We start from the raw sequence: 91,907 nt of genomic DNA, 5'->3' as shown, positions 1-91,907 counted from the left end.
AAATCTAGTGAAGCTACATCCCGCTAAAACAAGCCAGAATCAGAAATTCAATAGGGCTTGTTGGAGTGATGATTTCAGGGAAGAGATTATTTTTGGCGCTGGTCAAAAAGTGTAATCAGCCCCTGGACTGCCATCGGTTCCGGTTCCCGATAACACAACACCAATTGCAAAATCATTTTTATGCTCGGCAATCGACTCAAATAACATATCAACAGATGGGCGAGGTGTATGCCTCACATCGGGATAACTTAATAACTTAATTCGGTCGTTTGCAGTGATTTCAATGTTTGAATTAGGTGGGCAAATGTACACTTTATTGGGTTCTATTTGTGCATTATCGATTGCCGTTACCACTGAAATCGTCGATTCTTTTTCGAGCAGCTCTGTCATCATACTCTTATAAGAGGGAGACAAATGTTGCGCTACAACCAAGGCCATTCCACTATCGGTTGGCATATTTGACAGTAACGATTGAAGCGCTTCAAGACCACCGGCACTGGCGCCAACACCAACAACAATTAATTTTGGTGGTTGATTATTGGTGCTTGTTTTCAAATCCGGCTTTTGCTCTTCTGACATTCTTGAACTCCGTTTATAATGCCGTGCATTTTTGTTATATATGACATTTTTTTAGTATAATACAACGAAATAAAATCGATGTAACATGAAAAGAATGTTTATTTTTTGTTAATCGAATCTAATGGCTTAAGCATGTCAATGACTCGCCTTAATTCGTTGTTAACCTGATGAATACTAGCATCGCTATTTTGCTGAAATTGCTCAATAGCGTTCATTAAATCGATAGCACCTATGTTTGCAGCGGCACTGTTAAGTTTATGAAAAAACCGATGCAGTTCAACTTGTGACAACCCTTGATAGCCTGCTAAGTCGAGTGAAGAAACATAAGGCTCGTATACTCGAATAAATGCACTTAACACGCGTAAGTACGCTGCATCTCCCACCCATTCATACACACCGCCACTCAGGTCAAATGACGGATGTTGTGCAAGTTGTGCGATTGAATTGACAAGGTGTTGATTATCACTTGCTAGTGCGGTTTGCTGATGATGTATTGATGAAGCGTCTTGTTGCGGTACCCAAAACGAGATAATAGTGTCGATAAGCAGATTACTTTCTACCGGTTTTTGTAAAAACGCGTTAAACAACGCCGTTTTATCAGATGAGAGATCATTAAGCTCTGTATCGCCCGTTAAGGCAATAATGGGTAACACGTCCAATGAACTGAATTGTCTAATTTGTTGGGTTGCAGAAATGCCATCAAGTATAGGCATTTGAATGTCCATTAAGACAATGTCATAGTGTTTGTGTTTAATTTGCGAAAGTGCTTTTTCACCGTCATCAACGCAATCTATACTGAGCCCAACGTTTTGTAATACCGCTTTAATAACAAATTGCTGAGTTAAACTATCATCTGCTAGTAAAATCGAAGGGACACCATAACGAGCGATGACCTGACTTAACTCTATTTCAATTCGATTTTGCTCAGACATTATGTATCAAGCTATCGGTAAAAAAGCTCATTGTGTCACTTCCATTGTTTTCTTATTATGCTTTATCTTTAGTCATACTATATGATTATAGTCGTTAACATAAGTATCCATTAGATAAATATAAAGTCATCATACCCCCTGTGTCAGGATATATTTAACTTAAAAATTCACATTAAAGGGCAAAAAGTCCCTTTCATTCGCGAATCTTATTAAATATGTTTTTCAAAGAAAGCTAATGTTCTTTTCCACGCAAGCTCAGCATTCGCTTCATCAAAGCGTGCTGTTGAGTCATTATGAAAACCATGATTGGCTTTGTCATACATGTGCATGGTGTAACGCACTTTAGCCGCCATTAAGTCTTGCTCGTATTCTGCCCAGCTTGCATTAACGCGTTCATCAAGTTCGGCTAACTGAATCAATAACGGTGCTTTGATATTGGCTCTTAATGCTTTATCTGCAGGTGTTCCGTAAAACGGCACACCTGCTTGAAATAAATCAGGTTTAGCTGCAGCAAGATAATTTACGATATAGCCGCCAAAACAAAAACCAACTGCGCCTAATTTGCCATTACTGCGGGGATTGGCCTTTAAAAACTCAGCTGCAGCAACAAAATCTTGCTCAATTTTAGTTCTGTCGAGTGTACTTTGCATTTGACGACCTTCATCGTCATTACCTGGATAGCCCCCTAATGGAAACAATGCATCAGGTGCCAACGCGATATACCCCGCTTTTGCTAATCGCCTGGCGACGTCTTCAATGTAGGGGTTTAACCCACGGTTTTCATGCACAACCAATACTACAGGTAAACGCCCTTCTTTATCGTTATCAACATTCATCGGTTCAACCAGGTAACCTCGGCCCTTACCGTGACCTGACGGTGAGTCAAAATTGACATATGTGGCCTTGATATCAGCATCATTAAACGACACTTGTTCAGCGAGGGCATAATTTGGCAATAAAGCTGAGGTTAATACACTCATTGAATACCCTAGTGCCACTAACGAACCAAGCTTTGCGATAAACGTACGTCGATCCATACCGCCATGCGCATAAGAGTCATACCAATCAAACGCTTCTTGCGGAATTGTGTTTAATTTATCTTCTTGCATAAGTTCCCTCTACTTTAGTTATGGTAAGTGGCACATAGTAAGTAAAACAATAACGTAAGTGTGATACGAAGATAAGTTAATTTACGTTCAACACTTATACCATTGCGCATTAATAAGTGACCACTCAGAATGCGTCCAGCGGTTTTTGATTAAGGCGTGCTAACGCGCAATGCTATTAAAACGATGAAGAGTTTGCGATGTTGGCCGCAGCAGAGTCAGACTTATCAATAGCCAATTAAATTTATGCCATAAAAAAAGCCCTGATCATTCAGGGCTCTTTATATCAAGGAAATTACTTACCCCAAGGGTTACTGGGATCAGACGATACAGCTCGGCTTGGTTTAGATGAACTATCGCCATCGCGACGATATGAATTCGATGATTGACCTGCGCCAGCGCGGTTATCATAACCAGAATTCTTACGATTACCTTGCGGCCTACCCGATCCTCTTGGACCAGAAGCATTGCGGTTAGCGTCAAAGTTTTCTGCCGCTTGAGCGTGCATTCTCGCGATAGACTCAAAGGTCAATTCCATTGGCTTACGCGGCATAATGCCTGGTGCAAATCCTCGTTCACGCGGTTTAAGGTCAAACTGTGCACCCACGGCTTTAGGCATACGCTTATAACGGTACAGGTAAAAGTGCTCTACTTTCTCGCGTGCCCATTCCGTTTTTTTCAGAAACTTAAGGCAACCTTCAATCGATGGATTAAGGTTGAAGCATTCGAGTTTCAATGCGGCATATAAAATTTTCCAATCATAACATTCAACCAGCTCTGTGATTAACGTTTCAAGCTTAAGTCCATGTAATGGATTGTTTTGTTGCTCTTCTACCATGGTATTTCCGATGTTGTCTTTGCTGCCAACGTGGCATCTTTGCATATAGTATCAATAAAGCAGCTAATACTGCGACTAAATCTGATGAACTGAGTTCTTTTATAAAATGGCTCACGCTTCAAAAGCCAATATCAACATACTATCTCAGCGGCTGTTTATCAGTTTCAATAAAGCGTATGCCAACTTCATGAGCACTTAATGGTCGATAGAAAAAGTAACCTTGAGCAATATCGCAACCATGCTCGAGCAAATAATCGACTTGCTCTTGCAGCTCAACGCCTTCAGCGGTCACAATTTTACCTAATGAATGTGCCATACTAATCACCGCTTTTACCACAGCTTGATCTTCAGCAGAATCCATTAGGTTGCGGATAAAAGATTGATCGATTTTTAACGTTGTTGCCGGCAAAGACTTAAGGTACGCCAAAGACGAGTACCCGGTACCAAAATCATCAATTGCTACATGTACATCTGCCGAGCGTAATTGCTGTAAAATATCAATTGATTGCTCCGGTATTGCCATTAAGGCTGTTTCAGTAATTTCAAATTTAAACCAACTCGGCTGTGCACCACACTCGTCAATAATCGCCAGCAGTTCCTCAGCTAACAAGATATTCATTAAATCTAACGCCGATAAATTTACCGACACACGTTTAAAATCAAATCCCTTATTATTCCATATCACTAACTGCTCACACACAGTGCTTAACACCCAACGGCTGAGCTCGAAAATTAATCCTGTGTCTTCGGCAACGGGAATAAATTCAGCAGGTGAAATTACCCCTAAATCAGGATGTTCCCAGCGAATTAATGCTTCAAAACCCGATAAACGATATCCAGTTAATTCCATTAACGGCTGGTACACCATAAACAATTGCGAATGTTGTAGCGTCGAAACCTGTAATGCTTGTCGTAAACTTTGTTCTAATAAAAGCCGTTTTTTGTTATAAATGGCCTGCTCTCTATTACAAAATGCGACACAAAATGGCGTTTTTTTAGCCTCATATAATGCAGAGTCTGCCTGACTCAAGATGGCTTCAGCGTCGCGGCCATCTTCAGGGAAGGTACTGATCCCTACTCGGCAACCTAAAATAATGGTTTGCTCTAAAAATTCAAAATGATGTTTAAAGGTATCGATTAATTCAAGGGCAATGATATTTGCCGATGCTGCAGAAGTATTAGGCAAAGAAATACAAAATTTATCACCACCGAAACGCGATACCACATAGTGACCTTTTAAGCCTTTAATGATCCTTTCTGCAGCCTGTTGTAGGATGAAATCACCCGCGCTATGCCCAAAATTATCGTTAATCACTTTAAAGCGCGTTAAATCTAAAAATAGTAACGCCAAAGGTTGGCTACTTTTTTGGCATTGTTCAATTTCATCTTCTAATAACAATTTAAAATAATAACGATTAACTAAGCCCGTTAGCTCATCAAAGTGCGACAGTTGATAGAGTTCATCTTGTTGTTTTTTGCGAGCAGTAATATCGTGAGCAATGCCTTCACAGCCAATGCACTGCCCTGAGGCGTCGTACATAGGACGCTCTAATACTTCAAAACTATGCGGGTTACCGTCTACGTCAAAAACCTCCATATCAAATGGCGGTAAATGCTCTCCGGCTAAAATACGTTTTATATAGCCCGAAATGGCTTTGTTTTTGGGATTATCGGTTAAAAATTTATCATAATAATCACCAAAACCGCTGATCGTATGACCTAATATGTGGGTGACCGACGGGCTAACATAATAAATATAGCCCTCGCGATCATGTTGATAGAATATATATTCATCTTCTAAAGACTCAACCAAACCACGGTAGCGATTCTCGCTGTTAGTCAATTGAAATGTGCGATCTAAAACCAGTTGTTGTAAGTTGTCTTTTAGCCGATTTAATTCGGTATTGGCCTGTTCCGTCTCACGATTAGCTAATAAAAGTGCACGATTATTCAGCTTTGATTGTAGAACTAAAATACTCAGCAATAAAATCAGTATTCCGGCAACCACAGCCAATTCAAACAGCCCTTGGTAATCCTTAGGCAAACTAATATTGGCCCCCCATTGCTCATTAATGGCTTTTATCTCAGTTGCCGTTAACGAGTCGATACCTTTTTGCATAATGCTGGTTAACAATGGATAGTCATTTCTGACAGCAATCGATTCATTGGCATTATTTTTTTCGTAAAATGTTGCCACTTTTAAATCAGCAAACGAATATTTTAGTTGAAAATAATTTGCCGCAGCTAAAAAGCTTATGGCTGCATCTGCATGGCCTGCTTGCACCGCCTCTAATGCTTCACGCATAGTATCGACATAATACGGTGTCACTGAAGGAAACTCTGTCCCTACTTTGTCAGAATATTGATAACCTTTGACCAGTGCGACGGTTTTCCCGGCAATATCACCGCGGTTATTGATTGAGAATTTACTTTTCTTGGTAATGATGACTAATGATTTAAAAACGATTGGAGTGGTAAAAGCAAATTGATCCTCTCGACTTGGTGTTTTAACCATAGTTAACACCATATCAATATTGTGTTTGTGAAAATTAGTCACAATATTTGGCCAACGATATTCATCGTCGATGACGAATGTGATGCCGAGTTTTTTACCGATTAACGTTAATGTATCCACAGCCATACCAACTGGTTGGCCGTGTTCATCAAGAAAACTATAAGGCGGGAAGTAACCATCAACGCCGACGGTAATAGGCTTATGTTCAGCTATCCACTGCAATTCTTGCGCAGTTAACAGATCAATAGCACTGTTTTCGGGCTCATGGATGGTAGGAGCATTAGTATCAGCAGAAACAAGACGAAAAATACATAACAGACATAACAGTACAAGGACAACAGTAATAAAAATATTTCGGGTTTTGTTTAACATTCAACCATTCCAGAGCGGTAAGAGCACGTACTGTCACTTTTTATTAATGTAAGTTTGACACTGGACGTCCAGGAATCAAGTTTAAATTCAATCATATGAGGATAAATCACGATTGATAATCACTCGATATACTCATCCAGTGAAAAAATAAATCAACGATAATAGTAGCTTAAATAGCCAAGCGAAAAAGGCATTACATTTATTATGGTCAATTATTTTATGTTTACTATAAAATTTAATGAAAAAATGCCTCTTAATTAAGCTGTTACTTATTTAAATGTTTGTATTGTGACCAACCACACACAAAAGCCTTCTTAAGAGGATAAAAAAGAGTACTGTCACACGCTATAACGCAACCCAAACAACCTGTACGTTCACCCCGCTGCGCATAATAATTCACCAAAACAACATAGTTACCTGCTGTTATACCTCGCGCGTTAAAATAAGTCATGTCTCAGGACAAGTTAAAAAGAGTTAAACAAGGCGAATAACTGAATAAATACAGTCTTATTTCGACGTCATACAACGCAGTGTATACCCAAACAACCTGAAGATGCTCGATTTCAGCAAGAATTTACACGCGTTTAGGCAAGGCATTGATTGCGGGTAATGGTCGTCCCTTTCCAAAATCAATAACGCAGCATAAACGCGTGTAAAACTTGCCCTTTGGGAGTTTCACCGTGTTCCCCTGATTATTAAATCAAGAGCGTTGTTGCGCTAATTTATAAGGTGCCTACATTACCGCATTAACGCGCCTAGTATTGAAAACACGGCGAAGCTCTGAAACACGGATCTTCAAGTTGATTGGGTATATACCCTTTTAAAACTCGTCTGAAAGGCATAATCCACCACCTAATTCAGTCCTGTCGTTTTACGGAAGCGCGTTAACAAGCTTTCACAACACATAAATGAACGACTGCTCAAAATTAAATTAAACAATCGTTCACTTATGTTTATAGTGTAAAACTTAACGCGTAACTACGCACTGTTGTTATTCAACTTCTAAAAATAGCTTAATGCTATGGGTAAATGTATGGTCCTTATCATCACGTTATTAGGTTTACTTGCTTCTGTAATTGGTCTCAGCCTTTATTTTAGAAAAGTGAAACGTAATCAGACACCTAAAAAAACCGTAGCATTGTATACCGGGTTATTGTTGGGCATTGCTATTGGCAGTTATGGGGTAGTTCTTGCTAGCGCTGAATCAACTGTTGCCATAGTGTTATCAGCACTGCCATTGTTCTTAGCCCTCTTTTTCTTTTCAGTCCTGACATTTTTTCTAATACAGAAAAAACCACCTTTAGGCGATATCAAGATTAAGGTGGGCGATTCTATGTTGCCTTTTAACGTCAAAAACCACTCAAATGAAGACTTTTCGTCAGAACAATTTATCGGTAAGCGTACCCTGTTTAAGTTTTATCGTGGCTCATGGTGCCCTTATTGCAGCGCAGAATTACAGATGTTCGCAGATTTACAACCACAGCTAGATCAATATGGTGTCAATATCATTGCCATTTCTGGTGATACTGTTGAGCAAGCACATCTGCATGTTAAACGCGATGCATTACCGATAACGCTTTTATCTGACCCCACACTTAATATTGTGCGTCAATACGGTGTTGAGCATCACAAAGCTCTCGGGGCCGATTCTCAAAAGGTATATAAATTGTTTGGTTTATCAGTACCAGGTGGGTTTGTGAGTTATCGGTCAATGGCGATACCCACAACAATATTAATTGATGAACAAGGCATTGTGCGCTGGATAGATCAATCAGACGATTATCGTCTTCGCGCCAGCAAAGACAAAGTCCTTGGCGCAGTAAATCGCATATTTAGCTAATTCATACTTCACCAACAACCACACACTATGTGGTTGTTGGTTAATCTCCTAAAACCTTGGAGATAAGTTGATAATAAATCGACAAATGACCACTTCCCTGTATAATCCGCGACCTTATATATTACGACCTATCAGTCTTATTCTCACAATGCTACACCCTAGCCACTTGTCGATAACGATGCTGTACCACTCTATGGAAACTTGTTTTGATATCTACCGCTAATATTACTATGCAGTTTGGCCCTGAGCCGTTGTTTGAAAACATTTCGGCGCAATTTGGCCATGGCAATCGTTACGGCTTAATTGGTGCAAATGGTTGTGGTAAATCCACATTCATGAAAATTCTCAGTGGCGCGTTAGCCCCAACCTCTGGCAACGTATCAATCACTCCAGGTTTAAAAGTCGGTACATTAAGCCAAGACCAGTTCGCTTTTGAAAAATACAGCGTTGTCGATGCTGTAATCATGGGCGACGTCGCGTTATGGAAAGTAAAGCAAGAGCGTGATTTCATATATAGCAAAGCGGAAATGACCGATGAAGACGGCATGCGTGTTGGCGATCTTGAAAGCCAGTTTGCCGAAATGGATGGCTACACAGCAGAAAGTCGTGCAGGTGAAATCTTGCTCGAAGCGGGCATTGAAGAATCATTTCACTTTGGCTTAATGCAACAAGTGGCACCCGGTTGGAAATTGCGTGTGTTATTAGCACAAGCCTTATTTGCCAACCCAGATATCTTGTTACTTGACGAACCCACCAACAACTTAGACATTCATACCATTAGTTGGTTAGCAGAAGAGCTAAACAAGCGTAAGTGCACCATGATCATCATTTCGCACGACAGACACTTCTTGAACTCTGTGTGTACTCATATGGCTGATATCGACTACGGCGAATTACGTATTTACCCAGGTAACTACGAATACTTCCTCGAGCAATCAAGCCTTATTCGTGAGCAGCTATTAGCCGGTAACGCTAAGAAAAGTGCTGAAATTGACGAACTACAAGACTTCGTTAACCGCTTTGGTGCTAACGCGTCTAAAGCGAAGCAAGCCAGTTCACGCGCCAAGAAAATGGATAAAATTAAGCTTGATGATGTTAAATCATCTAGCCGTATTACCCCATCAATTCGCTTTACTGAATCTAAAAAATTACACCGTCAGGCACTCGTGCTAGAAGAGTTAGGCCACGGATTTGAAGAAGTGTTATTTGAACACGGCGACCTCATCCTTGAAGCTGGCTCTAAACTGGCGATTATCGGTGAAAACGGCGTGGGTAAAACCACCTTGTTACGCTGTTTAGTAAACGAGATTCAACATAATCATGGCCGCATCAAATGGTCAGAAAATGCCGCCATTGGTTATTGCCCGCAAGACAGCAGCGCCGACTTTGACAATGACATGACATTATTTGATTGGATGTCGTTGTGGCGTACACCAAAGCATAACGACTTAATGGTTCGTGGCATGCTAGGCCGCTTATTATTTACCGAAGATGACGCCAACAAAAAAGTGCGTAACTGTTCAGGTGGTGAGAAAAACCGCCTATTATTCGGTAAGTTAATGATGATGGACATTAACGTGTTAGTGATGGATGAACCCACAAACCACATGGACATGGAAGCGATTGAAGCATTAAATCAAGCCTTGAAATTATTTGAAGGCACTTTGATTTTTGTTAGTCACGACCGTGAGTTTGTATCATCACTTGCAACGCGGATCATTGATGTTAAAGATAAAAAACTGATTAACTTCCAGGGTACCTTTGATGAATATCTTGCAAGTCAGGCTGAATCAGCAGCTAAAATGTAGTGATTAAGTGTGCAGTGATAACCCTCACTCGCACACCTACAAAGGCCTCCGTTTATGTGGTAACACAACATAAACGGAGGCCTTTTCTATTTAAAGTTTTGTGTTTATCGAACTATTTAATAGCCAGTCTATTTAAGACACTGTGCTATGGCGCCATGACTGTTACAATCGAACATGCTAATGGACAAGCTTGAACAAGCAGTTAATGTCTTACTCGCCAAATAACAAAACAATAATTAACTAAAAGTAGCGAACCTATCATGAAAAGAAAAATCGAATTACTGGCACCCGGTGGAGACGTCGATGCAATCAAAGCAGCAATCATAGCCGGCGCCAACGCGGTATATTGTGGCCTAGATACCTTCAACGCCCGTAACCGAGCGGCTAACCTGTCATTCGATGAATTAATAGGTGTGATCGCCCTGGCCCATCAATACCAATGTGAAGTCTTCTTAACCATGAATATTGTTATTCTGGAAAACGAAGTGCCCACATTAGTTAAATTGCTTAATCAACTGGTTAATACCGGCATCGACGGCATCATAGTACAAGATTTAGGGCTGTTTAATCTGGTCAGCAAGCATTTCCCATCGTTAGCCATTCATGCCTCTACTCAGCTAACCACTCACAATGAAGGTCAAATTGGTTTCTTGGCCAAAATTGGCGCAACGCGAGTCAACTTATCGCGCGAGTTAAACCTAGGCGAAATTAAAAGCTTAACGAGCCTGGCACACGATCACGATGTATTAACTGAAGTGTTTGTCCACGGAGCCTTGTGTATTGCTTTCTCTGGTCAGTGTTATTCAAGCTCAGTCAGTGTTGGTAACTCAGGTAACCGCGGGCGCTGTAGCCAGGCATGTCGCGACGAATATGAAATCACCGCTGCAGGTAATAAGTTTCCGCTAAATTTAAAAGACAATTCAGCCTATTTCGATTTACCAGAATTGGTAGATGCTGGGGTTGATTCGTTAAAAATTGAGGGCCGCATTAAAGGCGCGCAATATGTCCACACCGTGGTAGACACATGGCGCAAGCAAATTGATCAGTTTGTCGACACCGGCAAGTTATTGGCCGACGACTCAAACCTATATAAAGTGTTTAACCGCGATTTTACCAACTCATTTCTAAAAGGTAATCTCACCAAAGACATGTTTATCGACAACCCGCGCGATAACAGCTTCAAGCATGCCAACGACGTCAGCAATGCTATTTCTGTGGTGCAAATCCAGGAAGCACAACACACATTATCAACCGCTAAAGATGCCATTGTTGAATTAGTTGCTGAAAAAATTAACCACTTAAGCATCGCAAAACCGTCTTTAACTCTCGCGTTTTCCGGTAAAGCGGGCCAAGCATTATCGATTACGGTCACCACGCCAGAGCAGCACTTTGTGCTTGAATCAAGCTCAGCGCTCACACAAGCGACAGAGTCATTTATTGATGAAGCAGCAATTGAAAAACGCTTCAAGAGTTTAAAAGGCACAGGTTACCAGTTACAACCGTTTAATTTCGATAACCTAGACGACAATTTAACCCTGCCTTTTAGCCAGCTCACGCAACTTAAAAACCAATTATTATTGCAACTTACACAGCGGGAATACATTGGCGCAGTCACGCTACCTAAGTTAGTTAAACACCCAAAAGTGACTGAAACACCGACGTTATCATTGCTGATCAGTGACGAGAAAGACATTAACTTATGCGATGTCACCGATGCCGACATTTACTTTAAGCTGCCAGAAAGCTTTAAGAAAAACGACAATAAATACATCGACATATTTTTGCGTAATCCAAGACTCATTCCGTGGTTTCCTGCGGTATTGATTGGTAAAGACTATGCAGAATCGGTACGACTGTTAGAAGCGGTAAAACCTGCACGTATTGTCAGTAATAATACCGGTGTGGCATTTAAAGCCTATGAAATGGGCATAGACTGGATAGCAGGTCCGTTTTTAAATACCACCAATTCATACGCGTTAATGACACTACAAGAGCAGTTAAATTGCGCAGGTGCGTTTATTTCTAACGAGATTAATCGTAATCAAATTAGAAACATCGCCAGACCAAAAAACTTTAAATTGCTGTACAGCATTTATCATCCCATTTTGATGATGACCAGCCGCCAATGCTTTTTCCAACAAACGGTGGGTTGTAATAAACCCAGTATTGAAGATGGCTGCATGCTTAAATGCGAAAAAGCCACCACCATTACCAACGTCAAAGGCATCTCGTTTGCGGTCGACAAACAAAAAGGTGGCTACCCGAGTATTTATAACCACGAGCAGTTTTTAAATATCGAAGCCGTTGAAGACTTATCTTACTTATTTGACGAGTTCTTTATCGACTTAACCAATATCGGTTCGGGCTCAAAAGCTGAAATTGACAAAGTGCAATTGGTTAACCACTTTGAAAACGTCCTAAAAGGCGTTAGCGAAGCCAAAGTTCAACTAAACCAATTGGTGACCGTGTCGACCAATGCGCAATACCAGCAAGGTTTATAAAACGGTAGTGTTAATCATACTCATTGGCTCAGCTGTAATGATAAAAGTCGTATCGATAGCATCAATGCACTGAGTCAATAACAATGGCTCGACTGCTGTATAAGTACAAAACAAAAAGCACAAACGTTAAACAACAACGTATAGCAAAGAAGTAACGATATGAATAATGACATCGAAATAGTCGATCTACTCCGAGAGCGTATTCCCTCTTTTGAATGCAAACCCGGGTGCCATGATTGCTGCGGGCCTGTCACCACCTCATCTGCTGAAATGGCCAGGCTACCGGTTAAAACCGAGGCAGAACATGACGCGGCATTAGCTGAATGGAGTTGTGTTCATTTAGGCCCAAATGGTTGCGAAGTCTATGAACAGCGGCCACTTATTTGCCGACTGTTTGGCACCACGCCGCGTATGCCATGCCCTGAAGATCGCGCACCAGAGAAAATGATCGACACTAAAACAGAACAGCAAATCCATCATTACATAGCCAACACTCGGCAGGTATTGGTGTAGTATTTATGTCGTGATGTGGAATACAAAAGGTGCTGATAGAAATTGCTTTAGCTAGATCCAATAAACTCAAGGCTCATGTACCGATTGAAAAATGACTGCCAACCATAAGAGAACACACCATGACACTGCCGATGACATTACCTGTGCTCTACTCATTACGAAACTGCCCCTATGCAATGCGGGCAAGGTTGGCAATTTATGCATCGGGTCAACAAGTGCATATTCGTGATCTGGTATTAAGCGACAAACCAGCAGAATTACTGACCGCATCGCCTAAAGCCACTGTGCCAGTATTAGTTATCAAGGCAAATGCTGCAGCTAGCCAGTTCCATGTTATTGATGAAAGTGTCGAGATTATGCTATGGGCTTTTTCGCAAACCGATCCTGATCATTATCTGCACAGTCAATCAGCTAGCGCACTGCCGCAAATGCTCGCGATCATTACTCAATTTGACACTGAGTTCAAAGGACTGCTTGAACAATACCGCTGCTCAAAGCGTTATCACGAACCCACGCTGACTCAAGACAGACAAGCTTGTGAGCACTATCTTGGCGATCTCGAGGCACGCTTAACTCAACATCACTATTTAATGTCAAACAACCCAAGCCTGCTCGACTTAGCCTTAATGCCGTTTATTCGTCAGTTTGCCCGAGTAGAGCGCCAATGGTATCTGCAAGCACCCTACCCAAAGTTACGCCAATGGCTTAACCACTATTTGCAAAGTAAAATGTTCACTAAAGTCATGGCTCAATACCCATTGTGGTTACAGTCGAAACAAGACCATGTCTTTGGCAAGCCACAATAGCCCTTGCTCTTTTTAGTATGCTTACGATTGTTGAGACCTTAAACCTGCTGTTTCACGCGCAATGCAGCGTTAATCAAAACAATTGATCTTATCTCAATAGCCGTAAGTAACTGTGAATGACCTATCTGTCATTAAAACAAACGCAAAAAAATACCTGGCCAGGCAGTACATCACAAAGCCCGTATCAAGCCAAAACCCTAGATTGTCATACCAATTATTCAAACGGCTATTACCAATTATTATGCCGAATTTCATTTACACATTTATCTTCTGCGACATGAATCACCATAGAGTAGATATAAGATTCTGTTTTTCTTATACGGGCAAATAACAGTGTAAATATGATGAAGCACACCTATAAAGCCCACTGTGGCGCACTATCAAGCTGCTTTGGAATGAGCATAGACCTTGGTATGACAATGTTATTATTTTGGTAAAGTAGATTGCAATTATTGGTAACGTGTTATATAAATGTTGCTGTTGATTAAAACAACGACAATTGGTAAGCCACGTGGTAATACCAAACAATTAGTTCTTTGGGGGGAATTATGAAGCTTAATAAAATAAGTGCTATGTTTAGTAGCTCTAAAAATAAAGCCAATAACATTACAATATTTGGCGCAACATTGACCGCAATCTTAACCATGCCAGCAGCTTTTGCCGCTGATGCAGATCAAGTAGCAGCAGAAGAAGTCGACACAAGTGAAATTGAAGTCATTGCTGTACGCGGTATCTTTGGTAGTTTAAAAGCTGCTAACTTATTAAAACGTACTGATGCTCGTATCGTCGATGCCATCGTTGCAGAAGACATCGGTAAATTACCAGATAACAACATTGCAGAAGCACTGCAACGTATAACTGGTGTGTCAATCGAATCTGATTTTGGTGTGGGTGAGTCGGTCACTATTCGCGGCGTATCAGAAAACCTTATTTTATTAAATGGCCGTTCTACTGCGGGCCCTGGTCGTGGTGGTATTAGCCTAGATGATTTCCCTTCAAGCTTCTTAAAAACAGTTGAAGTGATTAAATCGCCAACACCAGAAATGATCGAAGGTGCACTTGGCGGTACAGTTAACATGCAAACTGTACGTCCACTTGAACTTTCTGAGCCACTTGTCGCCATCACCCTTGACGGTGAATATGCAGACAAAACAGAAAACGTCGCACCAAACTTTACCGCAGCAATGGGTAATAACTGGGATTTAGGCGACAATGGTACCTTTGGTGCTTCTGCTAACGTGTCTTATCAAGACCGTGAATTACGTCGCGACGAATATTTCAACAAAGTCGATTTACAAGACGATATCGACATTACCGGTGACGGTGTTGTAGACGTTTCAGGTGGTCCAAACGGTAAATTCCAGCGCAGAACAGAAAGCACTGTTGAGCAAAAAATTGAAGAGCGCGAACGTACCGCTTATGGTTTATCACTTCAGTGGGCCCCGAGTAACGAAGACCTTAATATCTACGTTGATATGAACGCAACTGAATTAGATGGTGGCCAGGCGGCTTATTCAATTCTTGATGTTGGCGGCACAGTTTCACCAAGAAGCGACTCTTATTACGACAGTAATGGCATGCTTCATAACTACGATTTAACCGGTGTTCTCACTATTCCAAAAACATGGAGTGATTTTACCACCAACGAAACAACGTCAAACGCTATCGGAGCAGAATGGAACATTACCGACAATATCGAATTGTTTGGTGAGTATTCAATTTCTAAATCAGAAGAACGTCAAGTGGCATCAGAGTTTAACTTACGCCCAATTGAGCGTACTGATCCAACCCTAAGCCTTGTCACCCATACCAGTACGGGTAGTTCAACCAGCGGCGGCGGTATTCCGTCATACATGTTTGCTGATACGGGCATGCTTACCAACCCAGACAACCTTGTTTTCCGTGAGTTTTTCCATAAAACACTAGACACAGATAACGAAGAACAAGCATTGCGTTTCGATTTTAAAATCAATGATATTGGTGTCGATTTTGTCACTGCAGTTAAAGCCGGTGTGCGTTTTACCGACCGCGACTACAGCTCAAACCGTTTTGATTTAAAACCAAACGGCAACACCTTAAAAGATGCTTATAAAAATGCTAAAAACGCTGATGGTTTATACAGCCCAACCTGGATTGATAACCCAATTATCGCCGACAGCTTTAAAACCATTAACATGAGCAACTCATTCGATCAAACAGGCATTGCCGGTCAAAACGATTTACTCACTTACAATGTGTATGACGCTAACCAGTTACAAGATACCGAAGCCACATATGCTTTAGTACAGCAAATGTTAGCCGGTACCACTTATGCTATGGACGGTACTTTAGCTGACAACATGGTTGAAGACACAGGTGCATATAAGTTCATTAATGAGAAAACCAGTGCTATCTACGCCCAATTCCATTTAGACTTTGAAGACCTCACTGCTGTTGTAGGTGGTCGTTATATTCAAACTGAATTAGAGTCGAGCATTGTAGACTCCGTTGATGCTAACGGTAAAAAAGTGCTTAACACAGGTAAAAACGATTACTCAGACTTTTTACCAAGCTTAAACGTAACCTACACCCTGTCTGAAGAAACGCTAGTTCGCTTTGCAGCCGCTAAAGTAATGCGCCGTGCAGACTTTGATGAGTTAAGCCCTGCGCTATCAATCGATAACTCGTTAGTGACTGGTACTCAAGGTTCTTACCAATTAGATCCGTACCGTGTAACGCAATACGACTTATCACTAGAGCACTACTTTGGTGACGGTGGTATCGTATCAGCCGCATTATTCTACAAAGATGTACAATCATTTACTCAAACAGACAGCAGCTGTTTAGCTGACTCAAGCACGATTACAGGCCAAAACACTACACAGTGGAATAACATCTGTTTGCTTGATACCGCAGGTGAAAGCCAGGGCGACATCATCAACGCAACTCAAGACCAGGGCTTAGCTTATGTCGATGCTGAAAAAGCAGCCGGTCGTACAGGTATTGTTATCGAAACCGACGTTAACGGCGGTAGCGGTGAAGTAAGAGGTTTAGAGCTAGGTTATCAGCAGCAATTTAACTTCTTACCAGGGCTTTGGTCTGGTTTTGGTGTTAACGCCAACTACACCTATGCCGACAGTGAGCAGCCAGACGGCAACCCACTGTTAAACATCTCTAAGCACACTGCTAACACCCAATTATACTGGGAAGGTGAAGAACTGCAGTTCCGCCTAGCTTATAACTGGCGTGACCGTTACTTAGATGAGCAAAGCACAAAGCGCGTTCAAACGATAGGTGCATTAGGTTACAACGTATTTAACCAAAACGACCCATCTGCTGATAACTATGACCCAACAGTAGGTAATAGTTACCGTGAAGCACGTGGCCAGTTCGACTTCTCAGTAAGCTGGGATATTAACGAGAACTTCACTGTAGTTGCCAATGCGGTTAACTTAACAGGCGAACCAATCGAATACACCAACGAGCTGAACTCAATTTGGGCATACAGCGAAGCTGACCGTCGATACACGCTAGGCGTACGCGCCAAGTTCTAATCGAGCAAAACCAAAAAGCCTATCAAATTGATAGGCTTTTTACTTTACTGAATCAAGAATAATGCTCTGTCGTCGCGCTTAATACCAATGAATAATCGGCTCAATAATCAACTGTATTACCTTAACCCTTACCAATATAAATTTTGGTATGTCCAATTGCTATAATTGGTTGACAATGTGGTTATAATTAACTAGAATTTTGTAATACAAGTTGATAATCAATTTACCGATTTTTTGAACGTCACACACAGCATTAAATACATTGTTAGCCACAATAATTAGGCTCGCAAACTTTATCGTAGAAACGCATTTACCACTATATTTAGGAGTTAGATATGACAAAACCAGTCATCGGTTTCATCGGCCTAGGCCTTATGGGCGGCAACATGGTTGAGAACCTACAAAAAAGAGGTTACCAGCTAAATGTAATGGACCTTAATAAAGAGGCTGTTGCTACCTGTGTTGCTCGTGGCGCTAATGCGGTCAGTTCAGCAAAAGAACTTGCTGCTGCCAGTGACATAGTTATGTTATGTCTTACCACTTCAGCAGTGGTTGAAAAAATTGTATATGGCGACGACGGCATTCTAGCCGGCATTAAAGAAGGCGCTGTGCTTGTTGATTTTGGTACCTCAATTCCATCTTCAACCCGCAAAATTGGTGCAGACTTAGCAGCTAAAGGCGCAGGCATGATCGACGCCCCACTCGGCCGTACTCCAGCTCACGCAAAAGACGGTTTATTAAACATCATGGCCGCTGGCGACATGGACACCTTTAACAAGGTAAAACCTGTACTTGATGATCAGGGCGAAAACGTATTCCACCTGGGTGCATTAGGCGCTGGCCACACCACCAAGTTAATCAATAACTTTATGGGTATGACTACAGTGTGTGCTATGTCACAAGCCTTTGCTGTCGCAGAGCTTGCTGGTGTTGACCGCGCACAACTGTTCGACATCATGTCAGCAGGTCCATCTAACTCACCGTTTATGAAGTTTTGTAAAAACTACGCCGTTGATGGTGTAAGCGACTTAGGTTTCTCTATTGCTAACGCCAATAAAGATTTAGGCTACTTCTTAAAAATGGTAGAAGACCTAGGCACTCAATCTAAAATTGCCGAAGGTTCATCTGCTAACCTACAAGCCGCATTTGATGCCGGTTTAGGTAATGGTAACGTACCAGAAATCTTCGACTACTTTGTTAAGCTAGCAAAATAGTCATATTGCATCGCCCGATAAGGGCTTTATAAATGCACCACTAAAAAGGTCTTCGTAATGAAGACCTTTTTTATTTTCGCCAAAGCATTAACCCCGCCTTAACCCGTAGCTTGTTATATTAGCGTAATTGATATAACTCATGGTGCCACTATGCTAAAGCTCACTCTCGGTAAATTACCTTTATTATTACTTGTTACTTTCGCAATTTCAGCCTGCTCAGATCAAACTCAATCTGACACTCGCCCAGTACAGGACATACACGTAGATACTATGGCACTGTCGTATAACAGTTTACGTTTAAACACCGAGCTACCCGGGCGGATAACCGCATTTAATGAAGCTGAAGTCAGACCGCAAATCACCGGCATAGTACAAAGCAGGCTGTATAAAGAAGGCAGTTATGTCACCGCAGGCGACGTGTTATTTCAAATCGACCCAACAACCTATCAGTCAACGGTCAACAGTGCGCAAGCTGAGCTAAAAAAAGCCCTCGCCAACGAACAAAGCACCCAAAAAGCCTATATACGTTACCAGGCGTTAATGAAGAAAAACCTCACAAGCCAGGAGCTGCTTGATGATGCCGAATCAAACTACCTCCAGGCTCAAGCTGAAGTCGCGATTCGTCAAGCCGAGTTAGACTATGCCAATATTGAGTTGTCGTATACACAAATCAGAGCGCCTATTTTTGGCTATGCCGGGTTTTCACAGGTATCAGAAGGCTCATTGCTCACCTCTGGCCAATCAGATTATTTAACCACCATTATTCAAACCAATAATGTCTATATCGATATGCAACAATCTTCTGTGTCGTTATACAAATTAAGACAGGAGTTTATGAATGTACGTGGTACACGCCCTACTATCCCGGTCACGATAACCTTAGAAGACGGCACTCTTTATCAACACACGGGTAAACTTGAATTTGCTGACACCCAGGCTGATGGCTCAACAGGCAGCGTGACGTTACGCGCGATTATTCCTAATCCCGATAATAGTCTTTTAGCGGGTATGTACGTGCGCGCCAGCATTTCAATGCCAGAGCAGCGTGATTACCTGGTTGTGCCACAGTCAGTTGTCGTAAGAAGCCAGGCAGGTGCACCATCGGTATTTGTGGTAGATAAAGACAATAAAATCACCAAAAGATCAGTCGAACTTGGCAATGAAGTCGGTAATGGTTGGGTGGTTAAAACGGGCCTTAATGTCGGCGATAATGTGGTGATTAACAATCTGAATAAACTGCAAAATAACCAGATAGTTGTCGTAGATAACCAGGCTGAACAATCTAAGCAAACCATCACCGCCGATGCACATTCAAACTCGCAGGATTAAGCCATGTCTAGTTTCTTTTTAAATCGTCCAATTTTTGCATGGGCCATCACCCTCGTCATAATGCTTGCAGGTATTGCGTCAATAATGAGTCTGCCTGTCGCGCAGTACCCTACTATTGCGCCGCCAGCTATCACAATTACCGCCTCTTATCCAGGCGCATCGGCAAAAACCATTGAAGACAGTGTCACTCAGGTGATTGAGCAAAGCATGACAGGCATAGATAACCTGCTTTATATGTCATCAACCAGTAGCTCGTCAGGCAGTGCATCTATTACATTAACCTTCAGTGCCGATACCGACCCAGATATTGCCCAGGTACAGGTACAAAATAATTTACAGCAAGCCAGTAACCGTTTGCCTACCGCAGTGCAAAATCAGGGCACAACCGTTAAAAAAAGTACCTCTGGATTTATGTCTGTCACCAACCTGTACTCACCCGATGGCACCATGAGTACTGGCGACATCCAGGATTACGCTAACTCAAGTATTAAAGACATTATCAGCCGCGTTAATGGTGTCGGCAGCGTGACCATTTTTGGTCCATCCTACGCCATGCGTATCTGGTTAGACCCCGCCAAACTCAACAGTTACAACTTAACCCCGGTTGATATTTCAGATGCAGTATCGGTGCAAAACAGTCAAGTTACCGTTGGCCAACTCGGCGGCGTGCCAGCCACCGATAGCCAATTAATTAATGCGACTATCACAGCACAAAGCTTATTAACTACTGTTGATGAATTTAAAAACATTTTAATTAAAGTGGATGAAGATGGCTCAAAAGTTCGTCTTAGTGATGTTGCCAAGGTAGAACTTGCCAGCGAAGACTCAAGCGTTATCCCTGTATTTAACGGTTATGGTTCATCGGGTATCGCTATCACGCTGGCATCTGGTGCAAATTCGTTAGACACCCAAGAAGCGGTAGATGCCAAATTAGCGCAATTATCAAAAGGCTTTCCTCAGGGTTTAGCCATGGCCAAAGCCACAGACAGCAATAAATTTATTCGTTTATCGATTACTGAAGTGGTTAAAACCTTATTTGAAGCCATCGTACTCGTGTTTTTTGTAATGCTGTTGTTTTTACAAAACTTCAGAGCAACATTAATCCCAACCATTGCTGTACCTATTGTGTTACTGGGTACGTTTGCGGTTATGTCGGTACTCGGGTTTTCTATTAATACTTTAACCATGTTCGGCATGGTGCTGGCCATCGGCCTATTGGTCGACGATGCCATTGTGGTAGTAGAAAACGTTGAACGCATCATGCACGAAGAAAAACTCTCGGCATTAGAAGCCACTAAAAAGTCGATGAAGCAAATCACCGGCGCATTAGTGGGCATTACCATGGTACTTGCTGTGGTATTTATTCCAATGGCCTTTATGTCGGGTTCTACCGGTGCTATCTACAAACAGTTCTCGTTAACCATAGTATCTGCAATGGTATTGTCGGTGCTGGTTGCGTTAATTCTTACCCCGGTGTTGTGTGCTACCTTATTAAAACCGAAACAAAAATCCACCAATGGTTTCTTCAATGGCTTTAATCGCCTGTTTGACCGCTTATCACATGGTTACAAAGGTTCAATCAAACGTGTGCTGCTGCGGCCATTACGCTTTACCTTAATCTACGGTTTATTGTTAGCTGGCACCGCGTATATGTATAACACCCTACCCAGCTCGTTTTTACCTGATGAAGATCAGGGCGAATTTTATATGATGGTGCAATTACCAACAGGCTCAACAATCAATCAAACTGCCGAGGTCATGAACGACATCAAAGAATACCTGCAACAAAATGAGCCTGATGTTATCAATACTGTATTTACCGTGTCAGGCTTTAACTTTTCTGGCAAAGGCCAAAATGCCGGTATGGGCTTTATTGGCTTAAAAGACTGGTCAGAGCGAACCACAGACGAGACCAACGTCAATGCGATTATTCAACGCACGATGGGGTATTTTTCAAGTTATAAAAAAGCCTCAGTGTTTGCATTTAGTAGTCCTGCAATTAGAGAGCTAGGCCAATCATCAGGATTTGATTTTTACCTTGAAGATGTTGGCGCAATTGGCCACGACAAACTTATCGAAGTGCGTAATCAACTGTTAGCGAAAATGGCCCAAAGCCCAATATTGCAAAACTCCAGACCTAACGGCCTGGAAGACAATGCCCAGTTTTATTTAGACATTGATTATGAAAAAGCCAAAGTATTTGGCCTTGATATCGACGACATCAACAACTCATTGTCGATTGCCTGGGGTTCATCTTACGTCAATGACTTTATTGACCGTGGACGCTCTAAAAAAGTTTACATTCAAGCTGAAGCTCAATACCGCATGACGCCAGAAGATCTCAATCATTGGCTTATTCGCAACAATCAGGATGAAATGGTACCGCTGTCAGCATTTACCTCATCACATTGGGGCACAGGTTCACCGCAGCTAACCCGTTTTAATGGTAACTCAGCCTTTGAAATTTTAGGTGAAGCCGCGCCAGGCTTCAGTACAGGTGATGCAATGGATGAAGTAAATGCCATCGCAGCAGAGCTATCAACTGATGTACAAGTCAGTTGGTCAGGTATGTCATACCAAGAGTTAGAAGCCGGAAACCAGGCACCGATACTCTATGCTATCTCAGTGCTTATGGTATTCATTTGTTTAGCGGCATTATATGAAAGCTGGAGCATTCCCATTGCGATTATTTTAGTCGTGCCTTTGGGCGTACTCGGTGCACTCGCGGCCATTATGCTTCGCGGCCTTGAAAACGACGTGTATTTTCAAGTGGGCGTGCTAACAACCATTGGCTTAACCGCTAAAAACGCCATCTTAATTGTCGAGTTCGCCAAAGAACTCTACGACAAAGGCGCCGACATGATAGACGCCACCATTCAAGCCTGTGAAATGCGTTTACGCCCTATCATCATGACCTCACTCGCCTTTGGTCTGGGTGTATTACCACTGGTATTGAGCAGCGGTGCAGGCGCTAATGCCCGTAACGCTATTGGTACCTCTGTACTGGGCGGTATGACAGGCGCAACACTGTTAGTCGTGTATTTTGCCCCACTGTTTTTAGTGATAATTTTAAAAATGGTCAAGCCAAAACAATAATTAAAAATTAATATCAATAATACCGCAGTGGGGAATACGTTCACTGCGGTATCACTTTAATATTTGCAAAAGAAAAAACCTCAGTACAAAAAATATAAAATCACTAGCTCTTATTATTAAATTAAGCGATTATTTGTTAGATTTTAAATTAAAAAATTTAAACAGCTTTAAATTTTTAAGGTAAGGAAACCGTTTGTATGACGAATATCACAAAAAATGATCTACCTGATTTTGCAAGGAAAACACTCAAACATATTCTAAAAAATAAAGGCGAAGTCATTTATAGTTCTCATGAAACATTGAAAGAAGGCCCAATCTATCTATTAGGACTTAATCCTGGTGGCGATGGACAAGAGAACCCTGATACGACAACTTCATATTCAATTAAATCTCATCTAGATAGGATGTTGAAGCGTACAGAAAACTCATTTATTGATGAACGATGGGAAAACAAAATCGCTCATTATGAGGTAGGAAAAGCACCTCTACAAATGAGAGTAATTGAACTATTGAAAGGAGTTGGAGTACAAGACCCTAGGACAGTATGTGCATCAAATATTATCTTTAAAACCTCACGCGACTCTAGCAATCTATGTTTCGGTCTAGCTGGATTATGTTGGCCTGTACATGAAGCAATTCTGAACTTAGTGAAACCAAAACTTATACTAACCTTTGGTATATCTTCAATATCAGCTTACGCGTTTCTGAAGGAATTATTTCACATAGATGAAACTGAATTAACAATTGATGCAGATCACGGTGATTGGAAGTGTAAAGGCTTTAAATGTGAAATAAATGGTAAATCAACATTTATCGCTGCAGTTCCACATTTAAGTTATTATAGTCCGAAAAATAAGACTGAGGTTTTCTCTTGGATTAAGGAAAATGCAGGACTATAAATATCTTCAGAATTGATGATTAAAAATTGTTGCTGGTTTAGACTTCTCTGTAAATCAGTAACATTCAACCTAACTATTTTCTCTTTAAACAGTGATCGTTTTTTCAACTACTTTCAAGTTAAATTCACATTAGTAGCACTACTATCTAGTCAGCATAATCAATACACGGTATGGTTACACCAAACCAGAATACTGATATCGGACTTTGATTGTTTACCTACAATATCAATGGCAAAGCCAGCCGCCACTTTACTTATGCAGACCTAATAAACTGCGGCAATACGGCACAATTGCATCAAATTGAAAACTTACCGAAACAACCTGAAACCTGGCGCGCACTCAGTGCATTGGCGACAAAAATACTCGACCCAATCGTCGACCAATTTGGGCCAATTAGCTTAACCTACGGATTTTGCTCACCCGAGCTTGCACGCTTAATTGCTAAAAATCCTAACCCGCATATCGCGCCAAAGCTTGACCAACATTGCGCTTACGAACTCAATCAAAATCAAAAACTTATTTGCGACCGTCTCGGAGCAGCATGCGACTTTACCGTGCTAAATAACCCAGCCAGCACATCAAGTGATATCCAAGCCGATACACCAGTCGACATGCAACAGGTCGCGGCATGGATTTGTGAAAATCTTAAATTCGATCGCCTCTATTACTACGGCAAACACCGGCCACTGCACATCAGCTTTGGGCCACAACAAAACCAGTTTTTACAAACCATGAAAACCAACCCAGACACCGGCCACCGAGTGCCATCAAAAAAAGGCCGAGGGCCAACCGCAATCAGTGTGATTGAACAGGTTGATTATTGATTTTGGTTGGATTCGTCCCTAGTTTGAATACAAACTAAATACTTGAGACAGCTATAATTTATCGATAAACTCACATCAGAATAAATATAGGATGAGTTATGTCTACCATCGAGTTTTACAATCAACATTCCCAAGCCTTTTTTGACTCAACTGTTAATGCCGATGTCAGTGAACTTTATCAAACGTTTGTCAGTCAATTGCCCGTTAATGCTCGTGTTTTAGATGCGGGTTGTGGTTCTGGGCGAGACAGCAAAGCCTTTATTGATATGGGTTACCGAGTCATGGCGATTGATGCTAGTGCAGAATTAGCTAAAGCTGCCTCAGAATACATAGGCCAAACAGTAGCAGTATGTAGCTTTGATGATATTGACCTCACCTATCAATTTGACGGCATTTGGGCCTGTGCTTCTTTACTTCATGTTGAAGCAAACGCCCTACCCAACACGTTTGCGACTTTAGCCAGCACACTGGTAACCAATGGCGTATTTTATTGCTCTTTCAAATATGGCGTACAAGAGCGAACTCATAATGGCCGTTTTTTTGCTGATGCCGATGAGTCTTTGCTTGAGCAATGGATACAAGGCTCAGGTTTGACGTGCAAACATATCTGGGTGACTACAGATGTACGCCCAGGACGCGAAAACGAAAAGTGGCTAAATGCCATTCTTATTAAGACCTCAAAGTAGAGAAACGACATGAAGTTAGCAGAAGGACCTGTATTAACTAGCGGTGGTTTGGATGACCCGTTTTTACCTAAGTTATTGCAAGCGATAAACCGAGCAAGCAATATTGAAATCTCCGTTTCTTTTATTCAGCGTTCTGGATTGGATTTAATCTTTGATGCGTTATCAGATGCCTTAGAGCGCCAAGCCAGTATCGATATAGTCACCTCTGACTACCTTTGTATTACCGATCCCGTGGCATTACGCCACCTGATGATTTTGCAATCTCGCGGCGCTAAAACTAAAATATTCACCTGTAAAAGCGGCCAAAGCTTTCACATGAAAACTTACATTTTCGTTCAGCAACACAGCGATCAAAATGATACCGGTTGTGCTTATGTGGGCTCTAACAACATAAGCAAGGCCGCGTTTACCCATGCGTTCGAATGGTGTTTGCGTCATGACTTGATTGAAAACCAAGACCCCAGCGAGTTTAACTATATTCGTCAGCAATTCTTGCAGATTTTTAACCATCAACAATCGATTCATCTCACAGATGATTTTATCAATCGTTATGCCGAAAAACGCAAAGTGGTTAAGCCGCCGCTTGCAATCGTTAATGAAGTTGAACCAGAAGAACCTGCACCCAATTTTGCTCAGCAAGAAGCTTTATCAGCCCTTGCCAACACACGCTTAGCATTACAATCCAAAGGTTTGGTGGTTTTAGCCACTGGCATGGGAAAAACATGGTTAGCGGCATTCGATGTACAGCAATTTAACGCCCGTAAAGTACTCTTTGTTGCACACCGAGAAGAAATATTACTGCAAGCAGAGCGCACGTTTAAGACATTGTTGCCTAAACTTATCAGCGGCCATTTTAATGCCAAAACCAAAGTTGTTGATGCCGATATTGTGTTTGCATCGATTCAAACATTAGGTCAGCAAACACACCTCAATCAGGTGAATCCAAATCATTTTGATTATGTCATTGTCGATGAGTTTCATCATGCAGGTGCCAGCAGTTATCAATCATTATTAAACCACTTTACGCCTCAGTTTTTATTGGGCTTAACTGCCACACCAGAGCGAACAGATCAGGCGGATATTCTTTCCCTGTGTGATAACAATTTAGTTTACGAAAAGAACATTATTGATGGTATTGAGCTTGGTATCTTGGTGCCATTTCAATATCAAGGTATTAATGATGACACGGTTAATTATCAAGACTTACCTTGGCGAAACGGCAAGTTTGATCCCAAAGCTCTCGAAAACCAATTTGCCACTGAAAAACGTGCCAAACATGTTTTTGGTCATTGGCAAAAACACAAACAACAACGCACTTTAGCGTTTTGTGTATCAAAAGCGCATGCAGATTATATGGCCAACTGGTTTTCACACCGAGGTATTAATGCGGTTTCGGTACACAGTGGCTCTGACGTAAGACGCGCAGAAGCCTTGAGCTTGTTAGCTTCAGGCAAAATTGAGGTGATTTTTTCAGTCGATTTATTCAATGAAGGTACCGACTTACCTTCAATTGATACCATTTTGATCTTGCGCCCGACTGAATCAAAAATATTATTTTTACAGCAATTAGGTCGAGGTTTGCGTACCTCGCCTGAAACCAATAAAAAGTTTGTCTCGATTATCGACTTTATTGGTAATCACATCAGCTTTTTGAATCGTCCAATGGCGTTATTGCAAGCTTCTGATCATAAGCAGGCGATTGCACGTTTAAACAATCCCAAATTAAACCACCAGTGTTTGATTAATATTGATCCTGAATTAATCAATTTTTGGCAGCAATTGAAGCTGGATTACACCAAAGCAGATCAACAATATCAATTACTCAAAGACGAGTTAGGCCATCGCCCTACCGCTACAGAGTTTTATCATAGCGGCTACGCTTGGAATAAAATGACCCAGCAATTTGGTAGTTGGTTTGAGCTGGCTATCAGCCAAGAGCCACAAGATAGCCAATTGAAAACACTCTCACCTTATTTAACATTGTTAAGTCGCGGTGTTGAAAAAGCCTCAATGAGTAAATGTTTCAAAGCAATATTACTTGAAGCGTTTATTGAGCTAAACGGTTTACGCACACCACCGAGTATCGACGCACTTTGTATCAAGAGTTGGCAAGTTTTTAAACGTTACCCCAAATTATGGACGCAAGATGTAAAAACAAGTTTGCAGGATGTAGACGCTCAATCACCCAAATGGCGAAAGTACTGGCTAGACAATCCAATTACATTTTTAAGCAAACAAGATCAGTCTGATAGCCAATCATGGTTTAAAGTTGAAGCTGATTGTCTTCACGCAAATATTGATATTGCTGGCACAGATATTGAGACTTTATCAACGGCACTGCGGGAGTTAACAGAGTTATTATTAGCTCGTTATAGCCAACGCCAACCGTCAAAAACGAAAGTGCAAGCAGCAACAGTACACCAATTACCTATTGAGCAACCACAACACACGTTAATGCATTTTTACCCTGATTTAAAAATTGCTTGCGGTCATTTTAAAACGGGTACTGATGAAAGTAGCGAAACCCTCAAGTTAAATTCGAGTTTTAATAGGCTCGATCCAGCTATTCACTTTATCGCCCCAGCCAGCGGTAACTCGATGAATGGCGGCAAGAACCCCATTCTCGATGGTGATTTATTATTACTTGAGCGAGTGACTCCAACGAATGCAGGCTCGATTACTGGTAAAATCATGGCTATTGAGATACAGGATGACGCTGGAGACAATCAATACTTACTGCGAAAAGTGAGCAAATTGCCAAATGGTCAATACCAACTCAACGCACATAACCTTGACTATAACCCCATGCTTGCCAATGAAAGCATGGTTACGTTTGCGCGTTTAAAGCAAGTGTTAGATGCAGCTGATTTTGTTGAATAACAAAGTCAGCTAACCAGTGATAAATAATGTCGCTTAATCTTGTGATTAATTGTCCACTACTCTCTTATTACTTATTTCTTGTTACTTAGTGCCTTTCGCTTAACCATTCGTTTGCTTATCAAATGCTATTCCTAGTGGTTCAAAATAGGCCATTAATGCTTGATAGATTTCGGCGCCGTGTTTGGCGTCTGGGTATGCGCCGTGTTTGCTCAGTGGTGAGTTGATGGTGCTGTTGACCAGGTATGGGTTGGCTATGTCGGCGTGGGTTTCTGAATACATTTCGATACTGGCTTCAAAAGCGCGGGCCATCATTTCGGTGGGTTTGGCAAAGTATTGGCTGTTTTGCAGTTTGTCTAACGCGATTGAGCGGCGAACATAGTCGTGAGGTTCCTGGCCGTTGGCGCTTAAAAAGGTGACTTCAAATAACTTAGATAACTGCTGATTTAGCGGATGATTGACGATAGTTTTATCCGCCAGCCAGTGGTCTGTGGCGCAGGAAAAGCGGTTTGCTGTGCTCATGTAACCGTCGGGGCTTAATAGGCTGTCGTCGATAAACATTTTATCGGCAATGTAATGATCAAAAGCGTGCCAAAACTCGTGGGCTAATGCTCCTGCTCCGGCATTTTTTGCCAGGGCTAATTCTTTATAAGCTGGTGAGTAATGAGCTTGTACACCTTTTTGCCCGCCTGAGCCAAAAGCAAACCTTAGGCTGCCGCGCAGGCCAATTAATTCGGGCGGCACACGTAAAATATTGGCAAGGTCGGCCATTGAATCAAATATCAAATTAGCGGCCAGTGCAGATTCTTGTTTATTAACCCATTTACCGACACGAATATGACGTAAACCAAAAGTGTCTTTAATGTCTAAAAAGCTCACCGAGGCACCATTACGATAATCTGGGCCTATGCGCTCAAAGTAGCGCTGGTGATTTAATAACGAATGATGTGACGCCAAACAATACCTCTGATCAACAAACTGAACTGACACTCTTTTAACTGCTTAGCTAGTTTACAACTTTAGCGCTTTTGAACGTAGCGAAATGTTAAATGCGGATGGGAGTGACATATAATCTCCCGTAAACCCAAGGCTGACCACCAGCATATTTATTCGTATTTATGCAAAAAGAAAAGTATTACCCTCGGTAATTTTTTAACTTATATGCAAGTAAGTGAATACCTAGTCAAAAAGACGGTTTATTGTTCATTGTTCAACCTGTTTCATTTCATCACGATTAGTGATATTACGGCCACCAGCAAAATTGGATCGTTTATTCTGATGTTTATGTTAATGCTTATGTTTGTGTGAGTCCTTGCATCACTTTTTATATTATTTTTTACATTACTCCTTGTAGTATTCTTTATATTAACAAGAGCCTTGGCGATATGTTGTTTTTACTATCTAATCTCTGAGGGCTAATCTCTAAGCGCTAATCTCTAGTAGCTAATCTTTAGTACGAGTTCTAACATAAGCATCTTGCTTTAACATTGAACTTAAACATCACAAATGGAGCATTGTATGATCAAAAATCTTTCGCTGGCGATGACGCTGTTTTTTACATCGACTTCAGTATTCACTGCTACTTCAGTGTTTGCACTCGACAGTCTTGTGACCTTGCAAAGCCAGTATTCACCTAAAGCCACTGCAGATAGATTTGAGTCAATTATTAAGGATAAAGGCTTTACGGTATTTGCGCGGATTGATCATCAAAAAAATGCCGAAGCTGTTGAGCTAAGCTTGCCCGCGACTGAGGTGATTATTTTTGGTAATCCTAAGATTGGCACTCAATTGATGCAATGTAATCAGCAGGTCGCCATTGATTTACCGCAAAAGGTTTTAATTACTGAAGATGCGAACAACAAGGTATGGTTGTCGTATAACAATCCACAGTATCTTAAACAACGCCATGATATTAAAGGCTGTGATGCGGTGCTTGATAAAGTGAGTCATGTGCTCAACACTTTGGCAAAGGCAGCAACGACAAAATAAGCTTTGATGAATAAAAAATCCCAGTGGCGCGATAGTGCCACTGGGATTTTTAGTTTCTGCTAGCAGTGCTTGGGTTTGCTATTTTGCTATTTTGCTATTTTACTATGGGCAGGCGAACATAAAACCTGGCGCCACTGCCAAACTCAGATTCGTAACCAATGTTGCCCTGCATGGCTGCTGTGAGTTCTTTACACAAGGCAAGGCCTAAGCCTGTGCCGCCTTTTGCTTTTGAACTACTGGCATCTGCTTGTGAGAATTTTTCAAAAATTCTGCTTTTAAAATCATCTGGAATGCCTGAGCCCTGATCTTGCACGGCTATTTCAATCTCATTGTCGATAAGCGTGGCCGACAAGGTGACACAACCCTCTTTGGGCGAAAACTTTACCGCATTTGATAAAAAGTTAGTCAAAATTTGCAGCAGGCGATGTTCGTCTACATACAACGTACTTTGATTTATATGCTCATCCATTTGCAGTTCGAGCGTAATATTATGTTGCTGTGCATAGGGTTGGTGATCGTCAATGGCTCTTTGCAGTAGTGGCACAATATTGAGTTTTTTCATTTCAAATTGCATTTTGCCTGCGGCCAGTTTGTCGATATCTAATAAGTCATTAATGAGTCTACTGAGTTGCATGCAGTTACTGCTGGCAATATCCATCAGCTTTTGGGCTTTTTCAGGCAAGGCGATGATTTTACCCGATTGCAATAAGTTTAATGCGCCGTTAATGGACGTCAGTGGTGTACGCAACTCATGACTCACGGTTGAGATAAAGTCGTCTTTCACTTTTTGTAATTTCATTCTGTCGGTGATGTCTTGCAATGACCCGACCATAATTAAATCGGGGTTTTTGTCTTCTGCCACTATCTGACCAAGCCCATGCACCCAGCGCACCTCACCGCTAGGGCGAATAACTCTGTGTATGATGTTATGAATGCCAGTGACAAGCGCTTGCTGCTGGCTTTGTTCTACCTTTGCAATATCGTCTGGATGAATAACACTTTTAAATTTTCTGTCATTGGGTATAAAGTCTTGCTCATCTAGACCAAAGATTTGATAGACCATTGGCGACCACCACAAGGTGCCGAGTTTTAACGACGCATGCCAGTAGCCAATTTGAGCTTGTTCGCTGGCTAAATCAAGACTTTGCTGGGCAACATTGAGCTCCTGGTTAAGCTCTTCAAGTTTAAGGTAATATTTTTTAGTTTCGGTGATATCTTGAATGTAGCCATGCCATAAGGTACTGCCGTCTGCCATTCGCTCGGGCGTAGCACTGCCTGATAACCATTTAAACGTGTGATTGTCACTTGATACGCGATATTCAAGCTCCCATAGACTTAGGTCTTCAATTGAGCGCTCAATGCTTTCAACTAACCGGCCTAAATCATCTGGGTGAATTTTCTCAAAGGCATTAGTGGCATCGGTGCGAACTTCTTCTGGGGTCACGCCGTAAATATCTTCAATGGCGGTACTGGCATAAGGAAACGCGGCGCGGCCGTCTGGCCAAGATTGATATTGATAAACAACACCTGGTAACTCCTGAGTCAATTTATACAGTTGATCACGGCTTTGCTGTAATGCTAAATCATTCAATTTTTGTTCGGTTATGTCAGCATGGGTGCCGTACATCATTAAGGGTTTACCGTCATCGGTGTATGACACCACTTTGCCCCTATCATGTACCCACACATAATGGCCTTGCTTGTGTTTCATGCGGCATTTAATGTCAAAAAATTCTTTGCTGCCGTTAAGGTGCGCGTTTAATTGAGTATCTGAGTCGGCTACATCATCGGGATGCAACAAGTTAAGCCAGGTGTCAACCGAAATGGGCTCCAGCTCAGCAAGTGTATAGCCCATAATGGCAGCCCAACGTTCGTTAAGCACTGTGTCACCATTTTGCACATTCCATTGCCAGGTGCCGATACGGGTGCCCTCGAGTACCGAACGATACATTTGCTCACGCGCGGCTAATTCTTCCTGGGCCTGCTCTTGAAGTCTGTCCTGGATTTCTTGTTCAATCGTTTTGCCAATTTCTGTGGCAATTTGACGCTCTTTGTCAGTAAATTTACGTGGTTTACTGTCGATAAAACACAGTGTGCCGATGTTTTCACCGTGACTCACGAGTGGCACACCGGCATAAAAGCGAATAAAGGGCGCATTGAGTACTAATGGATTGTCGGCAAAACGGTTATCGAGCAGTGCATCGGGTACTTCAAATACCCCCTCGCCCAAAATCGTATGGCCGCAGAATGAAATATCTCGGCCCGTTTCGCAGGCATCGAGCCCTTGTTTAGATTTAAACCATTGCCTGTCTGCATCGACTAATGACACTAATACGATTTCAGTGCCTAAACACAGTTGGGCTAAATGAGTTAAGCGATCAAAACGTTGCTCAGCTTGTGTGTCGAGTAAACCCGTTTGCTGTAATGCGGTGAGTCTCTCTTGTTCATTGTGCGGTAATACAGGCGTTTGCATGAGTTACTCCGTGACATTACGGTCTGGCGAGGCAAGATAAGCTTGATAAATAGTTTCAAGCCTATCGCCTAGGCTCATTGCATCAAACGGTTTTTCAATCACAGCCACTGCACCAGCGTCTAAATACTGTTGTTTTTCGGCTTGCTGAATGCGCGCGGTCATAAATACGACCGGGATATGTTGGCAGTGCGGCTTTTTACGTAGCTCAATTAAGGTTTGTAAGCCATCCATGCCAGGCATCATGGCGTCGAGTAAAATTAACTCTGGGGTAAATGTCTCAACTTGGGTTAATGCCGCCTGCCCGCCATCACATGACATAAGCGTAAAGCCTGATAAATCGACTAGCGCCATTTCCACGATCACTCGAATAGATTCATCATCTTCTACGTGTAAAATTTTATCTAACTGCATTTGAGCTCCCATGCGGTTGGCTTAGCACCTATAGCCCCTAATATTGTATTATAATTGTTATTGAAGCAAACTAAGCCTTTGAATAAAGGCATTGATATTGCCAAAAATTTTCCACGGATTTAACAATTAACTCATGGTAAGCGGTAAAGACAATGATGAACAGCCTCCTGCAGCTAAGGATCTTGATACAATGACAACCACTCACAAAGTCGGTTCTGGGCTGCCTGTTAGCGGTGCACAGCCTACAACACTAGCCGAATTACTTAGGCCTTTTGCGGGTAATGAAGCTTTTTATCGGCGTTTGATTGCTATTTTCGAGAAAAACCTCAGCCAACAATTGCTCGACATTAAGCAGCGGGCTGCACAGCGTAATGTGAGCGAGCTATTAGTGTTGATCCATACGCTTAAAGGCACTGCAGGTACCACGGGCCTGGCCTCGCTTCATCAAACTTTACATAATTGGGAGCGTAAATTAGCCGCGCTTGATGCCATAACAGTAACCTCAACCGAGTACGCCGATTTAAGCCAAGCTATTGCCGATATCGCCCAGGCAGAATTGGCCCATATCCACGCGCTGTTAGCCACCTCTGCGGTGGATGTCCCTATCGCTAAAACAGCGCAATCAACTGAAACTCTTTCTCTTGCGCAGCTAACAGCCGAGCTTGATACGCTTAATCAGCATTTACTGCAAGGCAACCTCAATGCGCTTGAGCATTGCCAGGCGCTGCAAGCTAAACTGGCTGTTAATAGCCCACAAAAAAGCGATTTAACTATCGATTTAACAATCCTTTGCGACACCATTGAAGCATTAGATTTTGACGACGCCTTATTACGCTTATCAGCATTGTCGGCAAAGCTTAAATCACAAGGGTAAAATACCAGTGCATTCGGCTCATTATTCTCTCGCTAATGCATCAACAGGGTCGAGCTGCGCTGCATTACGTGCCGGTAAAAAGCCAAACAAAATACCGATTAAGGTTGAACAGGCAAACGCAGCTACAATCGATGCGGTAGAGTAAATCATTTGAAAACTTCCCCCGGTAATGGCAAATATTTGGCCAATTAAGTAGGCAAGCCCGATCCCAACAGCACCACCACACAAACACACCAAAACAGCCTCAATTAAAAATTGAAGTAATATATCGCTTTGCCTTGCTCCCACGGCCATACGCACACCGATTTCTCGGGTACGTTCGGTAACAGACACCAACATAATGTTCATTACCCCAATTCCGCCAACGATGAGCGAAATAACGGCAATGGCTGAGATAAGCAATGTCATGGTTTGGGTGGTTTTTTCGATACTTTCTCGAATTGTATCCGTATTAATGGTGTAAAAGTCTTCGGTTCCATGGCGCATTTTTAATAATGCAATTATGCCTTGTTCTGCAGCACTACTTGACGCAGATTCATTGATCCTCACAGTAATACTGTCAAGATATTGTTGACCGACCATACGAGCAGATACCGTTGTATAAGGTACCCAAACATTGAGTGAGTCACTGATACCAAACGCACTTTCTTGGGCTTTGGTTACACCAATAATACGCACGGGTAAGTCATTGAGAAAAATCACTTTACCGATGGCTGAACTACCAGAAAACAACGACTTACGAGTGTTGTCATCAATCACAGCTTGCTGTGCCATCTCAGTTTCGCTGGTGTCATCCCAAAATTGGCCGTCCGCTAATGAATATCCACGTACTCTAAAGTAGTCAACCCCCACACCACTGAAACTCGCTGAAACGGCTTGATTGCCATAACGAATAGTGCCCGCGCTACTAATTGAAGGTGTAACACTGTCAACATAGGGCAATACTTTAAGAGATTCACTGTCTTGAGCCGTTAAGGTTCTGATTTTGGCCGAACGTCTGTCGCCAAAACCGCTGCCCGATCGAACATCGATAGTGTTAGTTCCCATCGCGCTGATGTTTTCAAGCACTGATTGTTGCGAACCTGCTCCAAGTGCCACCACAGAAACCACAGATGCAATACCAATAATAATGCCAAGCATGGTTAAAAAAGTACGTAATCGATGCGATAACATGGCGATTAATGCCATTTTAAAGGCTTCGATGTAACGGTCCCAGTTTAACCATGAGGAAATGGGCGTGCTTACCTCTGGCAACGTTTTATGTGTTGTTGACTGGTTATTTTCAACATCACGAATAATAACACCATCTTTAAGTTCAATTATTCGGTCAGCAAAATTGGCGACGTCCATGTCATGGGTGACTAAAATAATGGTGTGACCATCTTGATGAAGCTCTTGCAGCAAGTTCATCATCTCTTTACCGCTATGGCTATCAAGTGCCCCCGTTGGCTCGTCGGCTAAAATAACGTCGCCACCATTCATCAGTGCGCGAGCCACACTAACGCGTTGTTGCTGCCCGCCACTGAGTTGGCCGGGTTTATGGTCAAGTCGATCAGCAAGGCCTAGACGAGACAATAAACTTTTGGCACGTTCGGTGCGCTGTTTTTTATCTTTACCGGCATAAATGGCTGGGATTTCAACGTTACCGACGGCATCAAGATCGCCCAATAAATGATAACGCTGAAAGATAAAACCAAAATGTTCGCGGCGTAATTGCGCTAATTGGTCAGCATCCATGGTGGAAGTATCTTGGCCATTAATGAAATATTGACCTTTAGACGGTTTGTCTAAACAGCCTAAAATATTCATTAAGGTGGATTTTCCCGAACCTGAGGCACCTACTATGGCCACCATTTCGCCGCGGTTGATGTCGAGATTAATGTCATTGAGTACGGTGAGTTGTTGCTCGCCTGCACTAAAAGAGCGATAAACACCTGAAATACTAAGTAAAGAAGATTCATTCATTGCTTAGAACCCCATCGGTGGCCGACGATTGCCACGTTGGTTACTCACAGTATTGGTTGAACCTCCTGTTCCGAGTATAATTTGATCGCCTTCTTCAAGCCCTTTCGTAATTTCAGCATTCACTTTATTGTTGATCCCAACAGTGACATTACGATATTCAATTTCATCATTAACTAAAACCGGTACCCTAAAGCCAGATCTTTTCCCATGATTAGGTTGCAGTATTTGCGATGGCACTAAAATCACATCTTCGGCCTGCTCAAGAATAATAGAGACTTGCGCGGTCATACCAATACGCAAAATACCGTCAGGGTTTTCGACATCAAACAGCCCATTATAATAAATAGCATCGGTGTCACTTGAGGTCATGTTGCTATCGTCGCCATCCATAATGGTCGGCCCCGGTTCAATGGCGCGTAAGGTCGCGTTGAAGCGTTTTTTTGGCTGACCCAAAATGGTAAAGTAGACCGCCTGGCCAGGTTTAACTTTTATCACATCAGCTTCAGAAATTTGTGCTTTTACCGTCATTTTAGTTAAGTCAGCTAGCTCAACGATGGTTGGGGTTGATTGCAATGAGTTTACGGTTTGCCCTACTGTGACAGCGGTATACACCACCATGCCATCCATTGGGGCTTTAATCGTGGTATAGCCTAAATTGAGTTGCGCGCTTTCGACACTCAATTTTACCTGCTGCTGCTCAGCGCTAAGCTGATCAAGTTCAGCTTGATAAACCAGCAATGTGGCCTGAGCTGTATCAAAGTCGGACTTAGCACTGACTTTGTCGGCTAGTAAGGTTTTTTGTCGAGCAAACTCTTGTTGAGCCTGGTTGATTTGCGCTTGCTTTGCCCGAAATTGAGCTTCGTTACTGGTCAGTGAAGCTATCGCCTCTTTTAAACTGTTTTGTTGCGTTAAACTGTCAATTTGTGCAATAAGATCGCCCTGCTTTACCTGCTGGCCAAGCGTAACCGGTAAATGGATGATTTGACCAGAAGCCTGTGCGCCCACACTGACTAACTTAGAGGCTTGCAGCATGCCATTGGCCAGCACGCTGTTTTCAATATCACCACGGTGAACAGGCTCAGTAGCGTAAGTTAGTTTTTCGCTCCCGCTGTTTATGACATAAAAAGCACCGCCAGCAATCATTAACACGATGACAATGAAGACGATAATCAGTTTTTTTCTACCGGTTTTTTTCATGTTTTAGTTGCAACCACATTTAGCACATTATTTTGATGAGTTAATGTTACATGCCGAGTTGTAAAACTATGTCTGCACAAGGTAATTGTATGTAAATAAGGATGTAATAATCTGTTTTTGAATTATAAAGTTTTATGTTTGTTTGCCAGCAAGCCACTCAAGTTAACCCTGTCTTAACCCATAGTGAGGTAACCTAGATCGTCGATATGTATTGCTACTAAATTCAATTTAGTATTGGCGCCTTAGCCAGCATTATGTGGTATTTGGCTAAAAACAAAGCTTATGTTGTTGATCATCTTACAACACCATAAACCTAAATGGGTTTCACCGTTGATTTGCAGCTAAGCTGTGGCCACATTCTGCTAGAATGTGGTTAAATTAACTATCACTCTATCATTACACACTATTATGCAGCGCCCGCCACTTCGACAAGCCAAAACCATTGATAACGTTTTCAACAGTGCGTATTGGCACCTTGGACAACAAGATTTCACTATTAATGAAATACGCAACAAACTTGAGCGCAAAACGGACAATCAGCAATGGATTGATACGGTATTAGCCAGGCTGATTGAAGGCGGTTATGTAAAACAAGATGTTGATTTTGCAATCCGTTATTGCGAGTTGGCGTTTAGCAATGAAATAGGAGCTGGTGCAATAAAGCGTAAGTTGCAACAACGCGGTATTGCGATGGCAGACATAGACAGCGCTATTGAACATGTTATGCATGCACAAAATGTCGATCCTTTAGACATGGCGAGCGCGAGATTACAAAGCAAATTTGAACACTTTGATGCCACCAGCAAAGAGAAAGTATACGCACAAATGACTACCAAAGGCTTTTCGCGCGCCGAAATTGACCACGCCTTAGCCCAACATCCCGAGCGTGATAGCTTGCGATCAAAATTGGCCATCAAAGCAGACAAAGCCGATTTGAGCAAAGAAATCATCAAGCTGTTCAATAAAGGCAAAGGCAAAACCCTCATTTTGCAAGAACTCAAACAACGGCTGATTGATGTGACTGAGTTTGAAGACACTGTGTATCAACTTAGCCTATCTGATGACATTGATTTTTATCAAAGCTGTAAAAATGAGCTGGCGAAAAAGCGTTATAACCTCGCTGATTACAAAGAAAAATCGAAAGCTTATGCTTATTTGTCACGCAAAGGATTTAGCAGTGATGAGATTAAAGAAGCCATGGTGATTGAGGATGAATAGCTCACCTAGTTACGTTTTAGTTACGTTTAGTACCACCGCACATTGATAACATAAATTTATTAAACCGATAATAAATCATAATTTAATGTTTGCTCGTCTTGGGTGTACATTGGCAGAATTGATATTCATTCGCTAACGCAATGTATTGTGTTGGTGTGATGCCAGTGAGAGAAAAATATGAAATTTTTGCACACTATGTTTCGCGTTATCGATCTTGATAAGTCGATTGCCTTTTACACCAAGGTGCTCGGCATGAAAGTGTTACAACGAACCGAAAACACAGAATATCGCTATACCTTGGTCTTTGTTGGTTATGACGATATAAGCAGTAGTACCACCATTGAGTTAACGTATAACTGGGACACTCACCAGTATGAAAAAGGCAATGCGTTTGGTCATATCGCCCTGGGCGTTGAAGACATTTATAGCACCTGTAACGAGATTAAAGCCCGTGGCGGCAGCGTCACCCGCGAACCAGGGCCGGTAAAAGGTGGCACGACCCACATCGCCTTTATCGTCGATCCTGATGGCTACCAAATCGAACTTATCCAAATTTAGTAAGGAATACCCAATGTCAGATACATTATTTCAACCGATTGAACTGGGCCATTTAACCTTAAAAAACCGTATTGTTATGCCGCCGATGACTCGCTCTCGCGCCACGCAACCGGGCAATGAAGCGAACGATATTATGGCCACATATTATGCGCAGCGTGCATCTGCAGGCCTTATTGTCGCTGAAGGCACACAAATTTCAGCCATGGGCCAGGGTTATGCCTGGACACCGGGTATTTACAGTACGGCGCAAATTGCTGGTTGGAAAAAAGTCACTGAGGCTGTACACGCAAAAGGCGGCACCATTTTCGCCCAGCTTTGGCATGTTGGCCGCGTGACGCATCCCGATAACATTAATGGCGAACAGCCTATTTCATCGTCGGCGCTTAAAGCTGAAAATGTAAAAGTGTTTGTGGATGATGGCTCAAACGCCCCTGGTTTTGTCGATGTGGTTATGCCGCGCGCAATGAGTAAAGCCGATATTGATCATGTCGTCGCTCAATATCGCCAGGCTGCACTCAATGCCATAGAAGCGGGTTTTGATGGTATTGAACTCCATGCTGCAAACGGCTATTTAATTAATCAGTTTATTGACTCAAATGCCAATAATCGTACCGATGAATATGGCGGCTGTGTTGAAAACCGCCTGCGTTTTCTTGCAGAGGTAGTGACTGCGGTATCAGATGCCATTGGTGCTGAACGTGTTGGTGTGCGCCTTGCGCCGTTTACCTCACTCAATGGAACGGTTGATGCTAATCCGGTTGAAACCTATGTCGCTGCGGCTGAACTGTTGAATAAGCTCAATGTGGTTTATATTCACTTTGCTGAAGTGGATTGGGATGATGCGCCAGAAACCCCAAAAGGCTTTAAAGAATCCGTGAGAGCCGCTTATAAAGGCGTGTTAATTTATGCAGGTCGTTATAATGCACAAACGGCAGCACAAACCATTGAAGCAGGCCTTGCCGATATGATTGGTTTTGGTCGCCCGTTTGTTTCAAATCCTGATTTACCAACGCGCATTAAACACGGTTACCCATTAGCGGCGCACACATCTGAAACATTATTTGGCGGCGCTGAGAAAGGCTTAACCGATTACCCTGAATACAGCCCAAGTTAATATGGCAATGAAAATAAGCGGCTCTAATGAGTCGCTTATCGATATTTTAGCTATCACTAAATCAGACGTATTTGCTACTATTGACCACTGTTTATTGGCATATTGCAAAAGCCTGCCTGTGTATTGGAAGTCATATTGTGTTAAACAAACCATCGTACCGTGGCGAGCTGTTTATTTTACTGTCGACGATATTGGCTGGTGTGGGGTGGATTGCCTCTAAATTTGTGATTTTAGAAGTGCCTGGAGTGACCTTTGTTACAGCGCGCTTTTTACTCGCCAGTATTATTTTACTACCCTTTTGCTATAAACAAGTCTTCGCCCTAAGGCCCAAACAAGTATTGTCGCTTTGTGCTGTAGGAGTGGTACTGGCCGCCTCTATTGAGGTATGGGTGTATGCGATTTCAATTTCTAATACATTGTCGGTAGGTGCATTTATTATGAGCCTGGCAATGATTATTGCGCCGTTTATTTCGTGGATACTGTTTAAAGTGAGGCCTCCGCGCATTTTTTGGCTCACCTTACCCGTGACATGCATTGGTATTATGTTACTCACCTTAACTAACGGTTGGGTTATTGATAAAAGCCAATGGTATTTCTTGTTGTCGTCGGCGTTATTGTCGCTGCATTTTGTATTGAACAAACAAGTGTTGAACAAGACTAAACCGCTCACGTCAATTTGCGTGCAACTGTTTATGATAGGCCTTGTCGGTTTGATTGTGATGCTGATTGTTCATCCTGAAAGTGTCCAACTAAATAGCCATATTGTGTTTTGGTTTGCGGTGTCGACACTCATCGCCACCTGTTTACGTTACTTAGCGCAAACCGTGGGGCAATTTAGCGTAAAGATAGAAAAAGCATCGTTAATTATGATCCTTGAACCCATCTGGACGTTATTACTCTCAGTCAGTTTGCTCGGTGAAGTCGTTGAGCCACAAAAGCTGATTGGCGGGGGGATAATTTTGTTGTCACTGTTTATCTATATCAAATTTGCGAATAAGACATCTACTCAATAAATTGTTATCGTTTTACCACCTTAATTGCCTAAAATGAAAACGGGTATGTATGAGTTCATCATACATACCCGTTGAATTTTCCTGGGTTATTTGTCAAAGCGATTAGCCTGAGCGATTAGCCTGAGCTATTAACCAGAGCTATTAACCAGAGCTATTAACCAGAGTTATTAGCTTGAGTGACTCATCTTTGCTATTAGCGTGATGTGATTAACATGACGGCCTAACTTTTAGGTTGTGCGTGAAAACGTTGCTGGAACGCCTCCATAAAATCTTGTCTTATTTGGTAATCTAACTCTATCGCCCGCTCGGTTGGGCAAAAAATCATGATATTGACGTTTTGTTCGCCCGTTGGTCCACTGGTGACGTGAATATGCGGTTCACTACCGGGTAAATCTACACCTGCATGTTTTTCAATTACGCCATTGTAACGGCGAGCGACCTCGATAAAGTCTTCACAGTAGCCGTCAATTTTGGTGGTTAATTCAGGGAATAAAGGATACAGATTAACAAACTGTGCCACGGTAATAGTGATATGGTGATAAACATATCGCTTCATAAAATTATGATTTTTAACGGCATAAGTAAAAAACATGCTGTTGGGTAATGTGGCTGTTTTACCCGTGAAATGGTATTGACCATTTTCTAAATCAATTTCTTGGATAACGGTTGCCATTAAATTATGTTCAATAACCTGGCCGTAAATATTACCCACTTCAATCCAATCACCGATGACAAACGACCGTGAACTCGCGCGTTGTATTGACCCAGTAAAACACAAAATAATTTCTTTAGATGCAATCACAAACGCGATGGCGATTGCGGTGACGGATAACGCAAACTTACTGACCTCTGTTTGCCAAAGCATGAACAAAATCATGATAGTTAAAATAAAAATGCTGTTTTTAGTACGCGACATCCATTTACGTTGCACGTCTGATAAAAAGGCAACATCACCACGAATGGTTGAAATAATGAATTGCTTAATCAGTGAGATCAGCACAATGATTAATGCGGTGAATAATAATTTGTGCTCTAGAAGAAAATCGATGGCTAACATTATTTTATCTATCAAACCTGCTACCTATTTGTGCTTTTTTATATGTGTGTCATTGGATCGTTATCGATACAAGCCGACACTTTAGGGTTAATACCCTGAGAAAACAAGGTTAATGGTGGATTACTTAACCTCGTGCAACTCTTCGAAACAATATCAATTCAAATTGAGTGAATAAAACTTGGCTAACAAGTGCGCGATCACAGTATTGAATATTTTGTAATTGAGACAATTTGTCCGTTTTGATTTTTGTTAACTTGATCAACATCATGAATTCGACGTAATTGTCATATTTATGCTAAGGGAATTTCTCACAATTTGATTTACATCAAAGTGGTTTTTTAACCGAGTTTTAATATTGATACTGATGGAATGCAACTATTTATTAGCCCAGCGCTAAATTAAGCAGAAGGTATCAACATGGACACACATGCAGCCCTTTACAAGCAAGGCCAAGAGCGCCTTGATTATTTACGCCAATTTGCCCAGCGTCAGCCCAAGTCATTACAACAAAAAATGGCCGACATCGGCATATCTCGCCGAGACTTCATTAAGTGGACCGCATCGGTCACCGCAATGTTTGCCTTGCCTTTACCCTTTAGTAATCTGGTGGCTGAAGCGGCGGAGTTAGCCGACCGAGTGCCGTTAATTTGGCTGCACTTGGCTGAATGTACCGGTTGCTCTGAGTCGCTCATTCGTACCGACTCCCCTAACCTCGACAGTTTGATTTTCGATCATATCTCGCTTGAGTACCACGAAACCTTAATGGCCGCATCTGGTTGGCAAGCTGAAGAAAACCTTGAGCATGCACTTGAAACCTACAAAGGCCGTTACTTACTGGCGGTTGAAGGCGCGGTACCCACCGCTAACAACGGCGCGTATTTAACCGTGGGCTGTAAAGGCCACACCGGATTACACATTGTTAAAGAAGCCGCTGAAAATGCTGCCGCAATTATCTCGGTCGGCACCTGCGCTGCATTTGGTGGCGTACAAGCTGCAGCGCCAAACCCAACGGGGGCTAAAGGCGTACATGAAGTGGTCAACAAAACTGTGATTAACCTGGGCGGTTGTCCACCCAGCGAAAAGAACATTGTGGGCACGTTAATGTATTTCATTATGTTTGGGAAATTGCCTGCACTTGACATGTTTAACCGTCCTAAATGGGCTTATGGTGCACGGGTACATGACAACTGCGAACGTCGTGGCCGCTTTGATGCCGGTGAGTTTGTGGAAGAATTTGGCGATGAAGGTGCCAAAGAAGGTTACTGCTTATATAAAGTGGGATGTAAAGGCCCATACACCTATAACAACTGCCCGACAGAACGTTTTAATCATCACACCAGTTGGCCGGTATTAGCGGGTCACGGCTGTATGGGCTGTTCTGAACCGAATTTTTGGGATGACATGGCGGATTTTGAAAAACCGCTAGGACGTCAACTTTTACATGGCATTGATGCCACCGCTGACACTATTGGAGCTGTCATTTTAGGTGCGACCGTTGTTGGTATTGGCGCCCATGCAGTTGCTAGCGTATTTGCTAAGCCTTTGGAGGAATAATCATGAGTAAACGTGTCGTAATCGACCCTATCACCCGTATCGAAGGCCATTTACGCGTAGAAGTTGAAGTGGATGACAATAATGTCATCACTAAAGCCTGGTCATCATCGACCTTGTGGCGCGGTATTGAAGTGATATTGAAAGGTCGCACACCTATGGATGTGGGCTTAATTGTGCAGCGTATTTGTGGCGTGTGTACCTACTCGCATTATCGCTGTGGTACTGAAGCGGTTGAGAATGCCCTTGGGGTAAAAATTCCAATCAATGCAAAATACTTACGCAGCTTAATGCAGTCATCACTGTATATGCATGATCATATTGTGCATTTTTATCATTTACACGGCCTAGATTGGGTTGATGTGGTCTCGGCCTTAAGCGCCGACCCAGCTCTTGCAGCCAAAGTGGCAATGAATTATTCAGACGCCCCGATTGCGGCCGGTGAAGGCGAATTAAAAGCGGTGCAAGCCAGAGTAAAAGGCTTAGTCGAAACCGGCAAGCTGGGCCCATTTGCCAATGCATATTGGGGTAATGGCACGTATCGTTTTAGCCCTGAACAAAACTTAATTGCGTTATCGCATTACTTAAAAGCGTTGGAAGTTCAGCGTGTGGCAGCAGAAATGCTCGCCATCTTTGGCGGTAAATCCCCTCACCCACAATCAATTGTTGTCGGTGGTGTTACTTCTGTTCGCGACATGTTAAGCCCGGCACGTTTACAAGAATGGAAACAAAAACACGCAATAGTACAAGACTTTATTGAGCGCGCTTACCAAGCAGATATTGTGATGGCGGCAGAAGCCTTTGGCACCGAAGCCAGTGTACTTGGCGGCGTGAATGTGAACAGCTTCTTGTGTGGCGATGATTTTATCATGGCCGACGGTGAGTTCTTGTTTAATCAAGGGGTGATCATTAAAGGCGATTTAGCCAATGTGATGGACATAAACCCTGACCTTATCCGCGAAGATGTCACCCACGCCTGGTATAAAGCTGACGGTCCACAACATCCTTATGAAGGGACCACAATTCCAGATTACACGGGGTTTGTTGAGCGCGATACGGTTTACGGCAAATTACCAACCTTAGACGGTGACGGGAAGTACTCGTGGGTTAAATCGCCTCGTTATCAAGATGAACCTGTTGAAGTAGGCCCACTTGCCTGTTTGTTAGTGAACTACGCCCGTGGCAATCAAACCGTTGTTAATGCTGTTGATGGCTTACTGGCTCGTACCGGTCTGCCTTTAGATGCGCTGTTTACTACTCTTGGTCGCACAGCAGCACGCATGTTGCAAACCGTGTTAGTCGGTCAAGCCAGTTTAACCACTTTTGATGCACTGCTGACCAATATGCAGTCAGATGAGTCAACCTATGTAAAACCAGAAATTGATTCAGATAAAGTCTATGAAGGCTATTCAATGATTGAAGCGCCGCGCGGTATGTTAAGTCACTGGATCCGCATTAAAGATGGCAAGGTCGAAAACTATCAAGCTGTGGTGCCAACGACCTGGAATGCTGGCCCAGTCGATGCTAGTGGCAAAATGGGACCTTATGAAGCATCGCTGATTGGCTTAAAACTGGAAGACCCCACTAAGCCGCTAGAGGTGATACGGATTATCCACTCGTTTGACCCGTGTATGGCGTGTTCTGTCCATGTGATGGATTACAAAAAACACACCTTAGGTCAATTTAAAATAGATCCTAATGGGTTTTAATTAAGGTGATGGATTAGGAGGGACAATAGTATGGAACATATCGCAACCCACAACAGGAAGCTGATATTTACTCCGGCCATTCGCATATTTCATTGGCTCAGAGCCCTGGCTATTTTGGTGTTAGTGATCACGGGGTTTTATATCTCGTGGCCATTTTTAGTGGCACCTGAAAGCTCGGATGTGCTGGTGCAAGGCTGGATACGTTTTGCACATATCGTGTTTGGCTTTCTACTCACCAGTATTACCCTGGTACGTTTTTATTTGTATTTCTTTAGTCGGAACAATATTGAGCGAAAATCCTTTAAAGATGTACTGAGTATTAACAGTTGGATAGTACAACTTAAATCCTACATATGGATGGGTAATCTGCATAAAGCCGGCGTGTATGGCCCATTGCAGTTTATGACTTATGTGGCGATTTCGTTTGTGGCACTCATTGTTTGTATTACAGGCTTAGTGCTGTATGCCAATGTGTATCACTTAGGTGTCGGTGGTTTACTCGGCGGCGTATCTGATTGGTTAACGGCCTTATGTGGTGGCCTTGCTAATTTACGGACTTTTCATCACTACTTAACATGGGCGTTTATCATCTTTGTGGTGATCCATGTGTATATGGCGGTGTGGTCTGGCATTCGCTTTAAGCATAACTCTGTCGATTCCATTGTTTCAGGTTACGACTACCATAAGGATCACTAATTAGCGTGAAAAAAATATTGCTGTTAGGTATAGGCAATGTATTGTACGCCGACGAAGGTGTCGGCGTACATTTTGTCAATTATATCAAAGACAAATACCAATTTAACCACTTAGATTATCAACTGGATATTATCGATGGCGGCACCCTGGCCCAGGGACTTATCCCGATAATTTGCCAATACGATCATTTAATCGTGGTTGATACCGTCAATAGCGTGGGCGTAGGCCCTGGCGAAGTTTACTTTTTTGATTTTGACCATGCGCCCGCCGAAATTGACTGGCAAGGCAGTGCCCATGAAGTGGAAATGCTGCAAACCCTCAACATGATGGACATTGTTGGCGACCGGCCACATACCTTTGTATTAGGCGTGACGCCAACTGTTATTGAACCTATGGTCTTAGGGCTGACCTCTCACCTACTTAACGCGATCCCGACCATGGAAAAAGCGTTACTTACGCACATGACATCTCTTGGCTTTACCTTTGATTGTGTGGCTGATATTACTATTGGCCAAGTGATCCCCGACGCCTATAAGCGAGGTTGCTATGTCGATGCATAACATTCGGTTTGATTTTGTTTGCCAACGCCCTGTGCCATTATATGCGCATTTGTGTAACGACTATTTGCAACGTACTGAACTGGCCATATCCATTGGTATGGAGCATCGGCAAGACAGTGGCGGGATTTGCTATTTTATTGAAGCCTGTGCTCAACAGGCTGAACTTGAAACATTGGCCGATGACATCGCGAGTGATTTTTTATTGTCAGTTTGGCTGCAAAAAACTGAAATTAAACGTATAGAGGCTAAAACGGGCCAAACTAAACCGTTTGATGTTAAACAACATCAAGGCTTACCACTGTATTTTTGTCAGCATTGTCAGCCTCAATTTGGCGATAATCAACATCCTCATTTTGGCGACATTAACCTGGCGTGTGATCATTGCAAAGGCCATTACAAATTAAGCCGTGAGTTAAAATCGTTAACCCATCTAGATATAGCCGCAATGGCCAATAATTTACTGAACGAAAAAACCTTAGCGCTACCCATGCTCGGTATCAGTTTGGCGCTTTCGCCCAGCAATCAGCAAGCACAGTACCAAAGGCCGCGGATATTAGTGTGTAATCCCAATTCGCTTAATAGCCAATTTTGCGTCAGCGACAGCCAGGTGTTGGCGTTGTCCAGCATCGAAAAACCTCTGTTACGCGTTAGGCCTTGTAGCGATCACCCTAGCCTGCATGCGCCTTTGTACGAGATCCAATTTGCTGAAAACCGTTTATTGGTGATATTAACAGAAATGCTTCGTCAAAAAGGCGTGCACTGGCTGTATGTTAACCAGGACGCCGTAGACAATACCAAAATGGATCTGCCTTTACGCTTAGCCAGTATCGGCCATTACTGGTTACCCATAACCCATTTAACCGATGGAAATATACCGCTACCCAATAACTTAACGTGCTTACACGACGAAAATCATTACAAGACCAGCCAACACAAGTTTTTGGTGAAAAGCACCAAACACCTACTTGAATGGCATGTGGTGACGATACCTAAGCTCTCTCAAGCTAAACTGTCTCTCGCTAAAGAGGCGCTGACTAAACCGACACATACCCTAATGGAGCCTGCACATCACAACACGCTTGAGCATGCCATTGATAAAGGCGAACCGGGCAAAGACATCAGCAACAGCTTATGTGCGTTATCTGCGGGTCTTTTACGTCATAATATCAACGAGCATCATACTAAAGCGCAGTTTGTAAAAAATGCGGCGATATTGTATTTCAATAAACACCACCCCAGCCAAATTGTTACGGTGGATGGCCACAGTGAACCTGAGTTATTTTTTGAGCTGCCTATGTTGCCAGGCAGTGGTTACGAGGTGTGCCACAGTTTGTCGGACTCACCGCAAAAAAATGTACTCGATAAATTTAAGCAATTGCACCCACGGGAATACAATCAATTACTCGATTTACAGCTGTTGCCAAGCGAGGGGGCATTAAGCCAATTAATGGCTGTTGCGGCATTAATTATTGGTGCCGTTCCAAGCCAGGACAAACACAGCCAGCAGATGTGCGTGAGTGAGCTGGCCGATAAATTTACTGCATTGGCGATGTCTTACCAGGGCAATAATGCGCCACGAATTGATTTTCCGTTAACCAAAGGCATGGCACACCGCAGTCTAAACTGGTGCAAAACCTTAGGGTCATTAATGAGTTTCAAGCTGGCGGGTGATAACAATTTAGCCAAACTTGCTTTTGCATTTCATGATTCGTTTGCCGATTACTTAAGCCACTGGATTGAGCATGTCGATCAAAACATCGGGATTAAGCAACTCGTGGTAGCCGGTAATGAATTTGCAAACCCGGTATTGGCTGAACGAGTACAGCTGCGCATTGGTAAAAACTTTCCGCTGGTGGTTAATCCGCTACTCGATCTTGATGGGGTTAATATCGCAATTGGTGGCCTATATCTCAAACAACGTCGCGGATAAACGCTAAAATAGCACAGTCTAATTTAACCTCAATTCGGGATAATAAACGCCTTTCAAGCAGTCCTTTGCCCAGCTAACTGCGTTGAATCGACTTGCAATAGGCTAGCTATTGACGCGTCAATTCGCCTTGTTAGCAGAACAAATGACAAGCATGAAAGCGAGGTAGATTAACCTGATGATTTTAAATAGTATAAGTTCATCTCTTATCCCGAACTTAGGTTAATTTAACAGCGGAATGTGAATGAAAACAGAGCAGCAAGTGGTTATTGTGGTAAAAGGAATAGTACAAGGGGTCGGATTTAGGCCCTTTGTATATCGCATGGCAAAAGAGCTCAATTTGCTTGGCACTGTGCTCAATAATCACCATGGCGTGACCATTGAATTACAAGGCGATGAAGCCACAATTAACGCATTTATAGCAACCTTACAGCACAGCCCGCCACCACTTGCCCGCATTGATTCCATTGAACAAAACCCTATCTCAACACTGTCTGCGTTTAGTGAATTTAGTATTATTGACAGCCAGGCGTTAGCGGGCGAGCATGCCAATGTGGCCATATCGGCCGACAAAAGCATTTGTCAGGATTGTGTAGACGAAATACAAGATCCAAGTAATAGACACTACCAATATCCCTTCACTAACTGCACCAATTGCGGCCCGCGCTACACCATCATTAAGGCGTTACCCTACGACCGCTGTAACACGGCCATGTCGGGGTTTGATATGTGCGCGCAATGCCGAAATGCTTATACTAATCCGCTCGATCGCCGCTACCATGCGCAACCTGTCAGTTGCCCACAATGTGGGCCACAGTTGCAATTAAGCATCTTAAATCCCACATTCAGCGCATTAAATAATGGCGATGCTTTATCGCAAACCGCTGAGCTAATTAACCGTGGGGCCATTGTGGCCATTAAGGGATTAGGCGGGTTTCATTTAGTGTGCGATGCGAGTAATGATGTCGCGGTACGCGAGCTGCGTAAACGCAAAAACCGCCCAGCTAAGCCTCTTGCGATTATGGTCAAAGACCTTAGTCAGGCACATGAATGTGTCTATGGTAATGACACTGAGTGGACTGTGCTAAACAGTGCAGAAAAGCCGATCACCTTGATGTACAAATACCCCAAAAATTCACTTGGCTTAAGTGAACAGTTAGCGCCGGGGATTGATAGGCTTGGGGTATTTTTGCCTTATACACCGCTACATCATTTGCTGATGGACAAATTAGACAGCCCAATCGTCGCCACTAGCGCTAATCGAAGTGGTGAGCCCATTATTGGCAATAAAGCCGAAATCGAACAGCATTTAGGCCATGTGGTTGATGCCATTTTAGATCATAATCGAGCGATTATTAATGCCTGTGACGACAGTGTGATACAGGTGATTGACCAGCAATTGCAAGTGATCCGCTTAGCTCGAGGCTACGCACCATTAACCATTAATATTTCAGATCCAGTAAAGATTGATGCCGATACACATTCGTTATTAGCCGTTGGCGCACAGCAAAAAAACGCGGTCGCTTTTGGGGTTGATCATTGCATGATGTTATCGCCGCACATAGGTGATTTATTTAGCCTTGAAGCACAGCAATATTTTCATCAAAGCTTAGCCACGTTTAAGCGTTTATATGATTTTAGCCCGAGTCATATTATCCACGATAAACACCCGCAATATGCGCCAAGCCAATGGGCAATAGATTACCAACAGCGCCATGCTATGCCTGCCGAACAATGCGTTGGCATTCAGCATCATTATGCTCATGTATTAGCGGTGATGGCAGTACATCAACAGATGGCACCTGTGTTTGGTGTGAGCTTTGATGGAACGGGATTAGGCGATGACGGCGTGTTATGGGGCAGCGAAGTGATGCTTGCCGATATTAACGGCTTTACTACCCTAGCCCATTTTAGTGAGTTCAAATTAATCGGTGGTGAACAAGCCATTAAACAGCCTGTGCGCATTTTGTTGGCACTGTTATTTGAACAGTTATCGCTTGAGCAAGTGTTGGCATTGCCCATTAAGGCAATTATTAATTTAGGCGAGCAAACCGTGACCAATTTGCACCGATTATGGCGCAACAACAGTCATTGTATTGCGTGTCGTTCAGTTGGGCGCTTGTTTGATGCATTGGCTGTCGGGCTTAATTTACTTGAACATAATGATTATGAAGGCCAGGCCGGCATGATGATTGAAACCGCGGTTAATCAATATTTACAGCAAAACAGCGCCAAAAACAGTGGGATCCATAATGCATTAAATCAGATTAACTTAGCGCAACATCCCGCCTCTACAGCGCAAGGCAGTAAGGTGATTCAATGGCATAGCAGTCAATTTATTACTCAACTGGTGCAAGCAGCGCATCAGCAAGACTCTGCGTTAACAACGGCTAACTTAACTCAACAAATTTGCTGGCAATTTATGGCTCAAATAGCAGATAAGATTGATAGTGTCGCTGAAGATTATCGTGACTACCCACAGGTATTTTGTGGCGGCGTATTTCAAAATAAAACCTTACTAGGTCAATGTTTAAGCCTAAGTAAACGCGCTAATCATCAGGTATTAACCAGCCAACATGTCCCCATTAATGACGGCGGCATTGCTCTTGGCCAATTGTGGTATGGCGTGCATTTGTGGGCGCAATAAAAACACGAGAAATAGACAACAAACTGCATGGTTTACAAGATTACCGCTGTGGCGCAGATCACATTATCGTGCAGATACTGCGCTTGTTCTCTTTGTTTTTATTAAAAGCTGACGTGCATCAAAGAATCGGATTCGCAGTTGACCGACACTAATGAAAAGATAAGTCATGTTAGGGAAAAAATATGTGCAAAGATTGCGGCTGTTCTATCACTCACGATCATGTTGATCATCAACATATTCATGGCGAACATCATCACGGTCAACTTCACAGTAACCCTCAATTAAACGACAAGAAAACCCTGGCCGTTATCCATAAAATTTTGGATAAAAACGATGTTGAAGCGCAGCACAACCGTGATCATTTTAAATCGCATCATGTCACTGCATTTAATTTGATGAGCAGCCCTGGCAGTGGGAAAACCACACTGCTCGAACATTTACCGCAATATCTTGAGCAGCAATACGCTGTAATTGAAGGCGATTTAGAAACCTCACGCGATGCAGACCGCTTAATCGCCAAAGGGATTACGGCCTACCAAATTCAAACCGGCTCAGCTTGTCACCTAGATGCCTTTATGGTGCATGGCGCATTGCATCACATCGACCTTAATCCCATCGATATTTGTTTTGTTGAAAACGTCGGTAATTTAGTGTGCCCGGCCAGTTACGATGTCGGCACTCATAAAAATATTGTCTTGCTGTCGGTGCCTGAAGGCGACGATAAAATTGAGAAGTATCCAGTGATGTTTCGCCGTGCTGACGTGGTAGTGATTACAAAATCTGATCTGTTGCCCCACTTTGATTTTAGTATTGAGCAAGCTAAACAGCAGTTAGATAGACTCAACCCTAACGTTGAACTGCTGGTGGTTTCTGTGAAAGATTCTGACTCCATGAAAACCTTTGCCGAATGGATTGTGAAAAATCAGGAGCCATAAATATGTGTTTATCAGTACCATCAAAAGTAGTTGAAATTCATGAAGATGCTAGCGTCACTGTTGACACCTTGGGTGTTCGACGTCGTGTTAGCAGTCATTTAATGGCTGAGCCATTAGCATTAGGCGACTTTGTACTGATCCATATTGGATTCGTGATGAATAAAATTGATGAGAAAGATGCGCAACTCAGCCTTGATTTATACCAAGAGATTGTTGAAAAAATGCACATGGAGTCAATGTAATGATCACTCTGAATGACTTTTATCAAGGGTTTCGAGACCCAAAAACGATTGGTCATTTAGCTGCGTTAATTCGAGAGCAGGCAGCGCAAACCACAGAGCAAATTAACATAATGGAAGTGTGCGGTGGCCATACTCATACCATTATGAAATACGGGTTATTGCAACTGCTGCCAGACAACATTCGCTTTATTCACGGACCGGGTTGTCCTGTGTGCGTGATGCCAAAAGAACGTATTGATCACGCTGCAGTACTTGCTAGCCAGGCCAATGTTATTTTAGTCACACTGGGCGACATGATCCGTGTACCCGGCTCAATGGGCAGTTTGGCGCAGTTTCGATCCAAAGGCTGCGACATTAGGCCGATTTACGACCCACTTGATACGTTAACCATTGCCCGAGACAACCCGGATAAAACCGTGATCTTTTTTGCCATTGGCTTTGAAACCTCAACGCCAATGACCGCTGCATTAATTGCCCAGGCAGAAGTACAACAGATCCCTAACCTACTGTTTCATATTAATCATGTATTAGTGCCACCTGCAATTGATGCGGTGATGGCAGACAGCCGTGCTCAGGTAAATGCGTTTATTGGCCCGGCACATGTGAGCGTCATCAGTGGCGCTAAAATCTATCAAGCAGCAGTCGACACTTACCACACACCTGTTGTCGTGTCAGGCTTTGAACCTGTGGATGTGATGGAATCTATTTTACGCATTGTGAAACAAAAAGTGGCTGGCGAAGCCAAATTAGACAATCAATACAGCCGCTCGGTGACCTATGACGGCAACTTGGCTGCGCAACAGCTCGTCGACACCTATTTTACTGTGCGTGATAGCTTTCGTTGGCGCGGACTAGGGCCAATACCTAAATCAGCACTGGCCTTAAAACCTGAATATCAGCATCGCGATGCAGAGCGCATCTATGTCGACGTATTACCCACAACAGAAATTGATGATCATAAAGCGTGTCAGTGCGGCGATATCTTACGAGGATTAGCCAATCCAAAAGACTGCAAAGTGTTTGGCCGAGGGTGTACGCCGCAAACGCCACTAGGCAGTTGTATGGTGAGCTCAGAAGGCGCTTGTAACGCTTATTATCGCTATGGAGAGGTGCAACATGCCAACTAAAAAGACCGTGCAACTAAGCCATGGTGGTGGCGGTAAAGAAATGAATCAGTTAATTACCGATTTATTCTTTAAAGCGTTTAATAACCCCATCCTGGCCTCGCAAGAAGATGCGGCCAAGTTAAATATGTGTGGTCATATCGCCTTCACCACAGACTCTTTTACTGTGTCGCCGATATTTTTTGCTGGTGGCGACATCGGTAAATTGGCTATTGCAGGAACGGTGAATGATTTGGCCATGATGGCTGCGCAACCTGAATATTTAAGTTGCAGCTTTATTATTGAAGAAGGTTTTGCCATTGAGGACCTGCAAACCATTGTTAACAGTATGGCTGAAGAGTTACATAAATCGGGAGCCAGGATTGTTTGCGGTGACACTAAAGTGGTGCCAAAAGGCTGTGCAGATGGTGTATTTATTAATACCTCAGGGGTAGGACGAATACTTAACCCTGCAATTTCTGCCAGTAATTTACAGATAGGTGATGCCATTATTGTCTCAAGAGACATAGGTAGACATGGCGCGGCTATTTTAATGGCCCGTGACGGCTTGACGCTTGAGTCTTCCCTTTACAGTGATTGCGATACCCTATGGCCTATTGTTGAACAGCTATTGGCTGCCAATGTAAAAGTGCATGCCATGCGCGATGCGACTCGTGGCGGTATTTCAGCTGTATTAAATGAATGGGCGGTTGCTTCTAATGTGGGGATTACTGTGAGTGAATCTGCTATTCCGGTATGCGATGAAGTCAAAGGCTTGTGTGAGCTCTTTGGCTTTGAACCCTATGATTTAGCCAATGAAGGTACCTTTTTATTGTCGGTACCCAAAGACATTGCCGAGGGTGTTATTGAAGTGATGCAACGTTACGGTCATTGCGAACAGGCAGCCATTATTGGTCACGTTACTGACAATCAAGTAGGCAAAGTGATTTTAAACACCCCGTGGGGCAGCAGCCGTTATTTAGATTTACCTCAGGGTGAATTACTGCCCAGGATTTGTTAATGCACGAATATTCGATAGTGATGTCGTTAATGGAGCAATGTGAAAGCCTTGCCTTACAAAACAATGCCAAAGGCATTGAGCAAGTCGAGCTTAAAATTGGTATTTTGAGCGGCGTTGAACCAGTTCTACTGGCCCAGGCTTTCGATACGTTTAAGTTGGATACGGTATGTCATAACGCCAAGCTAATCATGAATATTCAACCTCTGGTATTAGAGTGCCGCGATTGCGAACAACAGTCTCAGGTTGATGAACGCACGATTATCTGCCCTATTTGCAACAGTAATAATACCTTAGTGATTGAGGGTGAAGACATGATGCTAATGCAATTGGTATTAGATACATAAAGACGAATGTGTAAGCGATACACACGACACAGAACAAGTAATGTTAAAACACACAATAACGACAAAAGTGAACACAATAAAAGGACCGCACCATGAAATACTTATCACTTGCCTTTATCCTTGCCGCTACTCCATCTCTTGCTTTGGCACATGAGGGACACGGTGGTGTTGGATTATTTCATCACTTAATGGATCTGTCGCCGGCCATTGCACTGGTTGCGATTGTGGCGTTTATCTATTGGAAACGCAGCAAATAAATAACGCGATTGGCAACATTAACAACGCCATAAGTACAAAAGCCTTCCATTACTAATGGAAGGCTTATTGTGTTGTCTATTATCCACGAAAGTGGTTTAGAACATCTCTGCTGGCATGGCCATAATAGACTTATCACCTTGATTAACTTGTGATAAATGGTATTGAGACTTAAACAACAACTTGTCCATATAAAAATCGGCTACATATTGCTTTTGCGCGGCAAAGGTTGCATCTTCATGGCTTGAAGCTTTATCGGCCATTAACAACCAGAAGTAGCCATAAAGTGCATAACCAAACGCATCTAAGAAATCAACGGCACATGAATTCACTAGTGCTGGTTGGGTTTTCTTATTGTCATTGATGTAATTGGCTGTCACTAATAACTCAGCAAATACCGCACTCACCTTAGCTTTATGTTCAGGGTTAGCCTGAGTTAACTCTGCAAGACTGGCATTCACTTCAGCAACAAACTCAGTCAAGGTAGCCACATTATCATGAGTGATTTTACGGCCTAAAAAGTCAATGGCTTGAATACCATTAGTGCCTTCGTAAATCTGGGCAATACGGGTATCACGCACAAACTGCTCGATACCGGTTTCACGAATATAACCATGACCACCAAACACTTGCTGACCCATTACGGTTGAATCTAAGCCGCGATCGGTTAAAAACGCTTTTGAAACTGGCGTCAGCAAACCAACATAACGTGCCGCTTTGGCTTGCACATCGCCGCTGGCGTACTTGGCTAAATCCAGTTGCTTACCTGTATACACAGACAACGCGCGCCCAGCTTCAGTCATGGCGCGAATCGTGAGTAACATACGGCGCACATCGCCATGCACAATAATAGGATCAGACACTGCGCCAGTTGCAGAACCCGCTGCAGCAACGCCTTGTAAACGCTCTTTGGCGTAATCACTGGCCATTTGATAAGCTGCTTGACCGTTACCTAAGCCTTGTAAACCAATGGCTAAACGCTCGTAATTCATCATGGTAAACATGCACACTAAACCACGATCTGGCTCACCGACTAAGAAACCTTTGGCATTATCATAATTCATGACACACGTAGCAGACGCTTTAAGGCCCATTTTGTGCTCAATTGAACCCACAGTAACGCCGTTAGCTTCGCCTAGGCTTCCGTCAGCATTAACACTGATTTTTGGCACGAGGAATAACGAAATCCCTTTCGAGTTTGGCAGTTTAGCCAACACTAAATGAATAACGTTTTCAGTTAAATCCTGGTCGCCGCCGGTAATGAAAATCTTATTGCCGGTAATAGCGTAGCTACCATCATCTAAAGGCTCTGCTTTGGTGCGAATACCTTTAAGATCAGAACCGGCATGTGGCTCGGTCATGTCCATTGCGCCAGCCCATTGGCCAGAATATAAATTCGGTAAGTAAGTTTGCTTTAATTCATCGTTTGCGTGTGCATGAATACACAATGCTGCACCGGCTGTTAGCGAGTTGTAAAGTGTGAAAGAGTTACAGGTGCTGTAGCCCATTTCGTCAACTAACACGCCTAACATTTTAGGCATGCCCATGCCGCCAAACTCAGCTTCGCCACACAAACCTACCCAACCGCCTTCGGCAAACTGGTTATAGGCTTCTTTAAAACCATCTGGGGTAATAATGTCATTACCACTGTGAACCACGCCCTGTTCATCGCCATTGCGATTTAAAGGTTGCAGTAGATCACGGCTAATTTTGGCTGATTCATCTAAAATGGCCAATGCTGTATCCATGTCAACAGTCTCTGCCATTGCAGGAAGTTGTTCCCACGTTGTCGGCGCATCAAAAACCTGTTCTAACAAGAATTGCATGTCTTTTAATGGGGCTTGATATGGGTACATAAAGTTCTCTTAAACGAATAATTAAAACAGTTGTTTTAATTTATACTAAAGCGTAACAAAATGGAATGGTTTTTTAACCAAATACCAATCCGCATTAAATAAGTGTGACCTTTTACGATTTCATTAAGTTATTCGACATTTGCCCAGATCAATGAGTTACAATTGCTCGCTCAGCAGTGTCATTGAGCTTAAGCGATAATGAACACGCCATGATGTCGAAACGTTAAAAGTGAACTTGAAATAATGCCTTCTTCTGATAACCCCGTCGCAACTGAATCGCAAAATATTCTGCCTTACCAAAACGTGACCATTATTGGTAATGATCAAGGAGAGTGGCAACCTGCCATAGAGGGTCACACCTTTGTGTTTAATGCGACCCAACATCAAGCGCCCAATGTGATCAATATTTGCAATGGACCTTATGCTGAATCAAGCCATGCTTTTGTCGTTAACAACAGTCCTGATAATGACCAATTAGTTGGGTTACTCACACAAGTTGCAGAAACACTCAACCTGCAACTTAAATGTTGGCCATCTTCGGGGTTAGTGACCAGCTTTTTAATGACGATTGTGACATCACAGGTATCAGTACAACGTATGTCGTTAATGCCATCATTAAAGCGTTCATCATCATTGGCAGCTGATGATTATTTACCTTGCATGGTACATAACTGGTTAGGTGAGCGCAGACTTGCACTGGGGTTACAACTCACTAACCCACATGTTAACTGGCCGGGGTTATTGATAGATCAAGCTGTCATTCCTAAAGAGCTTAATACTCAAGCTGAACAACCTGACATTAACCCGTTTGAAGTGTTATTGAGTGATTTTATTCGTCGCCGAAACAGCGATGTTAAGCCAACATATCATATAGGCACATCTCAGGCTCTGGCTTTGCAAGTCACCTCTGAGCGCCCTGCGCAGCCCGATTTACAATATGCATTGTTAGCGGCATTGAGCAATTTACCGAGCGTGCATTGGTTATCGTATGCGACACAAGATGATTTAATCACTGCTGAAGCGCTGTTTTATAATGAACACCCGCAAACGCAAGCCAGTTACTGGTATTTAGTGGATTACCAGGCCTCACAATTTTTAGATAACATTCGCCATCATTTAGCGTACTGCCAACAAGTGTTTGCGTTAACGGCAAAACAAGCGGCAGAAAACAAATCGTAATAATTACTGATGAACGGTCACAACTAATAATCAACCTGAAGATGCCTATTTCAACAAGAGTTAATACGAGGGGCTGTTTGCTCTTTGCTCATTAACCCGATCTGAAGGTAACTAGGGCGTGGCTATCTTTGTTTATTTTTTATCAACAAAGTTAAAAACAACCTAATAACAAGTTATAAAAAAGCCTCGTTGAAGAGGCTTTTTAAGGTTATCGTTACCACATTAAATCATCTGGAATAGCGTAATCTGCGTACGGATCGTCGGCATCACTGACCTGCTCTACCGAATCTTTTGCGGCTTTATCCCATAAGTATCCACACCACTGTGGCACCAGTAATTTAACCCGTTCGGCTAACTTATGCGGCACCAAATAGCTTTTGTCTTCATGACGCACAATACCTAACGTGCCGTTAAGCAGTTCAGCTTGAATTTTATCAGTGATGTACAAAGAATAAATTTTGTTTTCTAAGGTGTAGTTAAACTTAAGCTCAGCATCTTTAGGGATGTTGATGGCAAATTTAGAAAACTCCGTAATCAAGCCACGAACCTGGCCTTTTTCAGACGCCTCTGCAAAGCGTTGTTCATTTAACGCTTTGTCTTTTTTAGCCTGCTGTAATTTTTGTTCAGCAATTTGCTTTTTAAGCTCGCCGCTGCCGTCATCTACTTTGGCTTTTTTATTACGACGTTGCTGGGTTTTCACATCGCGAACTTTCTGTTTGCTGGCAAGACCGGCTTTGAGTAATTGATCTTGTAATGCATTTGCCATGATTTGTTACCTTTAAATAATAATGTTTATAAGCCATGTTTGGCGGCAATGTCGCCTAATTCGGTCATCGCGATACTGGCGCCACCTAAAGACCAACCGCCATCAACGGGCAATACCACACCGGTAATGTACGATGCCATATCGGATGCTAGAAATAATGCTGCGTTAGCAATGTCTTGACCTTTGCCGTTACGCTTTAAGGGCACGCTATTAGCCACGCGTTGTTGTAATTCATCACTGGGCGCTAATCGGTTAAAGCCTTCGGTGTCGGCAATTGGGCCTGGCACTATAGAGTTAATACGAACGCCTTCAATGCCCCACTCTAGCGCTAAGGTGCGGGTTAACATATCAACCCCAGCTTTGGCCGCACACACATGCGCTTGCAGTGGCATGGCAATAAAGGCCTGCGGTGCAGAAATTTGTATCACACTGGCATTAGGGCGCACCAGTAAAGGATAGGCTTGCTTTAACACCTGAAAACTGCCAATTAAATCAATATCAATAACCGATTTAAACCCATTGGTTGACAGTTTAGCTGCGCTGGCTGGGAAATTACCAGCTGCGCCACTGACTAACACATCGATTTGTTCAAATGCATCAGCGATAGTGCTAAAACCAACGGTTAACGCTTCATTGTCGCGCACATCAAAACTCACACCAATATGCTGCGCTTGGGGATTGGCTTGCTTAAGTTGCTCTACTGCAGCATTCACTTTATCAATACTGCGACTCGCTACCGCAACATTGGCACCAGCTTTGGCAAACGCAATGGCAACTTGCAGATTAATCCCTGAGGTGCCGCCAACGACAACTACATTTTTACCTGTGTAATCAAATCCTATTGCAGACCCTATTGCAGTCATAGTCATTCCCTTATTGATGTTGTTGTAAATGTTACGACAGCTGTAAAGATTGATGAATTGCCGTCAGCGCAGCCAATGGATCTGCTGCCTGGGTAATAGGACGACCAATCACCAAATAATCAGACCCCGCTGCAATCGCTTGTGGCGGTGTCATGACCCGGTGTTGATCGCCGGCATCACTGCCTGCGGGTCGAATACCAGGTGTCACTAAGGTAAAATCTTGACCGAAAGATGATTTAAGTAATTTGGCTTCTTGAGCTGAGCACACCACGCCATCAAGCCCTGCTTGATGAGTGAGTTTAGCGAGACGTAATACATGCTCAAATGCGGGCACATTAATGCCGAGCAACGCTAAGTCTTCATCTGACATTGACGTTAATACTGTCACGGCTATCAGTATTGGTGCGTCTTTTCCAAAGGGTACTAACGCATTTTTTGCCGCTTGCATCATGGCTAATCCACCACTGGCATGCACGTTGGTCATCCACACACCTAAATCTGCTGCTGCGGCGACGGCTTTAGCTACAGTGTTGGGAATATCATGAAACTTTAAATCAAGGAATAAATCAAAATCACGACTGTGAATATCTTTAACTAATTGTGGACCAAATAAGGTAAACATTTCTTTGCCGATTTTTAAACGACACATGGTTGGGTCGAGTTTATCAATGAAAGTCAGGGCATCGGCTTTATTGTCATAGTCGAGGGCAACTACAATGGGTTTATCAGTCATTTGGACTCCAGCGGCAATAGCTTGTGTTAGTTATTATAGAGTGTTTTGTGCGGGGTTACTCACCGTCTAGGCCTTTAATGCGTTTTATGCTGCCCCACTGTTTACATGACGGACAATGCCAATATAAACCGTGTGATGGAAAACCACAGGCAGTACAGCGATAACTTGGACGGAATTTAATTTGTTGTTCAACAAGCTGTTCAAGCATGGATAAACTTTGTTTTGCCTGGCCATCTTCTGCTTGTTTAATGTGTAATTTCATTAAGTGCTGAAACCCTTTCATGGTCGGATGGCGATATAGATTATCGAGCATCATGGTTTCAGCGCTTTGATGTTGATTAATACTGATTTTATGTTCGGCTAGCGCAACGACGACGCTGGCACCTGCACCATCTGCAATCGCTTTAGCTAATAATTCGTGAAAACCTTCAGGATCTTGGGTGTCTCGGTACACTTGTTTAGCGATAGCGACCACATCGGCAAACAAATCAATATCGGCAACTTTTAACTCCGATATTGCTTGTTTACATAATTCATATTGGCCTGCGTCGAGGTAAATTTTGGCAAGCGTTAACCAGGCGCGACCGCATTGACTGTCTTGTTTAAGGGCTTGCTGCAGTTTTTTGATTTTATCTGCATCATTGCAGGCTTCATCGGCAAGTTGGCAATAAAAATGGGCGGTGGTGCATTTAAGGGCTTGTTGACGTTTGCGCGGAAGACGTTTAGTAATATCAATGGCGTTTTGCCATTCTTTGGTCACCTGGTAAATCAAGATAAGCTGTGTTTCAGCTTCTTCGCTGTGATCGTCTTGGTTGACTAAATTAGTAAAGATTTCTTCTGCACGGTCATAAAAACCTGCCGCCATGTAATCTTTACCCAGTTCCATCATCGCAATATCGCGCTGTTCATTGGTAAGACTTGGACGGGCAATCAAATTTTGATGAATGCGAATTGAGCGGTCCACTTCGCCGCGCTTACGAAACAATGACCCTAATGATAAGTGTGTATCAATGGTTTCATCATCCACATCAAGCATACTGATAAATAAGTCTACAGCTTTATCTGACTCATTTGACAGTAAAAAATTAAGCCCAGTAAAATAGTCTCGGCTTAATTTCTTACTTTGTTGGCTATCACTATGGCGAATACTGCGCCGCCCCATGTACCAACCGTATCCGGCAGCAATGGGTAATAGCAAGAACAAGATTTCTAGCATACTAGACAGCTTGATCCTTTGGGGTGACGTCGATATTTATTGCATCGACTGCAGTAAACTTTTTCAACGCTTTATTACTCTTACGTAATGCCAGTTTAAGCTTAATGATGTAGTAACTTGCAAATACCCAGCTAAGAATAAACCCGCTAAAAAACACCGTAGCAAGCACAACAGGTAAGCGATATTCACCTTCGGCGATAAAGTAACTTAACGTTACAACTTGTTCGTTTTTAGCTCCAAATAGTAAAGCTAAAACAAACAGTAATCCAATTAGTACAATAACAATAAAAGATCTCACGCTATTCTCCATGTATACGCATCAATATAATGATTATCCAAGAAATTTACTAAGCTGACCAGCATTGACTGTGATTAGATACAAAAAAGCCTCCAAAAGGAGGCTTTTTTTAAAGCGTTAATCAAACATTAACAGCATCGACACGTTCGCGCAGTTCTTTGCCTGGCTTAAAGTGCGGTACATACTTGCCTTCCAAATCAACAGATGTGCCTGTTTTTGGGTTACGACCAGTACGAGGTGCACGATAGTGAAGAGAAAAACTACCAAAGCCACGGATTTCTATACGATCACCGCCTTCTAATGTTGTTGCCATTTGCTCCAACATCTCTTTGATTGCACTTTCCACTTCTTTCGCCGACAATTGCGACTGCCTAGTGGCGAGTTTTTCGATCAGTTCAGATTTTGTCATCTTAGCTATCCCATATTATCAAGCCAAACACAGTCGCCTAATGGGGACGGTGTCCCCATACAACAGGCGATTTTCGATTACTTACGAGCCGCTTTGAAAGCTTCAGCCATCGCGCTGCTCATTACAACGTCATCTTGCTTGTTCAGAGTAGCAATCGCTTCTTTCTGCTCAGCTTCATCTTTCGCTTTGATAGATAAGCTGATAGAACGGTTCTTACGATCTACACCCATGAACTTAGCTTCGATTGCGTCACCTACTGAGTATACAGTAGATGCATCTTCGATGCGCTCTGCAGAAATGTCAGCTACACGGATGTAACCTTCAACAGTGTCTGCTAATTCAACTGTAACACCTTTAGCGTCAACAGCAGAAACAGTACCGTTAACTACGGTGCCTTTCTTCTTGTCAGCTAAGTATGCGTTGAATGGATCATCTTCAGTTTGCTTAACACCTAAGCTGATGCGCTCACGCTCTGGGTCTACAGATAGAACCACTGCGTGGATTTCGTCGCCTTTCTTGTATTCAGAAACTGCGTCTTCGCCAGTACCGTTCCAAGAAATGTCAGATAAGTGAACAAGACCATCGATTCCACCGTCAAGACCGATAAAGATACCGAAGTCAGTGATTGACTTGATCTTACCAGATACTTTGTCGCCTTTGTTAAACTTAGTAGCGAAGTCATCCCATGGGTTAACTTTACACTGTTTAAGGCCTAGAGAAATACGACGACGTTCTTCATCGATGTCTAGTACTAACACTTCAACTTCATCACCTAAGTTAACAACTTTAGATGGGTGAATGTTCTTGTTAGTCCAATCCATTTCAGAAACGTGTACTAAACCTTCAACGCCTTCTTCGATTTCTACGAAGCAGCCGTAGTCAGTAAGGTTAGTTACGCGGCCAGTAAGCTTAGTGCTTTCTGGGTAACGCTTGCTGATTTCTAACCATGGATCTTCGCCAAGTTGCTTAAGACCTAGTGATACGCGAGTACGCTCACGGTCATACTTAAGAACTTTAACGTTGATTTCGTCACCAACATTAACGATTTCAGATGGGTGCTTAACACGTTTCCACGCCATATCAGTGATATGTAATAGACCGTCAACGCCACCTAAATCTACGAATGCACCGTAGTCAGTAAGGTTCTTAACGATACCTTTAACTGCTTGGCCTTCTTGTAGATTTTCAAGAAGTGCATCACGCTCTGCACTGCTTTCAGATTCGATAACTGCACGACGAGAAACAACAACGTTGTTGCGCTTCTGGTCAAGCTTGATAACTTTGAATTCTAATTCTTTGTACTCTAAGTGAGCGGTGTCGCGAACTGGGCGCACGTCAACTAGAGAACCTGGTAAGAAGGCACGGATACCGTTTAATTCAACAGTGAAACCACCTTTAACTTTACCATTGATGATACCGATTACAGTTTCAGCATCTTCGTACGCTTTTTCTAGAACGATCCAAGCTTCATGACGCTTAGCTTTTTCGCGAGACAATTGAGTCTCACCAAAGCCATCTTCAACAGAGTCAAGCGCTACGTCAACTTCATCGCCTACTTGAATTTCTAGAACGCCTTGAGCGTTTTTGAATTCGTCAGCAGAGATTGGGCTTTCAGACTTAAGGCCTGCGTCAACAAGTACCATACCGTTTTCGATGGCAACAACTGTACCACGAACGATAGAACCTGGACGGAACTCAAGAGTTTGAAGGGATTGTTCAAATAGATCAGCAAAAGATTCAGTCATGTTTTAGGTTACTTTCATTAAATAAACCACCATCCATCCTAGATGTGGAGTCTAGTAATATTATTCGTATCATCCTTAACACGAATACCTACTGTGCGCGTTAATCGGGAATTCGATTAGGCTACAGTAATTTTTTGTTCAACATATTCAAGCACTTGCTTTAATACGTCATTAATGCCTACACCGCTTGTATCAATAACAAGTGCGTCTTCAGCAGGAACTAACGGCGAAGCGGCGCGATTAATATCACGGTCATCTCGCTCGATAATTTCAGCTAAAAGGCGATCGATTTTAACATCGAAGCCCTTGTCCTGCAACTGATTATAGCGTCTTTGCGCCCGTTCTTCAGCGGACGCAGTTAAAAATATTTTTACCGGTGCTTTAGAGAAAACAACCGTGCCCATATCGCGACCATCAGCAACTAAACCAGGGGCGGCACTAAAAGCACGTTGGCGACGTAATAATGCTTCACGTACGCGAGGTAATGCGGCCACTTTAGAGGCGGCATTAGAGCATTCTTGGGTGCGGATCGTCGTCGTGACGTCTTCACCTTCTAAAATCACTTTAATGGCATCTTGTTCTGTGCCAGTAAGAAACTGCACATCAAGGTGGGCAGCCAGCAGTGTTAATGCTTCTTCGTTTTCAAGTTCTACATCATGATGAATAGCGGCTAACGCTAACACACGATAAATTGCACCACTGTCTAATAAGTGCCAGCCTAAATGCTGTGCCAATAATTGACAGATTGTCCCTTTCCCTGCACCGCTAGGGCCATCAACTGTGATCACTGGAGACCGTTCAGACATAATTTCCTCCGAAAATAATCTATCTTCCCTGATAATAAAAAAGGGTTTCGCCAAAATTGAGCGCGCGCATTGTATAACAAATAAATGTTAATTACTGATGAATTTTTAGTTATTTAAACCAAGATCGCCCTTTTGCATTGTAAAGAAACACAAAAGGGCGACAGGTAAACAGATGTTATCAGTTTATTTAGCTAAACGACTAAACTGGGCAAAATAGTCGGGGAACGTTTTAGACGTACAATCTGGATCGTTAATGGTAATGCCACAATCAGCGAAGGCCATCATTGAAAAACACATTGCCATACGGTGATCGTTGTAAGTATCAATATCGGCAGTGTTTAACTGAGCAGGTGGTGTAATGGTAATGTAGTCATGACCTTCATCAACAATTGCGCCCACTTTACGCAGCTCTGTCGCCATTGCGGCTAAGCGGTCAGTTTCTTTAATGCGCCAATTGTAAATATTAGTCAGTTTAGTAGTGCCTTTAGCAAATAGCGCTGCCGTAGCAATGGTCATGGCGGCATCAGGAATGTGGTTCATGTCCATTTCGATGGCTGTTAACGGCGATTTACGGGCAATAATGTAATCATCGCCCCACTCTATATCGGCGCCCATTTGTGCTAAAGCATCGGCAAACTTCACATCACCTTGAATACTCAAACGCCCAACGCCAGTGACTTTAACTTCACCACCTTGAATGGCGCCCGCCGCTAAAAAGTACGATGCCGATGAAGCGTCGCCTTCAACTAACACTTTACCTGGTGATACATACTGCTGACCGGCTTTAATTTCAAAACGCTGATATTGATGGTTAATCACTTCAACACCAAACTGTTTCATGAGTGAGATAGTAATGTCGATATAAGGCTTAGACACTAACTCGCCTTTGATTTTAATGTTAACGCTGTCTTTGGTGAGCGGCGCAACCATCAATAAAGCGGTTAAAAACTGACTCGACAAATCCCCGGCTATTTCGACATCACCACCATTAAGGCCGGTAGCATTAATGGTTAATGGTGGAAAACCTTCGTTTTTAAGGTAAGTCACATCGGCGCCTAACTGACGCAGCGCATCCACTAAGTCGCCAATAGGACGTTCTTCCATGCGCGGCTCGCCCGTTAAGGTGAATTCCCCCTGACCTAAGGTCAACGCTGCACACAAAGGACGCATTGCGGTGCCTGCATTGCCTAAAAATAAATTTTGAGCGGTGTCAGACGATATTGGCCCGCCGTTGCCTTCAACCACACACACCGTTTTATCGTCGCTTAAACTGTACTGAATACCCAGTTGCTTGAGCGATGCCAACATATAACGGATGTCATCTGAATCAAGTAAATTGGTGAGAGTGGTACTGCCCTTAGCGAGTGTAGCTAACAGTAATGCACGGTTAGAAATACTTTTAGAGCCAGGAATATTAATTTCGCCGTTTATGCAGGTAATTGGGTTAAGACGCAGTTGCTTCATTCGCTTTCTTCTTTTGCTACAGATTAACCTCAGATTAATCTTGGTGGTAAACATCACTCAGTTATTGCCAAACAGCGTAAATCAAGTGGCACAAATTCATTACAGTGTCCATTCAGTGCGAGCGACGCATTGATGCTTATAAAATACGGATCGCCACAGTGATATCAAGCATAAAATGAATTATTTATGTCTGTTAACATCGAGTATTGACCACGATTTCGCGTTAATATCGACCAAACAATGTAATGGAGCACCATTACAGCAGATAATCTCTCGATATGACAGTATTATTTGTCCGTTCATTTAACTTTCCAATTGAAAAAATCTCAATGAGCAATTAATCATCTTAAGCGGCAATTTTGACTTTAACTCTATGTTTAAAGCGCGTTATGCTTAGTACAAATAGCAAATACAAGGTTCCATCCATGTTTGATACCCTAAAAGCCCTACCGTCTGATCCCATTTTGGGTCTTTTGACACAATATCGTGAAGACAGCCATCCCAATAAAGTTGATTTAGGCGTTGGGGTTTATAAAGATCCTGCGGGTCACACTCCGATTTTAGACTGTGTAAAAGCCGCTGAAAAAATTCGTCTAGATACCGAAACCACCAAGGTCTATATCGGCCCAACAGGTTCTGCTCCCTTTAACCAGTTAATGGCTGAATTAGCCTTTGGTGCCAGTCACAGTGCACTTATTGCCAACCGGGTGCGTACAGTATCAACTCCTGGCGGAACCGGCGCATTGCGCGTAGCGGCTGACTTTATTGCGCGTTGTAATCCTAATGCCGTTTTATGGGTGAGTGACCCAACCTGGGCCAACCATACTGGTTTGTTTGAAGCCGCGGGTATTACGGTAAAGACGTACCCATATTATGATTACGACACCAAGAGCCTCAAGTTTGAGCAAATGTTGGCAACCTTAAACACCATAGGTAAAGACGATGTGGTGTTATTACACGCTTGTTGCCATAACCCAAGCGGCATGGATTTAACCCAAGAGCAGTGGGATGAAGTGGTTAAGGTGACGGTGAAGCAAGGTTTTACACCACTAATAGACATGGCTTATCAAGGCTTTGGTGATGGTGTTGACGAAGATGCTTACGGCGTGCGCCAAATGGCTGCGGCTGTGGAAAGCATGATTTTATGTAGCTCATGCTCTAAAAACTTTGGCCTCTACCGCGAGCGTATCGGTGCTTGTACCATTGTAGCTAAAGACAGCGCCACGGCCGATATCGCGCAATCAGTATTGTTGTATGTGATCCGCTGTATTTACTCGATGCCGCCAGCACATGGTGCGGCCATCGTTGAAACCATTCTCGGTACCCCTGCCCTTAAACAGCAATGGCTAGAAGAGTTAACCGTTATGCGCGATCGCATTAACGGCAATCGTGAGATGCTGGTAAATCAGTTAATTGCTAACGGTGTTGAGCGTGACTTTAGCTTTATCGCTCGTCAAAAAGGCATGTTCTCGTTTTTAGGGGTAAACCCAGAACAAGTGGCAACCTTAAAAGCGCAGTACAGTGTGTATATGGTCGGTTCGAGCCGCATTAGCATTGCCGGTATTAGCGAAGCAAACGTTGATTATTTGGCGAAATCAATCGCGGCAGTAATCAAATAAGCTCCTATCGTTAGGGCACAAATAATAAAGCCGACTTATTCAAGTCGGCTTTATTTTGTCTGATTAAGCTGTTAAATAAAATTAGGCCAACTATCAAACGGTTGCTTTTCTAATACCATGTTGCCTTTTTCATCTTGAGAGATGTTTATCCACGCTTGCCAGTTTTCGTAATCAATATCGGGACAATCTAAACGGTAATGACTGCAACGACTTTCTTTACGCATAATGGATGCTTTGAGCTTCATCTCTGCGGTGATGATCATATTTTCAGTTTCGTGCGCCAAGCGAAGTGCATGTAAATCATCTGCCATCAACATAGGCACATGGTGCTCATTGAGCTCTTCAACATAGGCTAACGCGGCTTGCATCATGCGCTCTTTTTTGATGTAAAGTACAAAGTTTGGGATCATCACTCCCTGCAAAACTTGAGTTACCCATGCTGGGCTATATCCACGTTCACGCTTTAATGGTGCTAAAATTTGTTGATTAACCAATGCCAAATATTGTTCAGACACATCCAACTTGCTGGCCATACCGAGACTGTCATTTGCCGCTGCAGCTCCTGCAATTGCCCCTTGTACCGCTGAGCCCGCCAACGATGAACCAATTTGAGTATAAATACCGCCCGACATATAAGACCCTAAGGCATCACCTGCGGCATATAAACCAGGAATCGTCGACAAACCTTGGGCATTAATTGGCACTAGCCCCTCTGATTTATGTATTGCCATCCCAGCACTTGAACCGCCCACTTGCTCGCCGCCCATACCAGGTGGGCCAGAATGGCCTTTACTTGACACTAAAGAGCGTAAAAACCTTCTTCAGGTGGTTTTGGTGGCGGCCCTGATTGTTTAAAGGCTTCTGGCACAAATGGCCCAGCAGGAAAGACCGCTTGCTGAGTTACAGCTTGCTGTTTAGGCTTCTCGCCTGGGCGTTGAGGCCTTGGTGGCATCATCATAACGGGCGCACCTTGTGTGTATGCTTGATAATTCATATCTACACCCAAGTGATGGTTAATTTGCGCTGAGGTAATCGACGGCTTTTCTTCAATTTGTCCATGCCAATTATCGTAGCTTGACCCAGAATTTTTAGCCGAGCCGGGATGGCCATCGTTCCATTCTTTACCGGTGACTTTAGCGCCAATTTTATAGGCCATGATGGTACCGTCATGGGTTAAGTCGCATACCGGAAAACCATTGGGTTTAAACCCACCAGATCCTGTGCATAGCACTACTGTTTTTGCATGGTAATGAACGATTTTTTGCAGATCCAAACTGAATCCTGACGCGCCGACCACACGGCCATCTTGTTTGAGCAGATGAGTGATCATCATGCGTTCTTCAATCGGTATATTGCGCTCACTGAGAGGCTTCATAAAACTGTGATTATAGAGTGGCGAGTCAAAAAATCCCCAATCCTTTAATTCTTGAACTCGCGCATACGAATGTTCAGCAAGTTGTCTGGTAAACACAGGGTTGTTGGTTTGTATTGCAGATTCGGTCACTGTGTCGACAAATTCATCAATGCTCATGCTGGCATTGGCTTTATCGTAACTAAAAATACCTTTGGCAAAAGGCGTTAACCCTGAGCTTCCAACACGACCTTTAGACACCATCAACACATTAGCGCCTGCGTCGTGGGCTTTGACCGCCGCAAACACACCGGCCATGCCGCCGCCAATGATCAATACGTCAAGGTGGCGATTTTCAATATCAAAACCATTACTGTCTATTTTAGGTTTATTTTCTTGCGCGGGTGCATCAAACGGAATATTGGCTAATGCAGCAGCCCCTGCAATACCGCCAGCAATACCAATAAACTGACGGCGCGATAAGTTAGCTTTAGGGTTCATCATTACCTCCACGAAACCTTAACAGGGATACTTTTATCGGGCGTGATGGTAATCGCCCCTACCGGACAATACAATCTGCATAAATGACAGATTTGACAGTCTTCTGGATAACGTATTTCGGCTTTATTTGTTTCTTTATTCATATGGATAACATCGGTTGGACAGCTTTTAACGCAAGCCTCACAACCAATACATCCAGAAATTTGTTTAATAGGCATGCTGCGCTCCTAAAATGCAAGTTGTTCAAAATGAATTTGCGGCTGAGTAATGCCTAACGTGTGTAAATGTGTTGTCGTTGCAGCAATCATCCCTTTTGGCCCACATAAGTAAAACGTCCATTGTGACTCTTTACCTGTTGTCATGGTGGCATTGATAAGCGTTTGATTAATCAGCCCTGGCACGAGGTAACTCGGTAAGCTGTCATCATGCACATTTAGCTGTTCACATATTAGCTGTACTTTAAAGTCGATCATGGTCTTTTCAAGCTCAACTAACTCATCAACATATACCATGCGCGCTTGGGTGCGGTTAGCATAGAGCAACCAGATAGGCCGTGGATCATGTTGCGCAGCAAGCTGACGTAATAAACTTAACATGGGGGCAATCCCCGCTCCGCCGGCGATGAGGGTAATACCGCTTGCAAGCTGGCTTTGATCTAACGTCATGCAGCCGTAGGGGCCATCAACAAACACGGTTTGACCTGCAGTTAGTTGATCAAGTGATGAGGTAAAATCGCCAAGTGCTCTGATAATAAAGCCTAATTGCCCTTGCTCAGCCCCTGTCACAATTGAAAATGGATGTTGCTCAAAGCTGTAAGGGTTGCCCGTGGTATTGAGCCACACAAATTGCCCAGGTTGATATGCCAGCGTATTGGAGGTGGTCGGGGCAATGTTAACCTGCCAATCAGATTCATTGATTTTTTCAACATGAGAAATGGCATAAGGACGTTGCTTAATTAAACGCGGTTTAATGCCATAGTTATAAACAATTAATGTCATAGACACGGCATATAGCAGCCACCAAGTAACATTAAACTGTTGATTATATTGGCCATGACTGCCCACTGTGGTGATATGCAATGTTGCCAGTGTAGCGATAATGCTAAAACCAATCACATGCAGAAAACGCCAAGTTTCATAGTTGATATTGAGCTTATCTTTAAACACCGACATCAACACCCACACCGCCATCGTTACCCAGGCGAGTAGCCCTGTTAATAAATGGGGTGACGTAATTGCGCTGATGAGGCTGACACTAAAGTCGTCAAATGACATCATTGCTTTAGGCAGCAAAATCAAAATGGGATGTAAGAAAAAGAATAGGCCTACATACTGCCCGAGCTGTTTGTGCCTGGTGATCCCCCAGTCAATATTGGCGAACAAAGGTAATTGTTTGATGCGACCCGCCAGCGGAAATTGCATAAAAAACACACTCATGGCAAGTAAGTTAACCGCACTTAATATGCTGGTGTAAATACCTTCAATTTGCATACCTAAAAGCTGTGCTATGACAACCGGCACGATCACGATAGAGAGATAAGCCACTGCCAACTTGGTCGTTTTAGGCAGTTGTAATGGGTAAATACTGGCCTTATGGATAGGCGATTTTGTTGCTGTTGGGGTGGTCATTATTTGTCTCCATGAGTGTCGCGCCATGGAAAGACTATAAAACTTATGCGGTTAAAAAGGGGTTAACAACCCCGTATTTAAGGGTAAAGCTATGCAAAGATAAGTGATGACTCATCCACATTTACGCTACACATAACAAAAAAGATCCACTTAGGATCTTCTTGGGATTTAACGCCTCAACAGAGGCGTTAACAATGGCAGCAAACGTTAAGCGTGCTGAGTGGCAAATTGATTCATAAAGTTGACCAGTTTTTGCACACCCGCTAATGGCATTGCGTTATAAATACTCGCGCGCATGCCGCCGACAATACGATGCCCTTTTAGCGCAACTAAACCCGCCTGCTCTGCTTGTTTTAAAAACTCGCCATCAAGAGCGTCATTCACCAACTGGAAAGTAACGTTCATGCGTGAACGATTGTGCGGCGCAACACCATTTTTATAAAATGGATTTGAATCGATACAATCATACAGTAATGCCGCTTTTTGCTGATTTACTTCAGCCATTGCACTCACGCCGCCATTTGCCGCTAACCAGGCAAACACTTCTGATGCGAGGTACCATGCAAACGTGGGCGGAGTATTAAACATTGAGCCATGCTCAACCGCGATACGATAATCCATGATTGATGACTGTGGCAATGAAGGTAGCTTAAGCATGTCATCACGTACAATCACAATCGATAAGCCCGATGGGCCAATGTTCTTTTGTGCACCTGCATAAATAAGCCCATATTTGCTGACATCAATGTCATGGGACATAATGGTTGATGACAGATCGGCAACTACTGGCCATGGGCTGTCTAGCTCTTCAAAGATTTCAATACCGTCAACCGTTTCATTAGAGCAGTAATGCACATAACGATAGTCTTTATCGATCGCATTAAGATCTGGCAAGTTCACTTGATTTAAGCCGTCGACGTTTTCAACAATATTAAGGCTGTCTATTTGGCTTTCACCAACCAACTTATGTGCTTCGGTCACCGCAGCAGACGACCACTGGCCACTGACTAAATATAAGGCACGACCGTTATCACCTAAAAAGTTGTTAACGACATTTGAAAACTGGGCGCGGCCACCACCGTGCATAAAAAGCACATGGTAGTTTGTCGGAATGTGCATTAACTGCCGCAAGGTGGCTTCTGCTTGCTCGGTTAAGGCGATAAACTCTTTACTACGATGACTGATTTCCATAACGGAAACGCCAAGGCCATTCCAATCAATTAATTCCTGTTGTGCTTTTTGCATCACAGCTTGAGGTAACATCGCAGGACCCGCACAGAAATTATAAATCGCGCTCACAGACAACTCCTTGACTCAATTTGTATTCATACCAATCACATTAACTCTCTGATCTACTCAGATAATTCATATGATGGATATCATCATGTATAGCCGTTAATACTAAGGACTTTATGAGCTGTTGAATAGGCCTTTATTTGCCTATTTTGATGAATAATTTTCCGCAAAATAAAACGAGCGCCCTGAGGCGCTCGTTATTAGTGTGTTGAGATAATCGTACAGGTTAGTCCTGTTCGTCGCTCTCTACATCATCTTGTAAATCAGTATCAACTTCTGCGTCAACAGACTCAACATCTGTTGCTTCACCGTCGATGCTAGCAGCAGGTGCAATCACGTTGCCTTCTTCATCTAACAGCTCTTCAGTTTGAATTTCTTCAATACGTTGTAAGCCGACGACTTTCTCGTCATCTGCAGTACGGATAATGGTCACACCTTGCGTGTTACGGCCAATAATTGAAACGCCTTCAGCAGGAGTACGCACCAAGGTGCCTTTGTCACTGATAAGCATGATTTCATCAAAATCACCGACTTGCACGGCACCCACTACTGAGCCATTACGCTCACTCACTTTAATGGATACAACACCTTTAGTGCCACGGCTCTTCGCTGGGTATTCACTTAGCTCAGTACGCTTACCATAACCGTTTTCGGTTACCGTTAAGATTGCGCCATCACCTTTAGGTACAATCAGTGAAACCACTTTTTGACCGTCTTCAAGTTTAATACCACGAACACCCGTTGCAGTACGGCCCATTGGACGTAATGCGATGATTTCTTCGCCTGTTTCGGCATCAATCTTTACTTCACCGGTTTCAGAATCACGTGCTTTTTCGTTAAAGCGAACCACTTTACCTTCGTTAGAGAACAACATGATGTCGTCGCTACCTTCAGTAATATCAACACCAATTAACTGGTCGCCGTCTTTTAAGTTCACGGCAATAATGCCGTTTGCGCGTGGATTGCTGTACGCAGTTAACGCGGTTTTTTTCACGGTGCCGTCTGCAGTCGCCATGATGATGTACTTATCATCAGCGTATTCGCGTACCGGTAAAATAGCGGTAATACGTTCACCATCAGACAATGGCAACAAGTTAACAATTGGACGACCACGAGCGGTACGGCTCGCAAGCGGTAACTGGTACACTTTAAGCCAGTACATTTTACCAAAGTCAGAGAAACACAAAATGGTATCGTGAGTATTAGCAACCAGCAGTTTTTCAACGAAATCTTCGTCTTTTACTTTAGTCGCGGCTTTACCTTTACCACCACGACGCTGTGCTTGGTAGTCAGACAATGGCTGGTACTTGGCGTAACCTAAATGCGACAAGGTCACGACAACGTCTTCTTCATTGATTAAGTCTTCAAGACTCATGTCAATTTCGTTGGCGTTAATAATTGTACGACGGGCGTCACCATATTGTTCTAGAATTTCTTCTAGCTCTTCTTTAATGACTTCCATTAAGCGCTCTGGACTACGAAGGATCAATAATAGACCCGCAATGAGCACTAATAGCTCTTCGTATTCAGCTAAAATCTTGTCATGTTCTAAACCGGTTAAACGGTGTAAACGTAATTCAAGGATCGCTTGCGCTTGTTGTTCTGTTAAATAGTATTTGCCGTCACGGATACCATATTCAGGCTCTAACCATTCAGGGCGCGCGGCATCATCGCCTGCTTTTTCAAGCATGCCTTGTACATGGCCTAATTCCCAACCTTGTGCAATTAACTTCACTTTCGCTTCAGCAGGTGTTGGAGAAGCCTTAATTAATGCAATGATTGGGTCGATGTTAGCCAGTGCAATCGCTAGTGCTTCAAGAATATGAGCACGTTCGCGCGCTTTACGCAGTTCAAATACCGTACGACGGGTAACAACTTCACGACGGTGAAGAATAAAGCACTCAAGCATTTCTTTAAGGTTAAACAATTTAGGCTGACCGTTGGTCAATGCCACCATGTTAATACCAAAAGAACACTGCATTTGTGTTTGGGCATATAGGTTGTTTAATACAACCTCGCCTACTTCACCGCGTTTGATTTCAATCACGATACGCATGCCGTCTTTATCAGACTCATCGCGTAAACCGCTAATGCCTTCAATCTTTTTGTCTTTCACTAACTCAGCGATTTTTTCAATCAGCTTAGCTTTGTTAACTTGATATGGAATTTCATGAACAATAATACGTTCACGGCCATTATCTTCGGTCTCGACTTCAGCTTTAGAACGCATAACAGCACGGCCGCGACCGGTTTTATACGCATCAATAATGCCTTTGCGGCCGTTAATCGATGCCGCTGTTGGGAAATCAGGGCCAGGAATGTATTCCATTAACTGTTCAATCGATAAGCTTGGCTCATCGATTAAGGCTAAACAGCCTTTAACCACTTCTGTTAAGTTATGTGGCGGAATGTTAGTTGCCATACCAACAGCAATACCTGATGAACCATTGATTAACAGGTTAGGTACACGTGTTGGCAATACAGCAGGAATAAATTCAGTGCCGTCGTAGTTAGGAACAAAGTCGACGGTTTCTTTTTCAAGGTCGGCAAGCAGTGAATGCGCCAACTTTTGCATACGGATTTCGGTATAACGCATTGCCGCTGCCGAGTCACCGTCAACCGAACCAAAGTTTCCTTGTCCGTCGACCAGTGTGTAGCGAAGCGAGAAAGGTTGCGCCATACGGACGATGGTATCGTATACCGCGGTATCACCATGTGGGTGATATTTACCAATTACGTCACCAACGACACGAGCGGATTTTTTATATGGTTTGTTCCAATCGTTTTTTAATTCGCTCATTGCGAACAATACGCGACGGTGAACGGGCTTTAAACCGTCACGCACGTCAGGTAATGCACGACCTACAATTACACTCATGGCGTAATCAAGGTAAGAATTCTTAAGTTCGTCTTCGATATTAATTGGCGAAATAGATGATGCCAGATCAGTCATAAACTGCGCGTTCCCCTAAAGTTAGCTGACAATAAATCTTCCATATTATTATCTAGCTTAAAAACGTGATTTGGCATTCTAACACAGATATTTAATGTCGCCAGAGCAAACACCAGCCAAATGCCTACTCGGGTATAAAAATTATAAAAAAGCTAATATTTTCAGCTTGCTTAGTTTAATTACACACTAATATGCCAACAATTTTTGTCGACATAAAAGCCAAACTGCTGATGCTTTAAGCGCTTTATATTATAAAAAATGTTCCCACGGGTTCTAAACGGCGATTTTATAAGCAAAGCTAAGTCTTAAAAGCACAATGTTGACTACTATTCGTGAAGGTTATCGTTATAATAACGCCCATACTTTATTAGACAGTTAGGTTAACTTATGTCAGACGCTGAACAATCAACAGCCAATGTTGATCCGCATGAGATCGCAAAATTTGAAGCCATGGCACAAACCTGGTGGGATCTTAATGGCGAGTTCAAGCCATTGCATTTACTTAATCCGCTGCGATTAAATTATATCGATCAAACCGCAGGCGGTGTATTTGGCAAAAACGTATTAGATGTGGGTTGTGGTGGTGGTATTTTATCTGAAAGCATGGCGCGTATTGGCGCTAATGTTGATGGTATCGACATGGGTACAGAGCCCTTAGAAGTGGCAAAGTTGCATGCATTAGAAGCCGGGATTAGCGTTAATTATCTTAAAACCACCGCAGAAGATCACCGCGACAGTCACCGCGAATATTATGATGTGGTCACTTGCATGGAAATGCTTGAGCATGTCCCCGATCCACAATCGGTCATTCAAGCCTGTTGTGATATGGTCAAACCTAATGGTTTTGTGTTTTTCTCTACCATAAACCGCAATATTATGTCTTACTTGCAAACCATTATCGGCGCCGAATATTTACTGAAAATGTTGCCTATTGGCACACATGACCACAGTAAATTTATTCGTCCATCTGAGTTAATGGCGCTGGTCGATAATACCGATTTATTATGTAAAGATGCTTTGGGCATTACCTACAATCCCCTGTCTGGCGTATTTAAATACACTAACAGTGTTGATGTAAACTACATGGTTGCCACCCAGAAAATCGATTAAACAGGCTTACGACCATTAAAAGCCGATAACAGCCACGTTATCGGCCTCTCACCGCAGTTATTCCTCGCGCCGAGCCCACGCCTACACAAGGATTTATACAGTGCATAAACACGATGTTAAAGGGGTATTATTTGACCTTGATGGCACATTAGCCGATACCGCACCTGATTTAGTTCATGCATTGAATTTGAGTTTAGATGATGCCGGTTTTAGTGCTCAGCCACTGGATAAAATGCGCCATGCCGCTTCGCACGGCAGTTTGTTTTTAGTTAAAACGGCCATACCCAATGCCGATGAAGCACTGCAAGTACATATTCAACAAAAGTTATTACAACATTATGGCCGAATTAATGGCGATCACAGTCGTTTATTCGATAACTTGGCTGAGCTACTGACATTATTAGATGAGCAAGGTATTCCTTACGGTGTGGTCACCAATAAGCCTGCCCGTTTTGCTCGGCCACTGGTTGAAAAACTGGGATTAACTCACCAGCTAAAAACCATGATCAGCGGCGACAGCACGCGTCATGCAAAACCCCACACCGCCCCGATGTTATTAGCCGCCCAGCAAATATCCACGCCACCAGAACACATTTTATATTTAGGTGATGCTGAGCGCGATCTGATCGCCGCCCACAACGCCAATATGCTTGGTGGCGTTGCGCTTTGGGGATATTTATCTGCCACAGATACACCTGATCTGTGGCCATCCAAGCAGCAATTTGAACACGGCGCATCGTTAAAACAATTTTTTGCCTAAACACAATGGATGCTTAAGTGTCGCCCAGTTATTACAAAAGATTACACAAGGAGTTGTCACCAATATAGTTGCACATCAAATGCGACAAAAGATCAATCTAAAATTGGTGTTAATTTTTTGATCGCTGCTTATTTTAGCGATCAAAAATTTCTAATCTATCGCACAAAAAAACATCATCCATGAAAAACACTATATAAATTTGGGCTCTAGGGTTAGCCGTTACTAACCCTGCTCTTTATCCTCAACTTATCCACAAGAAGTTAATGTAATTGTGGCTTGCAAATCAGCTCAAACCTCACTATCTTGTATCTCAGTTTATAAATAACACCATATCTTGTGTGTGGGTGACAATCAAAACACTACGTAATGCTTGCATTAAAAACGTAGATGCTTACTGAACGTACTGTAGATGTACATTGCCGTAAGTGCATTCAGGATGATTGTTTTAACATGGAACTGTTTTGTGATTTGTTCTGATCGAATAAAGTAACGCAGCATCCAGAACGTGATCACATGACCGGATATCGAACCAAGGCCTCTCTTCAATGAATAGCAATATGACAGTCACTAAACGCAGTGGCGAACGTGAAACTATCGATTTAGATAAAATTCACCGCGTGATCACTTGGGCAGCCAAGGGATTAAAAAACGTCTCAGTATCGGAAGTTGAACTTCGATCTCATCTGCAGTTTTTTGACGGCATTCCAACAGAAGCCATTCATGAAACCATTATTAAAGCCGCAGCCGATTTAATCTCGCCAGATTCGCCAGATTATCAATTCTTAGCGGCTCGCCTGGCGGTATTTCATTTACGCAAAAAAGCCTTTGGTCAGTTCGAACCACCTAAGCTGTACGACCATGTGACTCGTTTAGTGGAAATGGGCAAATATGATATGCATATTTTGGCCGATTACACTCGTGAAGAAATCGAAACGTTAGACACCTACATTGATCACTGGCGTGACATGAACTTCTCTTATGCTGCAGTTAAGCAATTAGAAGGCAAATACCTGGTGCAAAACCGTGTGACTCACGAAGTCTACGAAAGTGCGCAGTTCCTGTATATTTTAGTGGCAGCGTGCTTATTTGCGCGTTACCCAAAAGAAATCCGTCTTAAGTACATTAAAGACTTTTATGACGCGACGTCTCTGTTCAAAATTTCATTGCCGACACCTATCATGTCTGGTGTGCGTACACCGACACGTCAGTTCAGTTCTTGTGTACTAATTGAATGTGATGACAGCTTAGATTCAATCAACGCGACCGCATCGTCTATCGTTAAATACGTCAGCCAACGCGCTGGTATTGGTATTAACGCTGGCCGTATCCGTGCGTTAGGTAGCCCGATCCGCGGCGGTGAAGCATTCCACACCGGTTGCTTACCTTTTTATAAATACTTCCAAACTGCGGTTAAGTCTTGTTCTCAAGGCGGCGTTCGTGGCGGTGCAGCGACCCTGTTCTACCCGCTATGGCATTTAGAAGTTGAGTCGCTACTGGTGCTTAAAAACAACCGTGGTGTGGATGACAACCGTGTTCGTCACCTTGATTACGGCGTACAGTTAAACAAACTGATGTACCAACGTTTGATTAAAGGCGAATACATCAGCTTATTCAGCCCATCAGACGTACCTGGCCTTTACGACGCCTTCTTTGAAGATCAGGCCGAGTTTGAACGTTTATACCTTCAGTATGAACAAGACGACAACGTCCGTAAAAAACAAATTAAAGCGGTTGAGTTATTCTCACTAATGATGCAAGAGCGTGCATCTACTGGCCGTATCTACATTCAAAACGTGGATCACTGTAATACTCACAGCCCATTTGATTCTAAAGTTGCCCCAATTAAGCAATCTAACTTGTGCTTAGAAATTGCATTGCCAACTAAGCCACTGAACAACATCGACGATCCAGACGGTGAAATCGCACTGTGTACGTTGTCAGCGCTTAACCTAGGTGCAATTAAAGATTTATCTGAACTAGAGCCATTGGCCGATCTTGCTGTTCGTGCATTAGATAATTTATTGGATTACCAAGATTACCCAATCAAAGCAGCACAAACGAGCTCAATGAACCGCCGTACTTTAGGTATTGGCGTGATTAACTTTGCTAACTACTTAGCGAAGAACGGCAAGAAATACTCAGACGGTTCTGCAAACAACCTGACCCATAAAACCTTTGAAGCCATTCAGTATTACTTACTGAAAGCCTCAATGAACTTAGCGAAAGAGCAAGGTGCATGTCCGTTATTTAACGAGACAACTTATTCGAAAGGTATTTTACCTATCGACACCTACAAGCGTGACCTCGATAAGATTTGTGACGAACCATTACACATGGATTGGGAAACATTACGTAGCGACATTAAGCAATACGGTTTACGTAACTCAACGTTATCGGCATTAATGCCGTCTGAAACCTCGTCGCAAATTTCTAATGCGACTAACGGTATTGAGCCTCCACGCGGACTCATCAGCGTTAAAGCCAGTAAAGACGGTCAGTTAAAGCAAGTCGTACCTGATTTTGACCTACTTAAAGACAAGTATGAATTGTTATGGAACATGCCAAACAACGATGGCTACATCCAACTTGTTGGATTAATGCAGAAGTTTGTCGATCAGGCGATTTCAGCGAACACCAACTACGACCCAAGCCGTTTTGAAGGCGGACGCGTACCCATGCAAACCTTACTTAAAGATTTGTTAAGTGTGTACAAGTTAGGGGTTAAGACTTTGTATTATCATAACACCCGTGACGGCGCTAAAGATCAGTTTGACGACTTGATTGCCGTAGAGGAAGAAGATGACGGTTGCGCAGGCGGTGCTTGCAAAATTTAATCATCTAATGGAATTATTGAGCGGGGACCTTCCCCGCTTTTTGAAATGCGTTTTTCAGGACACCAAATAATGGCTTACTCAACATTTTGTCAAACACCAAACGATTCCACCAAAGAACCGATGTTTTTTGGCCAATCAGTTAACGTGGCTCACTACGATCAACAGAAATACGAAGTCTTCGAAAAGCTGATTGAAAAACAATTATCGTTTTTCTGGCGCCCAGAAGAAGTTGACGTTAGCCGTGACAAAATCGACTTTGGTGGGTTACCTGAACACGAAAAACACATTTTTATTTCCAATCTTAAATATCAAACCTTGCTTGACTCTATTCAAGGTCGCTCGCCTAACGTCGCATTTTTGCCGTTAGTGTCATTGCCTGAGCTAGAGACATGGATTGAAACCTGGTCGTTCTCAGAAACCATTCATTCACGCTCGTACACTCACATTATTCGTAATATCGTTAACAACCCATCCGTGGTGTTTGATGATATCGTCGAAAATGATCATATTTTAAAACGCGCCGGAGATATTGCTCGTTATTACGATGACCTCATTAAACTCACGCAAGTGCATAACTTGCACGGTTCGGGTACGCATGAGATCAACGGTGAAAAAATTACCGTAAACCTGCGTATTCTTAAAAAGTCATTGTATCTGTGCATGATGTCAGTCAACGCATTAGAAGCTATTCGATTTTATGTGAGCTTTGCCTGTTCATTTGCTTTTGCAGAGCGCCGCTTAATGGAAGGTAACGCCAAAATTATTCGCTTAATCGCGCGTGATGAAGCCTTACATCTTAACAGCACGCAGCACATTCTAAGCTTAATGCAAGGCGGTAAAGACGACCCAGAAATGGCCGAAATTGCCATTGAGTGCCAGCAAGAAGCCTACGACTTGTTTGTTAAAGCGGCTGAGCAAGAAAAAGAATGGGCTAAATACTTGTTTAAAGACGGCTCAATGATCGGCTTAAACGAACAAATCTTATGTCAGTATGTTGAGTTTATTACTAACCAACGTATGAAGTCGGTGCATTTACCACAGCCATACGAAGAGTTGTCAAACCCACTGCCATGGATGAAAAACTGGTTAGAAAGCGATGCAGTGCAAGTGGCCCCGCAAGAAGTTGAAGTGTCTTCATACCTTGTAGGACAAATTGATTCTTCTGTCGATGGCGATGAGTTTTTAGATTTTGACTTATAAGAAGTATTTCAAAAAAGCCCCTATCGTAAGCTTGAAAGGTCAGCCGGTGATTTTGTTTGACGGCAAACATTCAAGCTTACTAGAAGCGCTTGAGTCGAAAAAGGTAAAGGTATTTTCAGAGTGCCGCAATGGTTTTTGCGGCGCCTGTAAAACCACAGTGATTTCAGGTGAAGTCAGTTACCTTACCCAGCCATTAGCAGAACTTAACGCTGATGAATGCCTCCCCTGCTGTTGTGTGCCAGAAACTGACCTCAACCTAAAGCTGTCTTGCCAGGGTGTTGAAATCGTCGCAAAACGTCAATACAGTACCAATCATAGTCCTGCACCAGCACTCACAAAACTCGCCCACGAAGGTTAATCAGCTTAAGTACTAAATGGCGAACTCCCCTCCACAACACTGATATGATGATGTTGTAGCCTTGCGTCAAATATTCACAGCAATACTTAATAAGACCCGTTTACCGGACTGAATTTTAGTCACGCTATGTTCATAAAGATCAGGGCGAAACAGATACACGCGATTAAACAGATTGATAATGTATTTTTCACAGGTAAACACTCCCCCAATCTGAGGCTGTTTAATCACCACATTGAACTTGTAGTATCGTCCTTGCTGCACAGGATCAACGTGTGCCATCACTCGATGATTCTCTTGATAAGTCACTAAATTAATTGAAAATACGCGACTACTGAATATCGTTTTGTTCACTACATTGGCCATAATGTTCTCTATCAACTAAACAAAGTATATTGTACCTGTTATGCTTCAGAGGTTAACGCCAAAAGACCATTCAATAATGCATATGTTATTAGGTTTTATTTGATGCTAAACCAGAATCAATTCGATTAACTTATGACTCATTATTATGCCAATTACATCAGCGTTTTGGCCAGCGTGTTATGAATCGCATTGACTTCCATTAACGCAGCACTGCCATACCAGGGGACTAATTCCATTACCAAACTGCCTGCTTTAATCGCAGGGTCGGTAGCAGTTAATTGTTGAGCCTGTTCAATGGTTTCTACATCGAAAATATAAATACCACGGAGTTCGCCATCAGTTAAAAAAGGCCCCGCCAATACTAATTCATACCATTGCGCGTTAGTAAATGATCTCTCAGCGAGAATTTAAAAGGGCTTAAACAAGGCGAATGACTGAATGAATAATTATTCTCTTTCGAAGTCATGCAACGCAGTGTAAGCCCTTTTAAAACTCGCCTGAAAGGAATGCCCCAGCGGCTTTTGCTCTGCGTTCTCGCTATTTGAAAGGGAACAACCATTACTGCATAGCGACGCCTTAATCAAAAACCGCTGGACGCATTCTGAGTGGTCACTTATTAATGCGCAATGGTATTACCCTCTTCGGCTAAACGTCCAATATTGGCCATGTGTAACCGTTGCAGTTCATCAGCTTCTGCTTTGGGACGTTCTCGGTTAGGTCCTCGACTTAAAAACGCCATCACATAACGTTTCATGCCATATTCATCCGCCCCTACTTTTTCTGCCCGCGCTTGATCGTATATTGGATTAATCTCAGTCTGGGCCATTAACGGAGCAGATAACATCGTTGAAAAGAGTAAACAATGGGTTAACGTGCGGGTATAAACATTCATAGGTATTCCTATTTTCACATCTCAGTAAGAGATGTAGTTATGTGTCGTTAATGATTGCATCTACATTGATCCGCTTATCAATGCAGGTAAAGCGATAGCAAAATATGGAAAAAAACTATTTTGATGACATAAACTGTACAAAAAAATACCTGATGTCAAAACAAAATAAAAATAGTCTGCCAAGATATATCATCATAGTCGCAACTAAGGTATAACGGGCGCTATGAAAACCCCAATACGATTACAGCCACTAGTTGACGACGGTCTCGTTGATGAAGTGATAAGCCAACTGATGAGTGGCAAAGAAGCCACTGTCTATATGATCCGGTGTGGTGATGCTATTCGCTGCGCCAAAGTCTATAAAGAAGCGACCAAGCGCAGCTTTAAAAAAGCTGCGCAGTATCAAGAAGGACGCAAAACGAAAAATAGCCGTCGTGGTCGTGCGATGGAAAAAGGCTCGAAATACGGCCGCGAAGAACAAGAGAAAGCCTGGCAAAATGCCGAGGTTGATGCATTGTATCAATGCGCAGCAGCAAAAATTCGCGTTCCTGTGCCTTACGGTTGTTTTGACGGCGTATTATTGATGGAGTTGATTACCGACGCCAATGGCGATGTGGCTCCACGTTTAAACGACGTGAACTTAACCCATGCGCAAGCCATGTCGCAACATCACACGATGATGGGTTATATCGTTCGTATGTTATGTGCCGGTATTGTGCACGGTGACTTATCTGAATTTAATGTATTAGTTGATAGTCATGGCCCAGTGATCATCGACCTTCCACAAGCTGTCGATGCATCGGCTAACAACAATGCCAGAGCCATGTTATATCGTGATGTGAATAACATGACCGAATATTACGGCCAATTTGCCCCAGAACTGTTGCAAACAAAATACGCTAAAGAAATGTGGGCCCTTTACGAACAAGGCGAACTCGAGCCAGATACCGCACTTACAGGCTTGTTTGAAGACGACACCAATGCTGCCGATATTGACTCGGTACTTGAAGAAATCAACGCTGCTTATGAAGACGCACAATTTAAACGCGAGCGCCAACAGGCGATAGATAATGATCATTATGATGATTAAGCCGTTATAACCAGGCATGACAACACCATCAACAAACACAAATAAGGCAACCACTTGGTTGCCTTATTATTTACAGGCTCACGTATTCTTTGATAAAAAACCTTCAACAATCTCAAGTTTGGAGTTGAATGTTGGCATTTTGAGGCTAAGGCTAGCTTGTTATTGGACATAACCGAGTTAAGCTCCATAACCCGTTTATGGACAAAAGTGGCTAGAATTTATTTTTTATAACGTTGCCCATATAAATTCTAACCCCACAAATTACTGCTCACTCTGTATAAAAGAACAGTTGTATTAGGGAGAAGTATTTTCTGAGCTAACGATAGTTTGTCCTTTGTCTGGCCATGTCCGATGATTTATTAACTTTGGAATGCTATGGCTTTCGGCCTCTTTCTCTTTCGCATTCTTCCGCATGAGTTGTTGAATCAAAGTATATAGTGAACAAAACATCATCGCCTGTTTGAGTTATGCTTATTTCATATTTTAGCTTACCATCGACAATACTTGGATATATATTCACACCATAAATATTGATATTTTTATAAAAATCATCAGACTTATTAAGGCATTTACTCCTGAGTTTATTTTTCTGAAATACATCTTTTATCGAAAAAATAAAATCTAAAGCATTAGCATCAATATACAAAGACTTCCCATCATGTTCTTGTGTATAACGAATATATTCTGTACAAGTTCCATTGATAGACCTGCCAACATATATATATGAATTTAAGGTATACACTCTAGATGTTAGCTCATGTTTATTTTCCAATTCCACACAATATTTATCAAAAATGAATTCCGGCTGTTTGATGTAAACGACAGCATTTTCATGCTCTTTCCCTATACTATACTATACAATTCACTAGAGCAGTGAGTCGCTTCAGAATTTAGGCATAAACCTTTCATTTGCTCAATAAAAGAGCTGCTACTATAAGCTTCAGCGGCATTTAAAAATAATGGAAAAAAGAATAAAAAAAGTATTAAATTTTTCATTATGATGTTGCTCCACTAATCATATTTACTGTAGTGTCCAATTAAAAAACGTCCACTAGATTAAAGCTTCTCTAGCTCATTCCTGGACAGAGGCGAGCTAGTAAACAAAAATGATGCCATATATGGACGCTCCCAAAAATGATGCCACCCATAATTACTGTCGCCCGATATGTTCAGGAAGCATAAGGTAAAATCAAGTAAATTTCATACCTTCAGCTTGAGTGTAATTCGACATATCTTCCGTGAATTCAATCGAAAAGAAATTTCCGTACACTACGTAAAATATAGCTCTAACACCAAAAAACGAAAAAAACGATGCCACCCATTTCTCAGGGGCTGATTACACTTTTTGACCAGCGCCAAAAAAAACGATGCCACCCATTTTTCTTGAACAAACAACATAACTCGTTTTCATGGCTTTGGCGAGGGTTACAGTCGATGCATCAACGCATCATTTTTATCGATATGGCTAAAATATTATCGTTAAATGAGTGGTTTATGGTCACCTAAGAAATTAGGCACAGCAGAAAAACTTGATAGCTATCAAGTGTTAGAAGAATTGTAATTTGATTGGGGATTATGACTTAAGCGCACAGCCAGCGCTGACAATTTGCAGCGCCTTGTCGTCGTTTTCGGTCTAAATGCTCACAGTATTCGGTTAACGCAGGTAATGCGCCGACAGCGCCTTTAAATAATGCACCAAACTCTGTGGTGATTTTAAGCCAATTCTCTGCAGGGATGTTTAATTTATTCAGTATATCCTGGCTGCTTGAGCTAATGGCGCCGCGCTTATCTTCTCGAATAATCCGACCGGTATCTTCAACCAATACTATGTAGTCTTTCACGCTGAACATGAGCCCATTAGGCATATTGAGTCGCTCATTACCCACAAACGGTAATAGCTCAGCTGGTTGCTCACCTTTCATTGCTGAATTGATACGGCGCTGAATACTGGTGTAATCTGAGGCTTCAGGAGTTGCAGCCATATTGGCTCTGACAGGGTTTAAATCGACATAAGCCATACAGGCGAGTACTGCTGCTTCATCAAGCAGTGCTTGAGATTTAAACCTGCCTTCCCAGAATCTTCCGGTACATTTATCTTCTTTGTTGGCCATTCTGGCGATGGGTTCACTGAGTGAACGCATAAACCAACTGATATCAATTAAGCGCCTACGGTATTCAGTAATGCATTCATTAACCGTTTGAAGTTCAAATGAGTTAAGGTCTTCTTCTTTTAGGTATTTTTGTGTGAGTAACGTACCTTTAAAGCCCTTGTGCCATTGAATGAGCACTTCTTTATCTGACCACTGTTTTGCCTTATCAGCATCAACCTTTATCAGCACATGCAAATGATTACTCATCACGGCATACGCACAGATATCAATGGCAAAGATGGTAGCCAACTCAAGAATGCGTGAATCGACCCACTCTCGCCGATGCTCAAAATTCTCTCCTGTAGAGTTATCAATTCCACATAAAAATGCCTTGCGCACCACACGAGAACAGCAGTGATAGTAAGGTGTATCTTCAAGGCTAACGATAGTTTGTCTTGGTCTAGCCATCTTAGATTACCTGTCTGAGTTAAAGGTAACTAAGCCTAGTTGGTTGTTCAATATTTATCCACTTAGGCTGGGTGGCCATCTTTTGGCCACACCATACTTAACGTATGTAATTTCTTACTGTAAAGAATGGTACCCGAGGCTGGACTGCTCTTTATCGAAAGAATGGCACGCCTGATTTTCAACCAGAGCGCGAGGGATTTTGCTTTTGACTTTAATCCTTAACAATAAAACTCAAATTTCAGACGTAAAAAAGCCCCAACTAATGTTGAGGCTTTTTTACACCACTCTCTATTGCTAGAGATTATAATGGTACCCGAGGCCGGACTTGAACCGGCACGCTTATTCAGCGAGGGATTTTAAATCCCTTGTGTCTACCGATTCCACCACTCGGGCAAAGTGTTGTTTTAACCGTTACAAATAGTAACCATTAAACGCAATTTTGTGGAGGCGCGACCCGGAGTCGAACCGAGATCGACGGATTTGCAATCCGCAGCATAGCCATTCTGCCATCGCGCCATGCTTTCCAAAATCAAATCCATCGGAGGAGATAAGAAATTGGAGCGACATATCGGGTTCGAACCGATGACCTATACCTTGGCAAGGTATCGCTCTACCAACTGAGCTAATGTCGCATTTTCAATCTTTACAAACGCTTTATTAAATCTGCAAGAAAGGTATCGTCTTTTAACCTGTCCAACTGAGCTAATGTCACATTTTCAATCATTTCAATATTTGCTTAATTAAGCAAAGCAACCTAAGGATGTTTCCCCTGACTGCGGAATGGCATTCTACCGATTTGATCTGGATAGTCAATCAATAAAGACAGGATTATTGCAACAAAATGACTGTTTGATGCATAAATCATCATTGTGGTGATTATTTGCTAATTTAAGACAATTTTTCACCACAAACAATCACATTAAGATAATCCCTTAAGGGTTTTCTTGAGCTCTTCACACTTTTGTATCAAACAAAAAACAAAAAGCACCTCGATGAGGTGCTTTCATTCTAAACGCTATCAGCAGTGTATTAACGATTTATAGAAGTTATACGTTAGGCAGTGATAATGTGGTTAATCCCAACATTTTTTGCATTACACCGACAACCTGACAGCTATAGCCAAACTCGTTATCATACCACACATATAAAATCGCACGCTTACCTTCTGCAATCGTTGCTTGTGAATCAACAACACCTGCATAACGTGAACCGACTAAGTCACTTGATACAATTTCAGTCGACTCAGTAAAGTCGATTTGATTTTGTAAACCAGACTGCAGTGCCACATCTTTTAAGTATTCGTTGAGCTCATCACGGTTGGTTTCAGCGTTTAAATTAACACTGATGATTGCCATTGACACATTCGGTGTTGGTACGCGAATAGCATTACCCGTTAACTTACCCGCTAATACAGGCAATGCTTTAGCCACCGCTTTTGCGGCACCCGTTTCAGTAATAACCATGTTTAATGGTGCACTACGGCCGCGGCGATCAGCACTGTGGTAGTTATCAATTAGGTTTTGATCGTTGGTGTAAGAGTGAATAGTCTCAACATGACCATTTTCGATACCATACTTATCGTTAACGGCTTTTAGTACAGGAGTAATGGCATTAGTGGTACAACTTGCCGCCGATACAATCATGTCTTCGTCTAAAATATCGTTTTCGTTAACACCGTAAACCACGTTCTTGATTGCGCCTTTAGCAGGTGCTGTTAGCAATACTTTGCTTGCGCCAGGGCTTTTAAGGTGTAGACCTAAACCTGCTTCATCCTTCCAAATACCGGTATTATCAACGATTAATGCATTGTTGATGTCATACTTTGTGTAATCGACTTCATCAGGTGAGTTGGCATAAATGATTTGAATATAGGTACCGTTCGCGATGATGGCATTGTTTTCTTCATCAACCTCAACTGAACCATTAAACGGTCCATGGACTGAATCACGGCGTAATAAACTGGCGCGCTTTTCGAGGTCACCTTTTTTACCGCCACGCAAAACAATGGCACGTAAACGCATTTTATTGCTTTTACCCGTACGTTCAATTAATAAACGAGCCAGTAGTCGACCGATACGACCGAAACCGTAAAGCACAACATCGCGTGCAGGTGTATCATCACCATGGTTAATGGCAGGCGCTAACTCTTGTGCCATGTAAGCTTCAATACCGCTTGCGTCCTTGTTGTTACGCCAGTAGTTTATCGCTAATTTGCCGATATCGACCCGACAATGTTTCACCGCTAATTTGCTTAGTGCTTCAACAAATGGGAAACTTTCGCGAAGGCGTAACTTTTCACCAACATGACGACGTACTAAACGGTGTGACTTAATGATTTCGATGGTTGATGCGTTTAATAATGGTTTTCCATATACCATCACTTCAACGCCTTGGTTACGATACAACTTACCGAGCAATGGTTGCATTGCTTCAGCCATTTCGAAACGTTCTTGCCAGCTTTGTAAATGTTTATCTGCGCTCATGTAGGGATCCTTTATCTCACTTTTCCAGTTTTTAACAGAAAGGTTTGAGTAACAAAAAGAAAAGACCAATAATTAAGTTTATTGTATGGGCTCTGCCCTCTTGGTCGGCGACATTGTAATGAAATACACGTCATTTCGCCAGTAACAAATTTTCGGTAAATATGTAATTTTATTAGACAATTTACCTCTTGGAGTCCGGTTTGAGCCAAAATTTTGTATTAATTACATCATTTATTGTTATTGGGGCATTTTTTGGTCTTTTTGGCTGCGAAAATGACCGTAATAGCGACATCATTTGTAAAAATAATCCTGAACTTTGTAGCGATTTACACAAAGATAGTTGGTGTCGCTTTGAAAAAGGTGACCTTATTCGTCATCGTTACTTACTAAAGCAGCGTGAAGCACCTACAGGTAAAGAACTATATCAGCAACTTATTTACCTCGAAAAATACAGCAAGTGCATCGAACTGGCTGCCGGTGTGCAACATAAACTCAATACAGACCGAACACGTGACCGAGAACGGGCGTTTGCTGTCAGCACTCAAACGCTTGCCGAATTACAAGCCTTTACTGAAGACAACAACGATCTCTACCTCGCGTATTACCGCTGGATACGATTTAATGATCAAGCTGGTCTTGAGATTGTTGAACAGGCTTATCAACAAGGGCAACTTAACGAACCTGACATGATTGGCCAATTAGCTTCACATTATGTTCGTTTCGCACCAAACGATGCCAAAACCCTCTATCTGCATTTACTTGGCAATACTGATGCAGCATTAATGAATCCAGATTGGTTTTTAGCACTGGCCACTGTTTATAAACAGCAGCAAGATTATGAAAAAGAATACCTGCTAACGCGAGCATATTTACTCATAAGTCAAACCCAGGCAGACGAAACTCAATTATTGGCTATGATTAATGGCAATAAGCAATTAGCCCAATCCTTAGATAGTCAGGCTGCAGAATTAGTTGCTGCGGTATTGAGTGAAAAATTTGCTAATAGCGCCAGTGAACTGTTGCTTAAATAACGTTGAGTTACGATTAACAACCTTGCTTTATCGTATGCGCTCACAACATGCCAACTTACAAAACTGTGCTTAAATTATCTTCAAAACGTGCTAAATGTAAAAAAAATACGAAATTTATCACCCTAAATTGCCCTTTTTGGGTGATTTCACTTGACCATTACGGTTAATTTGGTAATTTTACAACCAGGCGATCGACATGCCACCAAATTATTTTATCACTTGAGGGATATGAGATGACTATCCGTGTTGCTATTAACGGCTATGGCCGTATCGGAAGAAATGTTCTACGTGCACTTTATGAAAGCGAAAAAGATTACCCAATCGAAATCGTTGCAGTAAACGATTTAGGTGACGCATCAATTAACGCACATTTGACCAAGTATGACTCTGTACATGGTCGTTTTAATGCCAAAGTTGATCACGATGATGAAGCCATTTATGTCAATGGCGATAAAATTCTAACGTTCCAAGAACGTGACCCATCAAAATTACCTTGGGCAGAATTAAACGTTGACGTAGTGTACGAATGTACTGGTATTTTCACATCAAAAGCAGCTGTACAGCCGCACTTAGATGCTGGCGCAAAGAAAGTGATTATTTCTGCTCCAGGTAAAAACGTCGACGCTACCGTTGTTTATGGCGTTAACCAAGACGTATTAACTGCAGACATGACCGTGATTTCAAATGCTTCATGTACCACTAACTGTTTAGCACCTGTGGCGAAACCGTTAAGTGATGCTGTGGGTATTGAATCAGGTTTAATGACTACGATTCATGCTTACACGAACGATCAACGTTTATCAGATGTATATCACACTGATTTACGTCGTGCTCGTGCTGCGGCAATGTCAATGATCCCAACGCAAACAGGTGCTGCTGCAGCTGTAGGCTTAGTGGTTCCTGAGTTACAAGGTAAGTTTGACGGTTTAGCGGTTCGTGTACCGACTGTTAACGTATCATTAGTTGACTTAACGTTTTTAGCCTCACGTGACACTACCGTTGAAGAAATTAACCAAATCGTTGCTGATGCAGCTAAAGCTTCTCCGTTAAATCAAGTATTAGCGATTAACGAAGAGCCATTAGTGTCTATCGATTTCAACCACAACCCATTCTCATCTAACTTCGATGCGACACAAACACGTGTTAAAGGTCGTTTAGTGAAAGTAATGGCATGGTATGACAACGAATGGGGTTTCAGTAACCGCATGTTAGACAACACTGTTGCACTAATGAACGCTAAGTAATCTTTGTTATAGATTAGCTAGTTGAATTTAGCTTAAGAGCCTCGCATTTATGCGGGGCTTTTTGTTACTTGCAGCAAATTATTTTAATCTTATACCAATATTCCATACGTCCTGTGTTCATTAACGTCTCAGCACCCAACGCCTAAGTAATACCATTGCGCATTAATAAGTGAA

The 91,907-nt window shown here is 42.7% G+C and carries 74 protein-coding genes, 3 tRNA genes and 1 pseudogene; 42 read left to right on the top strand and 36 right to left on the bottom strand.

Annotated features, from left to right (window positions below; translation table 11 throughout):
• Positions 1 to 115 (top strand): annotated as a pseudogene (locus tag GQA99_RS03895) (ISAs1-like element ISSpu13 family transposase); the annotation flags it as partial.
• Here the strand turns inward: GQA99_RS03895 and GQA99_RS03890 are convergent.
• The 5 genes from GQA99_RS03890 to GQA99_RS03870 all read right to left on the bottom strand — a co-directional run bounded on the left by GQA99_RS03890 (position 103) and on the right by GQA99_RS03870 (position 6,342).
• On the bottom strand, positions 103 to 579 hold the full coding sequence (locus tag GQA99_RS03890; protein ID WP_160052539.1) for a chemotaxis protein CheB: 477 nt from the start codon (positions 577 to 579) through the stop codon (positions 103 to 105). The pseudogene GQA99_RS03895 and the gene GQA99_RS03890 overlap by 13 nt on opposite strands.
• Before the next feature lie 98 nt (positions 580 to 677).
• Entirely contained in the window at positions 678 to 1,511 is an 834-nt protein-coding gene (locus GQA99_RS03885; RefSeq protein WP_160052538.1) for a response regulator, read from the bottom strand.
• 209 nt (positions 1,512 to 1,720) lie between these two features.
• The gene (locus tag GQA99_RS03880; protein ID WP_160052537.1) at positions 1,721 to 2,620 is read right to left on the bottom strand and encodes a dienelactone hydrolase family protein; all 900 of its coding nucleotides are present in this window, start codon (positions 2,618 to 2,620) and stop codon (positions 1,721 to 1,723) included.
• A 292-nt stretch (positions 2,621 to 2,912) separates the two neighbouring features.
• Positions 2,913 to 3,455, bottom strand: a complete 543-nt coding sequence (locus GQA99_RS03875) for a VF530 family protein (RefSeq protein WP_160052556.1) — start codon at positions 3,453 to 3,455, stop codon at positions 2,913 to 2,915.
• Between the two features lie 139 nt (positions 3,456 to 3,594).
• Complete coding sequence (locus GQA99_RS03870; protein WP_160052536.1) at positions 3,595 to 6,342, bottom strand: EAL domain-containing protein; 2,748 nt, start codon at positions 6,340 to 6,342, stop codon at positions 3,595 to 3,597.
• A 1,033-nt stretch (positions 6,343 to 7,375) separates the two neighbouring features.
• On the opposite strand from GQA99_RS03870, the gene GQA99_RS03865 reads away from it, so the two are divergent.
• The 13 genes from GQA99_RS03865 (at position 7,376) to GQA99_RS03805 (ending at position 28,271) form a co-directional block, all read left to right on the top strand.
• Positions 7,376 to 8,182 (top strand): peroxiredoxin family protein, encoded by an 807-nt coding sequence (locus GQA99_RS03865; protein ID WP_160052535.1) that lies wholly within the window; start codon positions 7,376 to 7,378, stop codon positions 8,180 to 8,182.
• A gap of 206 nt (positions 8,183 to 8,388) precedes the next feature.
• Positions 8,389 to 9,990, top strand: a complete 1,602-nt coding sequence (locus GQA99_RS03860; protein WP_160052534.1) for an ABC-F family ATPase — start codon at positions 8,389 to 8,391, stop codon at positions 9,988 to 9,990.
• Positions 9,991 to 10,250: 260 nt separating this feature from the next.
• The gene (locus GQA99_RS03855; RefSeq protein ID WP_160052533.1) at positions 10,251 to 12,491 is read left to right on the top strand and encodes a peptidase U32 family protein; all 2,241 of its coding nucleotides are present in this window, start codon (positions 10,251 to 10,253) and stop codon (positions 12,489 to 12,491) included.
• A 159-nt stretch (positions 12,492 to 12,650) separates the two neighbouring features.
• On the top strand, positions 12,651 to 13,004 hold the full coding sequence (locus GQA99_RS03850; RefSeq protein ID WP_160052532.1) for a YkgJ family cysteine cluster protein: 354 nt from the start codon (positions 12,651 to 12,653) through the stop codon (positions 13,002 to 13,004).
• A 119-nt stretch (positions 13,005 to 13,123) separates the two neighbouring features.
• Positions 13,124 to 13,810: a glutathione S-transferase gene (locus GQA99_RS03845; RefSeq protein WP_229785826.1), complete on the top strand. Its 687-nt coding sequence runs from the start codon at positions 13,124 to 13,126 to the stop codon at positions 13,808 to 13,810.
• A gap of 548 nt (positions 13,811 to 14,358) precedes the next feature.
• A complete protein-coding gene (locus GQA99_RS03840; RefSeq protein ID WP_160052531.1) occupies positions 14,359 to 17,343 on the top strand; it encodes a TonB-dependent receptor in 2,985 nt (994 codons plus the stop codon).
• 335 nt (positions 17,344 to 17,678) lie between these two features.
• Positions 17,679 to 18,557 carry an NAD(P)-dependent oxidoreductase gene (locus GQA99_RS03835; protein ID WP_160052530.1) on the top strand — a complete coding sequence of 293 codons (879 nt, stop codon included), beginning with the start codon at positions 17,679 to 17,681 and terminating at the stop codon, positions 18,555 to 18,557.
• 150 nt (positions 18,558 to 18,707) lie between these two features.
• Positions 18,708 to 19,886: an efflux RND transporter periplasmic adaptor subunit gene (locus GQA99_RS03830; RefSeq protein ID WP_160052529.1), complete on the top strand. Its 1,179-nt coding sequence runs from the start codon at positions 18,708 to 18,710 to the stop codon at positions 19,884 to 19,886.
• 3 nt (positions 19,887 to 19,889) lie between these two features.
• Positions 19,890 to 22,982, top strand: coding sequence for an efflux RND transporter permease subunit (locus GQA99_RS03825; RefSeq protein ID WP_160052528.1), 3,093 nt, complete (start codon positions 19,890 to 19,892; stop codon positions 22,980 to 22,982).
• Between the two features lie 197 nt (positions 22,983 to 23,179).
• Positions 23,180 to 23,881, top strand: coding sequence for a uracil-DNA glycosylase family protein (locus GQA99_RS03820; protein ID WP_160052527.1), 702 nt, complete (start codon positions 23,180 to 23,182; stop codon positions 23,879 to 23,881).
• A gap of 209 nt (positions 23,882 to 24,090) precedes the next feature.
• Positions 24,091 to 24,705, top strand: a complete 615-nt coding sequence (locus tag GQA99_RS03815; protein ID WP_160052526.1) for a hypothetical protein — start codon at positions 24,091 to 24,093, stop codon at positions 24,703 to 24,705.
• A gap of 98 nt (positions 24,706 to 24,803) precedes the next feature.
• Positions 24,804 to 25,391, top strand: coding sequence for a class I SAM-dependent DNA methyltransferase (locus tag GQA99_RS03810; RefSeq protein ID WP_160052525.1), 588 nt, complete (start codon positions 24,804 to 24,806; stop codon positions 25,389 to 25,391).
• Between the two features lie 9 nt (positions 25,392 to 25,400).
• On the top strand, positions 25,401 to 28,271 hold the full coding sequence (locus GQA99_RS03805) for a DEAD/DEAH box helicase family protein (protein ID WP_160052524.1): 2,871 nt from the start codon (positions 25,401 to 25,403) through the stop codon (positions 28,269 to 28,271).
• A gap of 99 nt (positions 28,272 to 28,370) precedes the next feature.
• Here the strand turns inward: GQA99_RS03805 and GQA99_RS03800 are convergent, their stop codons facing one another.
• Positions 28,371 to 29,225, bottom strand: a complete 855-nt coding sequence (locus tag GQA99_RS03800) for a CLCA_X family protein (RefSeq protein WP_160052523.1) — start codon at positions 29,223 to 29,225, stop codon at positions 28,371 to 28,373.
• Positions 29,226 to 29,786: 561 nt separating this feature from the next.
• On the opposite strand from GQA99_RS03800, the gene GQA99_RS03795 reads away from it, so the two are divergent.
• Entirely contained in the window at positions 29,787 to 30,257 is a 471-nt protein-coding gene (locus tag GQA99_RS03795) for a DUF302 domain-containing protein (protein ID WP_160052522.1), read from the top strand.
• A gap of 94 nt (positions 30,258 to 30,351) precedes the next feature.
• Here GQA99_RS03795 and GQA99_RS03790 read toward each other — a convergent pair whose 3' ends face one another.
• Together GQA99_RS03790 and GQA99_RS03785 are read right to left on the bottom strand one after the other, a co-directional pair.
• Positions 30,352 to 32,730: a PAS domain-containing protein gene (locus GQA99_RS03790; RefSeq protein ID WP_160052521.1), complete on the bottom strand. Its 2,379-nt coding sequence runs from the start codon at positions 32,728 to 32,730 to the stop codon at positions 30,352 to 30,354.
• Between the two features lie 3 nt (positions 32,731 to 32,733).
• The gene (locus GQA99_RS03785; RefSeq protein ID WP_160052520.1) at positions 32,734 to 33,141 is read right to left on the bottom strand and encodes a response regulator; all 408 of its coding nucleotides are present in this window, start codon (positions 33,139 to 33,141) and stop codon (positions 32,734 to 32,736) included.
• Between the two features lie 190 nt (positions 33,142 to 33,331).
• On the opposite strand from GQA99_RS03785, the gene GQA99_RS03780 reads away from it, so the two are divergent.
• Positions 33,332 to 34,015 (top strand): Hpt domain-containing protein, encoded by a 684-nt coding sequence (locus GQA99_RS03780; RefSeq protein ID WP_160052519.1) that lies wholly within the window; start codon positions 33,332 to 33,334, stop codon positions 34,013 to 34,015.
• Between the two features lie 21 nt (positions 34,016 to 34,036).
• On the opposite strand, the gene GQA99_RS03775 is transcribed toward GQA99_RS03780, so the two are convergent.
• Complete coding sequence (locus GQA99_RS03775; protein WP_160052518.1) at positions 34,037 to 35,980, bottom strand: MacB family efflux pump subunit; 1,944 nt, start codon at positions 35,978 to 35,980, stop codon at positions 34,037 to 34,039.
• Between the two features lie 3 nt (positions 35,981 to 35,983).
• On the bottom strand, positions 35,984 to 37,177 hold the full coding sequence (locus GQA99_RS03770; protein ID WP_160052517.1) for an efflux RND transporter periplasmic adaptor subunit: 1,194 nt from the start codon (positions 37,175 to 37,177) through the stop codon (positions 35,984 to 35,986).
• A gap of 408 nt (positions 37,178 to 37,585) precedes the next feature.
• Between GQA99_RS03770 and GQA99_RS03765 the strand changes: the two genes are divergently transcribed.
• The 4 genes from GQA99_RS03765 (at position 37,586) to GQA99_RS03750 (ending at position 41,080) form a co-directional block, all read left to right on the top strand.
• A complete protein-coding gene (locus tag GQA99_RS03765) occupies positions 37,586 to 38,395 on the top strand; it encodes a RecX family transcriptional regulator (protein ID WP_160052516.1) in 810 nt (269 codons plus the stop codon).
• Between the two features lie 177 nt (positions 38,396 to 38,572).
• Entirely contained in the window at positions 38,573 to 38,953 is a 381-nt protein-coding gene (gene gloA / locus GQA99_RS03760) for a lactoylglutathione lyase (protein WP_160052515.1), read from the top strand.
• Positions 38,954 to 38,966: 13 nt separating this feature from the next.
• Positions 38,967 to 40,067 (top strand): alkene reductase, encoded by a 1,101-nt coding sequence (locus tag GQA99_RS03755; RefSeq protein ID WP_160052514.1) that lies wholly within the window; start codon positions 38,967 to 38,969, stop codon positions 40,065 to 40,067.
• Positions 40,068 to 40,204: 137 nt separating this feature from the next.
• A complete protein-coding gene (locus GQA99_RS03750) occupies positions 40,205 to 41,080 on the top strand; it encodes a DMT family transporter (RefSeq protein WP_160052513.1) in 876 nt (291 codons plus the stop codon).
• 220 nt (positions 41,081 to 41,300) lie between these two features.
• Here GQA99_RS03750 and GQA99_RS03745 read toward each other — a convergent pair whose 3' ends face one another.
• Entirely contained in the window at positions 41,301 to 42,149 is an 849-nt protein-coding gene (locus GQA99_RS03745; RefSeq protein ID WP_160052554.1) for a mechanosensitive ion channel family protein, read from the bottom strand.
• A 405-nt stretch (positions 42,150 to 42,554) separates the two neighbouring features.
• Here GQA99_RS03745 and hyaA point away from each other — a divergent pair, with 405 nt between their 5' ends.
• The 12 genes from hyaA (at position 42,555) to GQA99_RS20575 (ending at position 55,129) form a co-directional block, all read left to right on the top strand.
• Complete coding sequence (gene hyaA / locus GQA99_RS03740) at positions 42,555 to 43,691, top strand: nickel-dependent hydrogenase small subunit (RefSeq protein ID WP_160052512.1); 1,137 nt, start codon at positions 42,555 to 42,557, stop codon at positions 43,689 to 43,691.
• Between the two features lie 2 nt (positions 43,692 to 43,693).
• Positions 43,694 to 45,397 carry a nickel-dependent hydrogenase large subunit gene (gene hyaB / locus GQA99_RS03735; protein WP_160052511.1) on the top strand — a complete coding sequence of 568 codons (1,704 nt, stop codon included), beginning with the start codon at positions 43,694 to 43,696 and terminating at the stop codon, positions 45,395 to 45,397.
• A 30-nt stretch (positions 45,398 to 45,427) separates the two neighbouring features.
• Positions 45,428 to 46,093, top strand: coding sequence for a Ni/Fe-hydrogenase, b-type cytochrome subunit (cybH, locus tag GQA99_RS03730; protein WP_160052510.1), 666 nt, complete (start codon positions 45,428 to 45,430; stop codon positions 46,091 to 46,093).
• 5 nt (positions 46,094 to 46,098) lie between these two features.
• Positions 46,099 to 46,653, top strand: coding sequence for a HyaD/HybD family hydrogenase maturation endopeptidase (locus tag GQA99_RS03725; protein ID WP_160052509.1), 555 nt, complete (start codon positions 46,099 to 46,101; stop codon positions 46,651 to 46,653).
• Positions 46,640 to 48,583: a NiFe hydrogenase gene (locus tag GQA99_RS03720; RefSeq protein ID WP_160052508.1), complete on the top strand. Its 1,944-nt coding sequence runs from the start codon at positions 46,640 to 46,642 to the stop codon at positions 48,581 to 48,583. The genes GQA99_RS03725 and GQA99_RS03720 overlap by 14 nt, the downstream gene beginning before the upstream one ends.
• A gap of 241 nt (positions 48,584 to 48,824) precedes the next feature.
• The gene (gene hypF / locus GQA99_RS03715) at positions 48,825 to 51,227 is read left to right on the top strand and encodes a carbamoyltransferase HypF (protein ID WP_160052507.1); all 2,403 of its coding nucleotides are present in this window, start codon (positions 48,825 to 48,827) and stop codon (positions 51,225 to 51,227) included.
• A gap of 182 nt (positions 51,228 to 51,409) precedes the next feature.
• A complete protein-coding gene (gene hypB / locus GQA99_RS03710; protein WP_160052506.1) occupies positions 51,410 to 52,162 on the top strand; it encodes a hydrogenase nickel incorporation protein HypB in 753 nt (250 codons plus the stop codon).
• A 2-nt stretch (positions 52,163 to 52,164) separates the two neighbouring features.
• Positions 52,165 to 52,404, top strand: coding sequence for a HypC/HybG/HupF family hydrogenase formation chaperone (locus tag GQA99_RS03705; RefSeq protein WP_160052505.1), 240 nt, complete (start codon positions 52,165 to 52,167; stop codon positions 52,402 to 52,404).
• Positions 52,404 to 53,531 carry a hydrogenase formation protein HypD gene (gene hypD, locus GQA99_RS03700; protein WP_160052504.1) on the top strand — a complete coding sequence of 376 codons (1,128 nt, stop codon included), beginning with the start codon at positions 52,404 to 52,406 and terminating at the stop codon, positions 53,529 to 53,531. The genes GQA99_RS03705 and hypD overlap by 1 nt, the downstream gene beginning before the upstream one ends.
• A complete protein-coding gene (gene hypE / locus GQA99_RS03695; protein ID WP_229785825.1) occupies positions 53,521 to 54,528 on the top strand; it encodes a hydrogenase expression/formation protein HypE in 1,008 nt (335 codons plus the stop codon). Before hypD ends, hypE begins: the two co-directional genes overlap by 11 nt.
• Positions 54,528 to 54,872, top strand: a complete 345-nt coding sequence (locus GQA99_RS03690) for a hydrogenase maturation nickel metallochaperone HypA/HybF (protein WP_160052502.1) — start codon at positions 54,528 to 54,530, stop codon at positions 54,870 to 54,872. Before hypE ends, GQA99_RS03690 begins: the two co-directional genes overlap by 1 nt.
• Before the next feature lie 92 nt (positions 54,873 to 54,964).
• On the top strand, positions 54,965 to 55,129 hold the full coding sequence (locus tag GQA99_RS20575; protein WP_170293493.1) for a hypothetical protein: 165 nt from the start codon (positions 54,965 to 54,967) through the stop codon (positions 55,127 to 55,129).
• A 96-nt stretch (positions 55,130 to 55,225) separates the two neighbouring features.
• Here the strand turns inward: GQA99_RS20575 and GQA99_RS03685 are convergent, their stop codons facing one another.
• Entirely contained in the window at positions 55,226 to 56,983 is a 1,758-nt protein-coding gene (locus tag GQA99_RS03685) for an acyl-CoA dehydrogenase C-terminal domain-containing protein (RefSeq protein ID WP_160052501.1), read from the bottom strand.
• Between the two features lie 243 nt (positions 56,984 to 57,226).
• On the opposite strand from GQA99_RS03685, the gene GQA99_RS03680 reads away from it, so the two are divergent.
• Positions 57,227 to 58,162: a hypothetical protein gene (locus tag GQA99_RS03680; RefSeq protein WP_160052500.1), complete on the top strand. Its 936-nt coding sequence runs from the start codon at positions 57,227 to 57,229 to the stop codon at positions 58,160 to 58,162.
• A gap of 214 nt (positions 58,163 to 58,376) precedes the next feature.
• Here GQA99_RS03680 and GQA99_RS03675 read toward each other — a convergent pair whose 3' ends face one another.
• From GQA99_RS03675 to aroA, 9 genes are all read right to left on the bottom strand, one after another.
• Complete coding sequence (locus GQA99_RS03675; RefSeq protein WP_160052499.1) at positions 58,377 to 58,928, bottom strand: DUF2058 domain-containing protein; 552 nt, start codon at positions 58,926 to 58,928, stop codon at positions 58,377 to 58,379.
• A 26-nt stretch (positions 58,929 to 58,954) separates the two neighbouring features.
• Entirely contained in the window at positions 58,955 to 59,791 is an 837-nt protein-coding gene (locus tag GQA99_RS03670; protein ID WP_160052498.1) for an SDR family oxidoreductase, read from the bottom strand.
• A 31-nt stretch (positions 59,792 to 59,822) separates the two neighbouring features.
• Entirely contained in the window at positions 59,823 to 60,524 is a 702-nt protein-coding gene (pyrF, locus tag GQA99_RS03665; protein ID WP_160052497.1) for an orotidine-5'-phosphate decarboxylase, read from the bottom strand.
• 55 nt (positions 60,525 to 60,579) lie between these two features.
• Positions 60,580 to 61,740, bottom strand: coding sequence for a lipopolysaccharide assembly protein LapB (gene lapB, locus GQA99_RS03660; RefSeq protein WP_160052496.1), 1,161 nt, complete (start codon positions 61,738 to 61,740; stop codon positions 60,580 to 60,582).
• A 1-nt stretch (position 61,741) separates the two neighbouring features.
• A complete protein-coding gene (locus tag GQA99_RS03655) occupies positions 61,742 to 62,038 on the bottom strand; it encodes a LapA family protein (RefSeq protein ID WP_160052495.1) in 297 nt (98 codons plus the stop codon).
• Between the two features lie 121 nt (positions 62,039 to 62,159).
• Positions 62,160 to 62,447, bottom strand: a complete 288-nt coding sequence (ihfB, locus tag GQA99_RS03650; RefSeq protein ID WP_160052494.1) for an integration host factor subunit beta — start codon at positions 62,445 to 62,447, stop codon at positions 62,160 to 62,162.
• A 77-nt stretch (positions 62,448 to 62,524) separates the two neighbouring features.
• Positions 62,525 to 64,192, bottom strand: a complete 1,668-nt coding sequence (gene rpsA, locus GQA99_RS03645) for a 30S ribosomal protein S1 (protein ID WP_160052493.1) — start codon at positions 64,190 to 64,192, stop codon at positions 62,525 to 62,527.
• Between the two features lie 116 nt (positions 64,193 to 64,308).
• Positions 64,309 to 64,998 carry a (d)CMP kinase gene (gene cmk / locus GQA99_RS03640; protein WP_160052492.1) on the bottom strand — a complete coding sequence of 230 codons (690 nt, stop codon included), beginning with the start codon at positions 64,996 to 64,998 and terminating at the stop codon, positions 64,309 to 64,311.
• Positions 64,999 to 65,181: 183 nt separating this feature from the next.
• The gene (aroA, locus tag GQA99_RS03635; RefSeq protein ID WP_160052491.1) at positions 65,182 to 66,462 is read right to left on the bottom strand and encodes a 3-phosphoshikimate 1-carboxyvinyltransferase; all 1,281 of its coding nucleotides are present in this window, start codon (positions 66,460 to 66,462) and stop codon (positions 65,182 to 65,184) included.
• Between the two features lie 425 nt (positions 66,463 to 66,887).
• Here aroA and GQA99_RS03630 point away from each other — a divergent pair, with 425 nt between their 5' ends.
• Positions 66,888 to 68,081 carry an amino acid aminotransferase gene (locus GQA99_RS03630; RefSeq protein WP_160052490.1) on the top strand — a complete coding sequence of 398 codons (1,194 nt, stop codon included), beginning with the start codon at positions 66,888 to 66,890 and terminating at the stop codon, positions 68,079 to 68,081.
• A 71-nt stretch (positions 68,082 to 68,152) separates the two neighbouring features.
• Here the strand turns inward: GQA99_RS03630 and GQA99_RS20645 are convergent, their stop codons facing one another.
• From GQA99_RS20645 to gyrA, 6 genes are all read right to left on the bottom strand, one after another.
• Positions 68,153 to 68,881, bottom strand: a complete 729-nt coding sequence (locus GQA99_RS20645) for an FAD-dependent oxidoreductase (RefSeq protein ID WP_206194563.1) — start codon at positions 68,879 to 68,881, stop codon at positions 68,153 to 68,155.
• Positions 68,881 to 69,936, bottom strand: coding sequence for an FAD-binding protein (locus GQA99_RS20640; RefSeq protein WP_206194562.1), 1,056 nt, complete (start codon positions 69,934 to 69,936; stop codon positions 68,881 to 68,883). Before GQA99_RS20640 ends, GQA99_RS20645 begins: the two co-directional genes overlap by 1 nt.
• Positions 69,936 to 70,151 (bottom strand): 4Fe-4S dicluster domain-containing protein, encoded by a 216-nt coding sequence (locus tag GQA99_RS03615; RefSeq protein WP_160052488.1) that lies wholly within the window; start codon positions 70,149 to 70,151, stop codon positions 69,936 to 69,938. Before GQA99_RS03615 ends, GQA99_RS20640 begins: the two co-directional genes overlap by 1 nt.
• 9 nt (positions 70,152 to 70,160) lie before the next feature.
• Positions 70,161 to 71,561, bottom strand: coding sequence for a ferredoxin reductase family protein (locus GQA99_RS03610; RefSeq protein WP_160052487.1), 1,401 nt, complete (start codon positions 71,559 to 71,561; stop codon positions 70,161 to 70,163).
• A 207-nt stretch (positions 71,562 to 71,768) separates the two neighbouring features.
• Positions 71,769 to 72,860 (bottom strand): 3-phosphoserine/phosphohydroxythreonine transaminase, encoded by a 1,092-nt coding sequence (gene serC, locus GQA99_RS03605; RefSeq protein WP_160052486.1) that lies wholly within the window; start codon positions 72,858 to 72,860, stop codon positions 71,769 to 71,771.
• A gap of 223 nt (positions 72,861 to 73,083) precedes the next feature.
• Positions 73,084 to 75,810, bottom strand: coding sequence for a DNA gyrase subunit A (gyrA, locus tag GQA99_RS03600; RefSeq protein WP_160052485.1), 2,727 nt, complete (start codon positions 75,808 to 75,810; stop codon positions 73,084 to 73,086).
• Positions 75,811 to 76,197: 387 nt separating this feature from the next.
• On the opposite strand from gyrA, the gene ubiG reads away from it, so the two are divergent.
• The 5 genes from ubiG to yfaE all read left to right on the top strand — a co-directional run bounded on the left by ubiG (position 76,198) and on the right by yfaE (position 82,072).
• Positions 76,198 to 76,920, top strand: a complete 723-nt coding sequence (gene ubiG / locus GQA99_RS03595) for a bifunctional 2-polyprenyl-6-hydroxyphenol methylase/3-demethylubiquinol 3-O-methyltransferase UbiG (RefSeq protein WP_160052484.1) — start codon at positions 76,198 to 76,200, stop codon at positions 76,918 to 76,920.
• A 100-nt stretch (positions 76,921 to 77,020) separates the two neighbouring features.
• Complete coding sequence (locus tag GQA99_RS03590; protein ID WP_160052483.1) at positions 77,021 to 77,680, top strand: HAD family hydrolase; 660 nt, start codon at positions 77,021 to 77,023, stop codon at positions 77,678 to 77,680.
• A gap of 545 nt (positions 77,681 to 78,225) precedes the next feature.
• Positions 78,226 to 80,514 (top strand): class 1a ribonucleoside-diphosphate reductase subunit alpha, encoded by a 2,289-nt coding sequence (gene nrdA, locus GQA99_RS03585; protein ID WP_160052482.1) that lies wholly within the window; start codon positions 78,226 to 78,228, stop codon positions 80,512 to 80,514.
• A gap of 69 nt (positions 80,515 to 80,583) precedes the next feature.
• Complete coding sequence (gene nrdB / locus GQA99_RS03580) at positions 80,584 to 81,714, top strand: class Ia ribonucleoside-diphosphate reductase subunit beta (protein WP_160052481.1); 1,131 nt, start codon at positions 80,584 to 80,586, stop codon at positions 81,712 to 81,714.
• On the top strand, positions 81,704 to 82,072 hold the full coding sequence (gene yfaE, locus GQA99_RS03575; protein WP_160052480.1) for a class I ribonucleotide reductase maintenance protein YfaE: 369 nt from the start codon (positions 81,704 to 81,706) through the stop codon (positions 82,070 to 82,072). The genes nrdB and yfaE overlap by 11 nt, the downstream gene beginning before the upstream one ends.
• Positions 82,073 to 82,138: 66 nt before the next feature.
• Here the strand turns inward: yfaE and GQA99_RS03570 are convergent, their stop codons facing one another.
• The 3 genes from GQA99_RS03570 to GQA99_RS03560 form a co-directional block, all read right to left on the bottom strand.
• Entirely contained in the window at positions 82,139 to 82,438 is a 300-nt protein-coding gene (locus GQA99_RS03570) for a 2OG-Fe(II) oxygenase (protein WP_160052552.1), read from the bottom strand.
• 149 nt (positions 82,439 to 82,587) lie between these two features.
• The gene (locus GQA99_RS03565; RefSeq protein ID WP_229785824.1) at positions 82,588 to 82,794 is read right to left on the bottom strand and encodes a YciI family protein; all 207 of its coding nucleotides are present in this window, start codon (positions 82,792 to 82,794) and stop codon (positions 82,588 to 82,590) included.
• A gap of 257 nt (positions 82,795 to 83,051) precedes the next feature.
• Positions 83,052 to 83,327: a hypothetical protein gene (locus tag GQA99_RS03560; RefSeq protein WP_160052479.1), complete on the bottom strand. Its 276-nt coding sequence runs from the start codon at positions 83,325 to 83,327 to the stop codon at positions 83,052 to 83,054.
• 223 nt (positions 83,328 to 83,550) lie between these two features.
• On the opposite strand from GQA99_RS03560, the gene GQA99_RS03555 reads away from it, so the two are divergent.
• Positions 83,551 to 84,417 (top strand): PA4780 family RIO1-like protein kinase, encoded by an 867-nt coding sequence (locus GQA99_RS03555; RefSeq protein ID WP_160052478.1) that lies wholly within the window; start codon positions 83,551 to 83,553, stop codon positions 84,415 to 84,417.
• Between the two features lie 373 nt (positions 84,418 to 84,790).
• On the opposite strand, the gene GQA99_RS03550 is transcribed toward GQA99_RS03555, so the two are convergent.
• The 6 genes from GQA99_RS03550 to GQA99_RS03525 all read right to left on the bottom strand — a co-directional run bounded on the left by GQA99_RS03550 (position 84,791) and on the right by GQA99_RS03525 (position 89,458).
• Entirely contained in the window at positions 84,791 to 85,189 is a 399-nt protein-coding gene (locus tag GQA99_RS03550) for a hypothetical protein (protein ID WP_160052477.1), read from the bottom strand.
• Between the two features lie 808 nt (positions 85,190 to 85,997).
• Entirely contained in the window at positions 85,998 to 86,975 is a 978-nt protein-coding gene (locus tag GQA99_RS03545) for a transposase (RefSeq protein WP_160052476.1), read from the bottom strand.
• Between the two features lie 307 nt (positions 86,976 to 87,282).
• Positions 87,283 to 87,368, bottom strand: a tRNA-Leu gene (locus GQA99_RS03540).
• Between the two features lie 49 nt (positions 87,369 to 87,417).
• Positions 87,418 to 87,491, bottom strand: a tRNA-Cys gene (locus tag GQA99_RS03535).
• A 40-nt stretch (positions 87,492 to 87,531) separates the two neighbouring features.
• A tRNA-Gly gene (locus tag GQA99_RS03530) sits at positions 87,532 to 87,607 on the bottom strand.
• A gap of 414 nt (positions 87,608 to 88,021) precedes the next feature.
• Positions 88,022 to 89,458, bottom strand: coding sequence for a glyceraldehyde-3-phosphate dehydrogenase (locus GQA99_RS03525; protein WP_160052475.1), 1,437 nt, complete (start codon positions 89,456 to 89,458; stop codon positions 88,022 to 88,024).
• 200 nt (positions 89,459 to 89,658) lie between these two features.
• On the opposite strand from GQA99_RS03525, the gene GQA99_RS03520 reads away from it, so the two are divergent.
• Together GQA99_RS03520 and gap are read left to right on the top strand one after the other, a co-directional pair.
• Positions 89,659 to 90,489, top strand: a complete 831-nt coding sequence (locus GQA99_RS03520; protein WP_160052474.1) for a DUF2989 domain-containing protein — start codon at positions 89,659 to 89,661, stop codon at positions 90,487 to 90,489.
• A 233-nt stretch (positions 90,490 to 90,722) separates the two neighbouring features.
• Positions 90,723 to 91,733, top strand: a complete 1,011-nt coding sequence (gap, locus tag GQA99_RS03515) for a type I glyceraldehyde-3-phosphate dehydrogenase (RefSeq protein WP_160052473.1) — start codon at positions 90,723 to 90,725, stop codon at positions 91,731 to 91,733.
• Positions 91,734 to 91,907: the final 174 nt, after the last annotated feature.

It is taken from the genome of Shewanella litoralis (assembly GCF_009828585.1).
Lineage (GTDB): Bacteria > Pseudomonadota > Gammaproteobacteria > Enterobacterales > Shewanellaceae > Shewanella > Shewanella litoralis.
This window is presented reverse-complemented; position numbering and strand designations above follow the sequence as displayed.

Bases quoted from the DNA above. Each gene is read 5' to 3' on its own strand.
- GQA99_RS03890 (WP_160052539.1), bottom strand. From the start codon at position 579: ATGTCAGAAGAGCAAAAGCCGGATTTGAAAACAAGCACCAATAATCAA.
- GQA99_RS03885 (WP_160052538.1), bottom strand. From the start codon at position 1,511: ATGTCTGAGCAAAATCGAATTGAAATAGAGTTAAGTCAGGTCATCGCT.
- GQA99_RS03880 (WP_160052537.1), bottom strand. From the start codon at position 2,620: ATGCAAGAAGATAAATTAAACACAATTCCGCAAGAAGCGTTTGATTGG.
- GQA99_RS03875 (WP_160052556.1), bottom strand. From the start codon at position 3,455: ATGGTAGAAGAGCAACAAAACAATCCATTACATGGACTTAAGCTTGAA.
- GQA99_RS03870 (WP_160052536.1), bottom strand. From the start codon at position 6,342: ATGTTAAACAAAACCCGAAATATTTTTATTACTGTTGTCCTTGTACTG.
- GQA99_RS03865 (WP_160052535.1), top strand. From the start codon at position 7,376: ATGGTCCTTATCATCACGTTATTAGGTTTACTTGCTTCTGTAATTGGT.
- GQA99_RS03855 (WP_160052533.1), top strand. From the start codon at position 10,251: ATGAAAAGAAAAATCGAATTACTGGCACCCGGTGGAGACGTCGATGCA.
- GQA99_RS03850 (WP_160052532.1), top strand. From the start codon at position 12,651: ATGAATAATGACATCGAAATAGTCGATCTACTCCGAGAGCGTATTCCC.
- GQA99_RS03845 (WP_229785826.1), top strand. From the start codon at position 13,124: ATGACACTGCCGATGACATTACCTGTGCTCTACTCATTACGAAACTGC.
- GQA99_RS03840 (WP_160052531.1), top strand. From the start codon at position 14,359: ATGAAGCTTAATAAAATAAGTGCTATGTTTAGTAGCTCTAAAAATAAA.
- GQA99_RS03835 (WP_160052530.1), top strand. From the start codon at position 17,679: ATGACAAAACCAGTCATCGGTTTCATCGGCCTAGGCCTTATGGGCGGC.
- GQA99_RS03830 (WP_160052529.1), top strand. From the start codon at position 18,708: ATGCTAAAGCTCACTCTCGGTAAATTACCTTTATTATTACTTGTTACT.
- GQA99_RS03825 (WP_160052528.1), top strand. From the start codon at position 19,890: ATGTCTAGTTTCTTTTTAAATCGTCCAATTTTTGCATGGGCCATCACC.
- GQA99_RS03820 (WP_160052527.1), top strand. From the start codon at position 23,180: ATGACGAATATCACAAAAAATGATCTACCTGATTTTGCAAGGAAAACA.
- GQA99_RS03810 (WP_160052525.1), top strand. From the start codon at position 24,804: ATGTCTACCATCGAGTTTTACAATCAACATTCCCAAGCCTTTTTTGAC.
- GQA99_RS03805 (WP_160052524.1), top strand. From the start codon at position 25,401: ATGAAGTTAGCAGAAGGACCTGTATTAACTAGCGGTGGTTTGGATGAC.
- GQA99_RS03795 (WP_160052522.1), top strand. From the start codon at position 29,787: ATGATCAAAAATCTTTCGCTGGCGATGACGCTGTTTTTTACATCGACT.
- GQA99_RS03790 (WP_160052521.1), bottom strand. From the start codon at position 32,730: ATGCAAACGCCTGTATTACCGCACAATGAACAAGAGAGACTCACCGCA.
- GQA99_RS03785 (WP_160052520.1), bottom strand. From the start codon at position 33,141: ATGCAGTTAGATAAAATTTTACACGTAGAAGATGATGAATCTATTCGA.
- GQA99_RS03780 (WP_160052519.1), top strand. From the start codon at position 33,332: ATGACAACCACTCACAAAGTCGGTTCTGGGCTGCCTGTTAGCGGTGCA.
- GQA99_RS03775 (WP_160052518.1), bottom strand. From the start codon at position 35,980: ATGAATGAATCTTCTTTACTTAGTATTTCAGGTGTTTATCGCTCTTTT.
- GQA99_RS03770 (WP_160052517.1), bottom strand. From the start codon at position 37,177: ATGAAAAAAACCGGTAGAAAAAAACTGATTATCGTCTTCATTGTCATC.
- GQA99_RS03765 (WP_160052516.1), top strand. From the start codon at position 37,586: ATGCAGCGCCCGCCACTTCGACAAGCCAAAACCATTGATAACGTTTTC.
- gloA (WP_160052515.1), top strand. From the start codon at position 38,573: ATGAAATTTTTGCACACTATGTTTCGCGTTATCGATCTTGATAAGTCG.
- GQA99_RS03755 (WP_160052514.1), top strand. From the start codon at position 38,967: ATGTCAGATACATTATTTCAACCGATTGAACTGGGCCATTTAACCTTA.
- hyaA (WP_160052512.1), top strand. From the start codon at position 42,555: ATGGACACACATGCAGCCCTTTACAAGCAAGGCCAAGAGCGCCTTGAT.
- hyaB (WP_160052511.1), top strand. From the start codon at position 43,694: ATGAGTAAACGTGTCGTAATCGACCCTATCACCCGTATCGAAGGCCAT.
- cybH (WP_160052510.1), top strand. From the start codon at position 45,428: ATGGAACATATCGCAACCCACAACAGGAAGCTGATATTTACTCCGGCC.
- GQA99_RS03720 (WP_160052508.1), top strand. From the start codon at position 46,640: ATGTCGATGCATAACATTCGGTTTGATTTTGTTTGCCAACGCCCTGTG.
- hypF (WP_160052507.1), top strand. From the start codon at position 48,825: ATGAAAACAGAGCAGCAAGTGGTTATTGTGGTAAAAGGAATAGTACAA.
- hypB (WP_160052506.1), top strand. From the start codon at position 51,410: ATGTGCAAAGATTGCGGCTGTTCTATCACTCACGATCATGTTGATCAT.
- GQA99_RS03705 (WP_160052505.1), top strand. From the start codon at position 52,165: ATGTGTTTATCAGTACCATCAAAAGTAGTTGAAATTCATGAAGATGCT.
- hypD (WP_160052504.1), top strand. From the start codon at position 52,404: ATGATCACTCTGAATGACTTTTATCAAGGGTTTCGAGACCCAAAAACG.
- hypE (WP_229785825.1), top strand. From the start codon at position 53,521: ATGCCAACTAAAAAGACCGTGCAACTAAGCCATGGTGGTGGCGGTAAA.
- GQA99_RS03690 (WP_160052502.1), top strand. From the start codon at position 54,528: ATGCACGAATATTCGATAGTGATGTCGTTAATGGAGCAATGTGAAAGC.
- GQA99_RS20575 (WP_170293493.1), top strand. From the start codon at position 54,965: ATGAAATACTTATCACTTGCCTTTATCCTTGCCGCTACTCCATCTCTT.
- GQA99_RS03685 (WP_160052501.1), bottom strand. From the start codon at position 56,983: ATGTACCCATATCAAGCCCCATTAAAAGACATGCAATTCTTGTTAGAA.
- GQA99_RS03680 (WP_160052500.1), top strand. From the start codon at position 57,227: ATGCCTTCTTCTGATAACCCCGTCGCAACTGAATCGCAAAATATTCTG.
- GQA99_RS03675 (WP_160052499.1), bottom strand. From the start codon at position 58,928: ATGGCAAATGCATTACAAGATCAATTACTCAAAGCCGGTCTTGCCAGC.
- GQA99_RS03670 (WP_160052498.1), bottom strand. From the start codon at position 59,791: ATGACTGCAATAGGGTCTGCAATAGGATTTGATTACACAGGTAAAAAT.
- pyrF (WP_160052497.1), bottom strand. From the start codon at position 60,524: ATGACTGATAAACCCATTGTAGTTGCCCTCGACTATGACAATAAAGCC.
- lapB (WP_160052496.1), bottom strand. From the start codon at position 61,740: ATGCTAGAAATCTTGTTCTTGCTATTACCCATTGCTGCCGGATACGGT.
- ihfB (WP_160052494.1), bottom strand. From the start codon at position 62,447: ATGACAAAATCTGAACTGATCGAAAAACTCGCCACTAGGCAGTCGCAA.
- rpsA (WP_160052493.1), bottom strand. From the start codon at position 64,192: ATGACTGAATCTTTTGCTGATCTATTTGAACAATCCCTTCAAACTCTT.
- cmk (WP_160052492.1), bottom strand. From the start codon at position 64,998: ATGTCTGAACGGTCTCCAGTGATCACAGTTGATGGCCCTAGCGGTGCA.
- aroA (WP_160052491.1), bottom strand. From the start codon at position 66,462: ATGAAGCAACTGCGTCTTAACCCAATTACCTGCATAAACGGCGAAATT.
- GQA99_RS03630 (WP_160052490.1), top strand. From the start codon at position 66,888: ATGTTTGATACCCTAAAAGCCCTACCGTCTGATCCCATTTTGGGTCTT.
- GQA99_RS20640 (WP_206194562.1), bottom strand. From the start codon at position 69,936: ATGATGAACCCTAAAGCTAACTTATCGCGCCGTCAGTTTATTGGTATT.
- GQA99_RS03615 (WP_160052488.1), bottom strand. From the start codon at position 70,151: ATGCCTATTAAACAAATTTCTGGATGTATTGGTTGTGAGGCTTGCGTT.
- GQA99_RS03610 (WP_160052487.1), bottom strand. From the start codon at position 71,561: ATGACCACCCCAACAGCAACAAAATCGCCTATCCATAAGGCCAGTATT.
- gyrA (WP_160052485.1), bottom strand. From the start codon at position 75,810: ATGACTGATCTGGCATCATCTATTTCGCCAATTAATATCGAAGACGAA.
- ubiG (WP_160052484.1), top strand. From the start codon at position 76,198: ATGTCAGACGCTGAACAATCAACAGCCAATGTTGATCCGCATGAGATC.
- nrdA (WP_160052482.1), top strand. From the start codon at position 78,226: ATGAATAGCAATATGACAGTCACTAAACGCAGTGGCGAACGTGAAACT.
- nrdB (WP_160052481.1), top strand. From the start codon at position 80,584: ATGGCTTACTCAACATTTTGTCAAACACCAAACGATTCCACCAAAGAA.
- GQA99_RS03560 (WP_160052479.1), bottom strand. From the start codon at position 83,327: ATGAATGTTTATACCCGCACGTTAACCCATTGTTTACTCTTTTCAACG.
- GQA99_RS03555 (WP_160052478.1), top strand. From the start codon at position 83,551: ATGAAAACCCCAATACGATTACAGCCACTAGTTGACGACGGTCTCGTT.
- GQA99_RS03545 (WP_160052476.1), bottom strand. From the start codon at position 86,975: ATGGCTAGACCAAGACAAACTATCGTTAGCCTTGAAGATACACCTTAC.
- GQA99_RS03525 (WP_160052475.1), bottom strand. From the start codon at position 89,458: ATGAGCGCAGATAAACATTTACAAAGCTGGCAAGAACGTTTCGAAATG.
- gap (WP_160052473.1), top strand. From the start codon at position 90,723: ATGACTATCCGTGTTGCTATTAACGGCTATGGCCGTATCGGAAGAAAT.